Genomic DNA, 113,319 nt, shown 5'->3' on the forward strand with positions numbered 1-113,319 from the left:
AGACTGGCGAGGTCGGAGAGGGTGGTCAGCTCTTGCGGCATGGGGCGTCCGGTGGTTGGGCAGACCGGTGATAGCTTGGGGCGGGGGGAAAGGCCAGAACCCCGCCCGGACTCAAGGCGTGCTTGCACGCCGCCGGGCAGCGATGCCCGACAGCCCCATGGGCGGGCGCTGCCCGGCTCCGATCAGTACGCGTTCATCGTCAGAAGCTCGTATTCCGCGACCATCTCGTCATCCTGATTGGTCAGGGACACGTGCCAGCGCACTTCGCCATAATCGTCGTTGCGTCTGGTCTTTTTGCGGACCGTCAGCCGCACCTTGATGCTGTCGCCTGCCGACACCGGCTTCATGAAGCGCAGCCCGTCCAGCCCGGTATTGGCCAGAACCGGGCCTTCGTCCGGTTCCACGAACAGCCCGGCGGCAAAGCTGAGCAGCAGGTAGCCATGCGCCACGCGGCCCGGAAAGAACGGGTTCCGGCGCGCGGCGGCGTCGTCCATATGGGCATAGAACGTGTCGCCGGTGAATTCGGCGAAATGTTCGATATCCTCCAGCGTAACGGTACGCGGCGCGGTGTGCAGGGTTTCGCCGATCGACAAGTCGCCAAAGCGGCGGGTGAAAGGGTGCGCCGCGTTGGTGATCTCGGTCGCGCCGGGCACCCAGGTGCCGCCAATGGCCGTAAGAATGTCGGGGCTGCCCTGGATGGCGGTGCGCTGCATGTAATGTTTCACGCCGCGAATGCCGCCCAGTTCCTCGCCCCCTCCGGCGCGGCCGGGACCGCCATGCACCATGTGGGGCAGGGGCGAGCCGTGGCCGGTGCTTTCCTTCATCGAGTCGCGGTTGTTGAAATAGATGCGCCCATGGAAGGCGCCCGCGCCCATGGCAACGCTGCGCGCCACGGATGGGTCACGGGTGATGCAGGAGGTGACAAGCGAGCCCTGGCCCTTGTTGGCCAGTTCGATGGCGTGATCGAGATCCCGGTAGCCCATGATCGTGGAGACCGGGCCAAACGCCTCGGTGTCATGCACGCGGGTGGCGCTGTCGGGATTGGCGCAATGAAACAGCATGGGCGGCACGAAGGCGCCTTTTTCCGCATCGGCCCCGTCCACGGTGAAATTGTCGGGATCGCCAAAGACGCGCTCGGCCTCGGTGCCGATCAGCGCCGCCTTGTCCAGCACGTCGCGTTTCTGCGCGGCGCAGACCAGCGCGCCCATGCGGGTGGTGTCCAGCCGGGGATCGCCGATCACGATCTTGGAGAGCCGATCAGAGAGCGCGCTGATCAGCGGCTGGATAGTGGTTTCCGGCGCGATGATGCGGCGGATGGCGGTGCATTTCTGGCCCGCCTTGGCGGTCATTTCGCGGCTGACCTCTTTGATGAACAGGTCGAATTCCGGCGTTCCGGGCGCGGCGTCCGGGCCCAGGATCGAGGCATTCAGGCTGTCGGCCTCGCAGGTGAAGCGGGTGTTGTTTTGCAGGATCAGCGGATTGGAGCGCAGTTTCAGCGCGGTGTCGGCAGAGCCGGTAAAGGCGACCGCGTCCTGGCAGGTGAGGTGGTCGAGCATATCGCCAAGCCCGCCCGACACCAGTTGCAGCGCACCGGGGGGCAGGAGGCCGGAGTCGAGCATGAGGCGCACGCAAAGTTCGGTCACGTAGCAGCTGTTGGTGGCGGGTTTCACGATGGCCGGAACGCCTGCAAGCAGGGTGGGGGCAAGTTTTTCCAACATGCCCCAGACCGGGAAGTTGAAGGCGTTGATATGGATGGCGGCGCCTTGTAGCGGGGTGCAGATATGCAGGCCCTGGAAAGTGCCGTTGCGCGACAGCTGTTCGACCTCGCCGTCGAGATAGACGTGCGAATCGGGCATTTCCTTGCGGCCCTTGGAGGCAAAGACCAGCATCGTGCCGATGCCGCCGTCGATATCGATCAGGTGGTCGGACTGGGTGGCGCCGGTGTCAAAGGACAGATCATACAGCGCCTGACGGTGATCACGCAGATGCAGGGCCAGCGCCTTGAGCATCCGGGCGCGGTCATGAAAGGTGAGGGCGCGCAGCGCGGGGCCGCCGACTGTGCGGGCATGATCCAGCATGGCCTCAACGTCGAGCGCGTCATTGCCGGCGGTGGCGATCACCTTGCCGGTGATGGCGCTGGCGATGTTGCGCGCCCCGGCGCCGGGGGCGATCCATTGGCCGGCGGCAAAGCTGGAGATGGTGTGAACGGTCATGGGTTTGGTCCTCAGGTCAGTGTGGCGGGCAGGCGGGCGTAGCCGCGAAAGCGGATGCGGCCCCCGCGCCGGGCGCCAGCGGTCAGGGTGTAATTCGGGTAGCGTTGCAGAAAGCGGCCCACGGCGATGCGCCCCTCCATGCGGGCCAGCGTCAGGCCGACACAGGTATGGGGGCCACCGGCAAAGGCCAGGTGCTTGTTGGGGCGGCGATCCAGCTGCATTTCGTCGGGGGTGTCGAACTGGCGCGGATCGCGGTTGGCGCCGCCCATGCACAGATGCAGGTCGGTGCCCGCCGGGATAGTGACGCCGTGCAGGGCAACGGGCCGGGTGGTCAGGCGGTTGCCGAATTGGTTGGGGCTTTCCAGGCGCAGGAATTCATCGACGGCGGTGGTGATGAGATCCGGATTGGCCAGAAGCGCGGCGCGTTTGTCCGGGTGCTGATCCAGAAGCGCCAGCGCGTTGCCGATCAGGTTGGTGGTGGTTTCGTGGCCGGCGTTCAGGATGAAGATGCAGTTCTGGTAAAGCTCCACCTCGGTCAGGTGATCGCCTGTCGTCTGCATCAGGCGGGTGAGCACATCGGTTTCCGGATCGCCCGGATGCGCGCGGCGGTCCTGGATGATGTCGCGCAGGAAGGTCTTGAAATCGGTGACTGCGGCGTTGCCGCGTTCCAGCTGTTCCGGTGTCAGCGCCGGTTCCAGCGCGCCCAGAATGGCCAGCGACCAGTCGCGCAGCGGGCCACGCCTGTCGCGGGGGATGCCGAGAAGATTGCCGATCACCTCGATCGGGATGGCACCGGCGAAGGCGGTGATCAGTTCCACCCCGGCCATTCCGGCCATGTCGTCCAGGAGCGAGTCGACCAGCGTGATCAGCCCCGGCTCCATCCGGGCCAGCGCGCGCGGGTTCATCGCGCCCACCATCACCTTGCGCACGCGGGTGTGCAGCGGCGGGTCGTTGAAGACAAGCGAATTGGTGTGGTGTTCGAATAGCGGCGAGTCGGGGCCGAATTTCGGGGCGAAGATCGCTTTCTTGTCCGAGATGAACGTATCGGTGTCGCGGTAGACCATATCCAGATCGTCGTAGCGCGACAGGATGAACGACCCGTCCGGCTGGGCACAGACGGGGGCCTCTTCGCACAGGCGTGCGTAAACCGGATAGGGATTGTCGTGAAACCCTTCGGGCAGGGCTGTCAGCGTCAGGATGTCAGACATGTGCGCGCGCCTCCCCGGGTGCGGAATCGTCGGTGGGTTATTTATTGACCAACCGTTCGGTTTATGCAAGAAAAAGGTCAACGCTGTGACGGGGGAGGCATCATGAGCGAGACGATTCTGGCGACGGACCATGGCACCTGGGTGGAGGTGACGCTGAACCGGCCCGAGCGGCTGAACAGTTTTACCGACGAGATGCACCTGGCGTTGCGGGCCACCCTGGAAGGGGCCTGGGACAATGGTGCACGCGCGATCCTGTTGACAGGCGCGGGGCGCGGTTTCTGCGCCGGGCAGGATCTGGGCGATGTCGATCCGGCCCAGGCGGCGGAACCGGTGGATCTGAGCGACACGATCCGCACCTATTACGCCCCGCTGATCCGGCTGTTGCGCGATATGGACATGCCGGTGGTCTGCGCGGTGAATGGCGTGGCGGCGGGCGCGGGAGCGAATATCGCGCTGGCCTGTGACATTGTGCTGGCCGGGCAAAGCGCGAAATTCATCCAGTCTTTCGTGAATGTCGGGCTGGTGCCGGATGCCGGGGGCACCTGGGCGCTGACCCGGCTTTTGGGCGAGGCACGCGCCAAGGCACTGGCGATGACCGGCGCGCCGGTGACGGCGGCGCAGGCGGCGGACTGGGGCATGATCTGGCAGGCGTTGCCGGATGACGAATTGATGGACGCGGCGCGCGGGCTGACGGCGCAACTGGCCAATGGGCCGACCGTGGGGTTGGGGCTGACCAAGGCCGCGATCCAGGCGGCCAGCACCAACCCGCTGGAGGCGCAGCTGGAGCTGGAAGCCGAGTGTCAGAAGCAATGCGGGTACAGCGCGGATTACGCCGAGGGCGTTTCGGCCTTTCTGAACAAACGCAAACCGAATTATCAGGGCCGCTGAGAGCATGACGCCGAAACGACGCGCCGAAAAAGCCGCCGCCGCAATGTGGGCCACCGACCGCGCCAGCCAGCACATGGGCATGGCGATCACCGCCATGGACGAGGGGCGGGCGACGCTGACGATGACGGTGCGCCCCGAGCATTGCAACGGCCATGGCATCTGTCATGGCGGCGTGACCTTTATGTTGGCCGACAGCGCCTTTGCCTTTGCGTGCAACAGCCGCAACCTGTCCACGGTCGCCCAGCACAACATGATCAGTTATCTTGCGCCGGGGCGCGCGGGCGACGTGCTGACCGCCGAGGCGCATGAGGTCACACAGACCGGGCGCAGCGGAATTTACGATGTAACCGTGACCAATCAGGAGGGCACCCTGATCGCCGAGTTCCGTGGGTTCTCGCGCCAGATCAAGGGTCAGTTGTTCGACGAATAGTCGAGGAGGAGAGACATGCAGGATTTGACACCCCCCCGGGAGATTCTGGACCCGATCGAGATTGCCTCGATCGACGAGATCCGCGCGTTGCAGCTTGGGCGGCTGAAATGGTCGCTGCGTCACGCCTATGACAATGTGCCGATGTACAGGGCGCGGTTTGACGAGGCCGGGGTGCACCCGGATGACCTGCAAACCCTGGGCGATCTGGCGAAGTTTCCGTTCACCTACAAGAACGATCTGCGCGACAATTACCCGTTTGGCCTGTTTGCCGTGCCGCGCTCGGACATCATCCGGCTGCACGCCTCGTCAGGCACCACGGGCAAGCCGACGGTGGTGGGCTATACCGCCAATGACATCAGCAACTGGGCCGATCTGGTGGCGCGCAGTTTGCGCGCGTCGGGGCTGCGCAAGGGCGATATGGTGCACAATGCCTATGGCTATGGGTTGTTCACCGGCGGGCTGGGCGCGCATTACGGGATCGAGCGGCTGGGCGCGACGGTGGTGCCTATGTCGGGCGGGCAAACCGAAAAGCAGGTCGGGCTGATCACCGATTTCAAACCCGACGGGATCATGGTGACGCCGTCCTATATGCTTAACATTCTTGAACAATATCACAAGGTTGGCATGGATCCGCGCGCCTGTTCGCTGAAGGTGGGAGTGTTTGGCGCCGAGCCCTGGACCGATGCGATGCGCAAGGAGGTCGAGGCGGCGTTCGATATGCACGCGGTCGACATCTATGGTCTGTCGGAAATCATGGGGCCGGGCGTGGCCAATGAATGTGTGGAAACCAAGGATGGCCCGGTGATCTGGGAAGACCATTTCCTGCCCGAGATCATTGATCCGGCCACCGGAGAGGTGCTGCCCGATGGCGAAATGGGCGAGCTGGTCTTTACCACGCTGACCAAGGAAGGGTTGCCGATGATCCGCTATCGCACCCGCGACCTGACCCGGCTGTTGCCCGGCACCGCGCGGTCCATGCGGCGGATGGAAAAGATCACCGGGCGCAGTGACGACATGATCATCCTGCGCGGCGTGAACGTGTTCCCGAGCCAGGTGGAAGAGCAGGTTCTGGCCACCGGCGGCCTGGCGCCTTATTACCAGATCGAGCTGTACAAATCGGGCCGGATGGACGCGATGCGCGTTTATGTCGAGGCCAACCCGGATGCGGCGGACAACCTGTCCAAGACCGCCTCGGCGCGGATGCTGACCAAGCGGATCAAGGATATCGTTGGCGTTTCCACCGAGATCATCGTAGGCGATCCCGGCGAGGTGGAACGCAGCCAGGGCAAGGCCAAGCGCGTTGTCGACAACCGCCAAAAGGAGTGAGCCGTGGCCCGGACAATTGCAAAAGACCACGATCAGAAGCGTGACAATATCCTGACAGCCGCCGCCAGGGTGTTTGCCAACGAGGGGTTCGACCGGGCGTCGATGGCGATGCTGGCGCGCGATTGCGGGATTTCGAAGGCCAATATCTATCACTATTACGACAGCAAGGATGCCATTCTGTATGACATTCTGGAGACCTATCTGAGCGCGCTGCGCGACCGGATTTGTGGCATTGATCTTGGGGGGCTGACGCCGCAGGACAAGGTGCATCGTGTGATCCGGGAAATCCTGATGGCCTATCAGGGCGCGGATGACGAACACCGGGTACAGATCAACGGGGTGGCGATGCTGCCGCCGGAGCAGCAAAAGGTGCTGCGTGGCTATCAGCGCGATATGGTGGTGTTTCTGGGGGATGTGCTGCGCGAGGCCGCGCCCGAGGTGTTTGCCGGGGATGCCGCCAAGTTGCGCGGGGCGGTGATGTCGGTCTACGGGATGCTGAACTGGTACTACATGTGGCAATCCGGGGCGGGCAAGCAGGCGCGCGAGGATTATGCGCGGCTGGTCAGCGATCTGACGCTGAAAGGTGTTGGCGGTTTGTGACGGGCACCAGGCGATTTCGAAATCGCCTGGCCGCGTTGTTTGCAACCGCCCTGGCCGGGCGCCGCGCGGGTCAGCCCGCCTTCAGGCCCATATTTTCCAGAACGGCCCCGGTTTCCGCCGCCCAACGGGATTTCAGATCCATATTGGGTGTGCGGCGCAGGCCCATCTTTTTCAGGCTGTCGAACCTGGCCGATTCCGCCGACCCGAACGAGGCCGCCACGCGGGGCCACCAGTAATTGATGCTGGCCTGCGCGCCCGTGGTGCCGGCTTCGGCCAGTTTCACAAGCCCTTCTTCGGCCAGTTCGGAGTGGCGCGCCTCGATCGGGGCGATGGCGCGGAAGGCTTCGGCCAGCGGCTGATAGGAGACCATGGCGAATTCCGCCAGTTGCACCGTCACGGCGCGCCCCATCAGCAGGTTCATGACCACCGCGTCGGTCCAGCCCTCAAGCGGGTAGTTGAACACCGCCAGGCGCATGTCGTGATCGCCGCGGCTGGCGCCGATATCGGCGTTGCGCTCCAGCCGGGCCGTCCAGGGATGGTGGTTGGCATAGCGATCGCTGTCCACGCCGAACTCGGCCATGATTTTCAGCACGCGGTTGGCGTTGTCGGTTTTCTCCAGCACGATCTTGGCGGCGGCGATGCGTTCCTTGATGCCGGGGCCGGCGTTGATCACATCGGCAAATCCGGCGGCACCGGCCAGTTCGCTGTCGACAAAGGTTGTCATCAGCTTCATCAGTTCGGCGCGATAACGCGGCGGCACGTTCATCGGGTTGGTCAGCACGCCGCCCTGGGCGAGGTAGCTGTCGAGGCTCATCTCTTGGGTCATTGTCGTTCCTCCCTTACTGGTCGTAGTCGACAACGACGTTGTCGGTGACGGGATAGGACTGGCAGGAGAGGACATAGCCCTTTTCCACCTCGTAATCCTCCAGCGCGTGGTTGGCGACCATGTCCACTTCGCCTTCCAGCACGCGGCAGCGGCAGGTCGAACAGACCCCGGCCTTGCAGGCATAGGGCGCGTCCATGTTGTTGGAGAGCGCCGCGTCAAGGAGGGATTCGTCCTTGGGCATCCGGATGGTCTGGGTTGCGCCGTCCAGCGTGATGGCGGCGGTGGCCTGATTGGCGCCCGAGGCGGCGTCCTTGCTGATTGCCTTCTTTCGGGCGCGGCCAGGCTGGGACGAGGCGAACAGCTCGAACTTGATCTGTGCGTCGGTCAGCCCGTGCGCGCGCAGCGCGGCGGCGATGCCCAGCATCATCGGCTCGGGGCCGCAGATGAAGGCGGTGTCGACAGTGTCGATGTCGATCCAGCCGGTCCGGAACAGCTGGCCGCATTTGTCCTCGGTGACAAGGCCGGTGAAAAGATCGATTTCCTGGGCGTCGGTTTCCAGCACATGGATCACGTTGAAACGGCCCATATAGATGTTTTTCAGGTCTTCCAGTTCCTCGCGGAACATGATCGTGTTCACGCCCTTGTTGGCATAGACCAGCGTGAAGGTGCTGTTTGGTTCGCGCGCCAGCGTGGTTTTCAAGATCGACAGGACCGGGGTGATGCCGGACCCGCCGGCAAAGCCGAGATATTGTTTCTCGTTGGCGGGATCGAGATCGGCAAAGAAGCTGCCCATCGGGGGCATGGCCTGTACCGTGTCGCCGACATTCAGCTGTTCATTGGCCCAGGTCGAAAACGCGCCGCCATCGACGCGCTTGATGCCCACCTGAAGGATACCATCGTCCCGGCCCGCGCAGATCGAGTAAGAGCGGCGCAGTTCCTCGCCGTCGAACTCGCGGCGGAAGGTCAGGTACTGGCCCTGGGTAAAGTCAAACGCGGCGGCAGAGCCGTTGGCCGGTTTCAGGGTGACGACAACGGCGTCGCGGATGGTCTTGCGGATGTCGGTGACTTCCAGATCGTGAAAACGTGCCATGGGGCTCCTCCCTCAGATGCACTTGAAATATTCAAAGGGTTCAAGGCAGTCGCGGCAGCGCCACTGGGCCTTGCACGGGGTCGAGCCGAACTGGCTCAGTTTTTCCAGGTGATCGCCGCCGCAGCGGGGGCAGCGCTGGGGGCCGCCCGCCGGTTGGGGCGGGGCGATGCCGTAATCCTCCAGAGCGGCGCGCGCCTTTTGCGACATCCAGTCGGTGGTCCAGGCCGGGCTGATCTGTTGCGTCAGCCTGATCTTGTCCAGCCCGTGATCGCGCAGGCAGGTCTCGATATCCATGTTGATCATCGAGGTCGCCGGGCAGCCGGAATAGGTGGGGGTGACGGCGACCACACAGGTGTCGCCGTCAAAAGTCACGTCGCGCACGATGCCCAGATCGACAATCGTGATCACCGGGATTTCCGGGTCGGGGATGGTTTCCAGCCATTCCCAGACCTGTTTGACACTTGGCCGGGTCATATTGTTGCTCCTTGCGCGGTTGGGCGGGGGCGGAATTTTTACAAAAATTCCGGGCCGTTTTCTTTGAAAGAAAACGGTGCCCCCATCAGCGCGCTACCATTCACAGCCCGGATAGGCGCGTTGCAGCCATTGCATATTGGCCAGCATGTGGCCCAGATGTTCGGTATGCATCCGACCCGTGCGCCCCCCCTTGTGGGTGAACGGGCTGTCGGGACGTGTCAGCGTGGCCTCGGCCAGGACCCGGCCCACCAGCGCGTCAAAATCGGCGCGCAGGGATGCCGGATCGGGCGCGATGCCGGCTTCGGCCATGGCGGTGTCCACCGCATCGCTTTCGAACATCTCGCCCACATAGGGCCAGAGATAATCGAGCGCGACCTGCATCCGTTTGTGGCTTTCGGCGGTTCCGTCGCCCAGTCCCACAACCGTGTCGGCCGAGCGTTCCACGTGATAGGCCACTTCCTTGGAGGCCTTGGCGGCGATGCCGGCCACGGTTTCGTCCGACGATTTGATCAGCCGGCCCATCAGAACGGACTGGTAGGCATCGAACAGGAACTGGCGCAGCAGGGTGCGGCCGAAATCGCCGTTGGGCAATTCGCAGAGCAGCACGTTGCGGAAATCCCAGGCATCGCGCAGAAAGGCGAGGTCATCCGCGCTCTTGCCATCGCCCTGAACCTGCGCCGCATAGCCCAGCCACATCTGCGCCTGGCCGATCAGGTCCAGCGCGGTGTTGGCCAGGGCGATGTCTTCTTCCAGGATCGGCGAGTGGCCGCACCATTCGGACACGCGGTGGCTGAGGACGAGGGTGTTGTCCCCCGTACGAAGCAGGAATTGCAGCAGTTTTTCGGTATCGGCGGCCATCACATATGCCCCACTTCTTCGGGGATGTCGAAAAAGGTCGGGTGGCGGTAGACCTTTGATTCCGAGGGTTCAAACAGCGGGCCCTTGTCGCCGGGCGCGGTGGCGGCGATGTGTCTGGCCTCGACCACCCAGATCGACACGCCTTCGTTGCGGCGGGTGTACACGTCGCGGGCGTTCTTGATCGCCATTTCGGCGTCCGGCGCGTGCAGGCTGCCAACGTGCCGGTGGCTCATGCCATGCTGGCCGCGGATGAAGATTTCCCAGAGGGGCCATTCGTTTTTCATGTCGCTTTCCCTTCCTGACAGGTGGGTTTTCTCCTCCGCCCTTGCGGGTGTCGTCGCGGGGACGCCCGCAAGGGCGGATGAGCGGATTTCGTGATTATTCTGCCGCAACCTTGCGGGCGGCCTTCTTGCGGGCATGTTCCATCAGCCCGTCGCGCACCCATTGGCCGTCTTCCCAGGCTTTCACACGGGCATTCATCCGGTCCACGTTGCAGGGGCCGTTGCCCTTGATCACGTTGAAGAACTCGCTCCAGTCGGGATCGGAGAAATCATAGTGGCCGCGCTCCTGGTTCCACTTTATACCGGGATCGGGCAGGTCCAGCCCAAGATATTCGATCTGCGGCACGGTCTGATCCACGAATTGCTGGCGCAGTTCGTCGTTGGACTTGACCTTGATCTTCCAGGCCATCGACTGTTCCGAGTGGGTGGAGTCACTGTCATTGGGGCCGAACATCATGATCGCGGGGAACCACAGGCGATTGACCGCGTCCTGGGCCTGGCGTTTTTGTTCCGGCGTGCCAAAGGCCATTTTCATGATCGCGTGATAGCCTTGGCGGGCGTGAAAGCTCTCTTCCTTGCAGATGCGGATCATGGCGCGCGAATAGGGGCCATAGGAGGTGCGTTGCAGCGCCACCTGGTTGACGATCGCCGCCCCGTCCACCAGCCAGCCCACGGCGCCTATATCGGCCCAGTTCAGCGTGGGATAGTTGAAGATCGAGGAATATTTCATGCGGCCGGCGTGCAGCATTTCGACCATGTCGTCGCGGGTCACGCCCAGGGTTTCGGCGGCGGAATACAGGTAAAGCCCGTGGCCGGCCTCGTCCTGGACCTTGGCCAGCAGGATCATCTTGCGTTCCAGCGTGGGCGCGCGGGTGATCCAGTTGCCTTCGGGCAGCTGGCCGACCACTTCGGAATGGGCGTGCTGGCCGATCTGGCGGATCAGCGTCTTGCGGTAGTCGTCCGGCATCCAGTCGCGCGGTTCGATCTTGATGTCATTGTCGATCTTGTCCTGGAACGCGCGTTCCTCGGGCGACATCTCGTCCCGCGATTTCACACCGTTCGAGGCGGTCTTGATCATCTGTGCATACATTGGGGTCTCCTCCCATTATGACTTCGTGCAGCCCGCTTTGAAAACCGGAGCCCGGTTTTCGGGCCGCACCCTTACACACGTTCCAGGATCAGGGCGGTGCCCTGACCAACACCGACGCACATGGTGCAAAGCGCATAGCGCCCGCCGGTGCGTTGCAACTGATAGGCGGCTGTCAGCACCAGGCGGGCGCCCGACATGCCCAGCGGGTGGCCGATCGCGATCGCGCCGCCGTTGGGATTCACATGGGGTGCGTCATCGGCCACGCCAAGGTCGCGCAGCGTCGCCAGGCCCTGGCTGGCAAATGCCTCGTTCAATTCTATCACATCCATCTGATCGATGCTCAGCCCGGTGCGGGCCAGCACCTTGCGGGTTGCCGGGACCGGGCCGATGCCCATCACGCGGGGTTCCACGCCGGCGGCGGCCATGGCCACCACGCGGGCCATCGGTGTCAGGCCGTTCTGCGCGGCGGCGGCTTCGGTGGCCATGAGGATCGCGGCGGCGCCGTCGTTGACACCCGAGGCATTGCCCGCCGTTACTGTCAGGTCGGGGCCGTTCACCCCCTTGAGTTTGCTTAGCTTTTCGGCGTCGGTGCCGGGGCGGGGATGTTCGTCGGTGTCGACGACGATGGGATCGCCCTTGCGCTGGGGCACGGCGACCGGGGTGATCTCGTCCGCGAAGACACCCGCCGCGTGCGCAGCGGCCCAGCGGGCCTGGCTGCGGGCGGCGAAGGCGTCCTGGTCTTCGCGGCTGATGTTGAACTCGGCGGCGACGTTGTCGGCGGTTTGGGGCATGGAATCAGTGCCATACATCGCCTGCATCTTCTTGTTCACGAAACGCCAGCCGATGGTGGTGTCATAGACCGCGTTGGCACGGGAAAAGGCGCTGGTCGCCTTGGGCATGACAAAGGGCGCGCGGCTCATGCTTTCGACACCGCCGGCGATCGCCATGTCATAGTCACCCGCCTTCAGCGCGCGCGCGGCCATGCCCACGGCATCCATGCCCGAGGCGCACAGCCGGTTGATCGTGGTGCCGGGCACGTCGGTGGGCAGCCCGGCCAGCAGCGCGGCCATGCGCGCCACGTTGCGGTTGCTTTCCCCGGCCTGGTTGGCATCGCCATAGATCACATCGTCGATGCGGGCCCAGTCCACTTGCGGGTTGCGCGCGATCAGCGCGGCGATCGGCAGCGCGGCCAGATCGTCGGTGCGGATCGACGAAAGCGCGCCACCGTAGCGCCCGATCGGGGTGCGTGTGGCGTCGCAGATGAATGCGTCCCCGGACTCTGCCATGAATACTCCTCCTCGCCGGTCCCGCTTGATAATCCGACCGCACGGTTGGGATATCGCGGAAAGCGATTCGGTGCAATAGAGAAGTTACAGTTGTTAAGTAGTTTTGCGGAATGCGTAACGTATCCCTGCGTGCCGCCGCGCCGGTCCGGCGCGGCGTTTCCTTGTCAGAGCTGGCGCGCCAGATCCAGCAGGCCAGGATTGTCTGGCACACGGGCCAACGCTTCGGCCAGAACCTTGCGGGCCTCGGTTGGCCCGCCCCGCGCGGCAGCGAGCCGCACCAACATGACCCAGGCGTCGGCCTGTTGCGGGTCAAGTCTTACCACGGTGCGGAACGCGGCTTCGGCGGCGGGGAAATTGCGCTGCGTCAGCGAAATTCCGGCGATCTGGATATGCGCTTCGGGAAAATCCAGCTGTTCGCCCAGAACGCGGCTCAGCGTGCCGGACGCGGCGCGATAGGCGGGGCGCAAGGCGGCGGGGGCGGTGTTGGCCGGAATTGTCAGGATGGTTCTGGCCGCCGCCAGGCGCACGTTGCGCGTGGGGTCCTCCAGCGCGGCAACAAGATAAGGCGCTGACAGGCTGGGCGGCACCGCACGCAGCGCCTGTACCGCGCTGGCCCGGATCAGCGGGTCGGGATCGTTCAGCTGGGGCGTAATGTCGTCAACGGACACCGCCTCGCCGGCGCTGGCCATGAGCCACAGGGCCGTGGCCCGTGCCAGGCTGTTCTGGTCGGCGTTGCGCGCGAGCGAGATCAGATCCGGGGCCGCCGCGGCGCTGTCATGCAGGCCCTGGGCGATGATCGTGCCGGAATGCGGCTGGGTCCAGGCGCCCTGCGGGTACCAGCCTGCGATCGTGTCGGCCGCCCATTCCGGGGATTTGTCGACATGGCAGGTGGTGCAGGCATCGGGTGCGCCGGTCTCTCTGAAGAGATCGGGGCGCGGAATGCGGAAGCTGTGATCGCGCCGCCCGTCTGTTCCCATATACGTTCGCTCGATCATGTGGCAGTTCACACATTGCGCCCCCTCGGTATTCTCGGGATGGCGGGTGTGGGCGGGGCTGTCGTATTCGGCCAGGGGCAGCGACGGGAAATCCGGGTTGCCGGCGGGAGAGTGGCATTGCGCGCACAAGGCGTTGTCGGTCGCGATCCGCTTTGTGCTGTGGGGGTTGTGGCAATCAACGCAATTCACACCCTTGGCGTACATCTTCGACTGCAGGAACGAGCCGTAGACATAAACTTCGTCCCGGATCTGTCCGTCCGGAAAATACGTGCCGTCCCTGAGCAGCGAGAGGTTGTAGGAATCGTGAAAGCCGGTGCCGGGGCGGGGGCTTTTGCTGTTCAGGGCTTCGCGGCGCGAATGGCAGGTGGCGCATTGCTCCAGCCCGCTGGAGCGGTCCGAGAAATCGACGGTAAAGCCATAGGTGTCTGATGCCGGGGCGCCGGAATTCACCTGCTCCAGATGCGTCCTGCCGGGGCCGTGGCAGGCCTCGCAGCCGACACCGATTTCGGACTGGGTTGAGGCATAGCTGTCGGTTTCAAGCTCGTAGTTCTTGGAGAAATTGGTGGCATGGCATTCGGCGCAGCGCGCGTTCCAGTTCTTGTAGGGGCCGGTCCAGTGCAGCCCGTCATCGGGGGGCAGATCCTGATCGGGGTATAGGTGATACCATTCACGTTTTTCGACATCCCAGACCACATCAAAGCTTTGCAGCCGGCCGGGTTCGGTTTGCAGGATCAGCTGTTCCAGCGGCGCCACCCCGCCGACCGAATGCACGGGATATTCGGTGGTCACGCCGTCCTTTTCGGTGACGCGCACCAGGCGGGTATCGCCATCCATCAGGAATTCGGCCCGCATCCCGTCCAGTTCGAACACTTCGCCCTGAAACGCCCCGCGCAGCATGTCCGGCCCCGGCATGCGCCAGGCGTTGGCATGATCCGAATTGGACCAGTCGTCGGTTTCGGCGACATGGCAATCGGCGCAGGCGGATGACCCGACATACCCGTCCTTCTGGGCCAGGGCGGCCATTGGCGTAAGGACCAAGAGAAGCAGGGTGGCGCAAAATCTGGAGAAGGGTGCAAGGAATTGAGTCATAATGGGTGTCCGTGAAATCTGCGGGTGTTCCGCCGGGTTTGGCCGGGGCCTGCGACGGGCTTTGCCCGGCATTGGCGGAGGGTGGTGTTGCCCGCCACGTTAGGCCGGTGGCGCGGACCTTGCCAAGCGGCGAATTCCCAACCAGCGCCGGATCGGACTGAAACGTGTCAATTGCGCCCGACAGATGCGCCCGACAGATGCGCCAGGACCAAGGTGTGGCCCGGGCCGGGCTATTGCGGCGCCCCGGGGAATACCCTGAACCAGTCGGCGGCCATGTCGACCAGCAGCCAGCCGCGCGCGCCCGCCTCGTCCTGACCCCGGTTCAGCACGCCGATATGGCCCTCGCGGTCATAGGCGAACTCGCGCTCTGCGTCGGTGTGGTGCACGAGCAGCCCAAGGCGCGCGCCGGTGCCGGCGGTGGTGAATTCCAGCATCTGGAAATCGCCGTCCGAGTTGCCCGCGGCCAGGATCGGGCGGCGCCCGATATTTTGCATGATGCCCACGGGTTTGCCCTCTTTGTCGTCGACAAAGAACAACGCGCCGCCCTTGACGATCGTCGGCACACCGTCAACCACCTCGTAGCGCGAGGTCGTGGACGAGCCGATCACCTGTTCGGGCGGGATGCCGTAAACCTCTTGGGCAAAGACCCGGATGAACTGAACACCGCCGCCGGACACGATATAGGTGGCAAAGCCTTCGTCGCGCAGATAGCGGAGCAGTTCCAGCATGGGCTGATAGACCATTTCGTCATAGCGCATCCCGGTGGTGGGGTGGCGCGCCTCGTTCAGCCAGGCGGCCACGTCGGCCCGGAACCGATCCAGCGGCATGTCGGCATGAGAGGCGCGCAGCACCTCGATCAAACCGTCCTTGCCGGTGGCCAGTAACGCCTTGTAATCCCGGGCGGCGGCGGCCCGAAGTGCGTCGGTGGTCAGGATCGACGGATCGGCGGCGCCAAGTTTGGCGACCTGATCCACGGCAAATATCAGCTGGAAATAGACCGGCTGTTCGGCCCAGAGCGTGCCGTCATTGTCAAAGGTCGCGACACGTTCGGCGGGGGTGACGTAATCGGGGCTGTCCGGATTGGTCACGGTTTCAACAAACGAGATGATACGCGCCTTGGCGTTTGTGTCGTTCCACGAGGGCAGCGGATCGGCAAGGGCAAGGGCCGGGGCGGCGGCCAGCGCAAGGGCCAGAAGAAATGGTTTCATGGCGGTTGATCCTGAAATCTGGATTGGACGACGGTGAAACGGGGCGGGCTTTGGCGCCCGCCCCGTAAGGTTCGTGATCGGCTGACAGGCCGGTTTACGGCGCGCCCGGAGGGGAAGTCAGCTTCTCCATGACCTTGTCCAGGCTGAACGACGCGGCCTCTTGCCGGGGCGGGTAATCCTTGAAGGATTCAAGGAACTGAGCCACGAAGGCCTGGGCCGGCACCAGCATGTAGGCGCGGTCGATCATCCAGTCATAATAGGTGTTGGACGTGCGATAGCCTCGCTCGTATGGGTCACGACGCAGGTTGGCGATCAGCGGAACGCGCAGCTCGGTCAGGGGCTCCATCCAGGCCCGGAACGTGGCCCATTCCTTTTGCTCCAGGAAGGTGATCTTCCAGTCGCCAAAGCGCAACGCGGCCAGGTCGCCATCATCCGTGAAGTAGAAGATTTCCTTGCGCGGGCTTTCATCGGTTTCGCCGGTCAGCATCGGCAGGATGTTGTAACCGTCCAGATGCACCTTGTAGTCGCGACCGCCGCCCACTTCGGCCACGGTGACGCCATCCAGCAGATCCTGCTTGATGGTGTCATTCCCGGCCGCCGCCAGGAAGGTTGGCAGCCAGTCCATATGGTGCACGATCTCGTTGGAGACAGCGCCCTGGGCAATCTTGCCGGGCCAGCGCACCATGGCGGGCACGCGCCAGCCGCCTTCCCACTGGGTGTTCTTTTCGCCCCAGAACGGGGTCATGCCGGCATCGGGCCAGGTGTTCATATGCGGGCCGTTGTCGGTGGAATAGAACACGATGGTGTTGTCGGCGATGCCCAGTTCGTCAAGCACGGCCAGAAATTCGCCGATATGCATGTCATGTTCGATCATCCCGGCGGTATATTCATCCACCTGCTTGCCGACGATTTCATTGGCCTTGGCCCATTTCTCTTCCGAGACATGGGTGCGGAAATGCATCCGGGTGCCGGACCACCAGACAAACCAGGGCGTGCCCTCGGCCTCTTTGCGTTTGATGAAATCGACAGCGGCGGCGACGGTTTCGTCATCCACGGTTTCCATCCGCTTCTTGGTCAGCGGACCGGTATCCTCGATCATGCCATCCGCCGACGAGCGGATCACGCCACGCGGGCCGAACCGTTCGCGGAACGTGCTGCCATCGGGCATGAGCGCATCGCCGGGATAATCGATATTCTCGGGTTCTTCCTCGGCGTTGAGGTGGTAGAGATTGCCGAAGAATTCGTCAAAGCCGTTATTGGTGGGCAGGTGTTCGTCGCGGTCGCCCAAATGGTTCTTGCCAAACTGACCCGTGGCATAGCCTTCGGCCTTGAGAAGCCCGGCGATGGTGGGATCCTCGATCTGCATCCCTTCCTTGGCGCCGGGCAGGCCCACTTTGGACAGGCCGGTGCGGAACACGGACTGACCGGTGATAAAGGACGAGCGGCCCGCGGTGCAGGATTGTTCGCCGTAATAGTCTGTGAACATCATGCCTTCTTCGGCGATCCGGTCGATATTCGGGGTCTCGTAGCCCATCATGCCGCGCGTGTAGGCGGAAATATTGGACTGGCCGACATCGTCGCCCCAGATCACAAGAATATTAGGCTTTTCCTGGGCCAGCGCGGTGGATGCCGCGCCCCCCGCAATCAGCGCCGCGGCCAGGACCGGGCGCCTCAGTTTTTGCCAATTGAACATGCAAATCTCCCTGTAAAAAACGCACCCTTTCGCGAATATCGGGTCGGGTGCCGACAAAATATGTACCATCATGGGGCAGAATCGGATCAAAAACAAACCCTGTCGTGAAACTGCGCGGCGCCCGGGTGGCGGCGCCAGGGTCGGCCTGCGCCACAACGGCAGGGTGGCCAAGGGCATCCGCGGGCGTTTCAGGCTGGACCGCGCCCGGTTTCATGGCAAGGTTGCACAGTCAGAGAGAGGGCAGGATGCGCGCACAGGACGAACCGGACGGCATGAACATTCTGTTCATCATGTATGACCAGTTGCGGTTCGACTATCTGAGCTGCGCGGGGCATCCCCATTTGCATACGCCCAATTTCGACCGGGTCGCGGCACGGGGCGTGCGCTTTACCAACGCCTATGTGCAATCCCCGATCTGCGGCGCCTCGCGCATGAGTTTCTATACCGGGCGCTATACCTCGTCCCACGGGGCGCAGTGGAACGGGTTTCCCCTGCGGGTGGGCGAACAGACACTGGGCGATCACCTGCGCCGCGCGGGCATGGCGTGCTGGCTGGTGGGCAAGACCCACATGAAGGCCGATGCCGAGGGCATGGCGCGGCTGGGGCTGAGCCCGGACAGCGTGATCGGCGCGCGCCAGGCGGAATGCGGCTTTGACAGCTGGGTGCGCGATGACGGGCTGTGGGCCGAAGGGCCGGACGGGTTTTATGACGGGAAACGCTCGCCCTATAACGAATATCTGAAATCCAGGGGCTATCCGTCGCACAACCCTTGGGCGGATTTTGCCAATGCCGGGGTGCACGCGAATGGCGACAAGGCGTCGGGCTGGATGTTCATGAACGCCGACAAGCCCGCCAATATCCGCGAGGAAGACAGCGAAACGCCGTGGCTGACCCGCAAGACCATCGAGTTCATCCAACAGGCGCGGGGGCGCTGGTGTGCGCATGTCAGTTTCATCAAGCCGCACTGGCCCTATATCGTGCCCGCGCCCTATCACGCGATGTACGGGCCCGATCACGTGCCCGCGCCCGTGCGCCATGTCAGCGAACGCGACGATCCGCACCCCGTGTTCGGCGCCTATATGGAAAACCGGATCGCACAGGCGTTTCAGCGCGACGACGTGCGCCAAAAGGTGATCCCGGCCTATATGGGGCTGATCAGGCAGTGCGACGACCAGCTGGGCGTGTTGCTGGACTATCTTGAAACCACCGGGCGCATGGACAGCACGATGATCGTGCTGACCTCGGATCACGGCGATTACCTGGGGGATCACTGGCTGGGCGAGAAAGACCTGTTTCACGACCCGTCGGTCAAGGTGCCGATGATCGTGTATGATCCGCGCCCCGGGGCAGACGCCACCCGGGGCACCACCTGCGATGCGCTTGTCGAGGCGATCGACCTGGCGGCGACCTTTGTGGATTTTGCCGGCGCAGAGGTGCCCGATCACATCATCGAGGGGCGGTCGCTGTTGCCCTGGCTGGAGGGGGGCACGCCCGCGTGGCGCGATTTTGTGGTGTCGGAATACGATTATTCCGCCACCCCGCAAGCGGTGAAGCTAAAGGTGGCGCCGCGCGATGCGCGCCTGTTCATGGTGTTTGACGGGCGGTTCAAGCTGATCCATGCCGAGGGCGGCTTTCGCCCGATGTTGTTCGATTTGCGCCTGGACCCGCAGGAATTCACCGATCTGGCAAAGGGCGACAGCCATAATGCCGAGATTGACCGGCTGTATGCTTGCCTGGCCCGGTGGGGGCGGCGCATGTCGCAGCGGGTGACACGCTCGGACGCGGATATCAACGCCGCGCGGGGGCAATCCCTGCGGCGGGGCATCCTGCCGTTTCTGGTGGATGGCAGCGAAGTGCCCGAGGATATGATCCGGGCCTATCGCGGACCGGCGCCGCGCGATTACACGAAACCCCAAAGCGACCCGCCTGATACCTGAGGCAGGGCTTTGGCGGGCCGGGGCGCAAGTTTCAGTCCGCGCCGCGCGCCGCCGGAAGCCGGTGGTTCAGCTGTTTGGCGGACCGCTTTGGCCAGGCGCCCGCCAGCCGCAGAGCGCGCCTATCGGCGCAGCTTGCGCAGCAGCCTTTCCTTTTTCGGGGTAAACGGCGCATAGCGGGCGGCGAAATCGAACATCCAGGACCGTTTCAGAACCGGTTTCCAATGGGTGAACGTATCAAACCCCGCCTTGCCGGAATAGCTGCCCGAGCCGGAGGCGCCAACCCCGCCAAAGGGCAGGTTGGGGCAGACCATGAACATCAGCACGTCGTTGACACAGACCTGCCCGGCGCTGATCGCGCCCAGCATCTGATCGGTAAAGCCCGTGTCGTTGGAAAACAGGTACAGCGCCAGCGGCTTGTCCCGGCTGGTGACATGCCCGATCACCTCGTCGCGGGAAGTCCAGCCGCGTACCGGCAGGATCGGGCCAAAGATTTCCTCGGTCATCAGGCGTGACGTGTCCGCGGCATCGGTGACAATGGTGGGCGCGAGATACAGATCGTCGCGGTCGCTGTCGCCGCCATGCAGGATGGTGGCTTCGTCCAGATAGCCCGCCAACCGATCGAAATGGCGCGTGTTCACGATGCGGCCATAGCTGTCCGAAGCGCGCGGATCGGCCCCGTACATCGCCGTGATTTCACGTTTGAGCGCGGCGATGAACGCGTCCTTGATGCTGTCATGCACCAGCACGTAATCGGGCGAGATGCAGATCTGCCCGGCATTCTGCCACTTGCCCCAGGCGATGCGGCGGGCGGTCAGGTCAAGATTGGTGCTCTGGTCGATGATGGCGGGGCTTTTGCCGCCCAGTTCCAGCGTCACCGGCGTAAGGTGGCGGGCCGCGGCGGTGGCGACGATACGGCCCACATGGCCGTTGCCGGTGTACAGGATGTGGTCGAACCGTTCTTCCAGCAGCGCGCCGGTTTCGGCCGGGCCGCCCTGATAGACGGCGACGCATTCGGGATCGACATAGGCGGGCAGCAGCTCCTGGAGCACCCGCGCCGTGGCGGGGGCCATTTCAGAGGGTTTCAGCACCACGCAATTGCCCGCCGCCAGTGCGCTGGCCATCGGGGTCAGCCCTTCCTGGATGGGATAGTTCCACGCGGCGATGTTCAGCACCACGCCCAGCGGTTCGGGCATCAGCCAGCTTTTGCCCGGCATGGCCAGCATCGCGGTGCGCACTTTTCGGGGCGCGGTCCACCTGGTCAGGGATTTCAGCGCCACCCGGATCTCGTCCTTCACCGAGGCGATCTCGGTTGTCCAGCCCTCGGTGGGGTGTTTGCGCAGATCGGCGTGCAGCGCCTCGAGGATGGGCTTTTCCTGCTCGATCAGCATCCGGCGCAAACCTTCCAGCTGGGCGCGGCGCCAGGCCAGAGGGCGGGTCTTGCCCGAGTGAAAGGCGGCGCGCAGGCGCGCCACGACGCCAGTGTCGGTGGCAAATTCCGGCCGGGGAACGGTCATGTCGGTATCCTTGTCGCAAGGTCGGCCCCCGAAAAAGGGGCCAACCGGATGCGTGGCGGCGTGTCAGCCCGCCACCATGCCTTCGGCCCGGGCGTAGGCCAGCGTGTCGTCCAGCGTTGCCGCGAACCGGGACACCATTTCGCGCACCTGATCCTCGGTGATGATCAGCGGCGGGCAAAAGGCGATGGCGTCCTTGATATTGCGGATGATCAGCCCGTGATCATGGGCACGTTCGAATACATAGGCGCCCAGCTTGCCCTCGGGGTCAAAGCGGGTGCGGGTGGCCTTGTCGGCGACCAGCTGAACCGCGGCGATCAGCCCTTCGCCGCGAATTTCGCCAACCAGCGGGTGATCGGCGAACCGGGCCAGTTCGGCGCGCAGCACACGGCCCATGGCGGCGGCGTTCTCCACCAGGTTCTGTTCCTCGATGATGGCGAGATTCTCCAGCCCGACGGCGGTGGCGACAGGGTGGCCGGTGCCGGTAAACCCATGTCCCAGCGTGCCCAGCTTTTCCGAATGGTCGGCGATGGTCTGATATATCGCGTCGGTCATCATGATTGCCGCCAGCGGCTGATAGGACGAGGTGAGCTGTTTGGACAGAACCATGAAATCCGGCGTGATGCCAAAAGTTTCGCAGGCAAACATCTTGCCGGTGCGGCCAAAGCCGGTGATCACCTCGTCGGCGATCAGCAGGATGTCGTGCTTCTTGCAGATCGCCTGGACCTTTTCCCAATACCCGGCGGGCGGCACCAGAACGCCGCCAGCACCGATCAGCGGTTCGCCGATGAAAGCGGCGATGGTATCGGGGCCTTCTTCCTGGATCACCGCCTCGATCTCGTCAGCCAGGCGCTGGGCGAACTGCTCTTCGCTTTCGCCGTCATTTGCAAAGAAATAGGCGTGCGGCGTGGTCACGTGGCGCACAGGAATTGCGGGCAGATCGAAACCGGCATGGTTCCAGGGCAGGCCGGTCAGCGACCCCGACGCGATGGTGATGCCGTGATAACCGCCGGTCCGGGCGATGAATTTCTTTTTCCCGGGCCGGCCCAGCGCGTTGTTGAGGAACCAGATCAGCTTGATCACCGTGTCATTGGCCTCGGAGCCGGAATTGGTGAAGAACACCTTGGTCAGATGTTCGGGCGTCATTTCCACCAGCTTGTCGGCCAGGCGCGCGGCGGGGCCATGGGTTTTCTGGGCAAACACGTGGTAATAGGGCAGCTGGGCCATCTGTTGCGCGGCGGCATCCACCAGCCGCTGCTGGCCAAAGCCCACCGCGACCGACCACAACCCGGCGAGCCCCTCGATATATTCGTTGCCCTGCGCGTCACGCACATAGACACCATCGCCTTGGGCCATCACGCGCGGGCCTTCGGCCTCCAGCTTGCGGGCATTGGTGTAGGGGTGCAGATGCGCGGCCTTGTCCAGCTCTGCCGTGGAATTGTGAATGGTCATGTGTTTGCCTCCTGTTTCGGCGCGTCCGGGGCGCCGATGCAAAATGGTTCCCGGTCCGGTGCCACTCCCCTCATTTGGGCGGTCGTGTTCCGGGCCGCTATACTTGGCACCGCCAAAGGGAAGGGTTTTGTCGGGAAATGCAACCGTGTTGCAGCCGGTCAGCCGCATTTCGGCCGTTGGTCGGGCGGATCGTCGCGAAGATGTGGCAGGCCGCCGGACCTGTGACAAGTCCCGACGGGGCGTAAGGGCGCCGGGAGGCCGCTGTTTTGTCCGGGTCGGGCGCAAGGCCTCCGGGCGCCACGCCGATCCCGGCAAGCCGCCGCCCCCGTGGGGCGACGGCGTTCAGGTTCGGTGGGCTCAGGCCAGGGTGGCGGGATAGCCGGCCTCGTTCAGCGCAGCCTGAAGCGCGGGCGCGGCTTGGGCCGAGACCACGGAAACGGTCTTGGCCTTGATATCCGCATCGACCCGGGCGGTGGGGTCGATGGCCTTGACCGCCTTGTCGATCGCGGCGCTGCAATGACCGCAGCTCATGTCCGGTACGTGGAATTTCATTTTTGTCTTCTCCTTTTGAAGTAACCTTGTCGCAGACGTCTGGCTGTGGAAGGATGCTTGCGATCCAGCGACCGCGCGGGCCGGGTGCAACCATTCGAATCCTCTCAGGTCAGGATAGATAAGGCTTCCAGTCGATGGAGGGTCAAGGGGTGTCCGCAACTTTGTGGCCAATGGCGGCCGCGCGCGATCAGGGCGCGGGCGGCGGGGCTGCCTTGTCGCCGGAATGGCGTGCCACGCCCGAGGCGCGGGCCGACCAGCACATGTCGCAGACCGGATCGCCATGCGACAGCGTGCGGGCGCGGCGATAATGGCCCCGTTGCCCGTCGCTGGCGATCAGATCGGCGCCCGGCCAGTCATAAAGGCACCAGCTTTGCCGGAATGCCGCAAGCACGTCCGGGTCGTTGTCTTGTTCGGAAATGGCCCGCGCCAGGCTTTGCGGCGGGCAATGGGTGAAATAGGTGCGCACCATGCCGGGTTCGTGCAGGATTTCGGCGGCGTAGCCGGGCGCGCCGACCGGGCGAAACGGGAACACCAGCAGCGTGCGCAGCGTCCAGCGCAGGCGCCGCTCCGGGTTTCGGGTGACGGCGCGGTAGGGCAGGGAGGTCAGCAACAGCATCTGCCGATACAGTTTCCAGCCGATATCGGCAATGATCTCGCGGCTGCATTCGGGGGTGATGCTCATCTTGCGCAGGGCGGTGTCGGCGGCCACCGTCACAAGTGCAAGCTCTGCCATCAAGCGCCCGCCACCGGTCACACCCGCCGCCGGGAAGCCCCGTGCGTGAAGCGCGGCGATTTCGGCGGTCCACAAGCTGTGAAAGGCGTCCGTCTCGGGCCGGAGCCAGCGCAGGCGGTCGCCGGAGCGCAGCCGGATTACCCGGTGACGCAGGGACCGGCGGGCGATCCTCCAGATCACCACCCGGATCAGACGGCGCAGCACACGCCATCGCAGGGGCGTTGTTCCGGTCATGTCACATCCGGCCCGCGCCGTGCGGCGGGCCCGGCAATGCGGGTCACGCCAGTTCTTGGGGCAGCGACGCCAGTGCGCTGTCCATCGGTGTTACCGGCAATCCGGCGGCGATCCAGCCGGGACCGCTGCCCGATCCCAACATGCCTTCGGAGATATCGGCGAATCCGGTGTCGTAACCGGCCTGCCGCAGCGCGCGTATCACCGACCCCGAGCGCCCGCCCGTGGCACAGATCAGGCCGACCTGTCGGCCCTCGGCCAGTTCCCTGGCGCGGAACAGGCGTCTGGCAAAATCGGGTTCATGCATGCTGATCGGCCAGATCCCGGCGCCCACGCCGGTTTCACGCCATTCGTCGCGGGTCCGCACATCGACGACACGCGCCGTATCGTTCAGCAGCGCGTCAAAGGCTTCATCCACCGACCAGACACGACGTGCCTGCGCGGCGCCGGGAGATGCCGTGAGTGTGGCGGGCAGGGCCGCGATGCCCAGCAGGAATAAGCGGCGGTCAACGTGTTGTCCCATGTCTGATTCCCCCCGCTCAGGCGGCGTCGACGGCACGGGCCAGCATGTCGCGAACCTGTCCGGCGACCTTGTGCAGATCGGAGTTTTGCACGGCGGCCATGGAGGCGACCGGATCGATCGCGCTGATCTCGGTGCCGCCCTCGACCGCGCGCAGGATCACGTTGCAGGGCAGCATTGCGCCAATGCGCGGTTCCAGCCCGATCGCTTCCCAGGCCATTTTGGGATTGCAGGCGCCCAGGATGCGGTATTCGTCCATTTCGGCGCCAATCTTGTTCTTCATGGTTGTCTTCACGTCGATTTCCGTCAGAACACCGAACCCCTGATCCCCCAGTGCGGCGCGCACGCGCGCCTCGGCGTCGTCGATCCGGCTGTCTTCCAGCAAGCGATCATATGTGTAGCCCATGGCATATGTCCTTTCACAGTGTTCCTGACCGTGCCGCGCAAAGATCCGCGACCGGCATGAGTGTTTCAGGGCGCGGGCCTGATCACAAGCATGGTTCTTCCTGTCGGCACGTCGCCGCGCGCCTTGTGCCGATGGTGGCGCGCCGCGCCGTCTGCCGCCGTCTGCCGCCGTTTACAATGGGCGCGCCGGGGCACAGATCGTATACTGTCATATGAAGGCCGATCGGCGGAATTTGCATCTGACGAAATGTATCTGTGTGTCGCAGCGGCAGGGGCTGATACAATCGGCGACAAAAATGCGGCTGCTGACGGCGCCAGACTCGATTAAGAAGGAGCCCATGCCGCACGCGCCCCATATCCTTGTCGTCGACGACCATCAGCAGATTCGCGACAGCGTTACGCGCTATCTGGAAAAGAACGGAATGCGCGCGACGGCGGCGAAGGACGCGATGGACATGGATGCCAAGCTGTCCAGAGGGCATTTCGACCTGTTGGTGCTGGATGTGATGATGCCCGGCGAAAGCGGTCTGTCCGTGTGTCAGCGGCTGTCGGTCAACAAGACGATCCCGATCATCATGCTGACGGCGCTGGGGGAAGAGACCGACCGGATCGTGGGGCTGGAAATCGGTGCCGATGACTACCTGGCGAAACCGTTCAACCCGCGCGAATTGCTGGCCCGGATCAAGGCCGTGCTGCGCCGCGCCCCGCAATCGGAGACGGTGGCGGGGGAACTTGCCGGAAAACGGGTGGCGTTCGGGCATCTTGTTCTGGATGTGGACCGGCAGGTTCTGCTTGGCCCTGACGGTGCCGAGACGTTGCTGACCTATGCGGATTTCAAGCTTTTGTCGGTTCTTCTGGAAAGACCGCGCGTGGTTTTGAGCCGCGAGCAGCTTCTGGATCTGACCCAGGGCCGGGCGGCAGGGCCACTTGACCGGACGATCGACAACCAGATCAGCCGGTTGCGGCGCAAGGTCGAGCCGGACATCCTGCGCCCGAAAACCATCAAGACAATCCGCAACGGCGGGTATTGCCTGTCGGTCGATGTTGAAGTGAGCGACTGATGTCCGGGTTCCTGCGCAGCTTGAGGGTTCAGCTTGTCCTGCTTGTCGTTGCCGCGCTGACGGCGGCCCAGCTGGTCAGCCTGTGGCTGTTTGCGGATGAACGCAGCCTGGCGGTGCAGGCCGCGCTGGGATATGAGGCGGCCGGGCGCGCGGCAAACGTCGCGCGGCTGATCGAGGAGGCCCCCGACAATCTTGATCCGTCCATCCTGCGTGCCGCGAATTCGCCGCTGGTCCGGTTCGATCTTTCGGACAAGCCGGCAATCGAGCATTCGGATCATTCCGACGGGGGCGGGATCGAGACGCGCATCAGGGCCTTGCTGGACGACAATTTCAGCCGCGATATCCGGGTCGAACTGCACGAGATCGAGGGGCAGATCGTGCCGCTGAGCCATTTGTCGCCGGAGATGGCGGAAATGCACATGGCGACAATGGGGCGCGACATGTCGGCGATCGAGATGAACCTGTCGATCGCCGTCGAGGGAAGCCGCTGGCTGAATGTCGGTACGCGGTTCGAGCGCCCTCCGATCCAGTGGCCGTTCTATTCCATGCTGACCTTCGCGCTGTCAGCGGCGGCAATCCTGATCGCCGTTTGCTGGTTTGTGATGACCGGTCTGCTGGGGCCGTTGCGGCGCCTGGTCGGCGCGGCGGACCGGCTGGGGCGGGGCGAGGATGTCCAGGAACTGCCCGTGGCGGGGCCAACCGAAGTGCGGGATCTGACACTGACATTCAACCGGATGCAGGACCGGCTGACCCGGTTCGTGGCGGACCGGACCCGGCTTCTGGCGGCGCTGGGGCATGATCTGCGCTCGCCGCTCACGGCAATGCGGGTGCGGGCCGAACTGGTGGACGAAGACGAAACCCGCGACAGCCTTGTGGCGTCGATCGAAGAGATGCAGTCCATGGTGGATGCCACCCTGACCTTCGCGCGCGGGCTGGCGGGCTCGGAAGAGCCCGAAGTCGTCAATGTCGGAGACTTCCTGGAGGAATTGCGGGCGAACATGGTGACACGGTTCGACCTTGACGGCGATCCCAGCTACGAAGCCCGGATCCGCCCCCACGCAATGCGGCGCGCGCTGCGCAACGTGATCGAGAACGCGGTGCGCTATGGCGGCGGCGCCCGTGTTCGCCACGGGGTCCGGGACGGCGACATGATGATCACGGTAGACGATGACGGGCCCGGAATCCCCACGACCGAGCTGGAACGGGTGTTCGATCCGTTTTTCCGGCTGGAGCAATCACGCTCGCTTGAGACCGGCGGGCACGGCCTGGGCCTGTCCATCGCCCGGACGATCATACGCGCCCATGGCGGCGACATCATGCTGTCCAATCGTGACGAAGGCGGCCTGCGGGCGACCATTGTCATTCCACTTGCGTCCTTCACCTGAGGAAAGGGAACTGATATGAAACTGACACTTGCAACGACCGGGATCGCACTCCCGGTCTGGTCGACAACAGCAATCGCGGATATTTCCTCGCAACGGGGATCGGAGTGGGGATCGGAGTATGGGCATATGATGTATTGGGGTGGCGGACACGGATTGTTCGGAGGTCTCATGATGATTGTTTTCTGGGGCGCCATCATCGCGTTGATCGTTTTTGCGGTGCGCTGGTTCGCCAGGACCGACCAGGCCGGCAAAGACCAGGGCGGCCAGGGGGCGTCGGATGCGATCGAAATCCTGAAAACCCGTTTTGCCAATGGCGAACTGGACGAAGAAGAATACAAGCGGCGCAAATCGGTTCTTGAGAGCTGAGGCGCCTGACCACCCGGCAGAGCCGTCGAAGGCTCCTGCCACGAACCATTACTGAGGGACCGATACATGATACCTGAAATCGGACATTTCGCCCTTGCTCTGGCGCTGGGGCTTGCCCTGGTTCAGAGCATCTTGCCGCTGATCGGCGCAAACCGGGGCAAACTTTTGTGGATGCGTTCCGCAAAAGCCACCGCGATCGGACAGCTTGTCCTTGTCGGGCTTGCCTTTGCCGCCCTGATGCGGAGCTTCATCGTCAGCGACTTCACCGTGTACAACGTGGCGGCCAACTCGCATTCGCTCAAACCGATGCTGTTCAAGGTCGCGGGCACATGGGGCAGCCATGAAGGCTCGCTGCTGTTGTGGACCCTGATCCTGACATTGTTTGGCGCCGGCGTTGCGTTTTTCGGGAACAACATTACCGAGACGCTGAAGGCCAGAACGCTTTCGGTCCAGGCCTGGATCAGCACCGGTTTCTTGTCCTTCATGCTGCTGACATCGAACCCGTTCGACCGGATTTTTCCGCCCCCCGCGGACGGAAACGACCTTAACCCTCTGTTGCAGGATGTCGGTCTCGCGATGCACCCTCCGCTCCTGTATCTTGGCTATGTCGGGTTTTCGATCGTGTTTTCCTTTGCCGTCGCGGCCCTTCTGGAAGGGCGCGTGGACGCGGCCTGGGCGCGCTGGGTACGGCCGTGGACTTTGGCGGCCTGGACATTCCTGACCGGCGGTATCGTGCTGGGATCCTGGTGGGCCTATTACGAGCTTGGCTGGGGCGGCTGGTGGTTCTGGGATCCGGTGGAGAACTCGAGCTTCATGCCCTGGCTTCTGGGCACCGCGCTGTTGCATTCGGCAATCGTCACCGAAAAACGCGACTCCTTCAAAAGCTGGACCATTCTTCTGGCGATCCTGACCTTCTCGCTGTCGCTTCTGGGCACATTCGTGGTGCGCTCGGGGCTTTTGACCTCGGTTCACGCCTTTGCCGTCGATCCCGAGCGCGGGTTGTATATCCTGTTCCTGCTGACCCTGACGATTGGCGGCTCGCTGACGCTCTATGCCTGGCGGGCGCCTGCCCTGGAGGCAGGGGGCGTATTCAAACCCATCAGCCGCGAGGCGGGACTGCTGGTCAACAACCTGTTCCTGGGCGTGGCCACGGGCACGGTGCTGTTTGGCACGCTTTATCCGTTGTTCATGGAGGCGGTGACGGGCGAGAAAATCTCGGTCGGGGCACCATTCTTTAACGCCACCTTCATTCCCCTGATGTTGCCATTGGTGTTGCTGATGGGAATCGGGCCATTCCTGAGCTGGAAGCGCGCCGATATCCCGGGCGTGTGGCAGCGTCTGAAGTTTGTGGCTTTGCTTTCGGTATTGCTGACCCTGCTCGTTGGTTATCTGACGAGGGGCGGCCCGCTTCTGGCGTATATCGCGATGCTTCTGGCGATCTGGCTCTTGATGGCGACGCTCAAGGAGTGGGCGATGCGCATCCGGTTGTTCGACGTGCCTTTCGCCGATGCGATGCGCCGGGCGCGCAACCTGCCGCGCGCCGCGTATGGTATGACTCTTGCGCATTCAGGGCTTGCGGTGGTCATGTTCGGCATGATCGGTTCGAGCGCCTGGAAATCGGAGGAAGTGAGGTTCGTCACGCCGGGAACTACCGTGGCGATTGCGGGGTTCGACGTGACCTATGAAGGTGTCGAGCGCGTGCGCGGGCCAAACTATTTCTCTGATCGCGGTACGCTGGATGTCAAGCGCGACGGCGAACAGGTGACGGTTCTGTACCCCGAGCGGCGGTTCTATCCGATCGCGGAAAGCTCGACCACCGAAAGCGCCATCCGATCGACACTGGCGGGGGATATCTATGCTTCGATCCAGGAGCCTGCCGCGGACTCTGCGGATGAAAGCGGCGCCTGGATCCTGCGCATCCTCTACGAACCGCTGGTCTTTCTGATCTGGATCGGCTCGGGAATGCTGATCCTCGGAGGAACCGTGTCGATCTCGGATCGGCGCTTGCGGGTCGGGGCACCGCGCCGCAAGGCGGCCGTCCCCACCAACGCGACACCGGCGGAGTAGGCATGAAACGTATATTTGCCTTTCTTCCGCTCGTGGTTGCGGTCGTGTTCGGGGGATTCTTCCTTTGGGGGCTGAACCCGGACCGGGATCCGAACGCGATACCATCGGTGCTGATCTCGCAACCCGCGCCGCAATTCGATCTGGACCCGATCCCGGACATCGGCACGCCGGGCCTGGCGCGTAACGACCTTGTCGGCAATGGCGGACCGGTGGTGGTGAATGTCTTTGCCTCCTGGTGTGTGCCATGCCGGGCCGAACACGCGGTTCTGACCGGGCTGGTTGAACGGGACGGCATCACGCTGTTCGGCATCAACTACAAGGACAAGCAGGAAGATGCGCGCCGGTGGCTTGAGGAACTCGGCAACCCCTACGCGCGGATCGGCTCGGACCTGTCGGGGCGGGCCGGGATCGAATGGGGCATCTCCGGGGTGCCGGAAACCTTTATCGTCGGCAATGACGGGACGGTCCTGTACCGCTATGTCGGGCCCGTGGTGGGCGAGGATGCGATATCCAAGTTCCGCGAGGCCCTGATTCAGGCCGGCGCTTTGAAACGGGAGAACTCATGATGAGGTTGCTGATCGCTCTTGTTCTGGCCCTGTCGCTGCCAAGCCTTGTGGCGGCGGTTGAGCCGGACGAAATGCTGGACGATCCGGTGCTGGAGGCGCGGGCCCGCGTGATATCAAAAGGGCTGCGGTGCGTGGTGTGTCAGAACCAGGATATTGACAGCTCGAACGCCGGGGTGGCGCGTGATCTGCGTATCCTGTTGCGCGAACGGCTGGTGGCGGGGGACAGCGACGAAGAGGCGGTTGCCTTCATCGTCGCTCGCTACGGCGACTATGTCCTTCTCAAACCGCCGTTCAACGGAAAAACCATCATCTTATGGTTCGCGCCGCTGATCCTGTTGGGTGGCGGCGTTGCGGTAGGCGTGACAACCCTTCGCCGTAGGCAAAAAACAGACAAACCGAATGGGCTGAGCGCGTCCGAGGAGCTTGAGATCAAGCAGTTCATGGATGCGCAGAAAGCAGGAGCACAAGAATGATCTTTTTTTGGATGGGCCTGAGTGCGGTGATTGCCGTCGTATTCGTGATCCTGCCGTTGATCGCGTCGCGAGGCCGCGAGCCGGAAGAGGCCGACGATTCCACACCGGCGGTTCTGATGGACCAATTGGATGAGGTTCAGCGCGATTTCGACCGCAACCTCATCTCCCAGGCCGAGGCAGACGCCGCGACGGTTGAAATCAAGCGCCGCATTCTGGCCGCTGCGCGCAAGGCCGGGCCGGAGAGGTCCACAAGCAGCTCTTCGGGGCGCGCTGCCCTGTTGATCGCGGCCGTGTTCGTACCGGCGTTTTCGATCGGTTATTACACGCTGATGGGGAACCCCGATGTGTCAAGCCTGGCCTATGCCGATCGTCAGGCGGAACGGGCCGAGCAGCAGAAAATTCAGGAATTGACGGACAAACTTTTCGCGCGGCTGCAAGCCGAACCGGATGGGGGGGCTTCCGAGGGCTGGATGCTGCTGGGCCAGACCTATTATCGCATGGGGAGTTACTCAAAGGCTGTAGAGGCGTTTGAAACGGTCGCGCAGCGGGACGACGCGACTTCGGCGGTGTTCTCGATGCTGGCCGAGGCGCTGATCCAGGCGGAAGACGGCATCGTGACACCACGGGCCGAAGCCGCTGCGGACCGGGCGATCGCGATGGATGACGGCAACCCGGCCGGAACATTCTACAAGGCGATGGCGCTGGAGCAGAAGGGCAGCGAATTCGAAGCGCATGATCTGCTTCTGGCGCGCCTCAACGGTGCCGACGGCTTTGCCCCCTGGATGGAGGCGTTTGTCGGTCTGGCAAACAACATCGGCGAAAGGATCGGAAAAGAACCGATCTCGTTGACGGATTTCGCGCCCGCCATGGCCGCGGCGCCGGGACCGACGCAAGAGGATGTTGCCGCCGCGGGAGAAATGAGCGAAGCGGACCGGTCGGATTTCATTCGTTCGATGGTGGATCGCCTGGCAACGCGGCTGGAAGACGAGCCTGACGACCTTGACGGCTGGCTGCGGCTGGCCAATGCCTATAAGGTTCTTGGTGAAACCGATCAGGCCAAGGAGGCGCTTGCTCGTGCGTCCACCCTGGTGGCCGGCCTAAGCCCGGACGACCCGCGCCGCGACGCGGTGAACCAGGCGATGCAGGAACTGAACTGAATCGGGTCCGGCCGGGGCATTCCGGCCGGACCACCAAAAGGGATCACCAAAAGGGGCCACGAACAGGGGCCAGGAACAGGGAGACATTCATGAAGCTATCAATCGGTCTGGCAGGGGGCGCGGTATTGCTGTTGGCGTCCTGCGCGGCAGGAGTCAATGATGGAAGCGGCACCGCCGCGCCGGGGCATATCACCAAGCTGTCGGATTATGTGTTATCGGTTGCAGCGCCCTACCAGGATTTGACCGCCGTGCGCATTGATCCCACGGACGGGTGTTATGTCTACAGGTATCAGGGACCGGTGGAGACCACGTATCTGCCGCTGCGCACCACAGGTGGCAACCCGATCTGCACGCGCGCGCCCGACGCCTGATGCGGGTGCCGGACTGGTCTGCTGCCTGATCAGGCAGTGCAGGAAACCCACGGAAAGACAGGGCCGCCCCCGCAAGGAGGGCGGCCTGATCTGTTTTGGGGATCGGTCCTATGACGGGTTCCGTCAAAACCGGACTCACCGGATATTGGCGGAGCGCGCAAAACGCTGGTATTTTGCGCGGCACCCGCCTCAGGGATGACGCGGAACGCCTTAGCTGCTTGCGACACCCAGTTCTTCGGGCGGATAAAGAAAAGCGGTGACACCCAGATCGACGTTTTCGTAAAGATCGTTGATATGCGGCATGACCATGCGCACACAGCCAGAGCTGGCCCGGCCGCCAATCGACTCGGGCGCGGGAGAGCCGTGAATCCGCAGATAGGTGTCGCGATTGCCAACATATAGGTACAGCGCGCGGGAACCCAGCGGGTTGGTCGGCCCGCCATCGACACCGCCTGCCAACTCCGAGTAGACATCGGGCTCGCGCCGGATCATCGCCGCAGTCGGCGTCCAGGTCGGCCATTTCGTCTTGCGCCTGACCGTGTAGGTCCCGGGTTCGTAAAGATCGCCCTTGGCAATCGCGACGCCGTAGCGCATCGCGGTTCCGTCATCCTGGATGTGGTAGAGATATCTGGCCACGGCGTCGACATGGATATCGCCAGGTTTGAGGCCGGGGTTGGCCTCGACCACGCGCGGCAGGAACCGCTCGCCGATCCCCCAGGGGTTGGAGGTTGCCGGATCGTAATTGGCGGGCGTGACCTGGGCATCCCACGCATCCCACATGGCTCTGTTCGATGTCGGCGCAGCATAGGCCTGACTTGCGGCGATCGGCGCGGAAAACATGGCGGCCGTCGTTACAACGAAATGGCGTCTTGTCAGCTTGGTCATCGTCTTGTCCTTCTGTTATCGGGAGCCGCAACGGCGTTTGGGGCAGGATAAAGCGTATGGAGCCGGGCTCTATTCACAATCACGTGTGCCTTGTGGGTGGCAGGTGGCGCCATTCCGACAGCTTCGCCGAAAACGCCAGACCTGTCGCTCAGGCCCGCTCTGGCGGGCAGATGCACGCCGGTTCAATTCGCGACCTCGAGAACGCTCGACAGCGCGCCCTTGCCGCGCGCCGCGTCAAACGCGGCCATAACATCCTGTGACGACAGGATTTCCGACAGGATAATGCCTTCGGGCGCGGCGGGGCCGTATACCGCATTGAACGGAATGCCAAATCGGTTGTGGGCTTCCAGAAAGCGCGCGATGCGATCGTCCGGGCGGGTCCAGTCGGCCTGCATCGGGATGATATCCCCGCTGGTAAGGGCCGTCACAACCGGCTCGCGTTCAAGCACCAGTGCCTTGTTGGCCTTGCAGGTCAGACACCATTCCGCCGTGATATCCAGAAAGACCACCTCGCCGCGCGACACGCGTTTGGCGATGTCGGTGCGGTCAAAGGGCACCCAGGCAATCTGTTCACCGGCAAGCGACTGGCTGGCGGGCTGGGCCTGGCGCGCCAGCGGCGCGGCGGCGACCAGTGGCAGGATGGCCAGCACAATGATGGCGGCGCTGCGCGGGACCGGGGGCAGGACGCGGAACGTCACAACCAGTATCAGCGCCACGGACAGGCCCGCGACCGTGGCGGCGGCCAGCATCCCGGCGACCGAGGCCAGCACCCACAGCAGCCAAAGCGCGGTGCCCAGAAGCAATATCCCCAGTACGACCTTCAGCCAGACCATCCAGGGGCCGGGTTTGGGCAGCACTCGAACCAGGCCGGGCAATGCCGCCACCACAAGATAGGGCAGGGCAAGCCCCAGCCCCAGCGCGGTGAAGACGATCACGATGTCGATCCCGCGCCCGGCCAGCGCAAAGGCAACAGCCGTGCCCAGGAACGGGGCCGAACAGGGGGTCGCAAGCACCGCCCCAAAGAACCCGGTGGCAAAATCCGCGCCATATCCCGTTGTGCCCCCGGCCCCCGCCAGCCGCGTTTGCAGCGATGCGGGCAGGCGGAATTCGAACAGGCCGAACAGATTGGCGGAAAACACTGCCAGCACCACGAACAGCACGGCCAGGAAGGTCGGGTTCTGGAACTGGAGACCCCAGCCAACCGTCACCCCGAATGTCTGCAACAGGTACAGCACCGCCGCCAGCGCCCACATGAAGGCCATGACACCCGCCGCCGCCAGAAGAAAGCCGGTGCGCACCGCGCGGGTACCACGCCCGCTTGTCTTGATGGCAGAGGACAGCTTGATCGACAGAACCGGCAGAACGCAGGGCATCACATTCAGGATCAGGCCGCCCAGAAATGCGACCAGCGCGATCCAGGCCATCTGATCCAGCCCGGGCACCAGCTGATCGATGCTGAACGGCGGCGCTGGCGGGGTGGCGACCAGATCGGGCGACAGCGTGAAGGCGCGCGTGCCGTCCGTCACCGTCACCAGGGGATCCCGATAAGTGCTTTCCTCCAGACGCAGGATCGGAATCTGTGCCCAGAGATAGCTGCCCGCCTTGCCCAGCCGGATGTCGGGCTTGCCCAATGCGGTGCCTTCGCCCAGCTCCACGAACACGTCCGGGGTTTGAAAGGCGGTTGCGCTTTCCATTTCGACCGTAAGCGCGGTGCCGGCCTCGTCAAGCGAGGCGTTGGCCAGCGATACGCCGGTCTTGTCGCCTTCGACCGGGATCCGCGCCAGGTAGGTGCCGATCCGCGCGGCCGAGTCCTGGTCGATCGTTGATCCCGTGGCCAGCGGCAGCGACAGGTCGAAGATTTCCGGCACGCAGACTTCCGAGCAGACCAGAAGATTGACCGACCCGTTCAGAACGGCGGGCGCGCCGGGATTTTCCAGCGTGACGTTCAGCGGAAAGACAACGCTTTTGCTGTATCCGAAATTCTCGATGCCGAATGCCGTGAACCGCTTGGGTGCGGGCCACAGCATTTCGACCTCGGCAACATTGACCGACCCGCTCCAGTCGATCTCGGGCGGGATGCCAACCTCGCCGGGAGAGCGCCAATAGGTCTTCCAGCCGTCGTTCAGGATCAGGTCCAGCCCGGCCGACAGGGTTGCGCTGCCCGCGGGCACCCCGTTCTGAGCGGTGATCAGCTTGGCCGTGACCGGCGTGGACACATAGGTTTCGGACGTGGCCGCCAGCGAAGGCTGCGCAATGGCAAGGACAAGCGGCAACGCGCAAAACAGCCGCTTGAGGCGGTGCACAGCTCTCGGGAAACGGATCATCGGTTGCTCCTTGCGTTATCGGTCATGTCGGGTCAGGTGCCCGCCCCGGTGACCACCTGCGCCCCGCCAACAATTGCCATGCCCTGGCGGCCGTCGTCACAGACCAGCGACTGAACGCCTCCGTTCAGGCCACCGGTGAATTCGCATCCTTTCGGGGCCAGGATCGTTTGTCCGTCAACCGACAGGGTGTTTCGGGTTGGCCGCTCACATTGCTGCACCTGGGTGGTGCAGGCGCTTACCACAACTGCGGTAAGAACAAGCCAGTACGGTGTCAATCGAACTTGCATCACAGTTGTATGACCTGTGGACTGGTGGGACAGGCATCGGGCGCGGGTGCCTGTCCGGACCCGGATCCACGCAAACGCGCACCGGCGCGCGGCGGCGACAGCACACGCCAAATGACCGGCACCGCCGGTTTCGGCCCTTTGCGCCCCCGGATCGATGCGGTCCTGGGGTGGATATTTGTCTGTTTGGACACAAGCCACCATGAAAAGCGTTGTTTCACCCCTTATGCAGGCTTCTTCATAGTAAAGGTCAAGGATACATTTCGATACAAAATTCGAGACATCAAACGGTTGAGATAGGCGCCGCTTCGGGCGAAAAGCGGCCAGCGACGCGATACCGGTATTTGGAGGCGACATGGCAGGGCAATCAAAATTCGGGCGGCGGACCTTCACGGCGGGTCTGGCGACGTTTCTCGCGACGCCGGCGATCCTTCGGGCGCAGCAGTTACCTTCGAACATCGATGGCGAGGCCGAGGGCGTAAGCCGCAACATCTCGTCTTTCGCCTTGCATGACTGGCGGGATCACTTTGATCGGATCGGCAAGGGGATCCTGCTGTCGGACACGACGCGGCGCGTGCTTCAGCACTGGACGGCGGATGGTGAGATGCGGATCTATCCGACATCGGTTCCCCTGACCGACGAACTGACGCGGCGCGGCTATACCGAAGTGGTGGAGAAGCGCAAGAATCCGGGATGGGCGCCGACACCGTCCATGCGCAAGCGCAACCCGGAATGGCCTGCATATATCAAGGGCGGCGATCCCCTCAATCCGTTGGGCACGCGCGCGCTTTACCTGTCGTGGACATATTACCGCATTCATGGAAGTCAGGATTCCCGCAAGATCGGGCGGCGGTCCTCCAACGGCTGCATTGGCCTGTATAACGAGCAGATCGAAGAAGTGTACGACCGCGTTCCGCTGGGCACGCAGGTAAAGCTGATCTGAGTGCCCGTGCTAAGAACCCCGGAAGGAAAATAGAGAATGAACAAGTTGGGAATTCTGGTTGGCGGCGTCGCACTGGCGGGCGCCGCTGTTTTCGTGTGGCAGGCCATCGCGCCGGCACCGGCAACGCAGGGCCACTCGATGGAGCCGCCCGATACCAGCACGATAGAAGACGGAGATCCGATCGCGAATGTGCGTGTGCCCGCGCAATTATCCCCCGAGGGAGAGATCGGCAAACGTGTGTTCGAAGCGAAATGCGCAGTCTGCCATGGCAAGAATGCTGCCGGGCAAAACGGCATAGCGCCGCCGTTGGTGAACAAGATCTATGAGCCGGGGCACCACGCCGACGAAGCCTTCCAGCGGGCAGCTTTCAACGGTGTCACCGCCCACCACTGGAACTTTGGCAACATGCCGCCGATCGAGGGCCTGACCCGCGCCGATGTCCAATACGTCGCCCGTTATGTACGGGAATTGCAGCGCGAGAACGGGATCAACTGATGCGCGCGCGGTATGCAGCACAGCCCTGGTTGGCGATCGGGTGCTCCATACTTCTGGTGATCTACGCGGTGTTGGCTACCTCCGCGGCCGACGCCTACCCAGGCGCGACCGACGAACATGGCGCTGTTGCGCGCCAGGTCGGCGCCGACCGTGCGGCAACCACCGGGCATGATCTGGCGGATCAGCCCTGTCACGCCGATGTCGAATGTATCGCGACGGGATTCATGCTGCTTGCCGATGAACAGGCGCAGATTGTCATGCCGCACCTGATACAGCGGGAATGGCCGATACTGTGGTTCCATTCCATCAATACGATTCCACGATTGCCGCCTCCCCGCGGACGGGAGGGGCCTCAAGGAGGGCTCATCCTGACATGAAATCGAAAAATGATCGCATAGGACGATCGCATATTCTGGAATCGAAAAATGCAAACCAAGACAACACTCCTGACCACCCTGGCCGCCGGTTTCCTGGCCATGTCTTCCACCGTCGCCCTGGCCGACATCGGGCATGGTGAACCGCCGACCTACGGTACACCGGGGGAAGCCCACCACGTATCCCGCACGATCGAGGTGCGCATGGGCGAAATGTTCTTTGACCCCAAGTCCATCGACGTTGCACCCGGTGAGACCATTCGCTTTGTGGTCATCAACGAAGGCGACGTGGTGCACGAATTCAACCTGGGCACCGAAAACGACTGGGTCTCGCATATCAACGAGATGGAACGCATGACCGCGGAAGGCATGATCGACTATGACCGGATCGATCACGAAAAAATGCGCGCGATGGGGATGATGCATTCCGACCCGAACTCGACTTTGCTTGAACCGGGCGAGCGCGCCGAAGTCATCTGGCGCTTCCCGGATGAAGCGACCGAGGTTGGCTTTGCCTGCAATGTGCCCGGACATCGTGAGGCCGGCATGGTCGGGAACATCGTCTTCAGGGGCGAAAGCTAAGACTGAACGGAACCGGAAGGGCGGTGTCAGCCGCCCTTCCACGATCGACAGGAGTAACAACGTTTGACAACACGGCGCGCCTTTCTCGGGCAGGCAACGGCAACCCTGGCCCTTTCGGGCCTCGCGCGGCCGGCATTTGCCGCCTCTCATGACCCTCAGGCGCTTGTCGCGCGCGAGGCAGTGGTGCAACTGGCCCCCGAGGGCTATCCCGCGACATCCATCTGGGGATATGACGGCACGCTTCCGGGGACATTGATCCGCGTGCGGCAGGGGGAACGGATCCGCCGCCGGCTTGTCAACGAGTTGCCACAGCCCAGTTCGGTGCATTGGCACGGTCTGCGCATCGAGAACGCCATGGACGGCGTGGCCGGCCTGACCCAGGACCCCGTGCCCCCGGGCGAGAGTTTTGACTATGATTTTGTGGCCCCAGACGCGGGCACGTTCTGGTATCATTCACACTACAATTCGGTCGAACAGGTGGCCCGCGGCCTGTATGGCGCCCTGATCGTTGACGAAGCCGAACCGGTGGATGTCGATCACGACGAGATTTTGATGCTGGACGATTGGTTGCTTGATACCGAAACGGCGCAGCTCGACCCGGATTTCGCGGCCCCCCATTCCCTTAGCCATGCCGGCCGGCGCGGAAATTTTGTGGCCACGAATGGCGCAGCGCTGACCGAACTGCCGGTCAAGCCAAATGAACGTATTCGCCTGCGGCTGATCAACGCCGCCAATGCCCGGATTTTCCCGCTGACCCTTTCGGGGCTGGACGGATGGGTCATGGCCTATGACGGAATGCCGCTGGACACGCCGGAGAAACTCGAAGGTGAGTTTCTTCTGGGGCCGGGACAGCGCGTGGATCTGTTTGTGGACGTGACCGCCGCCGCGGGCGAGTCCGCCCATCTTGTGCGGCTGAACGATGAAGAAGGCTTTTCGCAGGTGGCCTTTCCGGTCGCGGGCGACGGTGTATCGCGGACCCGCCGCGACGCCCCTGCCGCGCTGCCGCCCAACCCGGGCATGGACGTGCCGGGTGTCGAGGGCGCGCCGGTCACGGATCTCCTTATGGAAGGTGGGGCCATGGGAGGGCTTCAGGAGGCGGTGTATAACGGCGAGACATTGGGGTTTCGCGCCCTGGTGGATGCCAATCAGTTCTGGGCGTTCAACGGCGTGGTCGGCATGACCGACACGCCGCTCATGAACGTGGCCCGGGGCGAGACCGCGCGCGTGAAGATGCGCAACGAGACAGCGTTTCCACATGCGATGCACCTGCATGGAATGCACTTTCGGGAAGTTCTGGAAAACGGAGATCTGGGGCCGCTCAGGGATACGTTACTGGTATTCCGCGGCGAAACGCGTGAAATTGCCTTTGTCGGAGGCGCTCCGGGGAAATGGCTTTTCCATTGTCACATGCTGGGTCATACCGCATCCGGCATGGCGACCTGGGTTCAAGTCACATGAAACAAACCGCGAAAAGGAAAATGAAATGAAATTGAAAAATTTTTTGCTTGCCGTGACGCTCGGCCTGGCGCTGCCGTTCGCGGCGTTTGCCAGCGAGCCGGTGGACGAGGGACGGGTCAAGGAACTTGTGCTGGAAACGATCCGGGAAAACCCGGAAATCGTGATGGAAGCCGTGGCCATACTGGAACAAAAACAGGCGGCCGAGGCGGAACTGGCCCGGGTGAACGTGCTGGAGACAGAGCGTGACCGGATCGAGCGCGACCCGAACGCGCCGGTTCTGGGCAACCCGGACGGCGACGTGACGGTTGTCGAATTCTTTGATTACAACTGTCCCTATTGCCGTCGCGCCATGCCAGAGGTTCAGGGCCTGCTGGACGCTGATCCCAATGTCCGGCTTGTCTATCGAGAATGGCCCATTCTGGGCGAAGGCTCGGTTTTTGCGGCCCGGGCAGCGCTGGCTTCGCGCAAACAGGGCAAATACGAGGAATTCCACTGGGCGATGATGGGCATGAACGGGCGCGCCGAAGAGGCAAGCGTCCTGCGTATCGCGGCCGAGGTCGGTCTGGACGTTGAGCAACTGAAACGGGACATGAACGGCCCCGAAATCCAGGAACATATCGACACGTCCATGGAACTGTCCAAGTCGCTGGGTTTCAACGGAACCCCGTCCTTCGTGATCGGCGAAGAACTGGTGCCGGGGCTGATCCAGAAGGATCAGATGATTGAACTGGTTGAGGCGGCGCGGGCGAGCGAATGACGCCATTGCGGTCAATACTTGTCGTTTCGGCGCTGGTTGCGGCCATGGGCGGTTCCGCCCTGGCCAACCCGATCGACTTTGACCGAAGCTGGCGCGAGCAGGGCTTCTTCCGGTTCTGGAGCAATGACTATGCGTTCCTGGGGGATCGGCTGGATGTCGTTTCGGACGGCACGGTTTCGCTGGTTTGGCGTGCCGTCGAGCCCGGATTGGGAAATGCCACCCGCGCGCGCTGGAACTGGAACGTGCGCGAAAGCGTCATCGCGACGGATTTGCAGCGCAAAGGCGGAGATGACCGAAATCTTGCGGTCTATTTCGTGTTCGTCGATCCCGAAACCGCCCGCGGACTGACCCGGAACACCGCGCGCCGCCTGCTGCGCAATCCCAACACCCGGGCGCTTGTCTATGTGTGGGGCGGGGAAAGGGCATCGAACGACTTCCTGCAAAGCCCGTACCACCCGAAACTTGCCACCCATGTCCTGCGCCCGGCAGGCACAGGCAACTTCATGGAAGGTGTCGATCTGGCAGCCGATTTCCGCAGTGCATTTGGCGAGCAAAGGGGGGTTCTCGTGGGCCTGGGCATATCGGCGGACAGCGATGACACGGATGGTCGCATCGTGGCGTCGGTGGACAGCTTTGAACTCCTGAACAGATGACCATGTCCCACCCTCCAGGCCATGATCCGGGCTGTGACGGCAGCGGCGCCCGGTGCCTTCGGCCAGAGCCTGCCGCGCCGCCATAGCGGGACCGGTGCGAGAGAAAACAGCGCCCCCCAACTTGCCACATTCAGCAGGAGCCCAACCCGTGTCCAGAACCAACCTTTTCATTGTCCTTGCCGCTGTTGTTCTGACGGTGCTGGGGGCGTTTTATTATCTTGGCCAAAAGCCGGTGCAATCGGCGTCGTTGCGGCAACCGGAGGCGTCAGACCCCATTGCCGGGGCCGCGTTGTATGCCGACAATTGTTCGGCCTGTCATGGTGCGAACCTGGAAGGGCAGGAGAATTGGCAAAGCCCGAATGAGGACGGCACGCTACCCGCCCCGCCGCATGATGAAACCGGCCATACCTGGCACCACGGCGACGCGCTGTTGTTCAACTACACCAAGCAGGGTGGAGAAGCCTTGCTGACGCAAATGGGCGTGACCGATGTCAAGAGCGGGATGCCGGCCTTCGGCGATCAACTGAGCGATGCGGAAATCTGGGATATTCTGGCCTATATCAAGTCCAGCTGGCCGGATCGGACCCGCGACATCCAGCAGCAGCGTTCACAAGCAGAGCAAATGCGCAACGGGGGGTAATCGCCCGCCGGGCACGGCTTTGCGGGCCCCTAAAGGAAAAGCCTTGCCACGATGGTGATGGCCAGCGCAAAGGCAGCGCATGTCAGCGCCGCCGCCAGCCATGGCCGCAGGTTGTGCCCCCTGTCGCGGTGCGCGGCGGCGCGTGGCCAGACGGTATTGAACACCGTGGCGTAAACCGGAAGTGCCGCCAGCAGCGTTGCATACAGATAGACACCGGAAATATTCCCGAACAGCGCCGACCGCGCGAGGGTCGGCGCGACCACCCTCAGCGCGGTAGCCCTGCTGCCGCCGAAAGACCCGAACCAATCGGCCGACAACACATAGATCACCGCGTGCAACAGCACGAACACCGCAACCCGCAGCGGCAGGTCGACGGCGATCAGCATCCGGTAGGAACGCGCTGCCATGGGCTTGTCCATAATTGCCGCGAAGACGAAAAACCCGACATAGTTGACCGCGAACACCACAGGCAGCCCGTTGGTCAGAACCTGTCTCAGAAACCGGGTCAACGCCGGTCCGCCGCCTGCCAGATGCGCCGCGAAGCCGGGAGACAGCGCAATATACAGAACCAGAAGCGGAACCAGCCCCAGCACACTGGCGATCAGCGTGTTGCGGGCAAACAGCAGCCCGGGCATGTCGGTCGAGAAATAGCGGTCCATATCTCGCAGCTTGTCACAAATGTTCCGGGGCAGCGACCAAAACAAGTGGCGGCCCCCCGGACCCGGCCCGATTTGGCCTGTGTAACGGCGGCCTGCGGGCACCGTGATGCAGGAATTTGACCAATGTGTAAAAAAGTTCGAGTTTCGCCTTGACCCTCCTGTAACTGGAAGCCTTATGTGCTCTACTACATTAATTCCGAGGGTACGTGATGACAGACCAACAAACAGTTCAGTTCCAGATCGAAGGCATGAGCTGTGCCTCTTGCGTGGGCCGTGTCGAACGGGCGCTTGGCGCCGTTCCCGGCGTGTCCGGCGCCGCGGTGAACCTGGCCGGCGAAAGCGCCATGGTCACGCATGACGAAACGGTTTCGGCCGCGGATCTGGTTGGCGTGCTGAAAGAGGCGGGATACCCGGCGGTGGTGGACGAGGTGACGCTGGAGATCGAGCAGATGTCCTGTGCCTCTTGCGTGGGTCGCGTCGAGCGCGCGTTCCTGAAGGCCGACGGGGTGCTGACGGCGTCGGTGAACCTGGCGGCGGAAACGGCCACGGTGCGGTATGCGACGGGCGCAATCTCTCCGGCGCAGATTGCCGCCCTGTCCACAGAGGCGGGCTATCCGGCAAAGGTCAAATCGGCGGACACTTCTGACAAGGAAGAGCGCAAGGCGCATGAAATCAGGTCACTGGCGCGCCGGACCCTTCTGGGGGCGGTGCTGACGCTGCCGGTCTTTGTGCTGGAGATGGGCACCCATGTCATTCCCGGGATGCATGATGCAATCGTCGCGACGATCGGGATCCAGACCAGCTATTACATCCAGTTCTTTCTGGCCTCGATCGTTCTGTTCGGGCCGGGCCTGCAATTTTATACCAAGGGCTTTCCGGCGCTGTTCAAGGGCGCGCCCGACATGAACTCGCTGGTGGCGCTGGGAACCTCGGCCGCCTATGGGTTCTCGCTGGTCTCCACCTTCCTGCCCGGCCTTCTCCCGGAGGGCACGGTCAATGTGTATTACGAGGCGGCCGCCGTCATCGTGGTGCTGATCCTGCTGGGCCGCTTTCTGGAGGCCAGGGCCAAAGGGCGCACAGGCGAGACGATTCACAAACTTGTCGGCTTGCAGGCCAAGACGGCGCGGGTGGAACGTGACGGCGAGGTTGTCGAGCGTCCGATCGACGATATCGTTGCCGGCGACATCGTGCATGTGCGGCCGGGCGAAAAGATCGCGGTCGACGGCGTTGTGCTGTCGGGGTCGTCCTATGTGGACGAAAGCATGATCACCGGCGAGCCGGTGCCGGTGGAAAAATCCGAGGGCATCGAAGTGGTCGGCGCGACGATCAATGGCACCGGGGCGCTGACCTTCCGAGCCGAAAAGGTGGGCAGCGATACGATGCTGTCGCAGATCATCCGCATGGTTGAACAGGCACAGGGGGCAAAGCTGCCGATCCAGGGGCTGGTGGACCAGATCACGCGCTGGTTCGTGCCGGCGGTCATGGTGATCGCAACGCTTACGGTTGCGGCCTGGTTCCTGTTCGGGCCGGATCCGGCGCTTAGCTTTGCGCTGATCGCGGGTGTTGCCGTGCTGATCATCGCCTGCCCCTGCGCCATGGGTCTGGCCACGCCGACCTCGATCATGGTGGGCACGGGATCGGCGGCCGAGATGGGCGTGCTGTTCCGCAAGGGCGATGCCTTGCAGATGTTGCAGGAAAGCGCGGTTGTGGCGCTGGACAAGACCGGCACGCTGACCGCCGGGCGCCCGGCGCTGACCGATCTGATCCTGGCCGACGGCCTGGACGAAGACGAGGTTCTGGGCCTCGTGGCATCGGTCGAGCAGAATTCGGAACACCCGATCGCCGAGGCGATTGTCGCCGCCGCCCATGAGCGCGGGATCGCGTTGTCGGCCATCGACACGTTCGAATCCGTTACCGGTTTCGGGGTCCGCGCACAGGTAGGGGGCCGTACCGTGCTGGTGGGGGCCGACCGTTTCATGACCCATGAGGGTCTGGAGCTTGGCGCCCTGTCCGACCACAGCGAGAGCCTGGCGAAAAAGGGCAAGTCTCCGCTTTATGCCGCCATAGACGGCAAGGTTGCCGCCGTCATCGCGGTTGCGGACCCGATCAAGGCAAGCACGCCACAGGCCATCGATGCGCTGCACCGTCTGGGGCTGAAAGTGGCGATGATCACCGGCGACAACCAGGTCACGGCAAATGCCATCGCCGCCGAACTGGGGATCGACCATGTCGTTGCCGAAGTGCTGCCGGAAGGCAAGGTGGAGGCGCTGAAAGGGCTGCGCGAGCAGAACGGCAAGCTGGCCTTCGTCGGTGACGGCATCAATGATGCGCCCGCCCTGGCCGAAGCCGATGTCGGGATCGCCATCGGCACCGGCACCGATGTGGCCATCGAAGCCGCCGATGTGGTGCTGATGTCGGGCGACCTGCTTGGGGTGGTGAATGCGATGGATGTCTCGCAGCGCACCATGCGCAATATCCGCCAGAACCTGTTCTGGGCCTTCAGCTATAACACCTTGCTCATCCCGGTTGCGGCGGGTGTCCTGTACCCGTTCGGCGGCCCGCTTCTGTCGCCGGTCCTGGCCGCGGGGGCCATGGCCTTGTCCAGCGTGTTCGTGCTGACCAACGCGCTGCGCCTGAAATGGGTGCGCCCCACTGTCAAAGTGTCGCTTGCGCCTGCGCAACCGGCAACCCCGGGCCTGCAATCGGCCCCCGCAGAATAGGAAAGGAGACAGGTCATGAATATCAGCGACGTGGCCGAAAAATCCGGCTTGCCCGCGAAGACCATTCGCTATTACGAGGATATCGGCTTTATCAAGCCCCGGCGTTTGCCCAACGGGTATCGCGACTTTCAGGAGACCGAGCTGCACAAGCTGGCCTTTATCGGTCGCGCCCGCTCTCTGGGGTTCACGATTGATGACTGCCGCCGGCTTCTGGGTTTGTATAATGACCAGTCCAGGGCAAGCGCCGATGTCAAGCGGGTGGCGGAATACAATCTTCGCGAGATTGACGCCAAGATCGCCAACCTTCAGGCCATGCGGGCCACATTGTCCCACCTGATCGACAAATGCGCCGGCGATCATCGCCCGGATTGCCCGATCCTGGAAACCCTTGGCTCCGAGGATCGCCCGCACGCTGTGTCGTGATACCGGTGGCATCGCAACCGGCGGCCGGGCAGCCCGGCCGCCAATCATTCCGAAGGTGCGCGGCACGCCTTCGGCACGCGCGTCAGTCCTCGAAACTGCCCCGCTCCGCGCCACGGTGACAGGCGGCGCAGTTGGATATGGAACCTGCCTTTCTAAGCCGGTGCGCGGACACTTCGCCGTCATGTTCCGCGCGAAACCACGGCATGTCGGAGATGCGCAACGGCGTATCCGTGGCGGCCACCCCGTAGAGCAGACCCGAAGATCGCCCACCCGCGTCGGCGGCGTTTCCGGTCAGGTAGGTTTCGATCCGCGCGCTGGTGTCCGCATCCAGCGATGCGTCTTCACCGAAATGGTCCTCCAGCGTGGCCATGATCCGGCTCCAGGACCGCTGCGGCAGGAAACCGGCCGGATAGGCCATGTGGCATTCACTGCACTCGGCCAGGGCGACAGGATCGGACACCGGCGGCATGTATTCGCTCTCGTCGGCAAAGGCCGGTAGCGCGGTCAGCGCAAGGGCGGTCAGGGACAATGTGTGTTTCATGAAAAATCCTTTCATCAGAGAGAGTTAAGCCAGGAAATGATGTCTGCCTTTTCCTGGGCGGTGCAGGGGCGCCCCAGCACCGAGTTGCAGTTGCGCCCGAACCATTTTTCGACAAACTTCTGGTCGGTGAACCGCTCGGGGGCCACGCGCGGGGCCATGGGCGCTATCGCTTTGCCGGTGCGGGCCTGTCCGGCGCGCGTCGGATCGGCGGAATGGCAGGTGGTGCAGGACGGGGTATCGGGCTTGCCGCCGGTCTGGTCGGACAGGAACAGCGCCCGGCCGGCATCCGGGGCGGGCGGCGCGCCCGACTGGGCGCCATAAAGCGCGATCAGGTCTTGCGGCGAGGTGTCTTGCGCCAGCGCGGGCTGGGCCAGCAACAGGGCGGTCAGGGTCAGGACGTGTTTCACGGGGTCGGCTCCTTTGGAAGGGTTATCCGGAACGGGCTGAACCAGCCGGTTTCGGCATCCGCATGACAGGCTACGCAGTTTGATCGGCTGTAGACCGGGGCGCGCCGGAACGTGTCTGCATCGACAGAGTCATGCAGGCGTTTCCATTGCGCGGTGTCGGGCAGGGCGACCGGGGTGGTGTCGCGAAGGCCCGCCCAAAGCGTTGCGGGTTTGCTGTCTGTCGTGTCAGCGGCGTGCCGGCGCAGCCAGGTCGAAATCTGCGCGGCTGTTTCTTGCGGCAGGCTGGCATCCTCGCCGAAATGGTCTTGCAGCCCGGTCATCATCACCTGCCAGGACGCCGCCGGGCGCGTGGCGGGGTGATAGGCCATGTGGCACGCGGCGCATTCGGCGCTGTAAACCGGCGGGATCACGGCAACCGGCGGATTGGAAAGCGGGCGTTGCGACAGGTCGGTAACGGCCAGGGCGGACACAAGCAGGAGGCCGGACACCGACAGCACCGCAACGATCGGGTGCGCGGTTCGGGCAGGCGCCGCGATATCGCCCATGCGGCGCGCCTTGCGCCCTGTGATCATGGCGCGCGGCAGGTTTTCACCGCTGCGGCGGCTTTCGAATATCACGCCGCCCAGATGCAGAACGATCAGGCCCAGCAGGGCAAGGGCGGCGGTTTCATGGATCTCGCTCCACACGCCGCCCTGCGACGCGGGCAGGATCGCGGCCAGCGGTCCCGTTTTCAGCCCGCTGCCCAAGGCGGCCAGCCCGGTCGCGCCCAGACCAAGGATCAGCGCCAGCAATGCCAGCACCATCAGCGCCCCCAGCGGGTTGTGACCCAGGTGGCGCATATGGCCGGTGCCGCGTTTCAGATAGGCGACAACCTGTTGGCGGCTGGGCACGAACCCGGAAAACCGCGCATATGCCGGGCCGGTGAACCCCCAGACGATCCTGGCCGACACCAGCGCAACGGCAAACGTGCCAGAGACCAGATGCAGGCGGCTCCATGTGGCATCCAGGGCAAGGCCGGAAATCAGAGCGATGGTGACACTGGCCACCAGGCTCCAGTGAAACACGCGGATGAACCGATCCCACACAAGATGTCCTTCGCGGGGATTTGCTTGCAGGTACTCATCGGGTGGTGCGGAAAACGCGCTCATTGGGTCTGCCTTTTGTCAAACATGGTGGCAGTTTGACAAAAGCGCCCTGATGCGGGGCTGATGGGGGCTGTCAGGAAAGTGTCAGATTGCCGAAAGCGGCAGGGTGATGCGAACCACCAGCCCCGGATCGGCAGGCGCCAGATCCACCGAACCGCCCAGCGATTCGGCCAGATCGCGGGCAATCGCCAGGCCCAGCCCCGTGCCGCTTTCATCCGCGCGCGCGCCGCGCCGCTGGAGGGTTGCGATCTTGTCCTGCGCAATGCCCGCGCCGTCATCCTGAATGGTGACGGTGACCGCCTTGCCCTGTTTGCGCGCGCCCACGCGCACCGACTGGCGCGCATGGCGGGCGGCGTTTTCCAGAATCGCGCCCAGGATTTCGAAAAGATCCGCCATGTCCACTGCAACCATGATGTCGTCAGGCGTGTCGATCTCCCAGGTCAGCTTGTGCGGGGTGCTGGCCTTTTGCACGACGGTGACAACCCGGCCGACCGCCGCGGCCAGATCGGTGCGCGCCGCCGCCGCACGCGCCGCGATCCTGACCCGGTTCAGTTCGCGTTCCACATGCCGGCGCATTGTGTCGGCGGTTTTTTCGATCGAGTCCGCTGTGTCCGGCAGACCGGCCTCGCGGACCTGGCGGGCTTCGGCCAGCAGGGCCTGAAGCGGGGTCTTCAGCCCGTGCGCCAGATCCCCGGCCCGGTGGCGGGCCTGCTCGATATCCTTCTCGCGCTGGTCCAGCAGGGCATCCACCTCGCGGGCCAGCGGCCGGATCTCGGTCGGAAAATCGTCGCCGACACGCAGGCTGTCCCCGGCCCGGATGCTGGCCACCCGCTGTCCCACAGAGTTGAGCGGGCGCAGCCCCACAAAGATCTGGGCCACCCCGGCCAGAACAAGGAACAGCGCCAGCACAAGCGTAAACGGGAGCAGGTCTTCGCGGAAATCCTCGGTGCTCTCCTCCAGCTCAGAGGCGTCCATGGCGACAGCCACCCGGATGGCAGAGCCGCCAAGCCGCGCCGCAAGCTGCACCTTGCGTTCCATGACAAGCAATGTGCTGTCGCCCGGTCCGGGCAGGTCATGAACGTGAACGGCCCCGTCCGCGAGATGGTCGGCGGGCAGATCCAGCGCGAAATCCCACAGCGACCGGGACCGCAACTGCTGTGTGTCTGTTTCGATCTGCCAGTAAAGCCCGCCAAAGGGCGTGATGAAACGCGCATCCGCAGGTGCCGATCCGATTTGCAGATCGCCTGTTTCACCTCTTTCGACACCGGCGAGAATCTGGTCGAACTGAACCGCGAGCGAGTCAATGGCACGCCGTTCCACATGCGATGCGAACAACAGGCCCAGCCCCCAGAAGGCCAGCATCAGCGCCACCGATACCGACAGCGCGGAAGCCGCGAAAAGCCGAAGGCGCAGCGAGCCTGTTTTCACCCGCTCTCCTCCGCCGCCTCCAGGAAATATCCAAATCCGCGCCTTGTGCCGATGATGCCCGCCCCCAGTTTGCGGCGCAGCCGTGTCAGGATCGCTTCCAGCGCGTTGGCCTCGCGCGCGTCATCGTCCCCGTAAAGATGTTCCAGCAATTCGCCGGGCGGCACGATTCGGGCGCGATGCAGCATGAGATAGGACAGCAGCCGGTATTCCAGCGCCGTCACCGGCACCGGCACGCCGCGCACGGATACCGCCATCCTGTTCGTGTCGATCGCCAGATCGCCGCATGTCTGAACCGGCGCGCCGTGACCGGCAGACCGGCGCACCAGCGCGCGCGCGCGCGCCACAAGTTCCTCCATGCGAAAGGGCTTGGGCAGGTAATCGTCGGCCCCGGCCTCGATCCCCTCGACCCGTTCATGCCAGGCGCCGCGCGCGGTCAGCACCAGAACCGGCATTTCGCGGCCATTGGCTCGCCAGCGTTTCAACACGCTCAGCCCGTCCATGCCGGGCAGACCCAGGTCCAGCACCACAAGATCGAAATCTTCGGTGTCGCCCAGAAACCAGGCATCTTCGCCGTCTTCGGCGGTTTCCACATGAAACCCCGAAGCCTCAAGCGTGGCCTGAATGTCCTTGCGGATGATGGCATCGTCCTCGACCGCGAGAAGCCGCATCAGTCGTCCCTTTCCGGCCCGTTCGCTTGCCAGCCTTCCTGATCAACCCCAAGGATTTCGCCCGAAGCCGCATCCACCATGACCTCGATCATGCGGCCAGAGCCGGTGATCAGTTCCAGCTCATAGATGAACTGGCCGTCCTCGCGTTCGAATTCCACTTCCAGCAATCGCGCGTCAAATCGTTGCAAAACGTCCGGGATGATATCGGACAGCGGAATCACCTGGTTGCGGCGCACCGCGTCGCGGGCCGCGTCATGATCCTCGGCTGCCCAAAGCGGGCCGGCAAGGACACATAGAAGAAGGATTACGGCATGTTTCATAGGCGCAATCTATTGCTTTCCTGCTGACAGTTCCCTGACACGCCCCGTCAGACCGGCATCAGGGGCGGTATGAGAAAAGAGGGCATCCACAGGGCAATCCTGCCCGATTTCACAAGGAGAACACCATGAAAAAGACTCTTCTCGCCACCTCGATCATCGCAATTGCCGCCACGGCGGTCGTGGTCAATGCCGCCACCGACAAGATCGCCGCGCCCGCGCCAGCGAGCGTGACATGGATGCCGGTCGCCGAGCTTGTGACCAAGCTGGAAACCCAGGGCTATCAGGTTCTGGAGATCGAGCGCGAAGACGGCCGGTATTACGAGGTCGACATGCGCGACGCCAACGGATTCAAGGTTGAGGCCTATCTTGATCCCGCGACAGGCGAACCGCTGGCGTACAAGCCCGACGATGATGACCGCCGGTCGGGCATGAAGCGCGAATATGGCGAAAGGGACGACGACTGATCCCCGGCCCACTTGCCAATGCCACAGCCCCCCACGACAATTTTCCGCCGTGGGGGGCTTGCCCGTCATTTCACCAGAATGCCGTTCTTGAATGCTTCGTTCAGATCCACCAGCCAGCTTGCCGGCGGCCATCCCAGCAGGGTCAGCGCAACCAGCCCAATCACAAGGCAAAGACCTGCCAACGCCTCGCGCCGATACCCGCGCGGGCGCATGCGGTTGCCAAGGATCATGGTCTTGAAGCTTCGCCAATGTAGCGCCGCGTGCCATAGCGCGACCGCGACAAACAGCGCCGTCATTACGATGTGGATATCGCTCCACAACTGGCGGTGGATGCCCATCACCTGCCAGTCAAGCGAGTTGGCCAGCTTGCCCCTGGGCGCCAGAAACAGCACCAGCCCGCTGATCAGCATGACCATGGACGAAAAGGTCACGCCGAACAGCGACAGCGCGCGGCTGTTCACCTTGGGACGGGTGTGAGATACGGGGCTTGTTCCGGACATTGTCGCCTCCATTCCTGCCGCGCCCATGATGGCACGACCATGCGCCGCGCGCCTTGATCCAGATGAAATGCGGCGCCCCGAAAAGCGCGGGAGGGCGCGCGAAACTCTTTCGGCCAAACCGGAACGTATGCGCGAGTTGGCATGAGGTACCCCTAGAATAGTAGACACTTGCCTGTTTCAGTTTGAGCTGTCCTTCTTCGATTTCGACGGGCGATCGAATGCCGTTGTTCGTGTGTTTGCGTTTCGGGGCGTAGAGCATCTCGAAGTAGTCGATCACGTCCCGTCTTGCGTCGTCGCGCGCCGGGTATGCGCGCCGTCTGATCCGCTCCCGTTTCAAAAGCTGGAAGAAGCTCTCGGCAACGGCGTTGTCGTGACAATCTCCGCGCCGGCTTTTGCTGGGTTCGAGATTGCGTTGGCGCTGGAATGCCTGCCACTCACGGTCGGTGAACCAAGATCCCTGATCGGAATGCTGAACCACGCCGGTTTTGCCGGAGCCGCCAACTCATGAGTAGGATGGAGCATCCAGACAAATACAACGAGCAAGTATCCACCAGACCTGCACGAACGTGCTGTGCGGAAAGTAGCGAGCGAGCAGGGTTGAGATTGAGGTTGTTGTTGATCACCTTGCCACAATGGGGATTGTCGGCGTACCACCTGCCATGCAACTGAAAACAGCCGCCTGAATTCGAAGGCTGGACTCCATCAATTATGGGGGGATTACCATCAAATCCGCGTTTCGTTGATTGCTCGAATTCGGGGTTGGGGTTAGAAATACAATCTGACCGCATAATGAGCGGATGTGCGTTTCTCTCAGATCCACGCAAAAGGAAATTCAATATGAATAATTGGAATTCCAACCTTTTGTCGCTTGCGATGGCTCTTTTCATACCGGTTGCAGCGAACGCCCAAGATCGAACACCTATCGAAGATTTCATGGACGGATTTCCGATTGAGCTCGCGGAACGCACCAAATCGGCGAGTCTATTGACTTGGCTGGCGGGCGGAGACGAGTCCGTTTACTGGAACATGCGCACCTCGGAAATCGTACCGACCGCGATCTTGCCGCGCCGGCTGCCGACCATGCAGTTCGGCGAGCAGCTGATCCCGCAGATCGGTGCCATCGAGGCCGAGACAGAGAACTGGGGCACCATGACGCTGAACCAGTTCCTTGCCCGGCCCGACAGCTATTCGCAGGCCTTCATGGTCGTGTACAAGGGCAATGTGGTTTTCGAATCCTATCCGCGGATGCGACCGTCTGATGCCCACGTCTGGATGTCGAATTCGAAGCCGACCGCGTCCTTGTTGGTGGACATCCTTATCAGCGAGGGCTTGATCGATGACAGCGCTTCGATTGCCGAGTATGTCGATGAATTCAAGGGGACCGCGTGGGAAGGTGTCACGGTCAACCACGTGATGAACATGGCCAGCGGGCTGGATATTGACGACACGGCCGCGACCCGCGCCGACCCGAACTCGCACGCGCACCGGCTCTATCTTGCCGAGTTCGGATTTCCGGTAAACGGTAAAGTCTAAAAGCTGATCGATGTCATGGCCGATGCCCAGCCGGGCAGCGAACCGGGGCAGAAATTTGTCTATGCCTCGGCCCATACACAGGCGCTGGTTTATCTGGTCGAAGCGGTGACCGGTGAACGCTGGGCGCAGACATTTGACCGGCTGGTCTGGTCCAAGATCGGCTCTGAAGGTCCGCTTCAGGTCCACACCACGCCGGACGGTGTCGCGCTTGCACACGGCGTGATCTCCAGCCGCCTCGGCGATATGGCGCGCTATGGCATGCTCTACACGCCAAGCTGGGAGAAAATTGCGACCGAGCAGGTCGTCACCGATGAAATCCTGACCCGCATACGCGAAGACGTGCAGTCGCACGAATTCCTGATGGCCGGCGTCAATGGCCCCGTTTTCGCCAGCATGCTGGAAAACACCGACAAGCCAAGCTTTGTCTCCAGCTCGCGCCAGTGGGATGTACTGTGGCCCGATGGCGATATGTGGAAAGGCGGGATGCAAAGCCAGGGGATGTATGTCTCGCCCGACAAGGATCTGGTGATCGTATATGTCTCCACCAACACGAAGGACCACTCGATCCATCGCTGGGCGCGCAGGATCGCGACGTCGGGGTATTTCGACTAGGGTGTGTCAGCACCGAGACTAAAACCACTTGGAGCGTGTTCCCGAATGCGTCAGCACCGGGAACACGCACTGTTTTTCCCACCGGCAATTCCGCCCGGCCCCATTTACAACAGTTGACTTTCCTTGATCAGAGTTGTCGCTTTCACATTTTGCGCCGCGTTGGCTTTGCCAGCCCTCGCGCAAGATTTCGATCTGGTCATCCGGAACGGACGCGTCATGGATCCAGAGACCAATCTGGATGCCATCCGCAATGTCGGGATCAATGGCAGGCGTATCGAGGTCGAGATCGATGCCGATATCTCTGGCGCAGAGGTGATCGACACCACCGGCCGCGTGGTCGCGCTGAGGTTCATCGACCCGCATTGTCGCAGGCAGAACCCATTCGGGATCAATTTGGCTTTGCAGGGCGGGGTTACGACGGCGCTTGAACCAAAGCTTGGCGCCTATCCCGTGCCAGCCTAACACGAGCCCAAGGCAGGCAAGATGCAGGCCAATTACGGAACCTCGGCCAGCCACCTTGGCGCCCGTTTGCAATGGCTCTACGGCATTGGCAGCAACGTGAGCGGACAGCCGCTTTTTTCCGATGTGGCATGCAGGGCTGCGCATATCGGCACACTCCTTCTGGTGCCAGAAATATGCCCAAAATTTCGCACTCAATTCGGACCAGATTCAGGGGGCTAGACCAAGAAGTCGCACAAATTACCGTAACCTGCCTTGGTCTGCGTCGCTCAAGAAAACGCTTGCAAACAAGAGCCGCTCACAAATGGCTATGGCTGATCGGGTGTCTGACCGGCGGTCAGTCGAACGCGTGACCTAGCCGCCAAAGACGTGCGATCGCGTACCCCTGCCTCCTGTTTGTACAGAAACAAGCGCGCCTTCGTTGGGGTTGTCGCGAAGATGGGCCGCGTTCATCGTGAACCGGGCCGATGTGACAAACAACTGATCGAGATTGGTACCCCCAAAGGCACAGCTGGTTGGCCAAGAGACTGGCAGTTCGGCAAGGCCCAGCTGGGCGCCCGCAGGGGACAGGTGCAACAGACAGGATCCGCCGACCACTCGGCAATTCCAGATCATGCCGTCGCTGTCCTGCGCCGAGCCATCCGGCAAACCGCGTGCGAACCCTTCAAGGATGGTTTTGCGATCACTGAGCCGACCAGTGGCGGGATCCACGGCAAAAGAATAAAGCGCGTTTTCCATTGTATCGGCTGTGATCAGGCGGTCACCGCTCCAGATCAGCGTGTTGGTGATGCCGAATGTCGGCTCGGACAGGCGGTTCACCGTGCCATCGGTGGTGATCCGGTAGAGCGCGCCAGTCGATTCCGTGATGTCTTTCGGCTCTCCATTGGGAAAGATGTTATTCTGCATGGTGCCCACCCAGAAGGCGCCGTCCGGCCCCACCACACCTTCGTTCAGGCGGTTTTCCGGCAAGTCAGGTTCAGGAACAGCCAACGGTTCAAAAACGCCGCCGGGCCGCCACAGAACCACGTCGCGGCACAGACCCACGACAAATCCGTTTTCACTGGCAAGTCCGATTGAGGTCACGAAATCAGGGGTTTGCCAATGATCGTGGGCCCCGTTCTCTGGGTCGAACGCGTGAATGTGTTTGCCGATAATATCCACCCAGAAGAACGTGTTCCGACGGTGATCCCAGATCAGGCTTTCTCCGACAATGTTCTGCGCGTCGAGGGCTATTTGTGCGTCGTGTTTCATGTCTGCTTCCGCTTTTTCGAGAAATATATTGACATATAGGTTTACGTGAAGTTAGACACAAATCAATACAAACCTGTATGATAGGTTTGGGTAGCATGATGATGGGAAGCGGATGCAACAAACGGTGGACAACGCAAAAGGTGGCGCAGGGCTGGTGGGGTCGACCATCGGCGCAATCACGGCTCATATTCGTGAAAACGAGTTGTCACCGGGGGACCGCCTGCCCAGCGAAAGCGTGTTCAGCCGCGAATTGTCCGTCAGCCGAACCGTAGTGCGCGAAGCGTTTCGAAGCCTTGCTGCGATGCGGCTGATTGAAGTGCGTACCGGAAAGCGCGCCATCGTGGCGCGCCTGGATCACACAACACTGTCGCCGCTAATTGAACATGGCGTCCACACCGAGCAAATCTCGATCCTCCAAGTTTATGACGTGCGCCGCACCATCGAAACCCGCACCGCCACGCTGGCCGCACTGCATCGCACCTCGGCACAGGCCAAGGAAATCCGCGATCTGGCCAAGTCGATGCAAGACAGCTTCGAGGCGCCGGAAGAGATGATGGAGGCCGATGTGGCCTTTCATCTGGCCATTGCGCGGGCGTCCAGGAACCCGATCTATGCGCTTATCGTGGGCGCCTTCGAAGGGGTCACTCGTCAGACATGGCCCGTAGGGTGGCGCAGTCGCAGCGACGTGGCCGAACAGAAAGCCATGCTTGATATCCACACCGATCTGGCCGCAGCGATTGCTGACGGCAATCCGGAACGGGCCAGCGAACTGATGGCCCTGCATTTTGACGCAAGTGTGCGGGCGTTGCTCGCTGCCGGAATATCCTGAGAGATCCCATGAAAATTACCAAGCTGGAAACCATTCGTATCGAAGAGCGTCCTAACCTTCTGTGGGTGCAAGTGCACACGGACGAAGGATTGGTCGGTCTGGGCGAGACATTTTTTATCGCAGAAACCGTCGAAACCTACATCCATGAATATGTTGCCCCGCGCGTCATGGGGCGCGATCCGCTGCAGATCGACCTTCTGGCCAACGAGCTGAATGGCTATCTTGGGTTCCGCTCATCCGGTGCCGAGGTGCGCGGTAACTCGGCTTTTGACATCGCGCTGTGGGATCTGTTTGGCAAGGCGACGAGGCAGCCCATCGCGCAGCTCTTGGGAGGGTTCAGCCGCAATGAAATCCGCACCTACAACACATGTGCGGGCACCGAATACATCAAGAAGGCCACCGGTCAGCAATCGGACAATTACGGGCTGTCCGAAGGCAACGATTACGACGATCTGAACGGTTTTCTGCATCACGCGGACGAGTTGGCCCTGTCGCTCTATGAAGAGGGCATCACCGCAATGAAGATCTGGCCGTTTGACATGGCGGCCGAGAAAACGCGCGGTCAGTATATCTCGGGACCGGACCTTGACCGCGCGCTTGAGCCGTTCCAGAAAATTCGCGACTCGCTTGGCAACAAGATGGACATCATGGTCGAGTTTCACTCGATGTGGCAATTGCTGCCGGCCATCCAGATCGCGCGGGAATTGCAGCCCTACAAAACCTTCTGGCACGAAGACCCGATCAAGATGGACAGCCTCAGCAGCCTGAAACGCTATGCCGAGGTCAGCCATGCGCCGATTTCCGCGTCCGAGACTTTGGGCACGCGCTGGGCGTTCCGTGATCTTCTGGAAACCGGCGCGGCCGGTGTCGTGATGTTGGATATCTCGTGGTGTGGCGGCCTGTCCGAAGCCCGCAAAATCGCCGCGATGGCCGAAGCGTGGCACCTGCCGATCGCCCCGCACGACTGCACCGGGCCGGTGGTTTTGGGAGCGTCGACTCATCTGTCGCTGAATGCGCCGAATGCGTTGGTGCAGGAAAGCGTGCGCGCCTTTTACAAGACCTGGTATCGCGACCTCGTTACAGCGCTGCCCACCGTCACCAATGGCATGATTACCGTTCCGCCTGGCCCTGGCCTTGGCATGGAGCTGAACCCCGACATGGACAAGGCCTTTACCGTTCTGCGTCGGGAAACAACCGCGTCTGACGTTTGAAGGACGCATCACTCTGGGAGGAGATGAACCTATGAAGAAACTACTGAGTGCAACTGCGCTGACCTGGGCCCTGATCAGCGGTCCCGCAGCGGCAGAAGACCCGATGAACATCGTGTTCACGCACCATTCGTCGGCGTCCAACCCGTTCTGGCAAGCGGTCAAGAAAGGTTTTGACGATGCCTGCGGCAAGATTCAGGCAAACTGTCAGATGATCTTTACTCAGACCGAGGGCGCGATTGATCAACAGGCTGCGAACATGATGGCGGCGCTGGCCGGCAGCCCTGACGCGATCCTGACATCGATCGTCGACAACAACGCGTTTGACGACATCCTGCAACGGGCCGTGGACAATGGCGTTATCACCATCGCTGTGAACGTCGATGACACCGAAGGTGCCGACGGCAACCCGCGCGCCGCTTTCGTCGGTCAGGGCTTCATTCCCGCCGGGTACAGCCTGGGCAAGAAAATGTCCGAGTTCTTCCCCGCCGAAGGGCCGATCAAGGCCGTTGTCGGAATCTCGGCCCCCGGTCAGAACTGGTCGGAACAGCGTGGCGCGGGTGTGATGCAATTCCTTGAGGAATATGCCGCCGCCAACCCGGACCGTTCGGTCGAAATCATTCGTCTGGACACTGGTACGGATGGTGCCGTTGTCGCTGAACGTGTCGGGGCGTACCTGAACGCAAACCCCGACACGACCGCGTATTTCGACACTGGTCTTTGGCATGCCTACGTCGCTCAAGTCCTGGCAGACCGCGGCGTAAAGCCTGGAACCGTGCTGATGGGCGGTTTCGACATCGTAGCCGAAGTGCTGCAACAGATGGAAGCAGGTTATATCCAGGTGCAGGTTGACCAGCAGCCCTACATGCAGGGCTTTATTCCTGTGATGCAGGCCTATCTGGCGCATACCGTTGGTCTGTCACCAGCGGATGTCGACACGGGCCAAGGCCTTGTTGTTGCCGAAGATGTGCCGGATCTCTGGGAGCTGGCCAAGCAGGGTCTGCGCTAAGCGACTCATCAGGGGCTGCCATCTCCACTCCCCGGGCGGCGGCCCCGCCTACAATCCCCGAAAGATTGACCACTCCATGAAACGATTTCTCAAAACCTATCTGGAGAAGCCCGAGCTGGCCGGTGTGGCCTTTCTGGTGCTTCTTACAATCGCGTTCCAGATACGCTCTGGCGGCGTGTTTCTGAACGCTGCGAACCTGCAAGGCATCCTCGGGCTTCTGCCCGAAGTCGCGCTTGTCGCGATTGGCGTGACCTTGCTGATGATCTGTGGCGAGTTCGACCTGTCGGTAGGTTCCGTGTTCGCCCTGACGCCGATGTCGATGGCCGTTCTGCTTGAGGCGGGCTGGCCCTTTGTTCCCGCGATTGCTGTCGGCCTTTGCGTGGCCATGGCCATTGGCTTTGTGAACGGCGTCCTAACCGTCAAATTTGCGATCCCCAGCTTTATCACCACTCTCGGAATGCTGTTTGTCGCACGCTCGATCACAGTTGTGATTTCGGGCGGATTCCCGCCGCTGTTGCCAACCGGCGCAATCCCCAAATGGCTGTTTGTGACCTATGTCGGCCCTGGCGACATGTTCCGCGTGTCCTTCCTGTGGTTCGTTGCCATCGCGATCGGCGTCAGCCTTCTGTTGTCGCGTACGAATTTCGGCAACTGGGTGCGGGCCACCGGTGGGTTCCTGCCCGCCGCCGAATCGATGGGCATCCCCACCAAGCGGGTCAAGATTGCCTGTTTCATGTTGTGTTCGCTGTTGGCCGGGTTTGCCGGAACGCTGCAAGTGATGCGCCTTGGCGCGCCGCTGCCGTCGATCGGCGAAGGTCTGGAGCTTCAGGCCGTGGCTGCCGCCGTGATTGGGGGAACCGCATTGACCGGTGGGATCGGCACGATCCTGGGCGGCATTATCGGTGCCACTCTGATCCGGGTGATCGACAATGGGCTGGTGCTGTCCCAGGTCGACGCCAACTGGTTCAAGATGGCGCTGGGCGCATTGACCGTGTTCGCCGTGATCCTGAACGCGTGGCTTCGCAAGAAAGCAAAATCCATCAAAGTGGAGACCGGCAAATGACAGCGCAGCCGATCATTCAGGTCAAAGACCTGCATAAATGGTATTCCGGTGTGCACGCGCTGAAAGGCGTAACGCTGGACTTCCACCCGAACGAAACCGTCGGCCTTGTGGGCGACAATGGGGCCGGGAAATCGACCCTGATCAACATCCTGTCGGGCATTCAGGCGCCGTCGGGTGGCGGGATTACCTTCGAAGGCCGCCCTGTATCTTTCAAGGGCCCGCGGGACGCGATGGAAGCCGGGATCGAGACGATCTACCAGTATAACTCGATGGTGCCGACGATGAGCATCGCACGCAACATGTTCATTGGCCGTGAACCGCTTAGGTGGGGCATTGGTGGCATCGGCGTTCTGGACACCAAGAAGATGGCCGAGGAAAGCGTGCGGGCCATTGCCGATGTAGATCTGCATCTGCGCAGCCCCGATGCGCTGGTGGGCGAATTGTCCGGTGGTCAGCGTCAAGGTGTTGCGATTGCCCGCGCGATGCATTTCAAGTCCAAGGTGATGATCCTCGACGAACCGACCAACCATCTGGCCGTCAAGGAAACCCAGAAAGTGCTGGGCTTTGTTCAGTCGTTGAAAGGGCTTGGTATCACCGGCATCTTTATCAGCCACAACATCCACCACGTGTTTGAATGTTGTGACCGTATGGTCGCGATGGCGCGGGGCGAAGTGGTCTTGGACAAACGTGTCGAGGATACCAACATGGACGAAATTCTCGACGTTCTCTGAGGGGGAAAACATGGCAAAACACAAAGGGAAACAGGTGCTTCTGACGGGTGGGCTTGGCTCGCTTGGTCGGGCTCAGGCGGCCAGGCTGATCGCGGGCGGGGCCGCGGTCACGATCCTTGAACATCCCGGCGTCGAAAATGGTGCGGCGCGCGCCGCCGATATTGGCGCGTCGTTTCTGGCATGTGATCTTAACGATCTCGAGGCGGCCAAGACCACGGTTGCGGACGCGGCCAATGCGGCGGGCGGGTTCGATATCCTGATCAACAATGCTGCCCTGATCATCAACCGGCCCTACGAGGCCTTCAGCCTGACCGAATACGAGGACCAGATCCGCGTGAACTCGTCGGCGGCTTTCGCGCTGACCACCGTCTGCGCTGAGCACATGAAGGCGAAAGGCTGGGGCCGGGTGATCAATTTCACCTCGGTCACACTGAAGGGGATAATCGATGGTTACGTACCTTATGTCGCCTCGAAGGGGGCGATGCTGGGCCTGACTGTCAGCCTTGCGCGCGAGCTGGGTCGTCACGGCATCACCGTCAACGCGGTGGCACCAGGGGCGGTTGTGTCCGAGGCCGAGGCGCGTGTCTTTGCCGACAAGGCGCAGGAATACTCGGACTGGGTGCAGGAGCAACAATGCCTCAAGACCCGCATTCAGCCCGATGACGTGGCCGATCTGGTGTCGTTCCTTGTATCGGAAGAGGCGCGCGTTATCACGGGTCAAAACGTTGGCATTGATGGTGGGTGGCAAGGTGGCAAAGCGCCTGGAACTGACTGACGGTCGCAGCCGTGTTTCGCTGGCTCCCGACATGGGCGGCGGTATCGCGGGCATGTGGACAAAGGATGGCGTACCGGTGCTTCGACCGCTTGTGGCCGGTGTCGGGCCATTCGGTTTGGCGTCAAACGTTCTGGTGCCGTTTTCCAACCGAATTTCAGGCGGCGGGTTCACCTTTGAGGGTGCCCACAACGTAGTGCCCTTAAACCTTGAGGGCCAAAAGTTCCCGATTCACGGCGACGGGTTCCAGAAACCTTGGGCCGTCACAAACCAAACCAGCATCAACGCGGAAATCTATCTTTCAGATGGCGGTATGGGGCCGTGGGCCTACGAGGCGCGGCAACGTTTTGCGCTGGAAAACGGGAGGCTGACGGTCACGCTGTCGATGACCAACACCGGGCCGCGCCTGCCATTTGGTGGTGGGTTTCACCCGTGGTTTCCCCGACTTGCTGACACACGCCTGCGGTTCGCCGCGCACTCCGTCTGGCTCGAGGATGCGGATCACCTTCCAACCGAAAAGATCGCTCTTGCCGACAACCCCGACTGGGACGTTGGCACTTCCGGCGCGTTACCCCAAGGATTGATCAATAACGCCTTTGTCGGTTGGGATGGGCGGGCCGGGTTTGACCAGCCAAGCCTTGGCATTACGGTTGATCTTTGCGCCCAAGCGCCGTTGGATACCGCAATTGTCTATTCGCCGGATGCTCAGGCGGATTTCTTTTGTTTCGAACCCGTGAGCCATGCCGTTGACGCCCACAATCAGCCCGAGCAACCAGGACTTGCCGTGCTTGAGACCGGTGAAACCCTGACGCTTGAAATGCAGATCGGCTGGCGAAACTACGAGAATCCGGCATGAAGGAAAGTTGGCGTTGGTTCGGACCGCTTGATACGATCTCCTTAGGTGAGGTTGCACAAACAGGCGCACGCGGGGTTGTCACGTCCCTGCATGACATCCCTTATGGCGAAGTCTGGACCGTCGAGGCGATCCGGGAACGGCAGGCCCAGATCGAGGGCAACGCGTCACTAGGGTTGACTTGGAATGTAGTCGAAAGCCTGCCAGTCCATGAAGATATCAAGCGTGGGCGTGGCGATCTGAGTCGGTTGTTCGCCAATTACCGGCAGTCGTTGGTCAATCTGGCGTCCTGCGGGATTCACACCGTCTGTTACAACTTTATGCCGGTGCTGGACTGGCTGCGCACCCATCATGATACGCCGGTGCGCGGTGGTGGGCGGGCGCTGTACTTTGATGAAGCAACCATGGCTGGGTTCGAACTGGGCATTCTCGGGCGTGAAAGCGCGGCCGAGGATTATGCGCCGGACGCCATAGAGCGCGGGCTCGAGTGGGTGGCGCAGGCGACGGACGCCGACAAGGATGCGCTTTTGGATCGCTTGATGGCTGGTTTGCCGGGCGCCTATGACCGGTTCACGGTAAACGGGTTGCGCGATGTACTGACCACATATGCTGGATTCACCAACACCGATCTGCGCGCCAGTTTCTCCCGCTTTCTGGCCGAGATCGTGCCCGTGGCTGAAGAGCTCGGCATCCGCATGTGCGTGCATCCGGACGACCCGCCGCGCCCAGTGTTCGGGTTGCCGCGCGTGGTTTCGACTGCCGGGGATGTCGATTGGATTCTGGCGCAAGATGACAGCCTCGCAAACGGGGTAACTTTCTGCTCCGGCGCCTTGGGCGCGCGGGCGGACAATGACATTCTGAAGATGGCGCGCCGTTTCGCGCCGCGCACCCATTTCCTGCATCTTCGCAATGTCGCAAAAGCGCCCGATGGCTCGTTCGGCGAGGCGGCACATCTGGAAGGCGACACCGACATGGTGGCGCTGTTGCGGATCTGGCTGGGCGAGGAAGCCCGCCGTCGTGACGAGGGGCGCGTAGACTGGGATTTGCCGTTCCGCCCTGATCACGGGCATGAGCTGGGCCCCGATGTCGGGCGCGCGGCGCATCCCGGATATCCGTTTGTGGGACGATTGCGAGGACTGGCGGAATTGCGGGGCGTGCTGGCAGCGCTTGAGGCGCCGCGGCATCATAGGCCATAGGGGACCACTCGACTTAGCACTCAGCGTGTAGTTGGATGGGGATCACACTAATATGTGATATGATTCGGCAAAGAGTGATCGAAATCCAATATGGCAGATCAGCGCCACGAATATGGTCATGCGACCAATGACGTAACCAACCAGTTGCGCAAAGAGGTCCTGTCCGGTCAATATGCGGCCGGGGATCGCATCAAGATTGCCGAATTCGCGGCCCAGTTCAATGTCAGCGCAATGCCGGTCCGCGAAGCGCTTCGGACTCTTGAAGCCGAGGGCTTATTGCAGATCGTCCCAAACAAAGGTGCAATCGTTCGGCTGGTGGACGAGGATTTCGTGCGCAACATCTATGACATCCGCGCTGCGCTCGAGGTGCTGTTGGCCGAACGAGCCTGCCTGAACATGACCTTTGATACGCGACGGGTGCTTGAGGAAATCCAGGCCGAGATCGAAGCGGCTGCCAGTGCGGGTGACGCCGATGGCATGATGCAGTTGAACGCAAAATTTCATAGCGAAATAAATGTGTTGGGCAGGAATCCTGAAGCGGAACGCCTGCTGGCGCTGAACCAGAACATCATTGTCGCCTTTCGCCGTCAGTTTGGCTTTGCCGAAGGACGCCTGAACTCTATCGCCGAGGAACACAGGGCCATCCTGAACGCGATGTTCCGGCGCGATTTGGCTGAGGCGACGTCCCTTGTCAGAATGCATGTGGTCAGCGCGCGGGACGACATGATTGGCTGTATGCGACGTGGTCATAAGACCGGCTAAGCCCCCAGGAACTTCTCACGGTAGTGCTGCACGGTTTGCCGTGCGGTCCTTGCATCGATTGCCACATGGTCGGCTCTGGACGGATTTTGCCGGCGGAAAAGTATGTAATCGTTGCCGCGAACTCTTATATAATATCAAAAAATAGTTGAAAAAGTTAAAATGTGATGTGATAAGGAGATCGATCCATAGGGAGGAATGTCATGGTCACTCTAAACACAGTTCTCGTCGGCGGCTTCGCGGTCGCATCTATTGCACTCTCAGGCGTGGCGGTCGCCGAAACCCAGATCACGTTGGCGCATCACAGCGCGGTTGGTTCGATCAACAGTCAGTTGGCGGAGGACTTCAAAGCCTGCGTCGAAGCTGCCGATGGTGTTGAAATGTCCGTTGCGCATTTCCCGGCCGGCCAGCTTGGCACGGCGCGCGAGGTTGTCGAGCAGGTCAAGATTGGCGCGATCGACATGACCATCACCGATACCGCCTATATGTCCAACGTTCAGCCCCAGTTGACGGTCTGGCAGTTGCCCTTCCTGTTCTCGGGCTGGGACCATGCCGAGCGTGCGATGGACGGTGCCGCTGGCGACATGACTCGCGATCTGCTGCTGGAGAACCAGAACGTGCGGGTTCTGTCTTTCATGCACAACGGTTTCCGCGATTTCATGACCATAGACAAGAAGGTCGAGTCGATGGACGACTTCAAAGGCATGAAGTTCCGCTCGCCGCCGATCCCGATCTGGCTGAAGATGTTCGAGGCGCTTGAGGCGACTCCGGTGTCGGTAGACTGGAGCGAGGTTTATACCGCGATGCAATCGGGCCTTGTCGAAGGCATGGAAAGCACACCCGAAGGGTTCCTGTCCTCGAAATCCTACGAGGTCGCCAAATACATCACCCGTTCGGGGCACATGTACAACCTGATGATGATGGTGATTTCTGATCAGATCTATGGAAGGTTGTCGGATGCCGAAAAGGCCATCGTGGACGAATGCGCCGCCAACTTCAACACCAAGGGCAACCCGATGTCTGTCGAGGCGAATGAGGGCGGATATGCTCAGCTTGAAGGCCTTGGCCTGACCATGCTTGAGATCGACAAGGCCCCCTTGGCCGAGCGTTTGTCGACCGCGTGGCCCGTCATCCTCGACGGAATCGACGGGGCTGATAGTCTGGTGGAAGCCGTCCAATCGGTGCGGTGATCCACCACCTGTGGCCCGGCAACTCCCCGTCGGGCCACGCAATCGGGAACAGACCCATGATCAAGACCTATTCCGCGCTTGTGCGTGTATTGACCAATATTGCCGGAATTCTGGTGGCGCTTATTTTCCTGGGCGTTTTTGCCGAGGTCGTCGGGCGCAACCTGTTCAATGTCTCAATTCCGGCGATGTTTGAACTCAGTGTTTTCCTTTTGGTGTTCACGGCCTTCGTCGCGGCGGCAGCCGCCTTCGGGCAAGGCACCCATTTCAAGGTCTTCGATCTTGCCGGGCGACTGAATGGAACGCCGCATCGCATCACCCGTCTGGTTGCGGATCTGTGTTCGGTTTCGTTCCTGATCGTGCTCGGATGGTTCGGCATCAAGCTGGCGCTCAGCCAGATGGATCAGCCCAGTGCGGCGCTGAAGATACCTTACGGGCTCATCTACATGTCACTGCCAATATTTGCGGTTCTGTCGGTCGTCTTGCTGGTCATGCGCAACCTCGCACCGGTTGAAGAGATCGATGCCGTGCTGGCCGATTTTGCCAGCGAAGGAGAATAGTCAGATGATCATGACCCTCCTTGGCAGCGCCTCGTTTCTGGCCATTCTCGGCGTGCCTCTTGCGGTGGCACTGGGGCTTGCCGCACTGGTGGCACTTTCGATCTTTCTGCCGCACATTCCGACGGAGATCGTCGCCCAACGCATGATTTCTTCGGTCGACAAGTTTCCGCTGGTTGCCGTGCCGCTGTTCATTCTTGCCGGAGAGCTGATGAATTCGGGCGGGATCACCGCGCGATTGATTGCACTGTCCAAGGCGCTGGTGGGCTGGATCAAGGGCGGGCTAGGGCTGGTCAATGTCGCGACATCTGTGTTCTTTGCAGGGATATCGGGGTCGTCCACGGCTGACGCAGCCGGCATCGGCCGCGTTCTGATCCCTGCGATGAAGAAAGAAGGCTATGACGGCGATTTCGCGGTTGCCGTGACTGCGGCCTCGTCCACCATCGGGCCGATCCTGCCGCCCAGCATCGTCATGGTGATCTATGCCGCCATGACCAACCTGTCGATCGGCAAGCTGTTCCTGGCTGGCGTGGTGCCTGGGCTTCTCATGGGCGCAGTCCTAATGGCGCTTGTGTTGGCCTACGCCACCGCTCGGAACTATCCGCGCGATACATGGGTGGGTTTCCCGGCGTTGTTACGCACGATTGTGGCCGCTCTTGGCCCGCTGGGGGCACCCGCGATTATCCTGATCGGCGTCGTCGGCGGCTATTTCGGGGCGACCGAAGCAGGGGCCATTGTCGTGGCGTATTCTATCCTGCTCGGCTTTATCTACCGCGAACTCAGCCTCAAGCGCATCGTGAAGGCCTGTCAACGGACCGCGCTGAATGTCGGGGTTATCCTTTTTGCCATTACTGCCGCTTCGATCGTCGGCTGGACGCTTGCCGTTGGGCGCGTGCCGCAGCAATTGGCGATGCTGATATCTCAGTATGGAGACAGCCAGGTGACGGTGCTTCTCATCGTTATTTCGGTGCTTCTGGTCATGGGTCTTTTCCTCGATGGGCTTGCTGCGATGGTCATCATGGTGCCGGTCTTTATCCCGATCACCTCGGCGCTTGGGGTCGACCCGATCCATTTCGCCATGGTTGTGATCCTCTGCATCATGGTCGGAGCCGTCACGCCGCCGGTCGGAATCCTGTTGCTGATCTCGTGCCAGGTGGGGGACGTCCCGTATCGCGAGGCGATGCGGATGATCTGGCCCTTCGTCGCCGCGATGCTGGCCGTGGTTCTGGCGGTGACATTCATTCCGTCGCTGACAACCTGGTTGCCAGAGGCGCTTTACTGATGGCGGGCGCGTTTCAACTGACCGGAAAACGGGCGCTTGTGACGGGCGCGGCGGGCGGCATCGGGCAGGCGATTGCCCGGCGATTGGCGCAGGCTGGCGCACAGGTGGCGCTGCTGGACATCGACGCCTCTGTCGCCGCACTGACGGAACTGGCGAGGGAAATTGGCGCGGGGGCGATGGTCCTGTCCGCCGATATCACCGACCCGGCCTCGGTCGATGCGGCCTTCAGCTCGGTGAAGGACAGGTTCGGAGGGCTGGATATTCTGGTCAACAATGCCGGGATTACCCGCGACGAGGATATCTTCGAGATCACTCTGGACAGCTGGAAGTCGGTGATCGACGTCAACATGACCGGTGCCTTCCTGTGCGCGAAGGCCGCGATGGAAGTGTTCCGTGATCAGGGCACCGGTGGACGCATTGTTCAGATGGGGTCAATCGTCGGGCACCAAGGGGCGCTAAAAGGACACCTGCATTACTCGGCGTCGAAATCCGCCATTCACGGCATGACAAAGACGCTTGCACGCACCGGTGCCACTCTTGGCGTCACGGCCAATACCGTCGCACCGGGGCTGGTGCGCACACCGATGATTGCCACGGCACATGGCGACGATCCATCACTCACGGAAAAGGTGCCAATAGGCCGCCTGGCCGACCCGGACGAAATCGCGGCGTCGGTGCAGTTCCTGGCCTCGGACCAGGCGGGATATATCACGGGCAGCGTTCTGGACATCAATGGTGGGATGTTGATGCGATGACCGCGCTTTCGCAACTTCTCCAGGTGGCCCACTATTCTGCCGAACTGCTGATAGATGCCCGGGCGACGGCAGCCGAAGCTCCCTTGTGGGACGACAGCCGCGACGGGCTTTGGTGGTGTGATATTCGTCGACCCAGTTTGCATTTCTGGTCGATGTCCCGGCCGGCAAAGATGTGGGACATGCCGTCGGTAATCGGGTTCGTTGCGCTGGACGAAAACAACGCGGTAGTGGTTGGCCTCGCAGACGGCCTGCACCTGTTTGAACCCGAAAGTGGTGCAATGACATTCCTGTTCCACCCAGAGCCCGAACTGCCTGACTCTCGTCTGAACGAAGGTCGGGTCGACCATCAAGGGCGCTTGTGGTTCGGCACAATGCAGGACAAAGGGCTGACGACCATCGGAAGCCTGTGGTGCTGGGCGCCCGGCAGTGACGCGACGCGAGTGTTCTCGAATGTGCAAATTCCCAATGGATTGAGTTTCGACAAGTCCACCGGTCACGCCACATTCGCTGACAACGGGGACCGGCGGATCTTGCGGTTTCCGGTCGATGATCCCGCAGAAGCGACAACATTTCTTGCGCCGGACGGTGCGCCGGGTGAACCGGATGGATGCGCCATCGACGCCGCAGGCAACGTCTGGAACGCCCGCTTCGGTGCCGGTTGCGTGGTGCGGATCACACCAGATGGTGAGGTCGACCAGATCGTCGATGTGCCTGCTGCCAATGTCGCCGGTATCTGCTTTGGCGGACCGAAACGGGACAACCTGGTGATCACAACTCTGCGCGTCCGGATGAGTGCGGCCGACCTCGTGCAAATGCCGCTCTCGGGTGGTCTGTTTACCCATCGACCGGATATCGCCGGCGCTCCCGAGCCGAGAATGAAACCAATTTCTGTCAACCAACCGACAGGGGAGCCAGATACATGAAGATCACGGACGTAAATCCTATTGTGGTCGACGCCTTCCGCGCCAATTTCGTGTTCGTGCGCATCGAGACTGACGAGGGCGTGCATGGGATCGGCGAGGGCACGCTTGAGGTCAAGGAGCTAGCACTGGCGGCGGCCATCGACATGCTGAAGTCTTATCTTGTCGGCAAGGATCCATTTGCGATAGAGCACCATATAGAGACGATGCATCGCGACAGCTATTGGCGCACCGGCCCGGTTCTGCGCAGTGCCCTGTCAGCTGTCGAGGCCGCGCTTTTCGACATCAAGGGCAAGGCTCTTGGCGTGCCGGTCTACGACCTTCTGGGCGGTGCCCATCGCGATGCAATCCGGTGTTATGCCAATGGCTGGTTCGCTGGCGCACGCACGCCCGAGCAATTCGCGGCATTGGCCAGGAACACAGTGGCCAAGGGTTTCACCGCATTGAAATGGGATCCGTTCGGCGCGGCCTACATGCAGATCGACAGGGCGCAGCGGAACCTTTCGATGGACATCATGGCCGCCGTGCGTGACGCGGTCGGTCCTGATATCGGGTTGATGATCGAAGGGCACGGGCGGTTCGACGTTCCAACATCGATCGCACTCGCCCAGGATATCGCGCGGTTCGAACCGATCTGGTTCGAGGAACCCACACCACCCGACAGCATCGACGCGCTGGCCGAGGTGCGCCGCAAATCCCCGGTTGCCATCGCCGCCGGGGAACGGTTCTTTGACCTCGCCACCTTCCAGACCGCGATAGAGCAGGGCGCGGCGGACTATCTGCAACCGGATGTCAGCCATGTCGGCGGCATGTTGGCCGCGAAACAGATCGCCGGTCAGGCCAACGCCAGGTTCTTGCCGGTCTGTCCGCACAATCCGATCGGCCCAGTTGCAAATGCCATGACCTTGCAGATTGCAGCCGCTTGTTCGAATGTCGTTTGGCTTGAGACTATGACAACGGACGTGCCTTGGCGGGCCGAGATTGCGAGCGAGATGGCGTCGGTTGAGAATGGAGAGATGAGTATTCCGGCAACGCCCGGACTTGGTGTGGATATCGATACCACCGCGTGCGATCGCTATCCCTATCAGCGCCATGATCTTCGGCATTATTCAGGCGCGCTGACTGATATTCGGCCCGCGGATGCCACGGATTGGGGCAAAGCCGCCGAAGCGTGATCGGATGACAGTGTATCTGCTGTGCGAGTTGGGTCACGTGGACGTGCTGGCGCAGTTGCCCGCGGCCCGGAACACGGCACGAGCCGTACCGCCTATTCAAATGCCAGCCGTGCGGATTCTCTTTCGATGGGTTCCGGGGCCAGAAGGCCAACCCGTTCGGGTACGCCAGCGATACAATGTCCGACCGCAGCGTATCCCAATTCGCGGGTCGGCAGGCGGACCGTTGTCAGCGAGGGGACGATCGAGGCTGAAATCGGCGAGTCGCCGAACCCGCAGATGGCAAGGTCTAGCGGCGCGGCCAGCCCAAGCCGGTGACATTCGAAAATGGCTCCAGCGGCCAAGACATCACCGGCCAGAAACAGGGCGTCCGGGCGGGAGGTCAGGTCAAGCGCCTGGCGCAGGATCATCGCGCCTGCTTTGTAGTGCTCTCCGGGATCGGCGATGTCTACGACAAGAGGGGTCCGGCCTGCGGAGGAAACGGCGTCCAGATATCCATCCAGACGCTCCACTTCGACGCGATAGCCAAGCCGTCTGACCCCGAAGGCGACCGTTTGATAGCCCGCGCCGATCAAAGCGCCGGTCATCTGCGCGGCAATGGCCCGGTGGGACAGGCCGATGTCGACGCCCACAGGGGTATCCGACGCAGCCCATGCTTCGACAAACGGGATGCCGGATGCCGTGATCTGCCGGCGTGACCGGTCCGACACGGTGTCACCGACAAAAATGATCCCGTCCGGACGCCAGCCTATTGCGGCTTCGATGCGTTTTTCTTGCATCTCAAGGCTGAACCGTGTCTCGAACACCATGAGCGCGGCATTCACCGTATCGGCGGCCTCGGACACGCCTTCGATGATTTCCGGTACATAAGGAAGATCAAGCGACGGGGCCACAATCGCCAGCATCGGTCGTGACTTACCGGCAAGTCGGGACGCGGTGCTGTCGGCGACATAACCAAGTTTTTCAATGGCTTGAGATATTCTTTCGCGCGTGCCTTGAGATACTTTCTGAGGGGTTCTGAAAAACCGCGATATGGTCATCGGGGTCACGCCGGCCGCTTGGGCGACGTGCTCGAGCGTGATGTGGGTTCTCGGGTTCGTCATTCTGGCTGAATAAGGTGTTGTGCGGGCAACATCAATTATGTTATGCGCATAACATGGCAATTTGTTGCCCGCATAACATTGCGGTGAATCTGTGTGCCTCGCGTAGGAGGATGATGACGTGATCAAGTGGAAGAACTATGCCCTGCGCGCCGAACGTGATCCACGTATCGAAAACGCCATTGACGGCATTGGTTGGTACACCAGCCCGATCCCGCGCAAGCGGCTGAAAGAACTGGTCAGGCGCGACAATGGCAGGGCGGCCCGTCATTTTCTTTTGTGGCTCGCGCTGCTGGTTGCCAGTGGAGCGGTGGCCTATGCGACATGGCCGACCCTGTGGGCAATACCGGCGTTTCTGGTCTATGGCGTGATCTATAATTCCGCCGACAGCAAATGGCACGAGCTGTCTCATGGCACGCCATTTCGCAGCCATTGGGTGAACGAGTCGCTTTATCGGCTGGTGTCGCTGATGACTTTTCGCGAGCCGATCCGATGGCGCTGGAGCCATTCACGCCATCACACACACACCATCCTTGTCGGTCATGACCCCGAAATCGCGTCTCCGCGCCCCCCGCACATCGCGCTTGCGCTTCTGGGGTTGTGGTACCTGCGCGGCGCCTTGGGCGAGGTCAGGACTACGTCGGCCGTGGTCCGGGGCAGAATACCCGCGGATGTGGCGTCCTTTGTCCCCGAAAGCCAATGGCCCGAGATGGTCTACTGGAGTCGGATTTTCGTCGCGTTTATCGCCGCAATCGTTTTGGCATGTGTGATTGCCGGGTCAATCCTGCCTGCCATGTTTGTCGGGTTGCCGCGGCTCTACGGCTCGTTCCTCCACTACACACAGGCGTTTACGCAACATGCCGGTCTGGACGAGGATATTCTTGATCATCGACTCAGTTCTCGGACAGTTCTGATGAATCCGGTATTCCGGTTCCTCTACACAAACATGAACTATCACATCGAGCATCACATGTTCCCGATGGTGCCGTTCTACAACCTGCCCGAACTACACGCCGAAATTCAGAGCGATTGCCCCGCGCCCTATGCAGGGCTGGGGGCCACCTATACCGAGATTTTCACGACCCTTTGGCGTCAGCGCCTCGATCCCACCTATTACGCCCGTCGGGTTCTGCCCGAAACGGCAGGTGCCAGCGGTGATCAGCGTGTCATGGACCCCGACTTTAGAAAGGTAGCGTAATGAGCGACTGGATTGATATCTGTGCACTGGGCGAGATCGAGGAAGAGGATGTTCATCGCTTTGAACATGGCGGCGCGGTCTATCTTGCGGCGCGCGATGACTGCGATGGTGTCTTTGTGGTCGACGGCCTGTGCACCCACGAAAAGGTCGAACTGGCGAACGGGTTTGTCTTTGGATGCGTGCTGGAATGTCCGCGTCATCAAGGGCGGTTTGACCTGCGCGACGGGCGTCCCTGCGGCGGGCCGGTGACCGAGGGACTCAAAACCTATCCGACCCGTGTTCAAGCGGGGCGCGTTCAGGTGCAGTTGATCGCGTGAGGCGGGTTGCCATCATCGGGTCCGGATTGGCCGGCATGGCGTGTGCTGCCAAGCTGCGCGCGGAAGGGTTTGCCGGTGAAATCCGGATGTTCAACGCAGAACCTTGTCCGCCATACGAAAAACCCGGCCTGTCGAAAGGCCGCATCGGTCTGGATGTGCCTGTGTCTTTGGTTGCGCCTGATCTGATGTACGAAGCGGCGGCACGCAGCATTTCTGTGACCGAACGGACGGTGGGAACGCGGTCCCGGATTGTCGGGCCGTTTGACCATATCGTGCTTGCTACAGGCCGCGCGGTCGTGCGCTTGCCGGGGTTCGACGACGCGGTGACTCTGCGGACCTTGGCCGACGCCCAAAGGCTGCGTCTTCGTCTGGGCGGGCAGGGCCGGGTAGCCATTGTGGGAGCGGGCCTGATCGGTATGGAACTGGCCGCAGCCCTGTCCCAAGAGGGCGTGCCGGTGACCTTGGTCGAAGCGGGGCCTCGCGCCATGATGCGGGTGGTGCCGGCAGCCATTTCGGATAACGCCACAGCCCGAATGCGTGACGCGAATGTCGATGTGCGGTTTGCAACGCAACTGTCGCGGCAAGTGGCCGGCGAGCTTGTCCTGAGCGACGGGACTTCGATACCGGCAGATGTGGTTGTCGCCGCAATTGGTACGCACCCCGACACCGACCTCGCGCGCAGGGCAGGGGTGGCGGTTTCGAAAACGGGGATCATCGTGTCGCCCGACATGCGCGCCAGCTTTCCGGGCATTTGGGCGGTAGGGGACTGTGCGACGGTGCAAATGGCAGATGAAACCTTCGAGTGTCAGAATTACGCTGCCGCCCGCGACATGGGTGAAGCGGCAGCCCTTGGTATTCTGGGGCATCGACCGGATTGGCAGCCAAACACGTGGTTGTGGTCGGATCAGGGAGAGACCCGGATCGAGGGTGTCGGCCAGGCTGATGGCACGCACGACGTCACCGATTATCCGGACGGGGGATGCTCGGTCTCTGTTTCGCGCGCGGGGCGGCTTGTCGGCCAGTTTGCCATAGGCAGCCGCAAGGCGCTGCGCACTGTTCGAAAGGCGCAAAGCCAGATCATGAACAGAGCAAATGAACAGGAAGCCGTCTGAACGTCGGGGATGACCGTAGCCGAGATGCGCGCCTGCAAGGGTGTGTGCAAGCCTACCAAGATGACGCTGTAAAAAATCGCCGAACAGGCCCGCTCAAGCCGCCGATACCGAAGTGGCAACCGCGCGCATGACCGACGGGATCCATGACATCCGAGCGGCAGCGCTGTCACTGTTCCTTGTCTCTGGTCTGCGCCACGGCGAGACCCTCAGAAAAATGGCCGAACTGGCCCGCTCTTCTGATGCGCTGGATTGCGGTGCGGACGCGGTCTATCGTCCGATGAGGCCCAAGGCTCGGCGCCTTCTGGAGAACGAGGGCGTGCGTGTGGTGGGCCATGTTGGTCTTGTTCCGCGCCGTTCCACGTGGTTCTTTCCCGCGCCCGCCGAAACCGCGTCGATTGCTGAGAACGAGTTTGCCAAGTTCTTGCGGTGTTTGGACCGTGATCTGGATGATCCTCAATAAGACGGTTTCAGCGGGAACCAACCGGGGCGGGCGGGGTTCAGATAGGCGCCGTCGATCGACGTGACATGATAGTGTTCCAGCAGGTCCTCATCGACTTCGACACCCAGTCCTGGTCCCTCGGGCAAAGCAAAATGCCCGTCCGAGATTTTCGGGGGATTGCGACAGATATCCGCTGACAAATAAACACTTTCAGTGTCAATCGCGATGCTCAGGTTCGGCGTCGCGGCGGCGAGGTGCAGATAGGCCGCCTGACTGGGGCCAAGCTCTGCGCCCGAGTGCAGACCTACCGGCAGGCTGGCCGCTTCCGCTGCTCCGGCGGCTTTGCGGGCCTGCCACAACCCTCCGGCCTGATGCGGGTCCAGTAGCAGCACGTCGGCAGCTTTAGCTCGCAGAATGTTTCCGACGTCTTGCAGGGTGTAGGCGCTTTCATCCAGCGCGATCGGAACGGGCGACCATTGGCGCAGATAGGCATGGCCTTGCAGGTCGTCCAGCTCTAGCGGTTGCTCGACATAAGCGGGATCAAAGGGTGCCAGACGTGACATTTGCCGCTTGGCCGTGCCGGGGGTCCAGGCGCCGTTCACATCCAGCCGAAGCGTGGCGGCTCCGATGGTTTCCCGCGCGATTTCTGCCAGCGTGATATCGCTTGCGGCGTCGAATCCGATCTTGACCTTGAAGGTCAGATAGCCCGCATCGAGAAAACCGGTCAGGCGGTCGCGCAATGTGTCGGTATCGGCGGAAAACAAATAGGCGGCGGCTTCGATCTTGTCACGGAAAGCACCGCCCCAAAGCGCATAAAGCGGCAGGTCTGCGCGTTTGCCAAGCGCGTCCCACATGGCCATTTCCATTGCGGCGGCGGCCATGACAGCCGCGCGTTTGTGGTGATAGTAACCGGCCCCCAAGACATTGCGCCAGAACCGCTCGACCTGGCTGATGTCATAGCCAACGGCCATCGGTGCCACCAGTTTCTCAAAAACGGCAGGGACGGCATCGATCAGACACAACGTTTCGCCCCAGCCGGTGATTCCGTCTTCCGTTTCGATCTTGCACACCAGCCGCGTGGTGCCGATTCGCGTCCCCGACCCCCACTCAATCGTTTCTTTGAAGGGGACGCGCACCATGGCGTGATGAACCGACTTGATCCGCATTCAGGCAATCTCCGGCGAATGATCTGTTGACTTGGAACTTAGTTTCAAAATATAGAAGTCGCAGCGAATGGCAAGTCTCGGATCGCCGTGACACACCATAAGGAAGGATATGTAACGTGGCGAAATCCGCGTCCAAAAAAGACCGCGAAGATGCTGCCCAGCCCGGGATGCAGGCCCTGACGCGCGGGCTTGCGGTGGTCGATATGGTTGCTTCGGCGGAGAAGCCGCAGCGCTTTACCACCCTGCTGGATCAGTCGGGATTGCCCAAGGGCACTCTGCACCGGCTTCTGCAAACGCTGGTCGATGCGCGCTATCTTGCGTTGGACGAGCAGTTGCAAACCTATCGCCTGGGGTCGCGCCCGTTTGAGTTGGCGCATCGCGTTTGGGACCAGTTTGACCTGCGCGGCGCTGCCGAGCCTGAATTGGTGCGTTTGCGCGACGTGACAGGCGAAACGATCCGGTTGGGTACGTTGAGCGAAGGCGAGGTTTTATACGTCGACCAGCGCTCGAATCCACAGCCGTTGCGGATTGCCAACGGTGTCGGCAGCCGGGCCGCCTTGCATGCCACCGCGATGGGCAAGGCGATTGCCGCGCATCTTGGCGTAGCAGAGCGGCATCGGCTGGTCGAGGCAGACAAGCTGACCGCCTTTACTGGCCGCACGGTGGTGTCGGGGGGCGATCTGGATCAGCAGTTGAACATCATCAAGGCGCGGGGCTATGCGATTTCGGTCGAAGAGATGCATGAGGGTATTTCCGGTGTTGCCGCTGCCATTCTGGATCATCAGGCCGAACCGCTGGGTGCTGTCGGCATCGTCGGGCCGTCCTTCCGCTTGCCTGAAGAAAAGCTGCATGAACTGGGCCGCGAAGTGATCGAGGCAGCGCGGCGCATCGCCGGAAACATCGGAGAGTTGGCCATGTCGATCTCTGTGAATCCGCGCCCCGAGACCGCGGACGACGTGCGGGTCGCTGTGCCGGGCGCAGATTTTCTGGCCGAGGGGCCGCATTGGTCCGAAAACCGCCAGCGTTTGCATTTCGTCGACATTCTTGCGCCGGCCGTGATTACTTCGGACCCTGAAACAGGGCGCCGCGATGAAACCGAATTGCCCGAACTGGTGGGCTGTGTTGTGCCGCGCGCCTCGGGCGGGTTTGTCGTTGCGACCGAAACCGGCGTCAAGACGCTCTCGGAAGACGGTGCGCTGTCGGTGATCTGCGAGCCCGAGGCCGACATGCCGGGCAACCGGTTCAATGACGGAAAATGCGACCGTCAGGGACGCTTCTGGGTGGGGTCACTGGCGATCAACACCGCACCCGGACAGGGCAATCTGTGGCGGGTGGATGCCGATGGGTCGGCGCATTTGATGGATCGCGGCTTTCATATCTCGAATGGCTTGGGCTGGAGCCCGGATGATCGCACCATGTATTTCACCGACTCCGGCACCCGCGAAATACTGGCCTATGATTTTGATGCCGCATCGGGGGGCATTTCCAACCGCCGGACGTTCGTCTCGTTTGATGAGGGCAAAGGCGTGCCCGACGGGTTGGCGGTTGATGCCGACGGATTTGTTTGGGTGGCGTGCTGGGATGGGTGGTCGGTTGTTCGGTTTGATCCCGACGGCAAGGTCGACCGAGTGCTGAACCTGCCGGTGCCGCGCCCGACAAGCTGTGCCTTCGGCGGGGCCGACCTGAGTACACTTTTCATCACCACCGCCCGCATCCGCCTGTCCAGCCAGGTGCTGGCCGAGGCGCCGATGTCGGGCAGTGTTCTGGCCATCAATGCCGGCGTCAAAGGACAAAACGAAACCTGCTTTGCGGGCTAAGGAGGAGAACGCGCATGACTGAACTGGTCATTCAAAACCTGTACAAACGCTATGGTGAGGTCGAAGTCCTCAAGGACATCAACCTTACCGTCAAAACCGGAGAGTTTACCGTTTTTGTCGGCCCGTCGGGCTGTGGCAAGTCGACATTGCTGCGGATGATTTGCGGTCTGGACGAAGTGTCTTCGGGCGAGATCGCCATTGACGGAGAGTTGATGAACGCCGTGCCTCCGTCCAAGCGCGGTATTGCGATGGTGTTTCAGTCCTACGCGCTTTATCCGCATATGTCGGTGGCGCAGAACATGGGCTATGCGCTGCGTCTGGCAGGCGAAAGCAAGGAACTGATCGCCGAGCGCGTCACGCGGGCGTCCGAGATCCTCAAGATCGACGATTATCTGGACCGCAAGCCCCGCCAACTGTCCGGCGGCCAGCGTCAGCGGGTGGCGATTGGCAGGGCGATTGTGCGCGAGCCCAAGATCTTCCTGTTTGACGAGCCGCTGTCGAATCTTGATGCGGCCCTGCGTGTGGATATGCGGATGGAGTTTGCCCGTCTCAAGGACCGTCTGGGTACGACGATGATCTATGTCACCCACGATCAGGTCGAGGCGATGACGCTGGCTGACAAGATCGTGGTCATGCGCGACGGGCGGATCGAGCAGGTCGGCAGCCCGCTGGATTTGTATCACCATCCGGAAAACCGTTTTGTCGCCGGGTTCATCGGCAGCCCCAAGATGAACTTTTTGCCCGTCACCGGCGGTGATGGTGCGCGGCTGCGGCTGCCCGGTGGCTCTGTCGCAGCCCCGCGGATCGGGAAACCTTTTGAAATCGGCGTGCGTCCCGAGCATATGGAAATCACTGACGGTGCCGAAAACACCCTTACTGGCAATGTGCTGACTTCCGAGCATCTAGGCAGCGACACGTTCGCCTATGTTCAGATTGAAGGCGTCGAGCGTCCGGCAATGGTGCGTCTGGACGGCGAGCGCCAGATCACCCACGGCGAAGACGTGTCGATCGGCTTTGCGGACTCGGCGGTTCACTACTTTGGCTCCGACGGTCTGACCATTTCGCAAGCGCAGGTTCCGGCGGCGGCATGACCGATCTATATGACGAACACCCAGAGCTGCGCCCGGTAAATGTGGACGCGGCCCGCTACCCCTCGCTGGTCGGGCGGGGGGTGCTGATCACCGGCGGCGGATCGGGGATCGGCGCGGGATTGGTAGAGGCGTTCTGCGCGCAGGGTGCCAGGGTCGGATTCGTCGAGCTGTCAACGGATTTTGCACAGGCCACCGTCGACGCGGTTGAGTCCGCTACCGGCAACCGTCCCGCCTATGCGACTGTTGATTTGCGTGACATTGATGCACTCAAGGCGGCTGTGGCCGATCTGCGCGTGAAAACAGGGCCGTTTTCGGTGTTGGTCAACAATGCCGGAAATGACGATCGCGTTCCGGCGATGGACGTGACGCCTGACTATTGGGACGAGCGTTTCCAGACTAACCTCCGCCACCATTTCTTTGCCGCTCAGGCGGTTCAGGGCGACATGATTGCGCAAGGTGGCGGGTCGATCATCAACATGGGATCGAACAGCTGGATGCAGGGCGCGCCTGGGCTTATCGCCTATACCACCGCCAAATCGGCCGTGCAGGGCATGACAAAATCGCTGGCACGCGAATGGGGCGTGCACAGGATCCGGGTGAACAGCATCGTGCCCGGCTGGATACTGACTGAACGGCAGGTCGTGCGCGCCAAGGCGATCTATCAGGACAAGTTCGACGATTATCTGACGCGCCAGTGCCTTAAAGAGTTCCTGTTGCCGCCTGATGTCGCGCGCATGGCGCTGTGGCTGGCGGCGGACGACAGCCGTCTGGTCACCTCGCAAAGTTTTATCGTAGACGGGGGTGTGGTGTGATGCAGCCTAACATATTGTTTCTGTTGCCAGATCAGCTGCGGCCCGATTTTCTGGGCTGTTATGGCGCGGATTTTCTGCAGACCTCGGCGATTGACGGGCTTGCCGGGCGGGGCGTGCGTTATGACACAGTGATCTCGCCCAGTCCGATCTGTGTGCCGGCCCGCGCCTCGATGCTGACCGGGCAAAGTGCCGCCAGCAACGGCGTGATTGACAACATCGCTTGGCTGCGCCCTGACAAGGGCGAGATGGGCATTCGTACCTGGCCCGAGCGGCTGGCGCAGGGCGGTTATCATACGGCGGCGATCGGCAAGATGCATTTCTATCCGTGGGACATTTCCGAAGGGTTCGAGACCCGCATCATCGCCGAAGACAAGCGCCATATCCACGTCGAGGATGACTATCACGACTGGCTGCGCGCGCGCGGGCTTCGCAGACAGCATGGCAACGAGCAGCGTGGGTACCAGGAAAACAAGGGGGCCTCACTCAACGATCTGCCGGACGCGGCGCAGGTGGATCGCTGGGTCGCGAACCAAACCGCCGATTGGCTGCGCAACTATGGCGGGGACCGCCCCTTTGCGCTGATGGTCGGTTTTCCGGGCCCGCATTGCCCTTATGACCCGCCCGAGGCGGCGCTTGCGCGGATCAATGCGCAGAACATGCCAGATCCGCTGCCGCGCACCGGAGAATCCGTCAGCCACCGCGACACCTTTGTTGCTTCATACAAGCGAGCCTGGGCGGATCTGGACTACTCGACGCTGGAGCGCGACGAAATCCGCCGCATCCGCCATCACTATGCCGCGCTGGTCGAGCGGCTGGACGAGGATGTCGCAACTATTTTGGCGGCGCTTGAACTGTCCGGCCAACTGGACAACACCATCGTTGTTTTTGCATCGGATCACGGCGACTATCTTGGGGACTACGGGCTGGTCGGCAAAACCTATTTCCACGAACCAGCTATTCGCGTGCCCCTGATCGTGACGGATTTCCGCGCCCCGGGTGCGGCGACGGATACGGTTCCGCGCAGCCTGTTGGACCTTTTTCCCAGCTTTCTGGAGTGGGGTGGCCTTGATCCTGTGACGCAGGCGCAAGGGACGGCTTTGTCCGAAGCCCCTTCGGGGCGCGTGATCACTGGCATGACCACACATGGTGTCATGGCACGCAGCGCCACACACAAGCTGATGCGCTATCGCAACGGGACGCAGGCGCTGTTCGATCTCGTCAACGACCCGGGCGAGTTGGACAACAGAATCAGTGACCTGGCGCTGTCAGAAATTCGTGACACATTAGAGTTGGAACTGGCCCGCCAGCTCATCGAAGACACAATCGCCGGTCATGCGGACAAGAAAGTGCCTGCCGCTCAAGCATCTGTACCACACGGCTTTTTCGGGCGCGACTGGCGGCGACCCTACCCAGTCATCCAAAGATAGTTGGAACTCTGTTTCAATTGGCTGGACGGACGAGGTCTTTCCCGCTAAAAGAAAACTTGGAACTCTGTTTCAAATAATTCACGGGAGGAAAGACGTGAGACACTTCTTCAAGAAAGCCGCCGGCGTTGTAACCGCTGCCGCACTGACCGCCGGGGCGGCTTCGGCCGATACGGTCGAGTTCATGAACTGGCTCGGTGCCGAGGAAACCGGCAAGGACACGCTGGCCCAAATGGTCGCCAGCTTCGACGGCGAAGTTGACATCCAGCCCTATGCCTGGGGCGATCTGCCCAAGAACCTGTTCCTGCGCGCGCGTTCGAAAACGCTGCCCGATGTCAGCCAGATCCAGGGCCGCATGCTGCCCACCTTCGCCTCGATCGGCGAGATGGTCGACCTGAACGAGGTCATCGGCAAAGAGAAACTGCAAGAGATCTTCCCGGCAAGCTTCCTTGCTATGGGCGACATCGACGGCAAACAGCTGGCACTGCCGTGGATCGGCGGAACCATCGGCTGGGTTGCCAACATGGAAGTGCTGGAAGCCGCCGGTGTTGCGGAAATTCCGACCACAGTGGATGAATTCAAGGCCGCCCTGATCGCCGTGCGCGACAATGTCCCGAACTCGGTGCCCTACGCTCTGGCGACCAAGAACAACAACTCGATCCTGCTGGACTATCTGATCTGGAGCTGGACCTTCGGGTCCGACGTGATCGTCGATGGCAAACCGATGGTGAATGGCCCCGAAGGCAAGGCGACGCTCGCTTTCCTGACAGAGCTGGTTCAGGAACGTATGGCCGCGCCTGAAATCGACCGTCCGGACTCGCGCCGTCTGTTCGCACAAGGCGCATCGGCCTTCTATCTTGATGCTCCGGTTGCGCGCACATTTGCCCGCAAGTTCTCGGGTCGTGACATGGAAATTGATCCGGCCGTCAAGCCAATCCAGGGTCCGGTCCTGAACGCAGGCGACACGCCGCAGTCGATCCAGTGGGGCCACGTGATCGCCATCTTCGGCGAGGAAAACGCCACGCCCGACAGCGACGCGGTCAAGTTCGTGATGCATCTTCTGTCGGATGATGTGCTGGTGGATTACGCTTCGAACCAGGGTGTTCTGCCGACCACCAAGAACGGTCTGGCTTCGGATGCCATCAACGGCGACGCCTACCTGAAAGACTGGGCCGCCGCGTCCGTCGCGCCGCGCCGCAATACCATCGCCTCGCTTGAAAACGGCGGCGAAGTGGCTGGCATCATCGGCGAAGAAGTCCAGTCCGCGATCCTGGGTCAGAAGACACCGGATCAGGCTGCCGACGACATGCAGGCCCGGCTCGAGGCGGCAATGGCCAACTAAGACAAGCTCCCCGTCGGCTCCGCCCTTCCTTGCGGGGCCGACAAACTGGCGGTCTTCTTTGCGAGACCGCCTCTCTTTCCCGGTAGTAAAGAAATGCGGACAAAGATGCCGACTGATCTCTCACAAGCTGCGGATGCGCGAACCTTTCGCCCCTCTCCCCACGCCAAGCGCGGCGGGTTGAGAGCCGGACAGGGCCGGTTTGGCGTCATGCTGCTGCTGCCGGCGCTGATCGCCTTTTCCCTGATCGTGCTGTCGCCCTTCGTACAGGCGCTGGGCCTGTCACTCTATAAATACACGATCTCGACCCCCGAGCCGATCTTTGTCGGGCTGGCCAACTTCAAGAAGCTGCTGGCCGACCCCACCGTGCGCGGATCGTTTGTGACCACGGCGGTCTATGTCTTCTTTACCACGTTCTTTTCGATCACGCTGGGCCTTGCCTGGGCGATCATCCTGAACGAGCCGTTCAAGGGCCGTAACGCGCTGCGGGGCATCTCGCTTTTGCCGTGGATCATGCCCGCCACTGTTTCGGCCTTTATCTTTGGCTGGATCTTCAATTCCCGCTATGGCGTGCTGAACGCGGTGGCGATGGAATTTGGCTTTATCGAACATCCCCAAGCGTGGCTGTCGACCACATCCGGCGCGATGACCGCCATCGTCATGGTCAAGGTCTGGCTGTCGATCCCGCTGTTCATGTCCTTCTTTCTGGCGGGTCTTGCCAGCATGGACCGCGAACAGATCGAAGCCGCGCGGGTCGATGGCGCGGGCAACTATAACGTCCTGAAGGATCACATCCTGCCGCACCTGCGCCCCGTCATTCTGGTGGTCGTGGTGCTGGGCATGATCGGAAACCTGCAACAGTTCGACTCGATCTATGCTCTGACCGGCGGCGGGCCAGTACGCGCCACATCCGTCCTGTCGGTCGAGGTCTATCGCCGCGCGTTCGAACAATGGGACATCGGCATGGCCGCCACCATTGGCGTGCTCTGGGTCGCCACGATCCTGCCACCCGCGTATTTCTATCTCCGCCAGCTGATGAAAGGGGCCGAATGATGCTCGACCTTTCCACCACCAAGGCCAAGCTGGTGTTCTTCGCCGTGGCCGCCGCGATCGGGTTCTTCCTGTTCTTCCCCGTCTACTGGACCGTTATTTCGGCGCTCAAGTCGGACAACGAGCTTTACCAGATCGTGCCCACCGCCTATCCGCATGCCCCGACCCTGGATCACTTCAAGACCGCACTCACGGAAGGGCAGCTGCCGAAGCTGCTGGGGAATTCCCTCTTCGTTTCCCTCAGCTCGGCAGCGTTCAACGCGACGCTGGCCACCTATGCCGGGTACAGCTTTGCCAAGTACCGCTATTTCGGTCGCAAACCGGTGATGATGTTCATGTTGTCGGCTCAAATGTTCCCGTTCGGCCTGCTTTTGATCACCATCTACCCGATGTATGTCGAATGGGGCCTTCTGGACACGCGGCTGGGTCTGATCCTGTCCTACATCGTCTTTGCCCTGCCGGTCGCGACCTACATGATATACAGCTATTTCAGCCAGGTCCCGAACGAGCTGATCGAGGCCGCCCGCGCCGATGGCGCAAGCGACCTGAGGATCTTTCACACGATCGTTCTGCCGATCTCGATCCCGCCGATCGTGACCGTGTTCCTCTACTCCTTCATGTGGTCGTGGAATGACCTGCTGTATTCGCTCACTCTGATTGTGTCGGACGACAAACGCACCGTCGCGCCGGGCCTTTTGCTCACCTATCTCAATGAAACCAACGCCGATTGGGGCGGAGCCATGGCGGCGAGTTTGATGGCGGCAACGCCGGTCATCCTCGGCTTCATGTTCCTGCAACGGTTCTTCATCCAGGGCGTCACCGCGGGAGCCGTGAAATGAGCCAGCTTGCCGGAACTTTCCCAGTGCTTTGCACGCCATTCGACGATCAAGGCGTGGTGAACGAGGCCGACTTCCTGTCACTGATCGAGTTCGTGATCGACAGCGGCGCGGATGGCTGTGTCTTTCCCGGTGTCGCCTCGGAAGTGGATACTTTGACGGCCGAGGAGCGCGCCCGTCTGACCGCACTGTTGGGTAAGGCGCTAAAGGGCCGTATCCCGTTTATCTGCGGCGCCTCCGCTGCGACACCGGACGAGGTGATCGCCTTTGCCAAGGCCGGCCACGCGGCAGGGGCCTCTGCGGCTATGGTCATGGCTCCCGGGGCGATCGGCAAGGACCTCGACGCGCAAAAGGCGTTCTTTGCAGCCGCCTGCGCGGGCTCTCCCATCCCGATCCTGCTACAGAACGCACCGGTGCCTATCGGCGCCGGGCTTGCGCCCGAGGACACAGCCGCGCTGGCGGCCTCTCAGGACATGATCCATTTCGTCAAGGAAGAGACGATGCCATGCGGCCAGAACCTGACGCGCATCCTTGCCGCCGCTGGCGATAGGATCACGGGCGTGTTTGGCGGCGCGGGAGGACGTTACATCACCGACGAGCTTGCCCGAGGCAGTCTTGGCACCATGCCGGCGGCCGAGTTCGCCGACCTGCATGTCCGGCTGGTAAACGCATGGCGGGCAGGGGATCAGGCCGAGGCGCGGCGGTTGTTCATGGTCTCGATGCCCTTGCTCAGCTTTCAGGCGATTTTCCGCATGCACATGACCAAGGCCACGTTGAAACGGCGCGGGGTGTTGCAACACACATTCGTGCGCGGTGCGGGGCCGAAAATGGACGCTGGCGACCAGGCCGAGCTGAACACGCTCTTGGACCTGATCGCCGATGAATTGACCACCTATCAACTAGAGCCCAGCAAGGGCCAAGAAGGACAGAAAGATGCCTCGAGCGCCGCTTGACGCGATCTCCAAGATCGAAAGCTTCATCATCTCCATCCCCCGCGGCACGCCATATCTTGGGCCGCTCAAGGATGGCGAGTTCATCAACGAAAAGGGCTATCTGATCCGCAAGGGCAATCGGTCAATCTATCCCTCGTCGGATCTGTCGGTGGTGGTTAAAGTCACTGCGGAAAGCGGCAAGGTCGGCTGGGGCGAGACCTATGGCATTGCTGCGCCCGAGGCGGTGAAGACGATCATCGACAACCTGCTTGCGCCGACCCTGATCGGGCGTGACCCTGGCCAGCCCGCCGTGATGTTCGAGGACATGTACGACCTGATGCGCGTGCGCGGGTTCTTCGGCGGTTATTACGTGGACGCCATTGCTGGTATCGACATCGCGATATGGGACCTGTTCGGCAAATGCACCAACCTGTCGGTTTCGGAGCTGCTTGGCGGTCGCCGTCACGACACGTTGCCGGGCTATGTTTCGGGCCTGCCTGCGGCGACGCTGCAGGGCAAATGCGACATGGCGCAGGACTTTATCTCGAAGGGGTATCGCGCGATCAAATTCGCAGCGGCCGTCAGCGACGACGGCATCGTGCAGGAAATGGCTGCCCTGCGCGAGGCGGTTGGCCCGGATGTCGATCTGATGGTCGACCTGCACTGGAAGTTCGAGGCATCTGAGGCGATCCGCCTGATCCGCCGGCTTGAGGAATACAACCTCTATTTCGCCGAAGCCCCCTGTCAGCCCGAGGATATCGAAGGTCAGGCCCGTGTCGCGCGCGGCATCGGCGTGCCGCTGGCACTTGGCGAGGAATGGCGCACGGTTTACGAAGTCCGCCCGCGTCTGACCGCCGGAACCTGCGGCATCATCCAGCCCGAGATTGGCCACACTGGCATCACCTCGTTCATGCAGATCGGACATATGGCGCAGGCGTTCCACGTCAAGATCATCCCGCATGCGTCGATCTCGGTCGGCATCTTCATGGCCGCCAGCCTTCAGGCCACCGCGGCCCTGCAACGGGTGCCGTATCACGAGTACCAGCACTCGATCTTCGACCGAAACCTGAAATACGTGACCGGCGACATGGCCTGCGAGAACGGCCATTACACCATCCCGACCGGCCCGGGCCTTGGGGTGGAGCCGACCGACGAACTATTCAACTATGTTGTGAAAGGGTAAGGGCATGGCACGCGACTACAAAGGCATCTACCCCGTCCTTTATGCCTATTTCGACAAGAATGACCGGCTGGACCGCGCCGCGATGGCACGGCAGGTCGAGCATGTGATCGAGGCCGGCGCACATGGCATCACCGTGCTGGGCCTTGTAACCGAAGTTCACAAGATGGACGTCAACGAACGCCTGTATCTGGTCGAAATGGTGGGCGAGATGATCAAGGGGCGCGTCCCCTATGCCGTCACAGTCGGTGAGCCCTCGTTGCGCGGGCAGGTCGAGTTCAGCCAGGCCGCCGCGCGTTGCGGTGCCGATTGGGTGATCCTGCAACCGCCCGCGATCAAGGGCACATCCGAACGCGATCTGATCCGCTTCTTCGGTGCGGTCGCCAATGCCGTGGATATCGACGTTGCGGTGCAGAACAACCCGGTCAATCTGGATGTTTCGTTGTCAGTCAAGGGGCTGGTCGATCTGAACAGTCAGCACCCGAATATATCGATCCTCAAGGGCGAGGGCTATTCCGTGGACATCGCCCGCGTGATCGACCAATCGGGCGGCGCGTTCAAGGTATTCGGCGGGCATGGCGGGATCGAGTTCATGTCCTTGCTGCGTTCCGGCGGGGTCGGGCTGATCCCCGCTCCGGATTTCATCCATGCGCAGGTGCGTCTTTTCGAACTTTGGCAAGAGGGCACCGATGGGGCCCGCGCCGAGGCCGAGCGTATCCACCGCGAGATCCTGCCCGCAATTGCGTTCATGTCCCGCTCGGTTCCCGGCATGCTGTGCTATGGCAAGCGGCTGTTTGCCCAGCAGGCCGGCATCGCGGATATCCATGACCGCGCACCCGCGCTGGCCCCGACAGATTTTGGGCTGGCTGAAGTCATGCGTTTCAAAAGCGACATTGCAGAGGCTGCAGGTCAGGCAAAAACGGTAGCGGCCGAATAGCAAACTGGGCGGCGGCCCCTGGACGAGGTGTTGGCGAGTATCAATGGCGAACAACACGTTTGCCGGGCCATGGATCAACTAAATGAAGTTCTGTAGAATTTTGTCACGAAGGCCAGAGACATGCGACAGCTTTTCGGTTCTGACCTACCGCCGGGAACTTTGGACCTGTCGCGTATTTGATGCCGCCCCAAGTGCTCGTTTAAGCCACCTTCCGTTCAAAAGCGACCGGGCTTTTCCAGCCCGATGCTGAGTGGCGTCGGCGCGGGTTATAGAAGCCGTTGATGTATGCGAAGATTGCCACCTCCGCCTGACGCCGGGTTGCCCAAGGTCTGCGTCAGATCAGCTCGGCCTTGATGGTTTTGATGAACGTCTCGACGGCCGCATCGTCATAACAATTACCTTTGCCGCTCATGGAGGCCTTGAAGCCATGCCGGCGCAGGATCTTCTGGTAGTCATGCGAACAGTATTGGCTGCCCCTGTCGCTGTGGAAGATGCAGCCCTTGGGTGGCGCTCGGAAGGCAATGGCCATTTTCAGGGCTCGGATCGCCAAGTCACGCTTCATGCGGTTGCTGACAGCCCAGCCAATGACGCGCCGGGAATGCAGGTCAAGGATGACAGCCAGATAGAGCCAGCCTTCGCGGGTCCAGATATAGCTGATGTCCATTGCCTGACAGTGCATTCCGAAGGAATGTCACGAGAAGGGCCCGCCCATTTCTGGTTTGGCCCGACCGCACTGAAGTCGCGGTCCAGCAGGTTCGGGGCAATGTTGAACCTATGATCGCTGTCTGTGGTCGCCTTGAACTTGCGCGTTCTTTCAACGGTGATCCCGTTTTCGCGCATCAGGCGACCGACGCGCCGATGACCTACATCGACACTGACCTCCTTCAGTTCCTCGGTCATTCGTGGCCTGCCGTAGCTGCCCAGGCTCAGACGAGACTGTTCCTCCCCTCTCGGGACATTGCTGCGCAATGCCCTGCCGGACAATGCATAAATGCCAAACCGGCTCGTCAGCTCGAAGACTGTCTGCTCACCCTTCAGCGCCTCAAGCGCCACCTTCGCCTTGAACTCAGGCGAGTGGTTCTTCCGTTTCAACATCTCTGATCTCCTTCTCGTCGAAGACCAGCAGACAACAAATCGTAGCTTGCGTCAGTGTCCGATTTTCAGGGGATAGCTCATCAAGGGGGTCAACCGATTTGCCGGCAACCGCACAGGCATCCATCATGCCTTTTGATCGGCGCGCACTTGTATCTGACGACTGCGGGCCATGAATGAAAGCGACGCTATGGCCATACAGTCGCAGGATAGACGATCTCAGATTGGCTGGCCTGATCCTTAAGATACAGGTTTCTTGACGGCAAGATGTGGCGTTCAACCAGGCGATCCAATTCCTCGCGATCGCCAACCCTTGCCGCCTCGATCATGGCCCTGTGTTCAGAGGCGGCCTGTTTTAACAGGTTGGGGTCGGCGATGCGATAAGATCTGATCGAGTTCGCGGCGGCGCCAACCTGTCGAATTGTTGTCGCAAGGAAGGGATTGCCGCATCGATCAAACAGGCAATCGTGGAAAGCGTTATTGTGTTCGATCACATCCGCCAACCGCCCATCGGCGCAGGCGGCCTCGTGAGCATCCGCAAGGTCGGCCATCCTTGCAACTGTCTCGTCATCAAGCGGCAAGTTGATCTTTGAGATTGCAAGCCGGTGCAGTTCGGCACGAAACTCGTAGAGCGCCTTGACCTCGTCGCGAGTGTATTCCCGCACACGCGCGCCTTTGTTCTGACGGCGTTCGATCAGTCCGCGCTGTTCCAACTCATTCAGGGCCGAGCGCACGACATGACGCTTGGCTCTGAATTTTGCCATTAGCTCATCTTCGACCAGCCGTTCGCGTGGACGAATGCGCCCCAGAACGATCTCAAGTTCCAGATCATGTGTCACCTCGGCGAGGTTTGCGCTTGGTGCGTGTCGGGCCGTTTGCTTGGGCACGGATCAGATCTCCAGGTTGAACGTCGAAATCAATTGCGCGGTCTGCGTCCCTGTCAGCACACGACTATTGACCGATGTGGTGTCGAGAGCAAGCCGGGCTGTCGCTTCCAGTTCTTCTATTGCATAAACAGCCTTTTCCAGCGTGGTCCCGGCCACGATCGGACCGTGGCTTGCCGGAATGGCGGCCGAGGTCGTGCTGGGCAGATCTGCCAGTGCCTTACCCAATCCGGGGATGTCAACAGAACCGGTTCAGAGCCCAGACGGGCGATGACCTCGGCAATCAGATCTTCGTCTCCAGCTGTGGTCCGCGCCAGCGGGTCAAGCCGGATCACTGCGCCGCCGGATTGCTCGTTCTGCGCCACTTGCGCCTGAGTCGCGCTGGAACAACTGCCGGAAATGATCAGGGCGGGCCCGTCCGATACGGTCCGAGGCACAGGCGTGCGCCGGGCCGGTTTCCTGTCCGACGCACCATAGGCCGCGGCCGCAAAGGCACTTCCGCCTGTCAGGAACGGCAGGTCGCCATAGTCCTGCCCAAGCCGGATCAGGTCATCCCAATCGGCCGCATCGGCGATGAAATGCGCGATGCCACTGGCGGCCTCGGCGCCGGTTTCGGCGCGACTGGCGGCAAGCCGTGCCACGGGTCTGGTGACTTGCGGCGTCAGAACGTTGACCAGATCGCCGTCGCGCATCGGGGGCAGCGGGTGATCCTTCATCGGGCTTTCCGCCAAGGGCACACCGTTTACAAACAGGGTGCTATCACGCACAACGCGCCCGTTTTCGGGAAACGCCGGACAATACAACGTATAGGGCGCGGTTAGGACCGCCATGAGAGCCTCGGCCACGGGGCCAATATTGCCGCGATCCGTACTGTCAAAGGTCGAACAGTACTTCCAATAGATGCGCGTGGCACCGGCGGCTTGCAAGCGGGACAGGGCATCGCGGGCTTGATCGCAGGCTTCGGTAACGGGAATTGTGCGGATTTTCAGGGCGATAACGTGAACTCCGTCACCAGCCAAAGCGTCAGGCCCGGGTGGTCCGGTATGCAAGGTCACATCCGCGCGGGTGCGGGCCAGAAGACCGCCGATGTCCGTAGCTCCGGTAAAATCATCGGCAATGATGCCGACCTTGTCGCTGGTCACGTGTCGTTCCTTTCCAGATGGTTTGAGATGGCCTCGATGGCCGACATGGCCTGTGGCAAATCGGGGAGATAGTGCAAAAACCCGTGTGTCATGCCTGCCCAGTCATGCCGGTCGACTGAGACTCCCAGATCGTGCAATTGCGCCTCGATATCGAGGCTGTCATCCCGCAATGGATCCAGCGCCGCGATATGAAGCTGCGTCGGTGGCAGGTTGATGTTTGGCAGGGTCGCAAAGTCGGCAAATGGTTGACCGGTTCCACCGTAGAAGCTCCAGAACTGTCGCATCTTCGCGGTCGACAGGCTGACCGGGCTGGACCCGAAAGCGACGTGGCTCTCGGTATCAAACCGCGCCTGAAAGCAACCGTAGGCAAGTGTCAGACTTCGCGGAAAAACCGGTTGGCCATTCGCATGCAAACAGGCAAGGCCACCCAGCGCCAGATTGGCCCCAGCGCTATCCCCGCCAAGGTGAAAGGGGCCGCGAAGCGCCACAAGCAACGCGGCGACATTCTTAACCGGGGCGGGATATGGGTGTTCGGGCGCCTGGCGCGGGTGCAATGCGATCACATCGCGGCGACAAAACTGTGAGAGTTCAGCAAACACGGCATGGTGCGTGGAGATAGAACCGATTGACCAGCCACCGCCGTGCATCCAGACCAGCGGCGGCGCGTCGGAATGGCACGACCGAAAGCGCTTCACTGGTCGCCCCACAAGGCGGGAAAGCGTGCTATCCTCGGCCAGATCAAGCCACGGGCGAGGGGCATCGTTCCAGTACCGTTTGCCATCGATGGCATGCGCGCGCATGGCGCTTAGCTCCATGCTCCGCAAGGGTGGGGCTGCCGCTAGAATCTTCTGCAACTTGGGGTCAAGTGCATGTTCTGTTTTAGATTTTTCGCTCAAAGCGGTCACGCAAGTTTCGTGGAAAACGTATGTATGACAGGAAGTTAAGCAGAGGTTCTCCATATTATCAATAATTTTATTGACAGAATCCGAATTGCAAATCATCAATAATCGGGAAATCTGTCATCAGGGAGGTCGACATGACATTTCGCAACACGACGGCCGCAATTGCGGTTGCAGCGGGGCTGGCAGCGGGTGCTGTTCATGCACAGGAACTGACGCTTTGGTCCCATTGGGCGGATCAGGCTGCCAAGGTTGAATTCGTAGAAAGTGCCGCCAAGGCATTCGAAGAGGCCAACCCCGGCGTTACGGTCAAAATCAACTGGTATCAAAAAGAGCCGCTTTATGCCGCGTTGAAAACCGCGCTGACGGCGGGGCAGGGGCCGGACATTTTCTATGCCGAAACCAGCCAGACCGAGTACATGGCCAATGGCCTGGTGCTGGATCTCAAGGACAAGCTGAACTGGGACGCCATTGAACCCTGGGCCACCGAGGTTTGGGGCTATGAAGGCGGCGTTTACGGGTTCCCTCTGGAGGCCTGGACCGTCGAAACCTATGTGAATACGGCTCTGGCCGAGAAGGCCGGCGTCGAAATTCCGGTTGAGGGTCTGGTTGGCGCTGCATTCGTTGATGTGGTCAAGACAATCAAGGCCGCAGACATCACGCCGATGTCGCAAGGCGTGGGCGACCGACCCTATCCCGGCGCGTTCCTGACGCATGATATTCTGCTCAAAAAATTGGGCGCCGAAGATTACGCCAGCCTGCTGAAGGGCGGCGACGTAAAGTGGGATGACCCGCGTGTTCGTGAGGGGCTGGAATACGCCAAAGAGATCATCGATGCAGGGGCCTTCCCCGCGTCGTTCTCGTCGATCAAGCTGGGCGAGGCGCATCGTTACTTCCACACCTCACCGGGTGCGGTCATGCTGCAAATGGGTTCTTTCTATCCCAGCCGCGCCTTTGCTGCGCCGGATGCCGGTGGTCAGCCTGACGGGTTTGATATCTCGATCAGCCACGGCCCGATCCCCGAAGGCGCTGCCTGTCCCAAGTGCAAGACCATCGCGGTTGGTGGCTCTTACGTGATCAATGCCGGCTCTGAACATGGCGATTTGGCGGCGGCGTTCCTGAACTCGATGGCGACGCCGGAAATGGGCAACAAATGGCTTGAGGCCAATCTGGTGCAGACCGGTATCAAGGCGGATCCGTCCAAGATCACGGGCGACAAAGCGGCCTATCTCCAAAAGCTCGCCGCTGCCAACGAAGGTGCAAGCTATACCTATGGTATCCCGGTGCAACAGATGCAGGGCACGCCGCGCGAAACCTTCACCCAGACCGTCAACCAAGCTTTCCCGGCTGGCCTGATCGGTGTGGATGAGGTGATCGACATGATGAGCAGCGCATACTAAGCGCGCCAATCAATGCGGGCCGGGCATCCTCTCGTCCGGCCCGCATCTACGGGACACCCCAGACAAGGGCCGCTGCCCTTGCCCAGTCACCATTCACAAACCGGAATTCGCCCCGTGACCAACTCATCACCACCCGCGAAAAAGGAAAAGGATCACGCCAATCCGCTTGGTGCGATCACCACGTTCCTTTTGCCCGCACTTCTGATCTATGCCGCGTTTACCGCGCTGCCGGTTCTGCGGACCTTCTACAACTCGACCCACCTGATCGTGCCCAACCGGCCGGCAGAATGGGTTGGCTTCACCCACTATGTCGAGCTATGGACTGACCGGATTTTCTGGAAGGCGGTCTGGAACACCCTGACCTGGGCGGCCGTGGCGCCGATCCTCGAGGTCACAATCGCGATCCTTCTGGCCTTGTGTCTTTATGCCAAGGTGCCGTTTTCACGTGTCCTGCGCGTGGCGTGGTTCACGCCGGTTCTGATGTCCTATGTCGTGGTCGGTATCCTTTGGATGTGGATCTACAACTATGAATGGGGCGCGCTGAACACGATGCTGCGCGGGCTGGGGCTGGAGAGCTGGGCGCAACCCTGGCTCGGCCATCCTGATACCGCGTTGGCGTCACTGATTGCTGTCACCACATGGATGTGGACCGGGTTCAATATGGTCGTGATCCTTGCCGCCATGTCCTCGCTCCCCTCGGAGGTTCTGGAAGCTGCGGAACTCGACAATTGCGGCTGGTTCTCCAAGCTGTGGTTCGTCATCCTGCCGCTGATCCGTCCGACACTCCTCAACCTGATCGTGCTGAGTTTCATCGGCAAGATGAAGGTCTTCGACCTTGTTTGGGTCACGACACAAGGCAATCCCCTCTGGGCGACCGAGACCGTGTCCACCTATGTCTACAAACGTGCCTTTCAGTGGTCGACCTTCGACCTTGGATATCCCTCGACGATTGCGGTTGTCTGGTTCTTCATCGTCCTGTCCGGGGTGTTGGGGCTGACCTTCCTGTTCCGCCAAAAAGACAAGTTGGAATACTGATGAGCGCCGCATCCCAATCCCCCCGCATCAGCGCTTCGGGCCTGCGTATGGCCGCGTTGCTTCTGTTCATCGTGATCTACACCGCGTATTCGGCCGGACCCTTTGTCTGGGTTGCGTCGATGTCGCTGCGCACCACAACCGAGATCGCGGCCAATCCATATGCGCTGCCCTGGCCATGGCATTTCGACAAGTTCGCGAGCGCCTGGCTTGACAGCAACTATGACACTTACTTTTTCAACTCGGTGAGCATCGTTCTATCTGCGGTGGCCCTTTTGACCATCATCGGCGGCATGGCGGCACATTGCTTTGCGCGCTACAGGTTCCGGTTCAAGGGGGTTGTCTATTTCCTGATCTTCTCGACCATCATCTTTCCGCCACAGGTGACAGTGATCGGTCTGTTCCAGATCATGGTGGACTATGGGCTATACAACAGCCGGATCGGGCTTGTTCTGGTCTATGTCTCGATCCAGCTGCCAGTGACGATCTATATCCTCGAAGCATTTTTCGCACGCATTCCCAAGGACTTGTTCGAAGCGGCGCGGATTGACGGATATTCGGAATGGGCGATTTTCTGGAAGATATCTCTGCCCGTCGCGCTGCCTGCAATCTCGACCACGGTGATCCTGAACACGATCCTTTTGTGGAACGAGTTCCTCTATGCCGTCGTGCTGATCACCGAAGACGACAAACGCACCCTGCCTTTGGGCGTTTTGCGTTTCCTGGGCGATCAGCTCGAGGATGTCGGCATGATCGCCACCGGCCTGATGATCGCGATCGTACCGGTGGTGCTGATCTACGTGTTTTTCTCCGAGCGTCTCATCCAGGGGATGACCGCCGGAGCCGTGAAATAGAAAGACCAAACACATGGCAATTGTGAAACTAGACAAGGTTGGCAAAAGCTACGGGAACGGCGCCGTCATGGCGGTTCAGGATGTCAACATCATCATCGAAGATGGCGAGTTCATGGTCCTGCTCGGGCCCTCGGGTTGTGGCAAATCCACCACCTTGCGGATGATCGCAGGGCTGGAGAGCATCACCGAGGGCGAGTTGTCCATCGACGGCGAGCGCATGAATGCGGTGCCCGCCAAGAACCGCGACATTGCGATGGTGTTCCAATCCTATGCGCTTTATCCGCACATGACGGTGCGCGACAACCTGGGCTTTGGCCTCAAGCGACGGCAGGCAGACAAGGCGCTGGTGAAAAAGCGCGTCGACGAGGTCGCCGCCTCGATCGGATTGACCGAGTATCTGGATCGCAAGCCGCACGCCCTGTCCGGTGGTCAGCGTCAACGGGTGGCCCTTGGCCGCGCCATTGTCCGCGACCCCAAAGTGTTCCTGTTTGACGAGCCATTGTCGAACCTTGATGCGGCGCTGCGGGTGTCGACCCGTGCAGAACTGGTGCGGCTGCATCAGGAATTGCAGGCGACGATGATCTACGTGACCCACGATCAGGTCGAAGCGATGACCATGGGCGACCGCGTCTGCATCATGAGCCACGGCAAGGTCGCACAGATCGGTAAGCCGATGGATGTCTATCTGAACCCGGCCTCGACCTTTGTGGCGTCTTTCCTTGGCAATCCGCCGATGAACCTGATGCCGGCCACAGCGTCCGAAACCGGCATCGAAACCGGCACAGGCCGGATTGCCGGCACCGGCTTTGCGCCTGGAACGAAGGTCACGCTTGGCCTGCGTCCCGAGGATCTGCGCCCCACCGATAATGCCGCCGAAGCGGTCGTTTCAGGGCGTGTGGTGTCTCTGGAAAGCCTTGGCGCGGAAACGCTGGTGCATGTCGAAGCCGGCAATGACAAGCCTGTCATTCTGCGCGGCGGGCGCGAAACGCCTGCACGGCTTGATGACACGATCCACCTGACATGTGACCCGGACATGGCCCGGTTCTTTGACCCCGAAACCGGCCTTGCCATCCCCACAAACACCTTCACCGGAGACAAAAAATGAGCTTTGCAGACAAACTGACAGCCGCCCGTACCATCGCCCGCGCCAATCCGGATGACGTGGCTCATTTTGCCGACGCTCCGGTGGGCAATATCGTTGACGCGATTGGACGCACCGGCGCGATGGATCTGGCCATCAAACCGACCACTCAAGCGCAGACGTTTTCCGGCTCGGCACTCACCGTGAATGCCGGACCGCGTGACAATCTTGCGCCGTGGGCGGCGCTGCGACTGGCCCAGCCGGGTGACGTGATGGTCATCGCGACCGGCGGCCACAAAGAGGCATCGGTGCTGGGTGATCTTCTGATCGGCATGGCCAAAAACGCCGGGATCGTTGCCATTGTGACCGATGGGGTGATCCGCGACATATCCGGCGCAAACGCGGTGGGTATCCCCGTCTTTGCCGCAGGTGTCAGTCCGAACTCGCCGCAGAAAAACGGCCCGGGCGCGGTCGGCCTGCCGATGGTAGCGGGCGGTGTTGCGATCAGTTCCGGCGACATTCTGTGCGGCGACGAAGACGGCGTTGTCGTGATCCCGTCGGGCCAGATCGCACAGGCCAAATCCGCTCTGGCAGCCGTGCGCGAGAAAGAAGCCGCCATGGAGAAGGCCGTCGCCGCGGGTGCCACAGCGCCCGGCTGGATTGCCGACCTGCCGCTGGATCAAGTGTTCACTTTCGTTGACTGAGGCCGCCATGACCCGAAATCTACGCGTGTTCTATAACTCGCTCGGCACACCCGAGATGTATGACCTTATCCGCTCGCGGATGGGGGCAGGGCTGGAGCTTGTCACGCTGGACAGCGACGACGACGCCGAACGGTTTGCCAAGATCGCCGATTGCGAGGTTGCCATTGTCGCCGCCAAGCCGTTGACGGCTGAGGCGGTTGCGGCGGCGAAAAAGCTGGAACTCGTGCATCATCAGGGTGTTGGCTATCATGACACGGTTGCGACCGACGCCCTGACCGCGCGCGATATCCGTTTGGCATTGACACCCGAAGGGACAACGATTGGCGTGGCCGAACACACGCTTCTGCTGGCCTTGGGCGCGGCACGGCGCGCAGCGTTTGCCGATGCCGAGCTGCGGCAGGGCCGCTGGCACGTCAACGCCCTGCGCCCCGTGTCGGTCGAGCTGTTTGACAAGACCGTCGGCCTGATCGGGTTTGGCCGGATCGGGCAGGAAGCGGCCAAGCGGTTCAACGCGTTTGGCTGTCATTGTATTTCCTTTGATCCTGCGATGACGCCATCGCCCGACCTGCCCGCAAAAGCCGCGAGTTTTGAAGAGGTGGTTGAAACCTCGGACATCCTGACCCTGCATGTGCCCCTGTCTGCCAAGACCCAGCATCTGATCGGCGCGGACGAGATTGCCCGAATGAAACAGGATGCGATCCTTGTGAACACCGCCCGTGGCGGCATCGTCGATGATGCGGCGCTTGCGTCTGCCCTGGCTTCGGGCAAATTGCTTGCCGCAGGGCTGGATGTGTTCGAGGGCGAACCCATCAGCGCAGATCACGCGTTTTGCGGCTTGCCCAATGTCATGCTGACCCCGCATATTTCCGCCGGAACGCGCGACGCGATGGGGCATAAGATGACCGCCCTGTTCGCCAATCTGGCCCGCTTTCGGGCCGGAGAAGCGCTGAACAACGAAGTGGCTCTGGTGCCTGCATGATCGACACACATGTACATCTCTTGGACCCCTGGCGATATCCATATCCGTCGGGCAGCAAGGGCTATGCGCCGGGGCCAGATGAGGCAGGCTCGCTCGATGACCTGATAAGGGTCATGGATCGCCATGGCGTGGATCACGCCGTTCTGGTCGCGGCAAGTGTCTACGGACCCGACAACCAATCCATGCTCGACGCTTACGCGTCTTTTTCGGACCGGTTCCGGATCATCGCTGGCATTGATATCCATGACTTGGCGGCAATTGACGCCCTTGCATCGACACCCGGAATCGTAGGCATCCGCCTGAACCTGACGGACGACAGGGCACAAAGTGATGCCACACAGTTGGCGAAGTTCCTCAACGCGGCATTGGCTTCGGGTTTGTGCGTAACAATCCAAGCTTCGCCGATGGCTGCTCAACATGCGCTTCGGGACGCCGGTGAAGGACCGGTAATCCTTGATCATCTGGGCCGCCCTGATCTTGAGGGCGGAATGGACACTTTAAGTGATATTGCCAAACGCCCGAACACATGGCTCAAGCTGTCCGGTGGGTTCCGCATCGCCGGTTCCAACTGGCCGGATGAATCTGATTTGACGAGACGCGTTGTCGGCATGTTTCCGTCCGAGCGTCTGATCTGGGGGTCCGACTGGCCGTTTATCAATACAAGCGATGATCGCCCCGCGTATGCGCAATGCCTTGCGTGGGCGTCGACCCTGTCGACCGCGGATTTTGCGAACAACGCGCGCAACCTGTTTTGGGGATCACCATGAACCGGCCCTTGCGAGTTGGTCTGGTTGGCGCTGGTATGGTGTCACAATACCATGTGGCGGGTTGGCGGGAATGTCCCGATGCCCAGCTGGTGGCAATCGCCGACCCTGACCTCTCCAAAGCCAAGGCTCGTGCCGTTCTGGTGCCCGGCGCGCATGTTTTCGAGACACTTGGCGAAATGATTTCTGTCTGTGATCTGGATGCCATAGACATCGTGACCCCGCCCGCGACCCACGCCGAACTTATTGCCGAGGCACAAGCGGCAGGGCTGCATGTCATCTGCCAGAAGCCACTGGCCCCGAATGCGGCCGAAGCGGCGGCCATCGTCGAAAACCAATCCCTACATCTGCGGGCGATGGTGCACGAGAACTGGCGGTGGCGACATCCTTACCGTGCATTGAAGTCGGCGCTTGAGGCCGGAGAGATCAACCGCCCGAAACAGTTCGAATTCCGGGTCGAAAGCTCTGGCTTGTTGCCCGATCATACCGGCCAGCTGCCAGCCCTCGTGCGCCAGCCGTTTTTCGCCGACATGCCGCAGCTATTGGTGTTTGAACTTCTGGTCCATCACCTCGACACATTGACCTTCCTTTTTGGCGATCTCGAAATTGCAAAGGCGCGATTGTCCTACCGCTGCGACGCGGTGAGAGGAGAAGATCGGGCGGTGGTCGACCTTGTCGCGGGGGGCATTTCCGGTCGCTTGATCGGTGATTTCTGCGTAACCGATGCGCCTCAAATGCCAAGAGATCGCTTGTTTCTGGATTCTGGCGATCAACCAGTCGTGGATGGATGGTCCATCACATTGCCGGATACTGGCGCTCATGCCTGGGATCCGGTCTCGGCATATGAGGTAAGCTACGCAGAAACGATCAGACATTTCCGAGACAACGTCAAAACAGGGGAAAGGTTCGACACCGAGTTCAAAGATGCTTTGGTGCTGCAAACGATCGTGGGGCATATCTATCAGCTTTCGGAACATAATTGGGCGATCCCTTTGTAAAAAGTTGTGCCGAAAAGAGTTGGGAGGTCATTGGATTGGGGGCGATAGTTCCGGTTCACCGTTCGGATCAAAGCATCATCTCTTCGCTGTGCGACGGCGCAGATTGCCTGCCCTTGTAGGGTCCAGTTAAAATTATTCCCACAGCATTTTCCATTGGCCTTGACCTCGATTTTTCATTCACATAGGAAGTGGATTTGTTGAGCGGGCGTTGTGTAGTGGTAAGACCTTAGCCTTCCAAGCTAATGACGCGGGTTCGATTCCCGCCGCCCGCTCCAGTTTCTTCCCTGTCCCCGTTGACAAAATTCGGCACCCGGTCCGGCCGGCCCGTGGCAACTCGCGGGTTGACGCCCCCGCGCCGGAACGCCACTAACGCGGGAACACGCATCCGGGGTACAGACATGGCCAGACGACCACAGCCGCAAAACGGGGAACAGGAGCGCGAAAAGTCCAGGCGCGTTGGCGCATTGCGTGGTCTGGCGCCGTTTCTGCGGCCCTATCGCGGGCTTGTTGTTCTCGCACTTCTCGCGCTCACGCTGACAGCAACCGTGTCGCTGATGCTGCCCATGGCCGTGCGCCGCGTGATCGACAATTTCGGCACCAAGAGCGAGGCGCTTCTGGACCGGTATTTCCTTGTCGCGCTGGGCTTTGCCGCGTTGCTCGCGGTGGGGACGGCACTGCGCTACATGCTGGTCACGCGGCTTGGCGAACGGGTGGTGGCCGATATCCGCAAGGCTGTGTTTGACCGGGTCATTGGCCTGAGCCCGGCCTTTTTCGAGAACATCATGACCGGCGAGGTGCTGAGCCGCATCACCACCGATACCACCGTGATCCAGTCGGTGATCGGCTCGTCGGTGTCAATCGCGCTGCGCAACATCCTGCTGTTTCTGGGCGGGCTGGTGCTGATGCTTTATACCTCGGCCAAACTGACGCTGCTGGTGCTGCTGATCGTGCCGCTGGTGATTGTGCCGATCCTTGTGCTGGGCCGCCGCCTGCGCAAGCTCAGCCGCGAGAATCAGGACTGGATCGCGGAAAGCTCGGGCAACGCCTCCGAGGCACTCTTGTCGGTGCAGACGGTTCAGGCCTTTACCAACGAGGCCCGCGCCCGCGCCACATTCGGCCGCGTGACGGACCTGTCGCTGCTTGCCGCCATGCGGCGCATCAATACCCGCGCGCTGCTGACGATGATCGTGATCTTCCTGATTTTCACCGGCGTTGTCGTTGTGCTGTGGATCGGCGCGCGCGACGTGCGTGCCGGGGGCATGAGCGTGGGCGTGCTGGTGCAGTTCGTGATCTATTCGGTGATGGTGGCCGGGGCCGTGGGCGCGCTCTCGGAAATCTGGAGCGAGTTGCAACGCGCCGCCGGGGCCACCGAGCGGCTTGTCGAGCTGTTGCAGTCACATGACGACATCACCGATCCCGCGCAGCCCGCCGCCCTGCCGGACGCGGTGCGCGGCGAGATCACCTTTGACGGTGTGAGTTTCCATTACCCGTCGCGCCCCGGCATCTCGGCGCTGGACGGGATCGACCTGACCATCCGGCCAGGCGAAACCGTGGCGCTTGTGGGGCCGTCGGGCGCGGGCAAGACCACGATTATCCAGATGCTTCTGCGCTTTTACGATCCCCAGGCGGGGCGTGTCCTGCTGGACGGGGTGGCGCTGCCGGACATGGCGCGCGACGGGTTCCGCCGGCATATCGCGCTGGTGCCGCAGGATCCGGTGATCTTTGCCGACAGCGCGCGCGAGAATATCCGCTTTGGCCGGCTTCAGGCCACCGATGCCGAGGTCGAGGCCGCGGCCCGCGCTGCCGCCGCGCATGATTTCATCGCGGCCCTGCCCGAGGGCTATGAAAGCCCGCTGGGCGAACGCGGCGTGATGCTGTCGGGCGGGCAGAAACAGCGTATCGCCATCGCCCGCGCCATTCTGCGTGACGCGCCGGTCCTGTTGCTGGACGAGGCCACGTCGGCGCTGGATGCCGAAAGCGAACGGCTGGTGCAACAGGCGGTGGACGAACTGGCGCAGACCCGCACCACCATCATCGTCGCGCACCGTCTGGCCACGGTGAAAAAGGCCGACCGCATCATCGTCATGGAAGACGGGCGCATCGTGGCCCAGGGCAAACATGACGACCTGGTGGCCCAGGGTGGTCTTTATGCGCGCCTGGCGCGGTTGCAGTTCACCCATGGGGCTGCCGCCGAATAGGCCGCTCTGACGGGTGCGCCCCGCGCGGTGCCGAACCGGCCTGGCTCTGCTTGCTCCGAAGGGCCCGGCAGGGCTGCGCGGTTTTACGCCACGTCCCGAAAGACCTGACTTTAGGTCAGGGCTGGTCAAAAGCTTGCGGGATGCGGAATTAGCCTGCATCCTTGATGCAAAGACCGCGCGGGCCATCCGGGATCCGCCGGAACACCATAAATGGGGGGAGACCGGATATGAGCTTCGCATCGCTCGATGACCTGAAGAAAATTGAACAGGAAATGGCCTGGGAGGCGCGTGACCTTCCGGTGACGCTGTATGACATGATCGCGCGGACACGGGACAGGTTCGGGAACCGTCCGGCGCTGTCCTATCAGCTTTTGTCCGGCCCCAAAGACAAGGCCGAGACCCTGACCTGGTCCGAGTTGCACGACAAGGTATGTCAGGCCGCCAACCTGTTCCGGTCGCTGGGCGTGAAGGAAGACGATACCATCGCCTATATCCTGCCCAATGCCAACGAGACCCTGATCACCATGCTGGGCGGGGCGATCGCCGGGATCGTCAACCCGATCAACCCGTTGCTGGAGCCGGAACAGATCGCCGCGATCCTGCGCGAAACCAACGCCAAGGTGGTGGTCACGCTGAAATCCTTTGTCAAGACGGACGTGGCCCAGAAAGTGGCCGAGGCGGTTCGCCATGCGCCCAAGGTGCACACGGTTCTGGAAGTGGATCTTGTGCGCTACCTGACCCCGCCCAAAAGCTGGATCGTGCCGCTGATCCGGCCCAAGAACCCGGATGCCGTGGCGCATCACGCGGACCTGAAGAATTTCAACAGGGAACTGGCCCGGCAGAACACGACGCTGGATTTTGAAGACCGCAAGATTGATCGCGTTGCCGCCTATTTCCACACCGGTGGCACCACCGGGATGCCCAAGGTGGCCCAGCACAAATATTCCGGCATCATCTACAATGGCTGGCTGGGGCATCGTCTGTTGTTCACCGAACAAGACAACATCATGTGCCCGCTGCCGCTGTTTCATGTGTTTGCGGTGCATGTGATCGTGATGGCGGCGATCTCGGCGGGGTCTCACGTGATCTTCCCGACCCCCGCGGGCTATCGCGGCGACGGGGTGTTCGACAATTTCTGGAAGCTGATCGAACGCTGGAAAATCTCGTTCATCATCACCGTGCCCACCGCCGTATCGGCGTTGATGCAGCGCCCGGTGGATGCCGATCTGTCAACGGTGAAGACCGCGTTTTCCGGCTCTGCGCCGATGCCGATGGAACTGTTCAAGCGGTTCGAGGAAACCTGCGGTGTGGATGTGGTCGAAGGTTATGGCCTGACCGAAGCGACCTGTCTGGTGTCGTGCAACCCGCCCACGGGCGCCAAGAAGGTCGGCTCGGTCGGCCTGCCGTTCCCCCACACGGATGTGCGCATCGTCAAGGAGGGAGAGACCGGGCTGGAGGAGTGCGCCACGGACGAGGTGGGCGAGATCTGTGTGTCCAACCCCGGTGTTTTCGCCGGCCATACCTATACCGAGGCCGACAAGAACAAGGATCTGTTCTACAAGGAGAAATACCTGCGCACCGGCGATCTGGGCCGGGTGGACGCGGATGGCTATCTCTGGATCACCGGCCGCGCCAAGGATCTGATCATTCGCGGTGGCCACAATATCGATCCGGCCGAGATCGAAGAGGCCCTGCTGACCCATCCGGCCGTGGCCTTTGCCGGGGCGATCGGCCAGCCCGACGCCCATGCCGGTGAGGTGCCCTGTGCCTATGTCGAACTGGTTGCGGGCGGAAGCGTGACCGCCGAGGAACTGCGCGAACATTGCAAGGTGCATGTGCATGAACGTGCGGCGCAGCCCAAATATGTCGAGGTGTTGGCGGAACTTCCCAAGACGGCGGTGGGCAAGGTGTTCAAGCCCGATCTGCGCAAATCCGCGATCACGCGCATTTACAATGCCGAGCTGGAAAAGGCCGGTGTGCCCGCGCGCGTGACCTCGGTTCTGGATGACAAGAAGCGGGGATTGGTGGCGCAACTGGCCAACAATGGCGATGCGTCGGATGACGAGGTTGGCAAGGTGCTGGGGGCGTTCACACGCCCCTGGGAGTGGACCTGAGGCGCCGGAGTGGGGGCCAGCCCCCACACCCCCGGAGTATTTCCGGCAAAATGAAGACCAAGGGCGCGGGGGCGGTTGCCGCGCCCTTTGTCGTTGATGGTGTGGGGGGTGCGGATTAGGCTGGTGCAGGACGACGCAGGGAGAAGGTGACATGGGCCATATACTGGCGATCGATCAGGGCACGACATCCAGCCGGGCGATCCTGTTTGACGGCGATCTGCGCCCGGTGGCCAGCGCGCAGGAAGAGTTTGCGCAGCATTTCCCGCATTCGGGCTGGGTCGAGCACGATCCCGATGATCTGTGGCGCACAACGGTTGAAACCTGTCGCGAGGTGCTGGCGAGCACCGGAATCCCGGTGTCGCAGATTACCGGGATCGGCATCACCAATCAGCGCGAGACCACGTTGGTGTGGGATCGCGAGACCGGCGTGCCCATATACAAGGCGATCGTGTGGCAGGACCGGCGCACGGCGGACATGTGCCGGACCCTGAAGGACGCCGGGCACGAGGCGGAGGTTGCCGCGCGCACCGGTTTGCTTCTGGATCCGTATTTTTCCGGCACCAAGGTGGCCTGGCTGCTTGGCAATGTCGAGGGCGCGCGGGCACGGGCCGAGGCGGGGGATCTGCTGTTCGGGACGGTGGATTGCTTTCTGATCTGGAAGCTGACCGGCGGACGTGTTCATGCGACCGATGCCACCAATGCCGCGCGCAGTTTGCTGTATGATATTCATGCCGGATGCTGGTCGCGGGAAATCTGCGCGCTGCTGGATGTGCCGATGGCAATGCTGCCCGAGGTGCGCGATTGTGCGGCCGAATTCGGCACGACGGATCCGGCACTGTTTGGCGTGCCGGTCCCGATCCGGGGGGTGGCCGGCGATCAGCAGGCGGCCACGGTGGGGCAGGCCTGTTTTCGCCCTGGCATGATGAAGTCCACCTATGGCACGGGCTGTTTTGCGTTGCTCAATACCGGTGCCACGCCGGTAATGTCGCAAAACCGGCTGTTGACCACCATCGCCTACCAGTTGGATGGTACGCCGACCTATGCGCTGGAAGGCGCGATTTTCATTGCCGGGGCGGTGGTGCAGTGGCTGCGCGATGGTATGAAGCTGATTGCGGAAGCGGCGGAAACCGCCGTGCTGGCAGCGGCCGCCGACCCGGCGCAGGATCTGATCCTGGTGCCAGCCTTTACCGGGCTGGGCGCGCCCTATTGGGCGCCAGAGGCGCGTGGGGCGGTGTTTGGTCTGACTCGCAATTCCGGGCCGGCGGAATTTGCCCGTGCGGCGCTGGAAAGTGTCGGGTTTCAGACGCGCGATCTGCTGGAGGCGATGCGGGCCGATTTCGACCCTCCGGATGCGACTGTGTTGCGGGTGGATGGCGGCATGGCAGCCAGCGACTGGACCATGCAATTTCTGGCCGATGTCACCGGCGCCCCGGTGGATCGCCCGCAGATGTTGGAAAGCACCGCGCGCGGTGTCGCATGGCTGGCGGGGATGCAGGCGGGCATTTACCCGGACATCGACGGATTTGCCAAAACATGGGCCATTGAGCGGCAGTTCACCCCCGCACGCGACGACGCCTGGCGGGCGCGGCGCTATGGAGCCTGGAAACGGGCCGTGTCGGCGACGCTGACGGTTTAGACCTCCAGCCAGATCGTCACCGGGCCGTCATTGAGCAAACGAACCTTCATGTCGGCGCCGAACCGCCCGCGCGCCACGCCGATGCCCTGTGCGGCCAGTTGATCGGCGAAATAGGTGTACAGGCGCTCTCCTTCGCCAGGTGGGGCGGCGGCGGAGAATCCGGGCCGGTTGCCGCTGCGCGTGTCGGCGGCCAGGGTGAATTGCGATACCACCAGCGCTTCGCCGCCGGTATCCAGCAGCGATCTGTTCATTTTGCCGTTTTCGTCCTGGAATATCCGCAGCCTGGAGATTTTTGCCGCCAGCTTGTCCGCCTGGACCGTGCTGTCGCCTTGCATGGCGCAGACCAGAACCAACAGGCCGGCGCCAGTTTCTGCGAGGATGTCTTCATCCACTGTGACCGAGGCTTCGGATACGCGTTGCAACAGGGCCCTCATGGCAAGTCCTTTCGATAAGGGGGGGGGGCTCCGGCGCGTGTGACCGAGAGCGTGGCGGCCTGCACGCCCAGCGAGGCGGCGGCGTGGATCGTGTCTGGTCCGGCCAGTGCCAGGGCGCGCGGCCCAAGGCAGCCAGCCTGCGCCAATCCTGCCAGGAAGCCCGCATTGAACGTGTCGCCCGCGCCCACGGTGTCTGTCACTGTCACGCGGGGGGGCGGGATTGACTGACTGCCATGCCGGGTGAACACGGTCACGCCGCCGGCGCCGTGGCTGTGTACCACCACACAGGCGCGCCCGGTCAAAAGGGTGTTCGGCGGGTCGGGATGTAGCCAGGCGATGTCTTCGTCCGACAGTTTGAGTATGTCGGCCATGGCGATCATGCGTGCCAGCCTGGCGCGATACCCGGACGGGTCCCCCCCGACAAGCGCGGGGCGGATATTGGGATCCAGCAGCGTCAGCCGGTCTGGTCCGGCCAGTTGCATCACCGCTTCGAACGCGCCGGCTCCCGGGCGATGGATCAGGCTGAGCCCGCCCAGCACCAGCGCGGCAATGTCGTCCAGAGAAGGCAGACATGCGGCGTTGGTGTTGCTTGTGGCGTTGTCCGCGTCCTGGAACTCGAATTGCGGGTGGCCATTGACCAGGCGCACCGATGCTACGGGGGTAGGCGCGTTCAGCACCGGCGCGCGCGAAATGTCCACGCCCTCGCGGCGCAGGGCGTCTTGCAGCATCTCGCCGTGCGCATCGCTTGAAAGACCGCCCCAGAATCCCACTGGCCGGCCCAGCCGTGCCAGCGCGATAGCGGTGTTCACCGCCGCTCCACCGGTAAGCGTGCGCATCTGGCCTGTCCCATCGGGCGTGGGGATCATGTCGATCACGGCTTCGCCGCAGGTCAGGATCATGGGCGCCGCCTTTGCGCGGTATCAAGGACAATCAGTTGAGAATTTGCGACAATATCAGGGTGAAAACAACCAGACAAAGGAGGAAACAGATGGTTGAGAAATCACAAGCCGCCGGGCTCTGGCCCTCGTTGTATGAACCTTTTCGCGCGGCCGGGGCGCGGCTGGCTGATTGGCTTTCACCCGCCTCCGAGGCATCTTCGGATGATGGCGCTTACAGGATCAGCATGGAGTTGCCGGGCGTGGGCGAGGATGATCTGGAACTGACAGTGGATGGCGGGGTGGTGTCTGTGAAGGGCGAGAAACGCACAAGCCGCGAAGAGCAGGGCGAAACCTGGTTCTTTTCCGAACGCCAATACGGGGCGTTTTCGCGCTCGTTCCGGCTCCCGGCTGATGCGGATGAAGCGGCGGTGCGCGCTGATCTGAAGGATGGTGTGCTTTCTATCGTGGTACCGCGTCAAAAGCCTGAGACACGCGCTGCAAAGACAGTGAAGATCAACCGGGGATGATTGTGCCCGGGAAAAGGGGGCGCTGCCCCCTCCTGGCCGCGTGGCGGCCAGTTCACCCCCGGGATATTTGAGGCCAAAAGAAGAAATGATTGCTTAACCTTGTGAGATTAGCCTCAAGTTGCGGTACAGGCGGGGACGCCGATGGCCGCGCCATGAGAAGCTCCCCGGCTTTCGGGCTGGGGAGTACCACCGTCTTCTTTTGGCGAAAAATATCCCGGGGGAGTCGCCGTTTGCGGCGACGGGGGCAGCGCCCCCAACCAAGCTTTGCTCTTGTCTCGATGCTGGTAGATCAGGCGACGTTTTCCAACCGCACCTGCGGTACGACCCCGAGGGCATGGCACACATCGCGTGTCAGTTCGGGGCGGTTGAGCGTGTAGAAATGCAGCGCGTTCACGCCTTCGTCCAGTAGGTCCGAGCACAATTCGGTACAGATCGCCGTGGCCAGCAGATCCTCGCGTCCGTCGCGGGTGGCCTTGGCAAAGGCATCCTCCAGCCATGCCGGGATGGTGGTGCCGCAGCGGCGCGCGAAATTGCGCACGCCTTTCCAGTTTTCGATCGGCAGGATGCCCGGCACGATCGGGGCGTCGATTCCGGCGGCGGCACAATCGTCACGGAACCGCAGGAACGCGTCTGCCTCGAAGAAGAATTGTGTCAGCGCCTCGGTTGCGCCCGCGTCGATCTTGCGTTTCAACCAGTCGATATCGGCCTTGCGGTCTGCGGCTTCCGGGTGTTTCTCGGGATAGGCGCCCACGCGGATCGTGAACTTGCCGGTGTCCGCCAGCGCCTCGATCAGTTCCACCGAATGGGCGAACCCCTCGGGATGCGGGCGGAACCCGTCGCTGCCCTTGGGAGGATCGCCACGCAGCGCCACGATCTCGGACACTCCGGCGGCGGCGAAATCTTCGGCGATCTTCAGGGTTTCGGCGCGGGTCGCATCCACGCATGTCAGATGCGCGGCGACGTTCAGGCCGCTTGACTTGTGCAGCGTTGCCACCGCGTCGCGGGTCAGGTCACGGGTTGTGCCCCCGGCTCCATATGTCACCGACACGAACCGCGGGGTCAGTGGCGCCAGCGCCTGTACCGTATCCCACAGCCGAAACGACGCCTCCAGGTTTTGCGGCGGGAAGAATTCAAAAGAAATATCAGGTGAGGTCATGATCATGGGTCCAGAACTTGTGGTTGTCCTCATGTCCCACACGTGGCATCTTTAGGCAAATTCATAATATTCAAGAACGTCATGAGCCAAACATGAAGATGCACATCGAATTCCGTCATTTGCGCACCGTGCGCGCGATCCATGAATGTGGTGGGCTGGCGCGGGCCGCGGAACAACTCAACATCACGCAATCGGCGCTGTCGCACCAGATCAAGGGGCTGGAGGAACAGACCGGCGTAGAGCTTTTCGTGCGCCGGTCCAAACCGATGAAGCTGTCGGGCGCCGGGATGCGCCTGTTGCGGCTGGCCAACAAGATCCTGCCCGAGGTCGACGCGATCGAGGCCGAATTCAACGGGTTGCGCGATGGCAGTTCGGGGCGGCTGCATATCGCCATCGAATGCCACGCCTGTTTTGAATGGCTGTTTCCGGTGCTCGAGGCCTTCCGCAAGACATGGCCGGATGTGGATGTCGATATCCGCCCCGGCCTGGCCTTTGACGCGATGCCCGCGCTGCAAAAGGAAGAGGTGGATCTGGTGGTCTCTTCCGATCCGGAAAACCTGCCTGGCATCTCGTTTTCCCACCTCTTTGATTACAACCCGGTCTTCGTCGCCGCCGCCCAGCACCCGCTGGCGGGCAAGCCCTGGGTCGAGGCCGAGGATTTTCGTGGCCAGACTCTGATCACCTATCCGGTCGACCGGGCGCGGCTCGATATCTTTTCCCAGCTTCTGACCCCGGCCAAGGTGGAACCGGGCGCGATCCGGCAGGCCGAACTGACGGCGGTGATCCTGCTGCTTGTCGCTTCCAACCGGGGCGTATCCGTCTTGCCCGATTGGGTGGTGCGCGAGGTGAAATACTCGTCGGATTACGTCACCCGCCCGCTTACCGAAAACGGCATCACCCGCCAGCTTTTCGCCGCCACACGCGACGAGGATCTGGAAAAGCCCTACATGCGCGATCTGATCCGCCTTGCCGGGGAAGAGGCGCGACGGCTCCAGGCCGCGTGACTACTCAGCGCCCCAGCGCCATCTCCAGCCGCGCCCTGATCAGGCGAAAAAACAGCCGTGGCGGAAAGCGGCGATAGGCCGGGGCATCGCCGGGCAGGGGCGTGTCGGCGGCGCGATGACGGATATTGGTGCGCATCTCGATGGCGGGCAGGTCGGCGTCGTCAAACCGGTTGCGGAACAGCGACACCCAATGGCCGGGGCGGAATTTCAGATAGATCGCGCTGTTGCAGCAGGTGGCGACAAAGCGCTGGGTCGGGGCAGTGTCACGCAGCTTGTGGCCCTGCAACACTTCCGCGCCCCGGATCACCCGGAACCTGTCGTCGCGATAGGTCAGGTACGATGCACCGCCATCGCTCTCCAACACGTCGCCCGCGCCCGTCAGCGCCTCGAGCCGCCGCCCGCCCGCCTGGCAATCGGCGCAGTAACAGACCGCCGTCAGGATCGGCGCGCCCTCTGCCTCGCACAGGACGGAACCGCAGCGGCAGCGCAGGGTGCGGAGCAGGGCTGACATGGTGGCTGGCCTCTCTGACGGATGGGAACAATCCCACCATAGCGCGGCCCGGCAGGGGCGCCACCGGTTTTCGCCCTTCGCAAACGCCAGAAAACAGCGCCTGACCGCCGTTGCGATCTTGGTGCTGCAACCGAAACGGGGGGCGGGTCGGAGAATCCCTTGCGCGGGCCGCTTGCTCAAATGCATCAAAACTTTGTTACGCTGGCGCCCGGTGGCTTCAACGGACGGTTTCACGCAGCGATACCGACGCAATACCGACGTGATACCGACGTGCTGCCGATTGCAGTGCGGCCTTGTTAACCTGGGGTTTCGGGGTGATTCGCGTGGCCGCGCGCAGCCTTGGGCCGCGCGCCGCGTTCAGGTTCAGATCACCTTGACCAGCTGTTTGCCCTTGTTGCCGCCCTTCAGCATGGCACGGAACGCCGCCGGGGCGCTTTCCAGCCCCTCGGCGATATCCTCGACATATCTGATCCTGCCTGCCGCCAGCGCCGGACCGGCCTCGCGCAGGAAATCGGGATAGCGGTCATAGTGGTTGGAGATGATGAAACCGTTCACCGACAGGAAGTTGACCAGGATCGTGCGCCACAGGCGCGGGCCGGTGATGGCCTCGGTCGAGGCATCCGCCCCCAGTGCGCCGGCATTGTACCACGCGATCATGCCGCAAAGCGGGATACGGCCAAAGGGGTTCATCAGCGGCAGAACAGCATCCAGCACCTTGCCGCCGACATTCTCGAAATAGATATCCACGCCCTTGGGGCAATGCTCTTTCAGGGCGCCGCGCAGGTCGCGCGCGGTGTCAAAGGCGCGGTGATCGACACAGGCGTCAAAGCCGTAAACCTCTGTCGCCATTCGGCATTTTTCCGCCCCTCCGGCGATACCGACCACGTTCAGCCCGCGCAGCTTGGCGATCTGTCCCACCATCGAACCCACCGGCCCGGTGGCCGCCGCCACGACCAGCGTTTCGCCCGTCTTGGGCTTGCCCAGTTCGGTCAGCCCGTACCAGCCGGTAAAGCCAGGCATGCCCAGCACGCCCAGCGCCGTGGAGATCGGCGCCAGATTGGGATCGAGCTTTTGCAGGGCCGGTTCCCTGGCAATGCCGTGGGTGGCCCAGCCGGTCATGCAGAAGACAAAATCGCCCGGTTGGTAGGCAGGGTGTTGCGAGGCGATCACTTCGCCCACGGCGCCGCCTTCCATCAGCCCGTCAATCGGGACCGGGGCGGCATAGGATTTGGCATCGTCCATGCGTCCGCGCATATAGGGATCAAGCGAGAAATAGTGCGTTTTGACAAGGACTTCTCCCTCTTTGGGCGTCGGCATGTCAATGGTTTCCAGGCGAAAGTTCTCGTCAGTCGGCTCGCCCGTCGGGCGGCTGGCCAGCACGATGCGCTGCATCTTGTCGCTCATGGCGTGTCTCCTTGTTGTGACTGTTCCACAAGGTGTGGGTCGCCCGCGCGCTTGGCAAGCCCGACCGCGCCTGACCCAGGGGCATGTGACGTGGCGTTCCGCGCGGATGATCGCGGCCGGGCAAGGCCCTTGGCAAACGGGGATTTGCGGCGTATACGCGCGCTCTGAGCCAAAAGGAGCCCCAGCCATGCCAGGCAGCGCAAATCTGAATATCATGATGAAAGCCGCCCGCAAGGCGGCCCGTTCGCTGCTCAAGGACTTTCGCGAGGTCGAGAACCTTCAGGTTTCCATGAAGGGCGCGGGCGATTTTGTCAGCAAGGCCGATTTGCGGTCTGAGGAGATCCTGAAAGAGGCCTTGTTGGAGGCGCGCCCCACCTATGGCTGGCTGGCCGAGGAGAGCGAAGAGATCGCGGGCAAGGATCCGACGCGCCGCTGGATCGTCGATCCGCTGGACGGCACCACGAATTTTCTGCATGGCCTGCCGCATTGGGCCATTTCCATTGCCCTGGAGCACAAGGGCCAGATCGTCGCCGGTGTTGTTTATGACCCCTCCAAGGACGAGATGTTCTATGCGGAAAAGGGTGAGGGCGCCTGGCTGAACGATAGCCAGAGGCTGCGGGTGTCGGGCCGTACACGGATGATCGAGGCGATTTTTGCCACCGGTCTGCCCTTTGGCGGAAGGGCCGACCTGCCCGAAACGCTGCAAGACCTGGCGCGCCTTTTGCCCGCCACCGCCGGCGTGCGCCGGTTCGGCGCAGCGGCGCTGGATCTCGCCTATGTGGCGGCGGGGCGGTATGAAGGGTTCTGGGAGCGTTCGCTGAATGCCTGGGATCTGGCGGCGGGTATGCTGATCGTCAAGGAGGCCGGCGGCTTTGCCGAACCGATCAACCCCAAGGGTGACATTCTGGAAGATGGCGAGATTGTTTGTGCCAACGAGCCGATTTTTGGCCAGTTTGCCAAGGTGATCCGCAACGGCTGACGGTGCGGGGGCTTTGCCCCGTCACGAGGCAAGCTCGTGACTCCCCAGGATATTTTTGGCCAAAAGAAGGACCGGGTGCGCGCGGGTGTCAGCGGCGGCGGCGCACCGTGGGGATTGAGCTTTGCGTGAGCTTGTATCTGGCTTCGGGGTGAGGCGGCTGACCTGCGTTACGACGCCAGAAACGCGGCCCGCCCCGGCGCAACCAAAGCGGCAGCGCCAGGAGCGCGCCGGAAATGAACCCGCCTGAATGGGCCCAATAGGCCACGCCGCCGCTGGCGGTGTCCATGCCCGCGCTGCCGACCAGTTGCAGCGCGAACCACAGCCCCAGCATCAGCCAGGCCGGAACCGTGAAGATCTTGAAGAAGATGATGATGATCAGCAGCACATCCACCCGTGCCCTGGGAAACATCAGAAGATATCCACCCATCACCCCGGCGATCGCCCCGGATGCGCCCACCATGGGCACGTTGGAATAGGGGTTGGCCGCCATCTGGCCCAGCCCTGCCGCCAGCCCGGCCAGCAGGTAGAAGACCAGAAAGCCGACATGGCCCATCTCGTCTTCCAGGTTGTCACCAAAGATCCACAGAAACAGCATGTTGCCCGCCAGGTGCATGAGGCCGCCATGCAGGAACATGGAGGTGATCAGCGTATGCAGGTTGTAGCCGTAATACACCTCGCCCGGGATCAGCGCCCAGGTCTGAAATATCCGGGCGAGCGCATAGTCATCGCCCATAAGGTGCCAATAGCTGAGAAAGACCCCGGTATTCAGGAGGATCAGAGTATAGACGACAAAGGGTCTGCGCCCCGACGGGTTGTGATCGCGGATCGGAAACATGCGTCGAGCCTGCGATCAAACGGGAGGGGCGTCAAGCGGCCCCACCCAGCAGCGCGGCGTTTCCGCCCGCTGCGGTTGTATCCACGCAGACATGGCGTTCGCCGCGCACCCGCGCCACGTCGGGCATGCCTGTGATCACGGGCAGGATCGGGCCGGGACGCCGGGACAGGGCAATTTCGTATTCGCGGGCGAGTTCCGTATCGCCCCAGCACAACACGCCGGAGATACCGGTCAGCCGTTCCAGCGCCTCGGGCGCAACCGCGCCGGTTGCGGCCACGGCGCGGCCGCCAAGCGATTGCACGGTTTCGGCTTGCCGTCTTGCCGTATCGGCGCCGGGACCAAGGCACAATAGCGGGGGGCGGGCGAAGGTGGACAGGCGGTTGGATTCCCCGGTCGGTCCGGGCAGCACAATCGACTGGACAGCGTCACCCGGCGGGCATTTTGCGATCAGGTCGGTCAATGCGTCCATGGGCATCGGCGTGCGCCATGTGCCCCCGGTCTGTGGGGCGCGCGCCGAGAAGCGCGGCAGGTAGTGTGGCCCGCCCGCCTTGGGGCCGGTGCCCGACAGGCCCTCGCCGCCAAAGGGCTGGCTGCCGACAATGGCGCCGATCTGGTTGCGGTTGACGTAGATATTGCCCGCATGAATCCGGTCCGATACGTGCTGCACCCGGTCATCGATCCGGGTTTGCAGGCCAAAGGTGAGGCCATAGCCAGTGGCGTTGATCGCGTCGATCACCGTGTCCAGTTCCGCGGATTTGAATGTGGCGACATGCAGGACCGGGCCGAAGATTTCGCGTTCCAGATCGCCAATCCCGTTCACCCGGATCAGGGTGGGGGCAATGAACGTGCCGGTTTGCGGAGTGGGCAGTTGGAACAGCACCCGTCCTTGGATCTGGGCCTGTGCAATGTGATCGGCGATGCCCCGGCGCGCGGTTTCGTCGATCACCGGGCCGCTGTCGGTGGAAAGCGCCCAGGGATCACCAAGCGTTAACTCTTTCATGGCACCTTTCAGCATGGTCAGCAGCCCGTCGGCGATGTCGTCCTGCACGTAAAGACACCGCAGGGCCGAGCAGCGCTGACCAGCGGATTGAAACGCGCTTTCGATGATCGCGGCAACGGCCTGTTCGGGCAGGGCGGTCGAATCCACGATCATCGCGTTCAGCCCGCCGGTTTCCGCGATCAGCGGCGCGCCGGGGGCGAGATGGGTGGCCATGGCGGCGCGAATGCGTTGCGCAGTGGCGGTGGACCCGGTGAAGGCAACGCCGTTCACGCGCGGATCCGAGGTGAGCGCGGCACCCACGGTCGCGCCGGCACCGGGCAGGTATTGCAGCGCCGTGCGCGCAACACCTGCCTCGTGCAACAGCTGTATAGCGCGATGCGCGATCAGCGGCGTCTGGTCGGCGGGCTTGGCCAGAACCGCGTTGCCCGCCGCCAGGGCCGCCGCGATCTGGCCCGAGAAGATCGCAAGCGGGAAATTCCACGGGCTGATGCAGGTGAACACGCCGGCGGGGGGGGCTTCGGGCGCGTTCGCACCGTAGTACCGCAGGAAATCCACCGCTTCGCGCAATTCGGCGACGGCATCCAGCGGGGTCTTGCCTGCCTCGCGCGCCAGGAGGGCGAAGAATTCGCCGAAATGCGCCTCGTAAAGATCGGCGGCGCGGTTCAGGATAGTCTTGCGTTCTTGCGCCGAAACCGCCCAGGGCGTGGCCGCTGCCAGGGCGGTCTCGATATCGGCCGGGCTGGCATGGGCCACGGTGCCCGGTGAATCCGACGGCAGGTAAGGGTTTGTCACCGGTTCCGCCGCCTTGGGTGCGGTTTGCCCTGCAATCAGGGGAGTGGCCTGCCATTGGGCCGCACGGTAGGGCGCCCGCGCCTTTTCGAGCTGCTCAAGTGTGGGGACATCC

At 62.0% G+C, this 113,319-nt stretch carries 112 protein-coding genes, 1 tRNA gene and 4 pseudogenes (2 of these 117 only partly in view); 69 read left to right on the forward strand and 48 right to left on the reverse strand.

Annotation, left to right across the window (positions count from 1 at the left end):
• The 3 genes from mnmH to I3253_RS03815 all read right to left on the reverse strand — a co-directional run.
• Positions 1–41 carry the start of a tRNA 2-selenouridine(34) synthase MnmH gene (gene mnmH / locus I3253_RS03805; protein WP_197916315.1) on the reverse strand. It extends 1,000 nt beyond the left edge of the window, so 41 of the gene's 1,041 nt are visible here — the first part of the coding sequence; it begins with the start codon at positions 39–41; its stop codon lies beyond the left edge, outside the window.
• Positions 42–182: 141 nt separating this feature from the next.
• A complete protein-coding gene (gene paaZ, locus I3253_RS03810) occupies positions 183–2,213 on the reverse strand; it encodes a phenylacetic acid degradation bifunctional protein PaaZ (protein WP_197916316.1) in 2,031 nt (676 codons plus the stop codon).
• 11 nt (positions 2,214–2,224) lie between these two features.
• Complete coding sequence (locus I3253_RS03815; protein WP_197916317.1) at positions 2,225–3,421, reverse strand: cytochrome P450; 1,197 nt, start codon at positions 3,419–3,421, stop codon at positions 2,225–2,227.
• Between the two features lie 102 nt (positions 3,422–3,523).
• Between I3253_RS03815 and paaG the strand changes: the two genes are divergently transcribed.
• From paaG to I3253_RS03835, 4 genes are read left to right on the forward strand one after another with little or no spacing between them, the layout of a single operon-like run.
• Positions 3,524–4,309: a 2-(1,2-epoxy-1,2-dihydrophenyl)acetyl-CoA isomerase PaaG gene (gene paaG / locus I3253_RS03820; RefSeq protein WP_197916318.1), complete on the forward strand. Its 786-nt coding sequence runs from the start codon at positions 3,524–3,526 to the stop codon at positions 4,307–4,309.
• A gap of 4 nt (positions 4,310–4,313) precedes the next feature.
• A complete protein-coding gene (gene paaI / locus I3253_RS03825) occupies positions 4,314–4,739 on the forward strand; it encodes a hydroxyphenylacetyl-CoA thioesterase PaaI (protein ID WP_197916319.1) in 426 nt (141 codons plus the stop codon).
• Between the two features lie 15 nt (positions 4,740–4,754).
• Positions 4,755–6,065, forward strand: a complete 1,311-nt coding sequence (paaK, locus tag I3253_RS03830) for a phenylacetate--CoA ligase PaaK (RefSeq protein ID WP_197916320.1) — start codon at positions 4,755–4,757, stop codon at positions 6,063–6,065.
• Between the two features lie 3 nt (positions 6,066–6,068).
• Positions 6,069–6,665: a TetR/AcrR family transcriptional regulator gene (locus I3253_RS03835; RefSeq protein WP_197916321.1), complete on the forward strand. Its 597-nt coding sequence runs from the start codon at positions 6,069–6,071 to the stop codon at positions 6,663–6,665.
• Positions 6,666–6,735: 70 nt separating this feature from the next.
• On the opposite strand, the gene I3253_RS03840 is transcribed toward I3253_RS03835, so the two are convergent.
• The 10 genes from I3253_RS03840 to I3253_RS03885 form a co-directional block, all read right to left on the reverse strand.
• The gene (locus I3253_RS03840) at positions 6,736–7,491 is read right to left on the reverse strand and encodes a Phenylacetic acid catabolic protein (protein WP_197916322.1); all 756 of its coding nucleotides are present in this window, start codon (positions 7,489–7,491) and stop codon (positions 6,736–6,738) included.
• 13 nt (positions 7,492–7,504) lie between these two features.
• Positions 7,505–8,581, reverse strand: a complete 1,077-nt coding sequence (locus I3253_RS03845) for a 2Fe-2S iron-sulfur cluster-binding protein (RefSeq protein ID WP_197916323.1) — start codon at positions 8,579–8,581, stop codon at positions 7,505–7,507.
• A gap of 12 nt (positions 8,582–8,593) precedes the next feature.
• Positions 8,594–9,055 (reverse strand): 1,2-phenylacetyl-CoA epoxidase subunit PaaD, encoded by a 462-nt coding sequence (paaD, locus tag I3253_RS03850; RefSeq protein WP_197916324.1) that lies wholly within the window; start codon positions 9,053–9,055, stop codon positions 8,594–8,596.
• Positions 9,056–9,148: 93 nt separating this feature from the next.
• Positions 9,149–9,913 (reverse strand): 1,2-phenylacetyl-CoA epoxidase subunit PaaC, encoded by a 765-nt coding sequence (gene paaC, locus I3253_RS03855; RefSeq protein ID WP_197916325.1) that lies wholly within the window; start codon positions 9,911–9,913, stop codon positions 9,149–9,151.
• Complete coding sequence (gene paaB, locus I3253_RS03860) at positions 9,913–10,197, reverse strand: 1,2-phenylacetyl-CoA epoxidase subunit PaaB (protein WP_197916326.1); 285 nt, start codon at positions 10,195–10,197, stop codon at positions 9,913–9,915. Before paaB ends, paaC begins: the two co-directional genes overlap by 1 nt.
• Positions 10,198–10,291: 94 nt before the next feature.
• Positions 10,292–11,284: a 1,2-phenylacetyl-CoA epoxidase subunit PaaA gene (paaA, locus tag I3253_RS03865; protein ID WP_197916327.1), complete on the reverse strand. Its 993-nt coding sequence runs from the start codon at positions 11,282–11,284 to the stop codon at positions 10,292–10,294.
• Positions 11,285–11,355: 71 nt separating this feature from the next.
• Positions 11,356–12,570: a 3-oxoadipyl-CoA thiolase gene (gene pcaF / locus I3253_RS03870; RefSeq protein ID WP_197916328.1), complete on the reverse strand. Its 1,215-nt coding sequence runs from the start codon at positions 12,568–12,570 to the stop codon at positions 11,356–11,358.
• 164 nt (positions 12,571–12,734) lie between these two features.
• Entirely contained in the window at positions 12,735–14,654 is a 1,920-nt protein-coding gene (locus I3253_RS03875; protein WP_197916329.1) for a HEAT repeat domain-containing protein, read from the reverse strand.
• Positions 14,655–14,884: 230 nt separating this feature from the next.
• On the reverse strand, positions 14,885–15,862 hold the full coding sequence (locus I3253_RS03880) for an HAD family hydrolase (RefSeq protein WP_197916330.1): 978 nt from the start codon (positions 15,860–15,862) through the stop codon (positions 14,885–14,887).
• Between the two features lie 94 nt (positions 15,863–15,956).
• Positions 15,957–17,555: an arylsulfatase gene (locus tag I3253_RS03885; RefSeq protein ID WP_197916331.1), complete on the reverse strand. Its 1,599-nt coding sequence runs from the start codon at positions 17,553–17,555 to the stop codon at positions 15,957–15,959.
• Positions 17,556–17,827: 272 nt separating this feature from the next.
• On the opposite strand from I3253_RS03885, the gene I3253_RS03890 reads away from it, so the two are divergent.
• A complete protein-coding gene (locus tag I3253_RS03890; protein WP_197916589.1) occupies positions 17,828–19,492 on the forward strand; it encodes a sulfatase-like hydrolase/transferase in 1,665 nt (554 codons plus the stop codon).
• Between the two features lie 119 nt (positions 19,493–19,611).
• On the opposite strand, the gene I3253_RS03895 is transcribed toward I3253_RS03890, so the two are convergent.
• The 6 genes from I3253_RS03895 to I3253_RS03920 form a co-directional block, all read right to left on the reverse strand.
• A complete protein-coding gene (locus I3253_RS03895; RefSeq protein ID WP_197916332.1) occupies positions 19,612–21,006 on the reverse strand; it encodes an aldehyde dehydrogenase family protein in 1,395 nt (464 codons plus the stop codon).
• A 63-nt stretch (positions 21,007–21,069) separates the two neighbouring features.
• Entirely contained in the window at positions 21,070–22,455 is a 1,386-nt protein-coding gene (locus I3253_RS03900; RefSeq protein ID WP_197916333.1) for an aspartate aminotransferase family protein, read from the reverse strand.
• A gap of 357 nt (positions 22,456–22,812) precedes the next feature.
• Positions 22,813–23,007 carry a heavy-metal-associated domain-containing protein gene (locus I3253_RS03905; protein ID WP_197916334.1) on the reverse strand — a complete coding sequence of 65 codons (195 nt, stop codon included), beginning with the start codon at positions 23,005–23,007 and terminating at the stop codon, positions 22,813–22,815.
• A 187-nt stretch (positions 23,008–23,194) separates the two neighbouring features.
• Entirely contained in the window at positions 23,195–23,974 is a 780-nt protein-coding gene (locus I3253_RS03910) for a hypothetical protein (protein WP_197916335.1), read from the reverse strand.
• Positions 23,975–24,017: 43 nt separating this feature from the next.
• A complete protein-coding gene (locus tag I3253_RS03915; RefSeq protein WP_197916336.1) occupies positions 24,018–24,494 on the reverse strand; it encodes a rhodanese-like domain-containing protein in 477 nt (158 codons plus the stop codon).
• A 16-nt stretch (positions 24,495–24,510) separates the two neighbouring features.
• Positions 24,511–24,897, reverse strand: coding sequence for a DUF302 domain-containing protein (locus I3253_RS03920; protein WP_197916337.1), 387 nt, complete (start codon positions 24,895–24,897; stop codon positions 24,511–24,513).
• A 337-nt stretch (positions 24,898–25,234) separates the two neighbouring features.
• Between I3253_RS03920 and I3253_RS03925 the strand changes: the two genes are divergently transcribed.
• From I3253_RS03925 to I3253_RS03960, 8 genes are all read left to right on the forward strand, one after another.
• Positions 25,235–25,957 carry a response regulator gene (locus I3253_RS03925; protein ID WP_197916338.1) on the forward strand — a complete coding sequence of 241 codons (723 nt, stop codon included), beginning with the start codon at positions 25,235–25,237 and terminating at the stop codon, positions 25,955–25,957.
• The gene (locus tag I3253_RS03930) at positions 25,957–27,342 is read left to right on the forward strand and encodes an ATP-binding protein (protein WP_197916339.1); all 1,386 of its coding nucleotides are present in this window, start codon (positions 25,957–25,959) and stop codon (positions 27,340–27,342) included. The genes I3253_RS03925 and I3253_RS03930 overlap by 1 nt, the downstream gene beginning before the upstream one ends.
• A 15-nt stretch (positions 27,343–27,357) precedes the next feature.
• Positions 27,358–27,708, forward strand: a complete 351-nt coding sequence (locus I3253_RS03935; RefSeq protein ID WP_232237149.1) for an SHOCT domain-containing protein — start codon at positions 27,358–27,360, stop codon at positions 27,706–27,708.
• 66 nt (positions 27,709–27,774) lie between these two features.
• Positions 27,775–29,775: a heme lyase CcmF/NrfE family subunit gene (locus I3253_RS03940; protein WP_197916340.1), complete on the forward strand. Its 2,001-nt coding sequence runs from the start codon at positions 27,775–27,777 to the stop codon at positions 29,773–29,775.
• Positions 29,776–29,777: 2 nt separating this feature from the next.
• Positions 29,778–30,341, forward strand: coding sequence for a DsbE family thiol:disulfide interchange protein (locus I3253_RS03945; protein ID WP_197916341.1), 564 nt, complete (start codon positions 29,778–29,780; stop codon positions 30,339–30,341).
• Positions 30,338–30,814, forward strand: coding sequence for a cytochrome c-type biogenesis protein (locus I3253_RS03950; RefSeq protein ID WP_197916342.1), 477 nt, complete (start codon positions 30,338–30,340; stop codon positions 30,812–30,814). The genes I3253_RS03945 and I3253_RS03950 overlap by 4 nt, the downstream gene beginning before the upstream one ends.
• Positions 30,811–31,971, forward strand: coding sequence for a c-type cytochrome biogenesis protein CcmI (ccmI, locus tag I3253_RS03955; RefSeq protein ID WP_197916343.1), 1,161 nt, complete (start codon positions 30,811–30,813; stop codon positions 31,969–31,971). Before I3253_RS03950 ends, ccmI begins: the two co-directional genes overlap by 4 nt.
• A gap of 89 nt (positions 31,972–32,060) precedes the next feature.
• Positions 32,061–32,342, forward strand: coding sequence for a hypothetical protein (locus I3253_RS03960; protein ID WP_197916344.1), 282 nt, complete (start codon positions 32,061–32,063; stop codon positions 32,340–32,342).
• Between the two features lie 210 nt (positions 32,343–32,552).
• Here I3253_RS03960 and I3253_RS03965 read toward each other — a convergent pair whose 3' ends face one another.
• The 3 genes from I3253_RS03965 to I3253_RS03975 all read right to left on the reverse strand — a co-directional run bounded on the left by I3253_RS03965 (position 32,553) and on the right by I3253_RS03975 (position 35,838).
• Positions 32,553–33,227 (reverse strand): L,D-transpeptidase, encoded by a 675-nt coding sequence (locus tag I3253_RS03965; protein WP_197916345.1) that lies wholly within the window; start codon positions 33,225–33,227, stop codon positions 32,553–32,555.
• Between the two features lie 182 nt (positions 33,228–33,409).
• Positions 33,410–35,551 carry a protein-disulfide reductase DsbD family protein gene (locus I3253_RS03970; RefSeq protein ID WP_197916346.1) on the reverse strand — a complete coding sequence of 714 codons (2,142 nt, stop codon included), beginning with the start codon at positions 35,549–35,551 and terminating at the stop codon, positions 33,410–33,412.
• 32 nt (positions 35,552–35,583) lie between these two features.
• The gene (locus tag I3253_RS03975; protein WP_197916347.1) at positions 35,584–35,838 is read right to left on the reverse strand and encodes a hypothetical protein; all 255 of its coding nucleotides are present in this window, start codon (positions 35,836–35,838) and stop codon (positions 35,584–35,586) included.
• Positions 35,839–36,190: 352 nt separating this feature from the next.
• On the opposite strand from I3253_RS03975, the gene I3253_RS03980 reads away from it, so the two are divergent.
• From I3253_RS03980 to I3253_RS04015, 8 genes are all read left to right on the forward strand, one after another.
• Complete coding sequence (locus I3253_RS03980; RefSeq protein ID WP_197916348.1) at positions 36,191–36,778, forward strand: L,D-transpeptidase; 588 nt, start codon at positions 36,191–36,193, stop codon at positions 36,776–36,778.
• A gap of 36 nt (positions 36,779–36,814) precedes the next feature.
• Entirely contained in the window at positions 36,815–37,273 is a 459-nt protein-coding gene (locus I3253_RS03985) for a c-type cytochrome (protein ID WP_197916349.1), read from the forward strand.
• A complete protein-coding gene (locus I3253_RS03990) occupies positions 37,273–37,650 on the forward strand; it encodes a hypothetical protein (protein ID WP_197916350.1) in 378 nt (125 codons plus the stop codon). Before I3253_RS03985 ends, I3253_RS03990 begins: the two co-directional genes overlap by 1 nt.
• Positions 37,651–37,698: 48 nt before the next feature.
• On the forward strand, positions 37,699–38,229 hold the full coding sequence (locus I3253_RS03995; protein ID WP_197916351.1) for a cupredoxin domain-containing protein: 531 nt from the start codon (positions 37,699–37,701) through the stop codon (positions 38,227–38,229).
• A gap of 63 nt (positions 38,230–38,292) precedes the next feature.
• Entirely contained in the window at positions 38,293–39,687 is a 1,395-nt protein-coding gene (locus I3253_RS04000; RefSeq protein WP_197916352.1) for a multicopper oxidase family protein, read from the forward strand.
• Positions 39,688–39,712: 25 nt separating this feature from the next.
• The gene (locus I3253_RS04005; RefSeq protein WP_197916353.1) at positions 39,713–40,444 is read left to right on the forward strand and encodes a DsbA family protein; all 732 of its coding nucleotides are present in this window, start codon (positions 39,713–39,715) and stop codon (positions 40,442–40,444) included.
• A complete protein-coding gene (locus tag I3253_RS04010; RefSeq protein ID WP_197916354.1) occupies positions 40,441–41,097 on the forward strand; it encodes a DUF3047 domain-containing protein in 657 nt (218 codons plus the stop codon). The genes I3253_RS04005 and I3253_RS04010 overlap by 4 nt, the downstream gene beginning before the upstream one ends.
• Positions 41,098–41,245: 148 nt before the next feature.
• Entirely contained in the window at positions 41,246–41,737 is a 492-nt protein-coding gene (locus tag I3253_RS04015) for a c-type cytochrome (protein ID WP_197916355.1), read from the forward strand.
• Between the two features lie 29 nt (positions 41,738–41,766).
• Here the strand turns inward: I3253_RS04015 and I3253_RS04020 are convergent, their stop codons facing one another.
• Positions 41,767–42,396, reverse strand: a complete 630-nt coding sequence (locus tag I3253_RS04020) for a hypothetical protein (protein ID WP_197916356.1) — start codon at positions 42,394–42,396, stop codon at positions 41,767–41,769.
• Positions 42,397–42,605: 209 nt separating this feature from the next.
• On the opposite strand from I3253_RS04020, the gene I3253_RS04025 reads away from it, so the two are divergent.
• Both I3253_RS04025 and cueR read left to right on the forward strand, forming a co-directional pair.
• Positions 42,606–45,116 carry a heavy metal translocating P-type ATPase gene (locus tag I3253_RS04025; RefSeq protein WP_197916357.1) on the forward strand — a complete coding sequence of 837 codons (2,511 nt, stop codon included), beginning with the start codon at positions 42,606–42,608 and terminating at the stop codon, positions 45,114–45,116.
• 15 nt (positions 45,117–45,131) lie between these two features.
• On the forward strand, positions 45,132–45,539 hold the full coding sequence (cueR, locus tag I3253_RS04030; protein ID WP_197916358.1) for a Cu(I)-responsive transcriptional regulator: 408 nt from the start codon (positions 45,132–45,134) through the stop codon (positions 45,537–45,539).
• A gap of 82 nt (positions 45,540–45,621) precedes the next feature.
• Here cueR and I3253_RS04035 read toward each other — a convergent pair whose 3' ends face one another.
• The 6 genes from I3253_RS04035 to I3253_RS04060 form a co-directional block, all read right to left on the reverse strand.
• Positions 45,622–46,080, reverse strand: coding sequence for a diheme cytochrome c (locus tag I3253_RS04035; RefSeq protein WP_197916359.1), 459 nt, complete (start codon positions 46,078–46,080; stop codon positions 45,622–45,624).
• 14 nt (positions 46,081–46,094) lie between these two features.
• Positions 46,095–46,487, reverse strand: a complete 393-nt coding sequence (locus I3253_RS04040; protein ID WP_197916360.1) for a DUF1924 domain-containing protein — start codon at positions 46,485–46,487, stop codon at positions 46,095–46,097.
• On the reverse strand, positions 46,484–47,635 hold the full coding sequence (locus I3253_RS04045; RefSeq protein ID WP_197916361.1) for a cytochrome b/b6 domain-containing protein: 1,152 nt from the start codon (positions 47,633–47,635) through the stop codon (positions 46,484–46,486). Before I3253_RS04045 ends, I3253_RS04040 begins: the two co-directional genes overlap by 4 nt.
• 81 nt (positions 47,636–47,716) lie before the next feature.
• Entirely contained in the window at positions 47,717–49,060 is a 1,344-nt protein-coding gene (locus tag I3253_RS20690; protein ID WP_197916362.1) for a sensor histidine kinase, read from the reverse strand.
• Positions 49,057–49,728: a response regulator transcription factor gene (locus tag I3253_RS04055; protein WP_197916363.1), complete on the reverse strand. Its 672-nt coding sequence runs from the start codon at positions 49,726–49,728 to the stop codon at positions 49,057–49,059. Before I3253_RS04055 ends, I3253_RS20690 begins: the two co-directional genes overlap by 4 nt.
• Positions 49,728–50,048 carry a PepSY domain-containing protein gene (locus I3253_RS04060; protein ID WP_197916364.1) on the reverse strand — a complete coding sequence of 107 codons (321 nt, stop codon included), beginning with the start codon at positions 50,046–50,048 and terminating at the stop codon, positions 49,728–49,730. Before I3253_RS04060 ends, I3253_RS04055 begins: the two co-directional genes overlap by 1 nt.
• 125 nt (positions 50,049–50,173) lie before the next feature.
• Here I3253_RS04060 and I3253_RS04065 point away from each other — a divergent pair, with 125 nt between their 5' ends.
• Positions 50,174–50,512: a PepSY domain-containing protein gene (locus tag I3253_RS04065; protein WP_197916365.1), complete on the forward strand. Its 339-nt coding sequence runs from the start codon at positions 50,174–50,176 to the stop codon at positions 50,510–50,512.
• Between the two features lie 65 nt (positions 50,513–50,577).
• Here the strand turns inward: I3253_RS04065 and I3253_RS04070 are convergent, their stop codons facing one another.
• Together I3253_RS04070 and I3253_RS20415 are read right to left on the reverse strand one after the other, a co-directional pair.
• Positions 50,578–51,012 carry a DUF4405 domain-containing protein gene (locus I3253_RS04070; RefSeq protein WP_232237147.1) on the reverse strand — a complete coding sequence of 145 codons (435 nt, stop codon included), beginning with the start codon at positions 51,010–51,012 and terminating at the stop codon, positions 50,578–50,580.
• Between the two features lie 193 nt (positions 51,013–51,205).
• Positions 51,206–51,490 (reverse strand): annotated as a pseudogene (locus I3253_RS20415) (integrase core domain-containing protein); the annotation flags it as partial.
• 722 nt (positions 51,491–52,212) lie between these two features.
• Between I3253_RS20415 and I3253_RS04085 the strand changes: the two are divergent.
• Positions 52,213–53,157 (forward strand): annotated as a pseudogene (locus I3253_RS04085) (serine hydrolase domain-containing protein).
• An 18-nt stretch (positions 53,158–53,175) separates the two neighbouring features.
• On the opposite strand, the gene I3253_RS04090 reads toward I3253_RS04085, so the two are convergent.
• Together I3253_RS04090 and I3253_RS04095 are read right to left on the reverse strand one after the other, a co-directional pair.
• Positions 53,176–53,763 carry a hypothetical protein gene (locus tag I3253_RS04090; RefSeq protein ID WP_197916370.1) on the reverse strand — a complete coding sequence of 196 codons (588 nt, stop codon included), beginning with the start codon at positions 53,761–53,763 and terminating at the stop codon, positions 53,176–53,178.
• A 207-nt stretch (positions 53,764–53,970) separates the two neighbouring features.
• Complete coding sequence (locus tag I3253_RS04095) at positions 53,971–54,867, reverse strand: SMP-30/gluconolactonase/LRE family protein (RefSeq protein ID WP_197916371.1); 897 nt, start codon at positions 54,865–54,867, stop codon at positions 53,971–53,973.
• 112 nt (positions 54,868–54,979) lie between these two features.
• On the opposite strand from I3253_RS04095, the gene I3253_RS04100 reads away from it, so the two are divergent.
• The 15 genes from I3253_RS04100 to I3253_RS04170 all read left to right on the forward strand — a co-directional run bounded on the left by I3253_RS04100 (position 54,980) and on the right by I3253_RS04170 (position 69,163).
• Entirely contained in the window at positions 54,980–55,696 is a 717-nt protein-coding gene (locus tag I3253_RS04100; RefSeq protein ID WP_197916372.1) for a FadR/GntR family transcriptional regulator, read from the forward strand.
• Positions 55,697–55,704: 8 nt separating this feature from the next.
• Positions 55,705–56,907: a mandelate racemase/muconate lactonizing enzyme family protein gene (locus tag I3253_RS04105; RefSeq protein WP_197916373.1), complete on the forward strand. Its 1,203-nt coding sequence runs from the start codon at positions 55,705–55,707 to the stop codon at positions 56,905–56,907.
• 31 nt (positions 56,908–56,938) lie between these two features.
• Entirely contained in the window at positions 56,939–57,913 is a 975-nt protein-coding gene (locus I3253_RS04110; RefSeq protein WP_197916374.1) for a sugar ABC transporter substrate-binding protein, read from the forward strand.
• 76 nt (positions 57,914–57,989) lie between these two features.
• A complete protein-coding gene (locus I3253_RS04115) occupies positions 57,990–58,976 on the forward strand; it encodes an ABC transporter permease (RefSeq protein WP_197916375.1) in 987 nt (328 codons plus the stop codon).
• A complete protein-coding gene (locus I3253_RS04120) occupies positions 58,973–59,707 on the forward strand; it encodes an ATP-binding cassette domain-containing protein (RefSeq protein ID WP_197916376.1) in 735 nt (244 codons plus the stop codon). Before I3253_RS04115 ends, I3253_RS04120 begins: the two co-directional genes overlap by 4 nt.
• A 10-nt stretch (positions 59,708–59,717) precedes the next feature.
• On the forward strand, positions 59,718–60,482 hold the full coding sequence (locus I3253_RS04125; RefSeq protein WP_197916377.1) for an SDR family oxidoreductase: 765 nt from the start codon (positions 59,718–59,720) through the stop codon (positions 60,480–60,482).
• A complete protein-coding gene (locus I3253_RS04130) occupies positions 60,457–61,335 on the forward strand; it encodes an aldose 1-epimerase (protein WP_197916378.1) in 879 nt (292 codons plus the stop codon). The genes I3253_RS04125 and I3253_RS04130 overlap by 26 nt, the downstream gene beginning before the upstream one ends.
• On the forward strand, positions 61,332–62,528 hold the full coding sequence (gene uxuA, locus I3253_RS04135) for a mannonate dehydratase (protein WP_197916379.1): 1,197 nt from the start codon (positions 61,332–61,334) through the stop codon (positions 62,526–62,528). The genes I3253_RS04130 and uxuA overlap by 4 nt, the downstream gene beginning before the upstream one ends.
• 90 nt (positions 62,529–62,618) lie before the next feature.
• Positions 62,619–63,290 (forward strand): GntR family transcriptional regulator, encoded by a 672-nt coding sequence (locus I3253_RS04140; protein WP_197916380.1) that lies wholly within the window; start codon positions 62,619–62,621, stop codon positions 63,288–63,290.
• A 200-nt stretch (positions 63,291–63,490) separates the two neighbouring features.
• Positions 63,491–64,477 carry a TRAP transporter substrate-binding protein gene (locus I3253_RS04145; RefSeq protein WP_197916381.1) on the forward strand — a complete coding sequence of 329 codons (987 nt, stop codon included), beginning with the start codon at positions 63,491–63,493 and terminating at the stop codon, positions 64,475–64,477.
• 56 nt (positions 64,478–64,533) lie between these two features.
• Positions 64,534–65,034 (forward strand): TRAP transporter small permease, encoded by a 501-nt coding sequence (locus tag I3253_RS04150; RefSeq protein WP_197916382.1) that lies wholly within the window; start codon positions 64,534–64,536, stop codon positions 65,032–65,034.
• A 4-nt stretch (positions 65,035–65,038) separates the two neighbouring features.
• Positions 65,039–66,313, forward strand: a complete 1,275-nt coding sequence (locus I3253_RS04155; RefSeq protein WP_197916383.1) for a TRAP transporter large permease — start codon at positions 65,039–65,041, stop codon at positions 66,311–66,313.
• Positions 66,313–67,068, forward strand: a complete 756-nt coding sequence (locus I3253_RS04160) for an SDR family NAD(P)-dependent oxidoreductase (protein WP_197916384.1) — start codon at positions 66,313–66,315, stop codon at positions 67,066–67,068. Before I3253_RS04155 ends, I3253_RS04160 begins: the two co-directional genes overlap by 1 nt.
• Entirely contained in the window at positions 67,065–67,991 is a 927-nt protein-coding gene (locus I3253_RS04165; RefSeq protein ID WP_197916385.1) for an SMP-30/gluconolactonase/LRE family protein, read from the forward strand. The genes I3253_RS04160 and I3253_RS04165 overlap by 4 nt, the downstream gene beginning before the upstream one ends.
• A complete protein-coding gene (locus tag I3253_RS04170; protein ID WP_197916386.1) occupies positions 67,988–69,163 on the forward strand; it encodes a mandelate racemase/muconate lactonizing enzyme family protein in 1,176 nt (391 codons plus the stop codon). The genes I3253_RS04165 and I3253_RS04170 overlap by 4 nt, the downstream gene beginning before the upstream one ends.
• A gap of 92 nt (positions 69,164–69,255) precedes the next feature.
• Here the strand turns inward: I3253_RS04170 and I3253_RS04175 are convergent, their stop codons facing one another.
• Entirely contained in the window at positions 69,256–70,065 is an 810-nt protein-coding gene (locus tag I3253_RS04175; RefSeq protein ID WP_232272109.1) for a substrate-binding domain-containing protein, read from the reverse strand.
• 54 nt (positions 70,066–70,119) lie between these two features.
• A pseudogene (locus I3253_RS20720) lies at positions 70,120–70,263 on the reverse strand (LacI family DNA-binding transcriptional regulator); the annotation flags it as partial.
• Positions 70,264–70,381: 118 nt separating this feature from the next.
• On the opposite strand from I3253_RS20720, the gene I3253_RS04180 reads away from it, so the two are divergent.
• The 4 genes from I3253_RS04180 (at position 70,382) to I3253_RS04195 (ending at position 73,347) form a co-directional block, all read left to right on the forward strand.
• Complete coding sequence (locus tag I3253_RS04180; protein ID WP_197916388.1) at positions 70,382–71,458, forward strand: fatty acid desaturase; 1,077 nt, start codon at positions 70,382–70,384, stop codon at positions 71,456–71,458.
• Positions 71,458–71,775 (forward strand): non-heme iron oxygenase ferredoxin subunit, encoded by a 318-nt coding sequence (locus I3253_RS04185; protein ID WP_197916389.1) that lies wholly within the window; start codon positions 71,458–71,460, stop codon positions 71,773–71,775. Before I3253_RS04180 ends, I3253_RS04185 begins: the two co-directional genes overlap by 1 nt.
• Positions 71,772–72,887 carry an NAD(P)/FAD-dependent oxidoreductase gene (locus I3253_RS04190; RefSeq protein WP_332255683.1) on the forward strand — a complete coding sequence of 372 codons (1,116 nt, stop codon included), beginning with the start codon at positions 71,772–71,774 and terminating at the stop codon, positions 72,885–72,887. The genes I3253_RS04185 and I3253_RS04190 overlap by 4 nt, the downstream gene beginning before the upstream one ends.
• Before the next feature lie 127 nt (positions 72,888–73,014).
• Positions 73,015–73,347, forward strand: coding sequence for a hypothetical protein (locus I3253_RS04195; RefSeq protein WP_197916391.1), 333 nt, complete (start codon positions 73,015–73,017; stop codon positions 73,345–73,347).
• On the opposite strand, the gene I3253_RS04200 is transcribed toward I3253_RS04195, so the two are convergent.
• Positions 73,341–74,492: a mandelate racemase/muconate lactonizing enzyme family protein gene (locus I3253_RS04200; RefSeq protein WP_197916392.1), complete on the reverse strand. Its 1,152-nt coding sequence runs from the start codon at positions 74,490–74,492 to the stop codon at positions 73,341–73,343. The genes I3253_RS04195 and I3253_RS04200 overlap by 7 nt on opposite strands.
• Before the next feature lie 116 nt (positions 74,493–74,608).
• On the opposite strand from I3253_RS04200, the gene I3253_RS04205 reads away from it, so the two are divergent.
• The 10 genes from I3253_RS04205 to I3253_RS04250 all read left to right on the forward strand — a co-directional run bounded on the left by I3253_RS04205 (position 74,609) and on the right by I3253_RS04250 (position 85,910).
• The gene (locus I3253_RS04205; RefSeq protein WP_197916393.1) at positions 74,609–76,309 is read left to right on the forward strand and encodes an SMP-30/gluconolactonase/LRE family protein; all 1,701 of its coding nucleotides are present in this window, start codon (positions 74,609–74,611) and stop codon (positions 76,307–76,309) included.
• A 14-nt stretch (positions 76,310–76,323) separates the two neighbouring features.
• A complete protein-coding gene (locus I3253_RS04210) occupies positions 76,324–77,400 on the forward strand; it encodes an ABC transporter ATP-binding protein (RefSeq protein WP_197916394.1) in 1,077 nt (358 codons plus the stop codon).
• Positions 77,397–78,212, forward strand: a complete 816-nt coding sequence (locus I3253_RS04215; RefSeq protein ID WP_197916395.1) for an SDR family NAD(P)-dependent oxidoreductase — start codon at positions 77,397–77,399, stop codon at positions 78,210–78,212. The genes I3253_RS04210 and I3253_RS04215 overlap by 4 nt, the downstream gene beginning before the upstream one ends.
• On the forward strand, positions 78,212–79,639 hold the full coding sequence (locus I3253_RS04220; RefSeq protein ID WP_197916396.1) for a sulfatase family protein: 1,428 nt from the start codon (positions 78,212–78,214) through the stop codon (positions 79,637–79,639). The genes I3253_RS04215 and I3253_RS04220 overlap by 1 nt, the downstream gene beginning before the upstream one ends.
• Before the next feature lie 94 nt (positions 79,640–79,733).
• A complete protein-coding gene (locus I3253_RS04225; RefSeq protein ID WP_197916397.1) occupies positions 79,734–80,978 on the forward strand; it encodes an ABC transporter substrate-binding protein in 1,245 nt (414 codons plus the stop codon).
• Between the two features lie 105 nt (positions 80,979–81,083).
• The gene (locus I3253_RS04230) at positions 81,084–82,028 is read left to right on the forward strand and encodes a carbohydrate ABC transporter permease (RefSeq protein WP_197916398.1); all 945 of its coding nucleotides are present in this window, start codon (positions 81,084–81,086) and stop codon (positions 82,026–82,028) included.
• Entirely contained in the window at positions 82,028–82,864 is an 837-nt protein-coding gene (locus tag I3253_RS04235) for a carbohydrate ABC transporter permease (protein WP_197916399.1), read from the forward strand. The genes I3253_RS04230 and I3253_RS04235 overlap by 1 nt, the downstream gene beginning before the upstream one ends.
• On the forward strand, positions 82,861–83,814 hold the full coding sequence (locus tag I3253_RS04240; RefSeq protein ID WP_197916400.1) for a dihydrodipicolinate synthase family protein: 954 nt from the start codon (positions 82,861–82,863) through the stop codon (positions 83,812–83,814). The genes I3253_RS04235 and I3253_RS04240 overlap by 4 nt, the downstream gene beginning before the upstream one ends.
• On the forward strand, positions 83,795–84,976 hold the full coding sequence (locus I3253_RS04245) for a mandelate racemase/muconate lactonizing enzyme family protein (protein ID WP_197916401.1): 1,182 nt from the start codon (positions 83,795–83,797) through the stop codon (positions 84,974–84,976). The genes I3253_RS04240 and I3253_RS04245 overlap by 20 nt, the downstream gene beginning before the upstream one ends.
• Before the next feature lie 4 nt (positions 84,977–84,980).
• A complete protein-coding gene (locus tag I3253_RS04250; RefSeq protein ID WP_197916402.1) occupies positions 84,981–85,910 on the forward strand; it encodes a dihydrodipicolinate synthase family protein in 930 nt (309 codons plus the stop codon).
• 199 nt (positions 85,911–86,109) lie between these two features.
• On the opposite strand, the pseudogene I3253_RS04255 reads toward I3253_RS04250, so the two are convergent.
• The 5 genes and pseudogenes from I3253_RS04255 to I3253_RS04275 all read right to left on the reverse strand — a co-directional run.
• Positions 86,110–86,855: pseudogene (locus tag I3253_RS04255) on the reverse strand (IS3 family transposase); the annotation flags it as partial.
• A 335-nt stretch (positions 86,856–87,190) separates the two neighbouring features.
• Positions 87,191–87,841: a GntR family transcriptional regulator gene (locus I3253_RS04260; protein WP_197916403.1), complete on the reverse strand. Its 651-nt coding sequence runs from the start codon at positions 87,839–87,841 to the stop codon at positions 87,191–87,193.
• Between the two features lie 51 nt (positions 87,842–87,892).
• Positions 87,893–88,102, reverse strand: coding sequence for a class II aldolase/adducin family protein (locus tag I3253_RS20725; RefSeq protein ID WP_408647778.1), 210 nt, complete (start codon positions 88,100–88,102; stop codon positions 87,893–87,895).
• The gene (locus tag I3253_RS04270) at positions 88,006–89,028 is read right to left on the reverse strand and encodes a four-carbon acid sugar kinase family protein (RefSeq protein WP_197916405.1); all 1,023 of its coding nucleotides are present in this window, start codon (positions 89,026–89,028) and stop codon (positions 88,006–88,008) included. The genes I3253_RS20725 and I3253_RS04270 overlap by 97 nt, the downstream gene beginning before the upstream one ends.
• Entirely contained in the window at positions 89,025–89,933 is a 909-nt protein-coding gene (locus I3253_RS04275; RefSeq protein ID WP_197916406.1) for an alpha/beta hydrolase fold domain-containing protein, read from the reverse strand. Before I3253_RS04275 ends, I3253_RS04270 begins: the two co-directional genes overlap by 4 nt.
• 131 nt (positions 89,934–90,064) lie before the next feature.
• Between I3253_RS04275 and I3253_RS04280 the strand changes: the two genes are divergently transcribed.
• The 12 genes from I3253_RS04280 (at position 90,065) to glpK (ending at position 103,687) form a co-directional block, all read left to right on the forward strand.
• Complete coding sequence (locus I3253_RS04280) at positions 90,065–91,327, forward strand: ABC transporter substrate-binding protein (protein WP_197916407.1); 1,263 nt, start codon at positions 90,065–90,067, stop codon at positions 91,325–91,327.
• A gap of 114 nt (positions 91,328–91,441) precedes the next feature.
• Positions 91,442–92,362, forward strand: coding sequence for a carbohydrate ABC transporter permease (locus I3253_RS04285; protein ID WP_197916408.1), 921 nt, complete (start codon positions 91,442–91,444; stop codon positions 92,360–92,362).
• Positions 92,362–93,213 (forward strand): carbohydrate ABC transporter permease, encoded by an 852-nt coding sequence (locus I3253_RS04290; RefSeq protein ID WP_197916409.1) that lies wholly within the window; start codon positions 92,362–92,364, stop codon positions 93,211–93,213. Before I3253_RS04285 ends, I3253_RS04290 begins: the two co-directional genes overlap by 1 nt.
• A gap of 13 nt (positions 93,214–93,226) precedes the next feature.
• A complete protein-coding gene (locus I3253_RS04295; protein WP_197916410.1) occupies positions 93,227–94,318 on the forward strand; it encodes an ABC transporter ATP-binding protein in 1,092 nt (363 codons plus the stop codon).
• Entirely contained in the window at positions 94,315–94,998 is a 684-nt protein-coding gene (locus tag I3253_RS04300) for an RraA family protein (protein WP_197916411.1), read from the forward strand. Before I3253_RS04295 ends, I3253_RS04300 begins: the two co-directional genes overlap by 4 nt.
• 7 nt (positions 94,999–95,005) lie before the next feature.
• Positions 95,006–95,977 carry an NAD(P)-dependent oxidoreductase gene (locus tag I3253_RS04305; protein ID WP_197916412.1) on the forward strand — a complete coding sequence of 324 codons (972 nt, stop codon included), beginning with the start codon at positions 95,006–95,008 and terminating at the stop codon, positions 95,975–95,977.
• The gene (locus I3253_RS04310; RefSeq protein WP_197916413.1) at positions 95,974–96,744 is read left to right on the forward strand and encodes an amidohydrolase family protein; all 771 of its coding nucleotides are present in this window, start codon (positions 95,974–95,976) and stop codon (positions 96,742–96,744) included. Before I3253_RS04305 ends, I3253_RS04310 begins: the two co-directional genes overlap by 4 nt.
• On the forward strand, positions 96,741–97,739 hold the full coding sequence (locus I3253_RS04315; RefSeq protein ID WP_197916414.1) for a Gfo/Idh/MocA family protein: 999 nt from the start codon (positions 96,741–96,743) through the stop codon (positions 97,737–97,739). The genes I3253_RS04310 and I3253_RS04315 overlap by 4 nt, the downstream gene beginning before the upstream one ends.
• A gap of 201 nt (positions 97,740–97,940) precedes the next feature.
• Positions 97,941–98,014: transfer RNA gene (locus I3253_RS04320), tRNA-Gly, on the forward strand.
• A 123-nt stretch (positions 98,015–98,137) separates the two neighbouring features.
• Entirely contained in the window at positions 98,138–99,937 is a 1,800-nt protein-coding gene (locus I3253_RS04325; RefSeq protein WP_197916415.1) for an ABC transporter transmembrane domain-containing protein, read from the forward strand.
• 227 nt (positions 99,938–100,164) lie between these two features.
• On the forward strand, positions 100,165–102,051 hold the full coding sequence (locus tag I3253_RS04330) for an acyl-CoA synthetase (RefSeq protein ID WP_197916416.1): 1,887 nt from the start codon (positions 100,165–100,167) through the stop codon (positions 102,049–102,051).
• 151 nt (positions 102,052–102,202) lie between these two features.
• Positions 102,203–103,687, forward strand: coding sequence for a glycerol kinase GlpK (gene glpK, locus I3253_RS04335; protein WP_197916417.1), 1,485 nt, complete (start codon positions 102,203–102,205; stop codon positions 103,685–103,687).
• Here the strand turns inward: glpK and dtd are convergent.
• On the reverse strand, positions 103,684–104,121 hold the full coding sequence (dtd, locus tag I3253_RS04340; protein WP_197916418.1) for a D-aminoacyl-tRNA deacylase: 438 nt from the start codon (positions 104,119–104,121) through the stop codon (positions 103,684–103,686). The genes glpK and dtd overlap by 4 nt on opposite strands.
• Positions 104,118–105,020, reverse strand: a complete 903-nt coding sequence (locus I3253_RS04345; RefSeq protein ID WP_197916419.1) for a carbohydrate kinase family protein — start codon at positions 105,018–105,020, stop codon at positions 104,118–104,120. Before I3253_RS04345 ends, dtd begins: the two co-directional genes overlap by 4 nt.
• An 89-nt stretch (positions 105,021–105,109) precedes the next feature.
• On the opposite strand from I3253_RS04345, the gene I3253_RS04350 reads away from it, so the two are divergent.
• A complete protein-coding gene (locus I3253_RS04350; RefSeq protein WP_197916420.1) occupies positions 105,110–105,526 on the forward strand; it encodes an Hsp20/alpha crystallin family protein in 417 nt (138 codons plus the stop codon).
• Between the two features lie 289 nt (positions 105,527–105,815).
• Here the strand turns inward: I3253_RS04350 and metF are convergent, their stop codons facing one another.
• Entirely contained in the window at positions 105,816–106,682 is an 867-nt protein-coding gene (gene metF / locus I3253_RS04355) for a methylenetetrahydrofolate reductase [NAD(P)H] (protein WP_197916421.1), read from the reverse strand.
• Positions 106,683–106,780: 98 nt separating this feature from the next.
• Between metF and I3253_RS04360 the strand changes: the two genes are divergently transcribed.
• Positions 106,781–107,686: a LysR family transcriptional regulator gene (locus I3253_RS04360; protein ID WP_197916591.1), complete on the forward strand. Its 906-nt coding sequence runs from the start codon at positions 106,781–106,783 to the stop codon at positions 107,684–107,686.
• 4 nt (positions 107,687–107,690) lie between these two features.
• Here the strand turns inward: I3253_RS04360 and I3253_RS04365 are convergent, their stop codons facing one another.
• Both I3253_RS04365 and I3253_RS04370 read right to left on the reverse strand, forming a co-directional pair.
• Positions 107,691–108,197 (reverse strand): GFA family protein, encoded by a 507-nt coding sequence (locus I3253_RS04365; protein ID WP_197916422.1) that lies wholly within the window; start codon positions 108,195–108,197, stop codon positions 107,691–107,693.
• Between the two features lie 363 nt (positions 108,198–108,560).
• Complete coding sequence (locus tag I3253_RS04370; protein ID WP_197916423.1) at positions 108,561–109,601, reverse strand: NADP-dependent oxidoreductase; 1,041 nt, start codon at positions 109,599–109,601, stop codon at positions 108,561–108,563.
• A gap of 187 nt (positions 109,602–109,788) precedes the next feature.
• On the opposite strand from I3253_RS04370, the gene I3253_RS04375 reads away from it, so the two are divergent.
• Positions 109,789–110,580, forward strand: coding sequence for an inositol monophosphatase family protein (locus I3253_RS04375; RefSeq protein WP_197916424.1), 792 nt, complete (start codon positions 109,789–109,791; stop codon positions 110,578–110,580).
• 88 nt (positions 110,581–110,668) lie between these two features.
• Here the strand turns inward: I3253_RS04375 and I3253_RS04380 are convergent, their stop codons facing one another.
• Both I3253_RS04380 and putA read right to left on the reverse strand, forming a co-directional pair.
• Complete coding sequence (locus tag I3253_RS04380) at positions 110,669–111,415, reverse strand: rhomboid family intramembrane serine protease (RefSeq protein WP_197916425.1); 747 nt, start codon at positions 111,413–111,415, stop codon at positions 110,669–110,671.
• Positions 111,416–111,446: 31 nt separating this feature from the next.
• Positions 111,447–113,319: the 3' portion of a bifunctional proline dehydrogenase/L-glutamate gamma-semialdehyde dehydrogenase PutA gene (gene putA / locus I3253_RS04385; RefSeq protein WP_197916426.1), read on the reverse strand. It continues 1,550 nt past the right edge of the window; the window shows 1,873 of its 3,423 coding nt (coding positions 1,551–3,423); its start codon lies beyond the right edge, outside the window; it ends in the stop codon at positions 111,447–111,449.

The sequence above is a fragment of the Thiosulfatihalobacter marinus genome (genome assembly GCF_016019955.1).
GTDB classification, from domain to species: domain Bacteria; phylum Pseudomonadota; class Alphaproteobacteria; order Rhodobacterales; family Rhodobacteraceae; genus Shimia; species Shimia marinus_A.

Excerpts from the sequence above, each read along its gene's own strand:
- paaZ (WP_197916316.1), bottom strand. The coding sequence starts at position 2,213 with ATGACCGTTCACACCATCTCCAGCTTTGCCGCCGGCCAATGGATCGCC.
- I3253_RS03815 (WP_197916317.1), bottom strand. The coding sequence starts at position 3,421 with ATGTCTGACATCCTGACGCTGACAGCCCTGCCCGAAGGGTTTCACGAC.
- paaG (WP_197916318.1), top strand. The coding sequence starts at position 3,524 with ATGAGCGAGACGATTCTGGCGACGGACCATGGCACCTGGGTGGAGGTG.
- paaI (WP_197916319.1), top strand. The coding sequence starts at position 4,314 with ATGACGCCGAAACGACGCGCCGAAAAAGCCGCCGCCGCAATGTGGGCC.
- paaK (WP_197916320.1), top strand. The coding sequence starts at position 4,755 with ATGCAGGATTTGACACCCCCCCGGGAGATTCTGGACCCGATCGAGATT.
- I3253_RS03840 (WP_197916322.1), bottom strand. The coding sequence starts at position 7,491 with ATGACCCAAGAGATGAGCCTCGACAGCTACCTCGCCCAGGGCGGCGTG.
- I3253_RS03845 (WP_197916323.1), bottom strand. The coding sequence starts at position 8,581 with ATGGCACGTTTTCACGATCTGGAAGTCACCGACATCCGCAAGACCATC.
- paaD (WP_197916324.1), bottom strand. The coding sequence starts at position 9,055 with ATGACCCGGCCAAGTGTCAAACAGGTCTGGGAATGGCTGGAAACCATC.
- paaC (WP_197916325.1), bottom strand. The coding sequence starts at position 9,913 with ATGGCCGCCGATACCGAAAAACTGCTGCAATTCCTGCTTCGTACGGGG.
- paaB (WP_197916326.1), bottom strand. The coding sequence starts at position 10,197 with ATGAAAAACGAATGGCCCCTCTGGGAAATCTTCATCCGCGGCCAGCAT.
- paaA (WP_197916327.1), bottom strand. The coding sequence starts at position 11,284 with ATGTATGCACAGATGATCAAGACCGCCTCGAACGGTGTGAAATCGCGG.
- pcaF (WP_197916328.1), bottom strand. The coding sequence starts at position 12,570 with ATGGCAGAGTCCGGGGACGCATTCATCTGCGACGCCACACGCACCCCG.
- I3253_RS03875 (WP_197916329.1), bottom strand. The coding sequence starts at position 14,654 with ATGACTCAATTCCTTGCACCCTTCTCCAGATTTTGCGCCACCCTGCTT.
- I3253_RS03880 (WP_197916330.1), bottom strand. The coding sequence starts at position 15,862 with ATGAAACCATTTCTTCTGGCCCTTGCGCTGGCCGCCGCCCCGGCCCTT.
- I3253_RS03885 (WP_197916331.1), bottom strand. The coding sequence starts at position 17,555 with ATGTTCAATTGGCAAAAACTGAGGCGCCCGGTCCTGGCCGCGGCGCTG.
- I3253_RS03890 (WP_197916589.1), top strand. The coding sequence starts at position 17,828 with ATGAACATTCTGTTCATCATGTATGACCAGTTGCGGTTCGACTATCTG.
- I3253_RS03895 (WP_197916332.1), bottom strand. The coding sequence starts at position 21,006 with ATGACCGTTCCCCGGCCGGAATTTGCCACCGACACTGGCGTCGTGGCG.
- I3253_RS03900 (WP_197916333.1), bottom strand. The coding sequence starts at position 22,455 with ATGACCATTCACAATTCCACGGCAGAGCTGGACAAGGCCGCGCATCTG.
- I3253_RS03905 (WP_197916334.1), bottom strand. The coding sequence starts at position 23,007 with ATGAAATTCCACGTACCGGACATGAGCTGCGGTCATTGCAGCGCCGCG.
- I3253_RS03910 (WP_197916335.1), bottom strand. The coding sequence starts at position 23,974 with ATGACCGGAACAACGCCCCTGCGATGGCGTGTGCTGCGCCGTCTGATC.
- I3253_RS03915 (WP_197916336.1), bottom strand. The coding sequence starts at position 24,494 with ATGGGACAACACGTTGACCGCCGCTTATTCCTGCTGGGCATCGCGGCC.
- I3253_RS03920 (WP_197916337.1), bottom strand. The coding sequence starts at position 24,897 with ATGGGCTACACATATGATCGCTTGCTGGAAGACAGCCGGATCGACGAC.
- I3253_RS03925 (WP_197916338.1), top strand. The coding sequence starts at position 25,235 with ATGCCGCACGCGCCCCATATCCTTGTCGTCGACGACCATCAGCAGATT.
- I3253_RS03930 (WP_197916339.1), top strand. The coding sequence starts at position 25,957 with ATGTCCGGGTTCCTGCGCAGCTTGAGGGTTCAGCTTGTCCTGCTTGTC.
- I3253_RS03935 (WP_232237149.1), top strand. The coding sequence starts at position 27,358 with ATGAAACTGACACTTGCAACGACCGGGATCGCACTCCCGGTCTGGTCG.
- I3253_RS03940 (WP_197916340.1), top strand. The coding sequence starts at position 27,775 with ATGATACCTGAAATCGGACATTTCGCCCTTGCTCTGGCGCTGGGGCTT.
- I3253_RS03945 (WP_197916341.1), top strand. The coding sequence starts at position 29,778 with ATGAAACGTATATTTGCCTTTCTTCCGCTCGTGGTTGCGGTCGTGTTC.
- I3253_RS03950 (WP_197916342.1), top strand. The coding sequence starts at position 30,338 with ATGATGAGGTTGCTGATCGCTCTTGTTCTGGCCCTGTCGCTGCCAAGC.
- ccmI (WP_197916343.1), top strand. The coding sequence starts at position 30,811 with ATGATCTTTTTTTGGATGGGCCTGAGTGCGGTGATTGCCGTCGTATTC.
- I3253_RS03960 (WP_197916344.1), top strand. The coding sequence starts at position 32,061 with ATGAAGCTATCAATCGGTCTGGCAGGGGGCGCGGTATTGCTGTTGGCG.
- I3253_RS03965 (WP_197916345.1), bottom strand. The coding sequence starts at position 33,227 with ATGACCAAGCTGACAAGACGCCATTTCGTTGTAACGACGGCCGCCATG.
- I3253_RS03970 (WP_197916346.1), bottom strand. The coding sequence starts at position 35,551 with ATGATCCGTTTCCCGAGAGCTGTGCACCGCCTCAAGCGGCTGTTTTGC.
- I3253_RS03975 (WP_197916347.1), bottom strand. The coding sequence starts at position 35,838 with ATGCAAGTTCGATTGACACCGTACTGGCTTGTTCTTACCGCAGTTGTG.
- I3253_RS03980 (WP_197916348.1), top strand. The coding sequence starts at position 36,191 with ATGGCAGGGCAATCAAAATTCGGGCGGCGGACCTTCACGGCGGGTCTG.
- I3253_RS03985 (WP_197916349.1), top strand. The coding sequence starts at position 36,815 with ATGAACAAGTTGGGAATTCTGGTTGGCGGCGTCGCACTGGCGGGCGCC.
- I3253_RS03990 (WP_197916350.1), top strand. The coding sequence starts at position 37,273 with ATGCGCGCGCGGTATGCAGCACAGCCCTGGTTGGCGATCGGGTGCTCC.
- I3253_RS03995 (WP_197916351.1), top strand. The coding sequence starts at position 37,699 with ATGCAAACCAAGACAACACTCCTGACCACCCTGGCCGCCGGTTTCCTG.
- I3253_RS04005 (WP_197916353.1), top strand. The coding sequence starts at position 39,713 with ATGAAATTGAAAAATTTTTTGCTTGCCGTGACGCTCGGCCTGGCGCTG.
- I3253_RS04010 (WP_197916354.1), top strand. The coding sequence starts at position 40,441 with ATGACGCCATTGCGGTCAATACTTGTCGTTTCGGCGCTGGTTGCGGCC.
- I3253_RS04020 (WP_197916356.1), bottom strand. The coding sequence starts at position 42,396 with ATGGACCGCTATTTCTCGACCGACATGCCCGGGCTGCTGTTTGCCCGC.
- I3253_RS04025 (WP_197916357.1), top strand. The coding sequence starts at position 42,606 with ATGACAGACCAACAAACAGTTCAGTTCCAGATCGAAGGCATGAGCTGT.
- cueR (WP_197916358.1), top strand. The coding sequence starts at position 45,132 with ATGAATATCAGCGACGTGGCCGAAAAATCCGGCTTGCCCGCGAAGACC.
- I3253_RS04035 (WP_197916359.1), bottom strand. The coding sequence starts at position 46,080 with ATGAAACACACATTGTCCCTGACCGCCCTTGCGCTGACCGCGCTACCG.
- I3253_RS04045 (WP_197916361.1), bottom strand. The coding sequence starts at position 47,635 with ATGAGCGCGTTTTCCGCACCACCCGATGAGTACCTGCAAGCAAATCCC.
- I3253_RS04055 (WP_197916363.1), bottom strand. The coding sequence starts at position 49,728 with ATGCGGCTTCTCGCGGTCGAGGACGATGCCATCATCCGCAAGGACATT.
- I3253_RS04060 (WP_197916364.1), bottom strand. The coding sequence starts at position 50,048 with ATGAAACATGCCGTAATCCTTCTTCTATGTGTCCTTGCCGGCCCGCTT.
- I3253_RS04065 (WP_197916365.1), top strand. The coding sequence starts at position 50,174 with ATGAAAAAGACTCTTCTCGCCACCTCGATCATCGCAATTGCCGCCACG.
- I3253_RS04070 (WP_232237147.1), bottom strand. The coding sequence starts at position 51,012 with ATGTCCGGAACAAGCCCCGTATCTCACACCCGTCCCAAGGTGAACAGC.
- I3253_RS04090 (WP_197916370.1), bottom strand. The coding sequence starts at position 53,763 with ATGCGCAGCCCTGCATGCCACATCGGAAAAAAGCGGCTGTCCGCTCAC.
- I3253_RS04095 (WP_197916371.1), bottom strand. The coding sequence starts at position 54,867 with ATGAAACACGACGCACAAATAGCCCTCGACGCGCAGAACATTGTCGGA.
- I3253_RS04100 (WP_197916372.1), top strand. The coding sequence starts at position 54,980 with ATGCAACAAACGGTGGACAACGCAAAAGGTGGCGCAGGGCTGGTGGGG.
- I3253_RS04105 (WP_197916373.1), top strand. The coding sequence starts at position 55,705 with ATGAAAATTACCAAGCTGGAAACCATTCGTATCGAAGAGCGTCCTAAC.
- I3253_RS04110 (WP_197916374.1), top strand. The coding sequence starts at position 56,939 with ATGAAGAAACTACTGAGTGCAACTGCGCTGACCTGGGCCCTGATCAGC.
- I3253_RS04115 (WP_197916375.1), top strand. The coding sequence starts at position 57,990 with ATGAAACGATTTCTCAAAACCTATCTGGAGAAGCCCGAGCTGGCCGGT.
- I3253_RS04120 (WP_197916376.1), top strand. The coding sequence starts at position 58,973 with ATGACAGCGCAGCCGATCATTCAGGTCAAAGACCTGCATAAATGGTAT.
- I3253_RS04125 (WP_197916377.1), top strand. The coding sequence starts at position 59,718 with ATGGCAAAACACAAAGGGAAACAGGTGCTTCTGACGGGTGGGCTTGGC.
- uxuA (WP_197916379.1), top strand. The coding sequence starts at position 61,332 with ATGAAGGAAAGTTGGCGTTGGTTCGGACCGCTTGATACGATCTCCTTA.
- I3253_RS04140 (WP_197916380.1), top strand. The coding sequence starts at position 62,619 with ATGGCAGATCAGCGCCACGAATATGGTCATGCGACCAATGACGTAACC.
- I3253_RS04145 (WP_197916381.1), top strand. The coding sequence starts at position 63,491 with ATGGTCACTCTAAACACAGTTCTCGTCGGCGGCTTCGCGGTCGCATCT.
- I3253_RS04150 (WP_197916382.1), top strand. The coding sequence starts at position 64,534 with ATGATCAAGACCTATTCCGCGCTTGTGCGTGTATTGACCAATATTGCC.
- I3253_RS04155 (WP_197916383.1), top strand. The coding sequence starts at position 65,039 with ATGATCATGACCCTCCTTGGCAGCGCCTCGTTTCTGGCCATTCTCGGC.
- I3253_RS04160 (WP_197916384.1), top strand. The coding sequence starts at position 66,313 with ATGGCGGGCGCGTTTCAACTGACCGGAAAACGGGCGCTTGTGACGGGC.
- I3253_RS04165 (WP_197916385.1), top strand. The coding sequence starts at position 67,065 with ATGACCGCGCTTTCGCAACTTCTCCAGGTGGCCCACTATTCTGCCGAA.
- I3253_RS04170 (WP_197916386.1), top strand. The coding sequence starts at position 67,988 with ATGAAGATCACGGACGTAAATCCTATTGTGGTCGACGCCTTCCGCGCC.
- I3253_RS04175 (WP_232272109.1), bottom strand. The coding sequence starts at position 70,065 with ATGCTGGCGATTGTGGCCCCGTCGCTTGATCTTCCTTATGTACCGGAA.
- I3253_RS04185 (WP_197916389.1), top strand. The coding sequence starts at position 71,458 with ATGAGCGACTGGATTGATATCTGTGCACTGGGCGAGATCGAGGAAGAG.
- I3253_RS04195 (WP_197916391.1), top strand. The coding sequence starts at position 73,015 with ATGACCGACGGGATCCATGACATCCGAGCGGCAGCGCTGTCACTGTTC.
- I3253_RS04200 (WP_197916392.1), bottom strand. The coding sequence starts at position 74,492 with ATGCGGATCAAGTCGGTTCATCACGCCATGGTGCGCGTCCCCTTCAAA.
- I3253_RS04210 (WP_197916394.1), top strand. The coding sequence starts at position 76,324 with ATGACTGAACTGGTCATTCAAAACCTGTACAAACGCTATGGTGAGGTC.
- I3253_RS04215 (WP_197916395.1), top strand. The coding sequence starts at position 77,397 with ATGACCGATCTATATGACGAACACCCAGAGCTGCGCCCGGTAAATGTG.
- I3253_RS04220 (WP_197916396.1), top strand. The coding sequence starts at position 78,212 with ATGCAGCCTAACATATTGTTTCTGTTGCCAGATCAGCTGCGGCCCGAT.
- I3253_RS04230 (WP_197916398.1), top strand. The coding sequence starts at position 81,084 with ATGCCGACTGATCTCTCACAAGCTGCGGATGCGCGAACCTTTCGCCCC.
- I3253_RS04235 (WP_197916399.1), top strand. The coding sequence starts at position 82,028 with ATGCTCGACCTTTCCACCACCAAGGCCAAGCTGGTGTTCTTCGCCGTG.
- I3253_RS04240 (WP_197916400.1), top strand. The coding sequence starts at position 82,861 with ATGAGCCAGCTTGCCGGAACTTTCCCAGTGCTTTGCACGCCATTCGAC.
- I3253_RS04245 (WP_197916401.1), top strand. The coding sequence starts at position 83,795 with ATGCCTCGAGCGCCGCTTGACGCGATCTCCAAGATCGAAAGCTTCATC.
- I3253_RS04250 (WP_197916402.1), top strand. The coding sequence starts at position 84,981 with ATGGCACGCGACTACAAAGGCATCTACCCCGTCCTTTATGCCTATTTC.
- I3253_RS04280 (WP_197916407.1), top strand. The coding sequence starts at position 90,065 with ATGACATTTCGCAACACGACGGCCGCAATTGCGGTTGCAGCGGGGCTG.
- I3253_RS04290 (WP_197916409.1), top strand. The coding sequence starts at position 92,362 with ATGAGCGCCGCATCCCAATCCCCCCGCATCAGCGCTTCGGGCCTGCGT.
- I3253_RS04295 (WP_197916410.1), top strand. The coding sequence starts at position 93,227 with ATGGCAATTGTGAAACTAGACAAGGTTGGCAAAAGCTACGGGAACGGC.
- I3253_RS04300 (WP_197916411.1), top strand. The coding sequence starts at position 94,315 with ATGAGCTTTGCAGACAAACTGACAGCCGCCCGTACCATCGCCCGCGCC.
- I3253_RS04305 (WP_197916412.1), top strand. The coding sequence starts at position 95,006 with ATGACCCGAAATCTACGCGTGTTCTATAACTCGCTCGGCACACCCGAG.
- I3253_RS04310 (WP_197916413.1), top strand. The coding sequence starts at position 95,974 with ATGATCGACACACATGTACATCTCTTGGACCCCTGGCGATATCCATAT.
- I3253_RS04315 (WP_197916414.1), top strand. The coding sequence starts at position 96,741 with ATGAACCGGCCCTTGCGAGTTGGTCTGGTTGGCGCTGGTATGGTGTCA.
- I3253_RS04325 (WP_197916415.1), top strand. The coding sequence starts at position 98,138 with ATGGCCAGACGACCACAGCCGCAAAACGGGGAACAGGAGCGCGAAAAG.
- I3253_RS04330 (WP_197916416.1), top strand. The coding sequence starts at position 100,165 with ATGAGCTTCGCATCGCTCGATGACCTGAAGAAAATTGAACAGGAAATG.
- glpK (WP_197916417.1), top strand. The coding sequence starts at position 102,203 with ATGGGCCATATACTGGCGATCGATCAGGGCACGACATCCAGCCGGGCG.
- dtd (WP_197916418.1), bottom strand. The coding sequence starts at position 104,121 with ATGAGGGCCCTGTTGCAACGCGTATCCGAAGCCTCGGTCACAGTGGAT.
- I3253_RS04345 (WP_197916419.1), bottom strand. The coding sequence starts at position 105,020 with ATGATCCTGACCTGCGGCGAAGCCGTGATCGACATGATCCCCACGCCC.
- I3253_RS04350 (WP_197916420.1), top strand. The coding sequence starts at position 105,110 with ATGGTTGAGAAATCACAAGCCGCCGGGCTCTGGCCCTCGTTGTATGAA.
- metF (WP_197916421.1), bottom strand. The coding sequence starts at position 106,682 with ATGACCTCACCTGATATTTCTTTTGAATTCTTCCCGCCGCAAAACCTG.
- I3253_RS04360 (WP_197916591.1), top strand. The coding sequence starts at position 106,781 with ATGCACATCGAATTCCGTCATTTGCGCACCGTGCGCGCGATCCATGAA.
- I3253_RS04365 (WP_197916422.1), bottom strand. The coding sequence starts at position 108,197 with ATGTCAGCCCTGCTCCGCACCCTGCGCTGCCGCTGCGGTTCCGTCCTG.
- I3253_RS04370 (WP_197916423.1), bottom strand. The coding sequence starts at position 109,601 with ATGAGCGACAAGATGCAGCGCATCGTGCTGGCCAGCCGCCCGACGGGC.
- I3253_RS04375 (WP_197916424.1), top strand. The coding sequence starts at position 109,789 with ATGCCAGGCAGCGCAAATCTGAATATCATGATGAAAGCCGCCCGCAAG.
- I3253_RS04380 (WP_197916425.1), bottom strand. The coding sequence starts at position 111,415 with ATGTTTCCGATCCGCGATCACAACCCGTCGGGGCGCAGACCCTTTGTC.